General features: G+C 71.0%; 105 protein-coding genes and 1 pseudogene (2 of these 106 only partly in view). 37 read left to right on the top strand and 69 right to left on the bottom strand.

The features are described 5' to 3' along the window. Positions 1-920: the 3' portion of an EamA family transporter RarD gene (rarD, locus tag ACZ4Z4_RS29620; protein WP_468333944.1), read on the top strand. The gene continues 64 nt to the left of window position 1, outside the view; only the last 920 of its 984 coding nucleotides appear in the window; its start codon lies off the left edge, out of view; it ends in the stop codon at positions 918-920. 16 nt (positions 921-936) lie between these two features. On the opposite strand, the gene ACZ4Z4_RS29615 is transcribed toward rarD, so the two are convergent. Beyond that, a complete protein-coding gene (locus ACZ4Z4_RS29615) occupies positions 937-1,794 on the bottom strand; it encodes an NAD(P)H-binding protein (protein ID WP_468333941.1) in 858 nt (285 codons plus the stop codon). A gap of 81 nt (positions 1,795-1,875) precedes the next feature. On the opposite strand from ACZ4Z4_RS29615, the gene ACZ4Z4_RS29610 reads away from it, so the two are divergent. The 5 genes from ACZ4Z4_RS29610 to ACZ4Z4_RS29590 all read left to right on the top strand — a co-directional run bounded on the left by ACZ4Z4_RS29610 (position 1,876) and on the right by ACZ4Z4_RS29590 (position 6,608). Beyond that, entirely contained in the window at positions 1,876-2,727 is an 852-nt protein-coding gene (locus ACZ4Z4_RS29610) for an AraC family transcriptional regulator (RefSeq protein ID WP_468333938.1), read from the top strand. Between the two features lie 79 nt (positions 2,728-2,806). Beyond that, positions 2,807-3,259 (top strand): VOC family protein, encoded by a 453-nt coding sequence (locus tag ACZ4Z4_RS29605; protein WP_468333935.1) that lies wholly within the window; start codon positions 2,807-2,809, stop codon positions 3,257-3,259. 55 nt (positions 3,260-3,314) lie between these two features. Next, on the top strand, positions 3,315-4,760 hold the full coding sequence (locus tag ACZ4Z4_RS29600; protein ID WP_468333932.1) for a hypothetical protein: 1,446 nt from the start codon (positions 3,315-3,317) through the stop codon (positions 4,758-4,760). Between the two features lie 222 nt (positions 4,761-4,982). Next, complete coding sequence (locus ACZ4Z4_RS29595; RefSeq protein ID WP_468333929.1) at positions 4,983-5,927, top strand: M28 family metallopeptidase; 945 nt, start codon at positions 4,983-4,985, stop codon at positions 5,925-5,927. Between the two features lie 87 nt (positions 5,928-6,014). Further along, positions 6,015-6,608: a flavodoxin family protein gene (locus tag ACZ4Z4_RS29590; protein WP_468333926.1), complete on the top strand. Its 594-nt coding sequence runs from the start codon at positions 6,015-6,017 to the stop codon at positions 6,606-6,608. Positions 6,609-6,658: 50 nt separating this feature from the next. Here ACZ4Z4_RS29590 and ACZ4Z4_RS29585 read toward each other — a convergent pair whose 3' ends face one another. The 4 genes from ACZ4Z4_RS29585 to ACZ4Z4_RS29570 all read right to left on the bottom strand — a co-directional run bounded on the left by ACZ4Z4_RS29585 (position 6,659) and on the right by ACZ4Z4_RS29570 (position 11,171). Further along, positions 6,659-7,570, bottom strand: a complete 912-nt coding sequence (locus tag ACZ4Z4_RS29585; protein ID WP_468333923.1) for an ABC transporter permease — start codon at positions 7,568-7,570, stop codon at positions 6,659-6,661. Beyond that, entirely contained in the window at positions 7,557-8,507 is a 951-nt protein-coding gene (locus tag ACZ4Z4_RS29580; RefSeq protein WP_468334242.1) for an ABC transporter ATP-binding protein, read from the bottom strand. The genes ACZ4Z4_RS29585 and ACZ4Z4_RS29580 overlap by 14 nt, the downstream gene beginning before the upstream one ends. A 160-nt stretch (positions 8,508-8,667) precedes the next feature. Next, positions 8,668-9,918, bottom strand: coding sequence for a LolA family protein (locus ACZ4Z4_RS29575; RefSeq protein ID WP_468333920.1), 1,251 nt, complete (start codon positions 9,916-9,918; stop codon positions 8,668-8,670). A 242-nt stretch (positions 9,919-10,160) separates the two neighbouring features. After that, positions 10,161-11,171 (bottom strand): polyprenyl synthetase family protein, encoded by a 1,011-nt coding sequence (locus ACZ4Z4_RS29570; protein ID WP_468333917.1) that lies wholly within the window; start codon positions 11,169-11,171, stop codon positions 10,161-10,163. Between the two features lie 316 nt (positions 11,172-11,487). On the opposite strand from ACZ4Z4_RS29570, the gene ACZ4Z4_RS29565 reads away from it, so the two are divergent. Together ACZ4Z4_RS29565 and ACZ4Z4_RS29560 are read left to right on the top strand one after the other, a co-directional pair. Beyond that, positions 11,488-13,002, top strand: coding sequence for a peptide MFS transporter (locus tag ACZ4Z4_RS29565; RefSeq protein ID WP_468333913.1), 1,515 nt, complete (start codon positions 11,488-11,490; stop codon positions 13,000-13,002). A gap of 45 nt (positions 13,003-13,047) precedes the next feature. After that, complete coding sequence (locus tag ACZ4Z4_RS29560) at positions 13,048-15,039, top strand: CocE/NonD family hydrolase (RefSeq protein WP_468333910.1); 1,992 nt, start codon at positions 13,048-13,050, stop codon at positions 15,037-15,039. Positions 15,040-15,057: 18 nt separating this feature from the next. On the opposite strand, the gene ACZ4Z4_RS29555 is transcribed toward ACZ4Z4_RS29560, so the two are convergent. Next, complete coding sequence (locus tag ACZ4Z4_RS29555; RefSeq protein WP_468333907.1) at positions 15,058-15,873, bottom strand: HAD family hydrolase; 816 nt, start codon at positions 15,871-15,873, stop codon at positions 15,058-15,060. 224 nt (positions 15,874-16,097) lie between these two features. Here ACZ4Z4_RS29555 and fahA point away from each other — a divergent pair, with 224 nt between their 5' ends. Continuing rightward, positions 16,098-17,432 carry a fumarylacetoacetase gene (gene fahA / locus ACZ4Z4_RS29550; RefSeq protein WP_468333904.1) on the top strand — a complete coding sequence of 445 codons (1,335 nt, stop codon included), beginning with the start codon at positions 16,098-16,100 and terminating at the stop codon, positions 17,430-17,432. Between the two features lie 77 nt (positions 17,433-17,509). Here the strand turns inward: fahA and recQ are convergent, their stop codons facing one another. The 15 genes from recQ to ACZ4Z4_RS29475 form a co-directional block, all read right to left on the bottom strand. Then, a complete protein-coding gene (recQ, locus tag ACZ4Z4_RS29545; protein ID WP_468333901.1) occupies positions 17,510-19,561 on the bottom strand; it encodes a DNA helicase RecQ in 2,052 nt (683 codons plus the stop codon). A 176-nt stretch (positions 19,562-19,737) separates the two neighbouring features. Then, the gene (gene nuoN / locus ACZ4Z4_RS29540; protein WP_468333898.1) at positions 19,738-21,387 is read right to left on the bottom strand and encodes an NADH-quinone oxidoreductase subunit NuoN; all 1,650 of its coding nucleotides are present in this window, start codon (positions 21,385-21,387) and stop codon (positions 19,738-19,740) included. Then, on the bottom strand, positions 21,384-22,955 hold the full coding sequence (locus ACZ4Z4_RS29535; RefSeq protein WP_468333895.1) for an NADH-quinone oxidoreductase subunit M: 1,572 nt from the start codon (positions 22,953-22,955) through the stop codon (positions 21,384-21,386). Before ACZ4Z4_RS29535 ends, nuoN begins: the two co-directional genes overlap by 4 nt. A gap of 5 nt (positions 22,956-22,960) precedes the next feature. After that, the gene (nuoL, locus tag ACZ4Z4_RS29530; RefSeq protein ID WP_468333892.1) at positions 22,961-24,907 is read right to left on the bottom strand and encodes an NADH-quinone oxidoreductase subunit L; all 1,947 of its coding nucleotides are present in this window, start codon (positions 24,905-24,907) and stop codon (positions 22,961-22,963) included. A gap of 14 nt (positions 24,908-24,921) precedes the next feature. Then, a complete protein-coding gene (gene nuoK / locus ACZ4Z4_RS29525) occupies positions 24,922-25,221 on the bottom strand; it encodes an NADH-quinone oxidoreductase subunit NuoK (protein ID WP_003974374.1) in 300 nt (99 codons plus the stop codon). Continuing rightward, a complete protein-coding gene (locus tag ACZ4Z4_RS29520; protein WP_468333889.1) occupies positions 25,218-26,057 on the bottom strand; it encodes an NADH-quinone oxidoreductase subunit J in 840 nt (279 codons plus the stop codon). Before ACZ4Z4_RS29520 ends, nuoK begins: the two co-directional genes overlap by 4 nt. Then, positions 26,054-26,713 (bottom strand): NADH-quinone oxidoreductase subunit NuoI, encoded by a 660-nt coding sequence (nuoI, locus tag ACZ4Z4_RS29515; RefSeq protein WP_468333886.1) that lies wholly within the window; start codon positions 26,711-26,713, stop codon positions 26,054-26,056. The genes ACZ4Z4_RS29520 and nuoI overlap by 4 nt, the downstream gene beginning before the upstream one ends. Next, positions 26,706-28,043: an NADH-quinone oxidoreductase subunit NuoH gene (nuoH, locus tag ACZ4Z4_RS29510; RefSeq protein WP_468334239.1), complete on the bottom strand. Its 1,338-nt coding sequence runs from the start codon at positions 28,041-28,043 to the stop codon at positions 26,706-26,708. Before nuoH ends, nuoI begins: the two co-directional genes overlap by 8 nt. Positions 28,044-28,081: 38 nt before the next feature. Further along, entirely contained in the window at positions 28,082-30,595 is a 2,514-nt protein-coding gene (locus ACZ4Z4_RS29505) for an NADH-quinone oxidoreductase subunit G (RefSeq protein WP_468333884.1), read from the bottom strand. After that, a complete protein-coding gene (nuoF, locus tag ACZ4Z4_RS29500) occupies positions 30,592-31,953 on the bottom strand; it encodes an NADH-quinone oxidoreductase subunit NuoF (RefSeq protein WP_468333881.1) in 1,362 nt (453 codons plus the stop codon). Before nuoF ends, ACZ4Z4_RS29505 begins: the two co-directional genes overlap by 4 nt. Next, positions 31,953-32,804, bottom strand: coding sequence for an NADH-quinone oxidoreductase subunit NuoE (gene nuoE, locus ACZ4Z4_RS29495; RefSeq protein ID WP_468333879.1), 852 nt, complete (start codon positions 32,802-32,804; stop codon positions 31,953-31,955). The genes nuoF and nuoE overlap by 1 nt, the downstream gene beginning before the upstream one ends. Further along, positions 32,801-34,123, bottom strand: a complete 1,323-nt coding sequence (locus ACZ4Z4_RS29490; RefSeq protein ID WP_468333876.1) for an NADH-quinone oxidoreductase subunit D — start codon at positions 34,121-34,123, stop codon at positions 32,801-32,803. The genes nuoE and ACZ4Z4_RS29490 overlap by 4 nt, the downstream gene beginning before the upstream one ends. Next, entirely contained in the window at positions 34,123-34,854 is a 732-nt protein-coding gene (locus ACZ4Z4_RS29485) for an NADH-quinone oxidoreductase subunit C (protein WP_468333873.1), read from the bottom strand. The genes ACZ4Z4_RS29490 and ACZ4Z4_RS29485 overlap by 1 nt, the downstream gene beginning before the upstream one ends. Continuing rightward, on the bottom strand, positions 34,851-35,405 hold the full coding sequence (locus tag ACZ4Z4_RS29480) for a NuoB/complex I 20 kDa subunit family protein (protein ID WP_355803993.1): 555 nt from the start codon (positions 35,403-35,405) through the stop codon (positions 34,851-34,853). Before ACZ4Z4_RS29480 ends, ACZ4Z4_RS29485 begins: the two co-directional genes overlap by 4 nt. Before the next feature lie 21 nt (positions 35,406-35,426). Next, positions 35,427-35,786, bottom strand: coding sequence for an NADH-quinone oxidoreductase subunit A (locus tag ACZ4Z4_RS29475; RefSeq protein WP_003992243.1), 360 nt, complete (start codon positions 35,784-35,786; stop codon positions 35,427-35,429). A 784-nt stretch (positions 35,787-36,570) separates the two neighbouring features. Here ACZ4Z4_RS29475 and ACZ4Z4_RS29470 point away from each other — a divergent pair. Beyond that, a complete protein-coding gene (locus ACZ4Z4_RS29470) occupies positions 36,571-37,395 on the top strand; it encodes a C40 family peptidase (protein WP_468333869.1) in 825 nt (274 codons plus the stop codon). 111 nt (positions 37,396-37,506) lie between these two features. Here the strand turns inward: ACZ4Z4_RS29470 and ACZ4Z4_RS29465 are convergent, their stop codons facing one another. The 3 genes from ACZ4Z4_RS29465 to ACZ4Z4_RS29455 are packed head-to-tail and all read right to left on the bottom strand — an operon-like array spanning position 37,507 to position 39,896. Next, positions 37,507-37,836 carry a putative quinol monooxygenase gene (locus ACZ4Z4_RS29465; protein WP_468333867.1) on the bottom strand — a complete coding sequence of 110 codons (330 nt, stop codon included), beginning with the start codon at positions 37,834-37,836 and terminating at the stop codon, positions 37,507-37,509. 48 nt (positions 37,837-37,884) lie between these two features. Beyond that, on the bottom strand, positions 37,885-38,613 hold the full coding sequence (locus tag ACZ4Z4_RS29460) for an IclR family transcriptional regulator (RefSeq protein WP_468333864.1): 729 nt from the start codon (positions 38,611-38,613) through the stop codon (positions 37,885-37,887). After that, a complete protein-coding gene (locus ACZ4Z4_RS29455) occupies positions 38,610-39,896 on the bottom strand; it encodes a geranylgeranyl reductase family protein (protein ID WP_468333861.1) in 1,287 nt (428 codons plus the stop codon). The genes ACZ4Z4_RS29460 and ACZ4Z4_RS29455 overlap by 4 nt, the downstream gene beginning before the upstream one ends. 97 nt (positions 39,897-39,993) lie before the next feature. On the opposite strand from ACZ4Z4_RS29455, the gene ACZ4Z4_RS29450 reads away from it, so the two are divergent. Next, entirely contained in the window at positions 39,994-40,545 is a 552-nt protein-coding gene (locus tag ACZ4Z4_RS29450; RefSeq protein WP_468333858.1) for a GNAT family N-acetyltransferase, read from the top strand. A 49-nt stretch (positions 40,546-40,594) separates the two neighbouring features. Here the strand turns inward: ACZ4Z4_RS29450 and ACZ4Z4_RS29445 are convergent, their stop codons facing one another. The 16 genes from ACZ4Z4_RS29445 to ACZ4Z4_RS29370 all read right to left on the bottom strand — a co-directional run bounded on the left by ACZ4Z4_RS29445 (position 40,595) and on the right by ACZ4Z4_RS29370 (position 57,204). Beyond that, positions 40,595-43,075 carry a zinc ribbon domain-containing protein gene (locus ACZ4Z4_RS29445; RefSeq protein ID WP_468333855.1) on the bottom strand — a complete coding sequence of 827 codons (2,481 nt, stop codon included), beginning with the start codon at positions 43,073-43,075 and terminating at the stop codon, positions 40,595-40,597. Positions 43,076-43,269: 194 nt separating this feature from the next. Then, positions 43,270-43,965, bottom strand: coding sequence for a demethylmenaquinone methyltransferase (locus tag ACZ4Z4_RS29440; RefSeq protein ID WP_468333852.1), 696 nt, complete (start codon positions 43,963-43,965; stop codon positions 43,270-43,272). A 258-nt stretch (positions 43,966-44,223) separates the two neighbouring features. Continuing rightward, positions 44,224-44,823 carry an imidazolonepropionase-like domain-containing protein gene (locus tag ACZ4Z4_RS29435; RefSeq protein ID WP_468333849.1) on the bottom strand — a complete coding sequence of 200 codons (600 nt, stop codon included), beginning with the start codon at positions 44,821-44,823 and terminating at the stop codon, positions 44,224-44,226. A 7-nt stretch (positions 44,824-44,830) separates the two neighbouring features. Continuing rightward, on the bottom strand, positions 44,831-46,030 hold the full coding sequence (mqnC, locus tag ACZ4Z4_RS29430) for a cyclic dehypoxanthinyl futalosine synthase (RefSeq protein ID WP_468333847.1): 1,200 nt from the start codon (positions 46,028-46,030) through the stop codon (positions 44,831-44,833). Between the two features lie 85 nt (positions 46,031-46,115). Beyond that, entirely contained in the window at positions 46,116-46,835 is a 720-nt protein-coding gene (locus ACZ4Z4_RS29425) for a prepilin peptidase (RefSeq protein ID WP_468333844.1), read from the bottom strand. Positions 46,836-46,883: 48 nt separating this feature from the next. Further along, positions 46,884-49,961 (bottom strand): BTAD domain-containing putative transcriptional regulator, encoded by a 3,078-nt coding sequence (locus tag ACZ4Z4_RS29420; RefSeq protein ID WP_468333841.1) that lies wholly within the window; start codon positions 49,959-49,961, stop codon positions 46,884-46,886. Between the two features lie 106 nt (positions 49,962-50,067). Next, on the bottom strand, positions 50,068-50,448 hold the full coding sequence (locus ACZ4Z4_RS29415) for a hypothetical protein (protein ID WP_468333838.1): 381 nt from the start codon (positions 50,446-50,448) through the stop codon (positions 50,068-50,070). A 109-nt stretch (positions 50,449-50,557) separates the two neighbouring features. Continuing rightward, positions 50,558-51,049 carry a TadE/TadG family type IV pilus assembly protein gene (locus tag ACZ4Z4_RS29410; protein ID WP_468333835.1) on the bottom strand — a complete coding sequence of 164 codons (492 nt, stop codon included), beginning with the start codon at positions 51,047-51,049 and terminating at the stop codon, positions 50,558-50,560. Beyond that, complete coding sequence (locus ACZ4Z4_RS29405; RefSeq protein WP_468333832.1) at positions 51,046-51,492, bottom strand: TadE/TadG family type IV pilus assembly protein; 447 nt, start codon at positions 51,490-51,492, stop codon at positions 51,046-51,048. The genes ACZ4Z4_RS29410 and ACZ4Z4_RS29405 overlap by 4 nt, the downstream gene beginning before the upstream one ends. After that, a complete protein-coding gene (locus ACZ4Z4_RS29400) occupies positions 51,492-51,968 on the bottom strand; it encodes a TadE family protein (RefSeq protein WP_468333829.1) in 477 nt (158 codons plus the stop codon). The genes ACZ4Z4_RS29405 and ACZ4Z4_RS29400 overlap by 1 nt, the downstream gene beginning before the upstream one ends. A 40-nt stretch (positions 51,969-52,008) precedes the next feature. Beyond that, positions 52,009-52,269, bottom strand: a complete 261-nt coding sequence (locus ACZ4Z4_RS29395; RefSeq protein WP_362996635.1) for a hypothetical protein — start codon at positions 52,267-52,269, stop codon at positions 52,009-52,011. Between the two features lie 65 nt (positions 52,270-52,334). Beyond that, positions 52,335-53,264, bottom strand: coding sequence for a type II secretion system F family protein (locus ACZ4Z4_RS29390; protein ID WP_468333826.1), 930 nt, complete (start codon positions 53,262-53,264; stop codon positions 52,335-52,337). Next, positions 53,261-54,310: a type II secretion system F family protein gene (locus ACZ4Z4_RS29385; protein ID WP_468333823.1), complete on the bottom strand. Its 1,050-nt coding sequence runs from the start codon at positions 54,308-54,310 to the stop codon at positions 53,261-53,263. The genes ACZ4Z4_RS29390 and ACZ4Z4_RS29385 overlap by 4 nt, the downstream gene beginning before the upstream one ends. A 7-nt stretch (positions 54,311-54,317) precedes the next feature. Then, complete coding sequence (locus tag ACZ4Z4_RS29380) at positions 54,318-55,628, bottom strand: CpaF family protein (RefSeq protein WP_468333820.1); 1,311 nt, start codon at positions 55,626-55,628, stop codon at positions 54,318-54,320. Then, a complete protein-coding gene (locus tag ACZ4Z4_RS29375) occupies positions 55,625-56,461 on the bottom strand; it encodes a hypothetical protein (RefSeq protein WP_468333817.1) in 837 nt (278 codons plus the stop codon). Before ACZ4Z4_RS29375 ends, ACZ4Z4_RS29380 begins: the two co-directional genes overlap by 4 nt. A gap of 17 nt (positions 56,462-56,478) precedes the next feature. Beyond that, a complete protein-coding gene (locus ACZ4Z4_RS29370) occupies positions 56,479-57,204 on the bottom strand; it encodes a hypothetical protein (protein ID WP_468333813.1) in 726 nt (241 codons plus the stop codon). Positions 57,205-57,634: 430 nt separating this feature from the next. Here ACZ4Z4_RS29370 and ACZ4Z4_RS29365 point away from each other — a divergent pair, with 430 nt between their 5' ends. Together ACZ4Z4_RS29365 and ACZ4Z4_RS29360 are read left to right on the top strand one after the other, a co-directional pair. Next, complete coding sequence (locus ACZ4Z4_RS29365) at positions 57,635-58,618, top strand: hypothetical protein (RefSeq protein ID WP_468333810.1); 984 nt, start codon at positions 57,635-57,637, stop codon at positions 58,616-58,618. Between the two features lie 176 nt (positions 58,619-58,794). Beyond that, a complete protein-coding gene (locus tag ACZ4Z4_RS29360; RefSeq protein WP_468333807.1) occupies positions 58,795-59,679 on the top strand; it encodes a S1 family peptidase in 885 nt (294 codons plus the stop codon). An 85-nt stretch (positions 59,680-59,764) separates the two neighbouring features. Here the strand turns inward: ACZ4Z4_RS29360 and ACZ4Z4_RS29355 are convergent, their stop codons facing one another. From ACZ4Z4_RS29355 to ACZ4Z4_RS29335, 5 genes are all read right to left on the bottom strand, one after another. Then, positions 59,765-60,289: a barstar family protein gene (locus tag ACZ4Z4_RS29355; RefSeq protein ID WP_468333804.1), complete on the bottom strand. Its 525-nt coding sequence runs from the start codon at positions 60,287-60,289 to the stop codon at positions 59,765-59,767. A 10-nt stretch (positions 60,290-60,299) separates the two neighbouring features. Next, positions 60,300-60,941: a hypothetical protein gene (locus ACZ4Z4_RS29350; RefSeq protein ID WP_468333801.1), complete on the bottom strand. Its 642-nt coding sequence runs from the start codon at positions 60,939-60,941 to the stop codon at positions 60,300-60,302. 69 nt (positions 60,942-61,010) lie between these two features. Beyond that, positions 61,011-61,565: a DinB family protein gene (locus tag ACZ4Z4_RS29345; protein WP_468333798.1), complete on the bottom strand. Its 555-nt coding sequence runs from the start codon at positions 61,563-61,565 to the stop codon at positions 61,011-61,013. Positions 61,566-61,661: 96 nt separating this feature from the next. Next, positions 61,662-62,111 carry a hypothetical protein gene (locus ACZ4Z4_RS29340; protein WP_468333795.1) on the bottom strand — a complete coding sequence of 150 codons (450 nt, stop codon included), beginning with the start codon at positions 62,109-62,111 and terminating at the stop codon, positions 61,662-61,664. 182 nt (positions 62,112-62,293) lie between these two features. Beyond that, positions 62,294-62,809, bottom strand: coding sequence for a hypothetical protein (locus tag ACZ4Z4_RS29335; protein WP_468333792.1), 516 nt, complete (start codon positions 62,807-62,809; stop codon positions 62,294-62,296). 261 nt (positions 62,810-63,070) lie between these two features. Here ACZ4Z4_RS29335 and ACZ4Z4_RS29330 point away from each other — a divergent pair, with 261 nt between their 5' ends. The 9 genes from ACZ4Z4_RS29330 to ACZ4Z4_RS29290 all read left to right on the top strand — a co-directional run bounded on the left by ACZ4Z4_RS29330 (position 63,071) and on the right by ACZ4Z4_RS29290 (position 69,619). Continuing rightward, positions 63,071-63,367: a hypothetical protein gene (locus ACZ4Z4_RS29330; protein WP_468333789.1), complete on the top strand. Its 297-nt coding sequence runs from the start codon at positions 63,071-63,073 to the stop codon at positions 63,365-63,367. 88 nt (positions 63,368-63,455) lie between these two features. Next, a complete protein-coding gene (locus tag ACZ4Z4_RS29325; RefSeq protein WP_468333786.1) occupies positions 63,456-64,811 on the top strand; it encodes a putative T7SS-secreted protein in 1,356 nt (451 codons plus the stop codon). Between the two features lie 13 nt (positions 64,812-64,824). Continuing rightward, positions 64,825-65,247 (top strand): hypothetical protein, encoded by a 423-nt coding sequence (locus ACZ4Z4_RS29320; protein WP_468333783.1) that lies wholly within the window; start codon positions 64,825-64,827, stop codon positions 65,245-65,247. Next, complete coding sequence (locus ACZ4Z4_RS29315) at positions 65,237-65,950, top strand: hypothetical protein (protein ID WP_468333780.1); 714 nt, start codon at positions 65,237-65,239, stop codon at positions 65,948-65,950. Before ACZ4Z4_RS29320 ends, ACZ4Z4_RS29315 begins: the two co-directional genes overlap by 11 nt. Before the next feature lie 61 nt (positions 65,951-66,011). Beyond that, positions 66,012-66,641 carry a hypothetical protein gene (locus ACZ4Z4_RS29310; protein WP_468333777.1) on the top strand — a complete coding sequence of 210 codons (630 nt, stop codon included), beginning with the start codon at positions 66,012-66,014 and terminating at the stop codon, positions 66,639-66,641. A gap of 156 nt (positions 66,642-66,797) precedes the next feature. Beyond that, complete coding sequence (locus tag ACZ4Z4_RS29305) at positions 66,798-67,472, top strand: hypothetical protein (protein ID WP_468333775.1); 675 nt, start codon at positions 66,798-66,800, stop codon at positions 67,470-67,472. Continuing rightward, positions 67,469-68,557 carry a hypothetical protein gene (locus ACZ4Z4_RS29300; protein ID WP_468333772.1) on the top strand — a complete coding sequence of 363 codons (1,089 nt, stop codon included), beginning with the start codon at positions 67,469-67,471 and terminating at the stop codon, positions 68,555-68,557. The genes ACZ4Z4_RS29305 and ACZ4Z4_RS29300 overlap by 4 nt, the downstream gene beginning before the upstream one ends. A gap of 34 nt (positions 68,558-68,591) precedes the next feature. Beyond that, positions 68,592-68,957, top strand: coding sequence for a hypothetical protein (locus ACZ4Z4_RS29295; RefSeq protein WP_468333769.1), 366 nt, complete (start codon positions 68,592-68,594; stop codon positions 68,955-68,957). Between the two features lie 20 nt (positions 68,958-68,977). Further along, on the top strand, positions 68,978-69,619 hold the full coding sequence (locus ACZ4Z4_RS29290) for a hypothetical protein (RefSeq protein ID WP_468333766.1): 642 nt from the start codon (positions 68,978-68,980) through the stop codon (positions 69,617-69,619). Positions 69,620-69,743: 124 nt separating this feature from the next. Here ACZ4Z4_RS29290 and ACZ4Z4_RS29285 read toward each other — a convergent pair whose 3' ends face one another. The 5 genes from ACZ4Z4_RS29285 to ACZ4Z4_RS29265 form a co-directional block, all read right to left on the bottom strand. After that, entirely contained in the window at positions 69,744-70,340 is a 597-nt protein-coding gene (locus ACZ4Z4_RS29285) for a hypothetical protein (RefSeq protein WP_468333763.1), read from the bottom strand. A 1-nt stretch (position 70,341) separates the two neighbouring features. Beyond that, positions 70,342-71,025: a hypothetical protein gene (locus tag ACZ4Z4_RS29280; RefSeq protein ID WP_468333760.1), complete on the bottom strand. Its 684-nt coding sequence runs from the start codon at positions 71,023-71,025 to the stop codon at positions 70,342-70,344. Beyond that, the gene (locus ACZ4Z4_RS29275) at positions 71,025-72,398 is read right to left on the bottom strand and encodes a hypothetical protein (protein ID WP_468333757.1); all 1,374 of its coding nucleotides are present in this window, start codon (positions 72,396-72,398) and stop codon (positions 71,025-71,027) included. Before ACZ4Z4_RS29275 ends, ACZ4Z4_RS29280 begins: the two co-directional genes overlap by 1 nt. After that, on the bottom strand, positions 72,398-72,721 hold the full coding sequence (locus ACZ4Z4_RS29270) for a hypothetical protein (RefSeq protein WP_468333755.1): 324 nt from the start codon (positions 72,719-72,721) through the stop codon (positions 72,398-72,400). The genes ACZ4Z4_RS29275 and ACZ4Z4_RS29270 overlap by 1 nt, the downstream gene beginning before the upstream one ends. Positions 72,722-72,813: 92 nt before the next feature. Next, positions 72,814-73,113, bottom strand: a complete 300-nt coding sequence (locus tag ACZ4Z4_RS29265) for a WXG100 family type VII secretion target (RefSeq protein ID WP_127910200.1) — start codon at positions 73,111-73,113, stop codon at positions 72,814-72,816. 291 nt (positions 73,114-73,404) lie between these two features. On the opposite strand from ACZ4Z4_RS29265, the gene ACZ4Z4_RS29260 reads away from it, so the two are divergent. Continuing rightward, positions 73,405-78,153 (top strand): FtsK/SpoIIIE domain-containing protein, encoded by a 4,749-nt coding sequence (locus ACZ4Z4_RS29260; RefSeq protein ID WP_468333752.1) that lies wholly within the window; start codon positions 73,405-73,407, stop codon positions 78,151-78,153. 23 nt (positions 78,154-78,176) lie between these two features. On the opposite strand, the gene ACZ4Z4_RS29255 is transcribed toward ACZ4Z4_RS29260, so the two are convergent. Together ACZ4Z4_RS29255 and ACZ4Z4_RS29250 are read right to left on the bottom strand one after the other, a co-directional pair. Next, complete coding sequence (locus tag ACZ4Z4_RS29255; protein WP_468333749.1) at positions 78,177-79,937, bottom strand: serine/threonine-protein kinase; 1,761 nt, start codon at positions 79,935-79,937, stop codon at positions 78,177-78,179. 326 nt (positions 79,938-80,263) lie between these two features. Continuing rightward, on the bottom strand, positions 80,264-81,100 hold the full coding sequence (locus tag ACZ4Z4_RS29250) for a menaquinone biosynthetic enzyme MqnA/MqnD family protein (RefSeq protein WP_468334237.1): 837 nt from the start codon (positions 81,098-81,100) through the stop codon (positions 80,264-80,266). Between the two features lie 366 nt (positions 81,101-81,466). Here ACZ4Z4_RS29250 and ACZ4Z4_RS29245 point away from each other — a divergent pair, with 366 nt between their 5' ends. Further along, a complete protein-coding gene (locus ACZ4Z4_RS29245) occupies positions 81,467-81,670 on the top strand; it encodes a cold-shock protein (protein WP_018528239.1) in 204 nt (67 codons plus the stop codon). Positions 81,671-81,814: 144 nt separating this feature from the next. On the opposite strand, the gene ACZ4Z4_RS29240 is transcribed toward ACZ4Z4_RS29245, so the two are convergent. Then, positions 81,815-82,375 carry a helix-turn-helix domain-containing protein gene (locus tag ACZ4Z4_RS29240; protein ID WP_468333746.1) on the bottom strand — a complete coding sequence of 187 codons (561 nt, stop codon included), beginning with the start codon at positions 82,373-82,375 and terminating at the stop codon, positions 81,815-81,817. A gap of 96 nt (positions 82,376-82,471) precedes the next feature. On the opposite strand from ACZ4Z4_RS29240, the gene ACZ4Z4_RS29235 reads away from it, so the two are divergent. Both ACZ4Z4_RS29235 and ACZ4Z4_RS29230 read left to right on the top strand, forming a co-directional pair. Continuing rightward, positions 82,472-83,290 carry an AzlC family ABC transporter permease gene (locus ACZ4Z4_RS29235; protein ID WP_468333743.1) on the top strand — a complete coding sequence of 273 codons (819 nt, stop codon included), beginning with the start codon at positions 82,472-82,474 and terminating at the stop codon, positions 83,288-83,290. Continuing rightward, the gene (locus ACZ4Z4_RS29230; protein WP_468333740.1) at positions 83,287-83,601 is read left to right on the top strand and encodes an AzlD domain-containing protein; all 315 of its coding nucleotides are present in this window, start codon (positions 83,287-83,289) and stop codon (positions 83,599-83,601) included. The genes ACZ4Z4_RS29235 and ACZ4Z4_RS29230 overlap by 4 nt, the downstream gene beginning before the upstream one ends. 39 nt (positions 83,602-83,640) lie before the next feature. On the opposite strand, the gene ACZ4Z4_RS29225 is transcribed toward ACZ4Z4_RS29230, so the two are convergent. Further along, positions 83,641-85,413 carry an AMP-dependent synthetase/ligase gene (locus ACZ4Z4_RS29225; protein WP_468333737.1) on the bottom strand — a complete coding sequence of 591 codons (1,773 nt, stop codon included), beginning with the start codon at positions 85,411-85,413 and terminating at the stop codon, positions 83,641-83,643. A 93-nt stretch (positions 85,414-85,506) separates the two neighbouring features. Between ACZ4Z4_RS29225 and ACZ4Z4_RS29220 the strand changes: the two genes are divergently transcribed. Continuing rightward, on the top strand, positions 85,507-86,613 hold the full coding sequence (locus tag ACZ4Z4_RS29220; RefSeq protein WP_468333734.1) for an AraC family transcriptional regulator: 1,107 nt from the start codon (positions 85,507-85,509) through the stop codon (positions 86,611-86,613). Here the strand turns inward: ACZ4Z4_RS29220 and ACZ4Z4_RS29215 are convergent. Continuing rightward, complete coding sequence (locus ACZ4Z4_RS29215; RefSeq protein WP_468333731.1) at positions 86,526-87,341, bottom strand: tetratricopeptide repeat protein; 816 nt, start codon at positions 87,339-87,341, stop codon at positions 86,526-86,528. The genes ACZ4Z4_RS29220 and ACZ4Z4_RS29215 overlap by 88 nt on opposite strands. Before the next feature lie 222 nt (positions 87,342-87,563). Here ACZ4Z4_RS29215 and ACZ4Z4_RS29210 point away from each other — a divergent pair, with 222 nt between their 5' ends. The 3 genes from ACZ4Z4_RS29210 to ACZ4Z4_RS29200 all read left to right on the top strand — a co-directional run bounded on the left by ACZ4Z4_RS29210 (position 87,564) and on the right by ACZ4Z4_RS29200 (position 90,073). Next, the gene (locus tag ACZ4Z4_RS29210) at positions 87,564-88,781 is read left to right on the top strand and encodes a lipase family protein (RefSeq protein ID WP_468333728.1); all 1,218 of its coding nucleotides are present in this window, start codon (positions 87,564-87,566) and stop codon (positions 88,779-88,781) included. Between the two features lie 105 nt (positions 88,782-88,886). After that, positions 88,887-89,048, top strand: a complete 162-nt coding sequence (locus tag ACZ4Z4_RS29205) for a hypothetical protein (RefSeq protein ID WP_468333724.1) — start codon at positions 88,887-88,889, stop codon at positions 89,046-89,048. Further along, entirely contained in the window at positions 89,045-90,073 is a 1,029-nt protein-coding gene (locus ACZ4Z4_RS29200) for a molybdopterin-dependent oxidoreductase (protein WP_468333721.1), read from the top strand. Before ACZ4Z4_RS29205 ends, ACZ4Z4_RS29200 begins: the two co-directional genes overlap by 4 nt. On the opposite strand, the gene ACZ4Z4_RS29195 is transcribed toward ACZ4Z4_RS29200, so the two are convergent. Beyond that, entirely contained in the window at positions 90,060-90,518 is a 459-nt protein-coding gene (locus tag ACZ4Z4_RS29195; protein ID WP_468333719.1) for an ATP-binding protein, read from the bottom strand. The genes ACZ4Z4_RS29200 and ACZ4Z4_RS29195 overlap by 14 nt on opposite strands. 135 nt (positions 90,519-90,653) lie before the next feature. Here ACZ4Z4_RS29195 and ACZ4Z4_RS29190 point away from each other — a divergent pair, with 135 nt between their 5' ends. Genes ACZ4Z4_RS29190 through ACZ4Z4_RS29180 form a run of 3 tightly spaced genes read left to right on the top strand, consistent with a single transcriptional unit; the run spans position 90,654 to position 92,651 of the window. Beyond that, positions 90,654-91,523: a helix-turn-helix domain-containing protein gene (locus ACZ4Z4_RS29190; RefSeq protein ID WP_468333716.1), complete on the top strand. Its 870-nt coding sequence runs from the start codon at positions 90,654-90,656 to the stop codon at positions 91,521-91,523. Continuing rightward, on the top strand, positions 91,520-91,762 hold the full coding sequence (locus ACZ4Z4_RS29185; protein WP_468333713.1) for a DUF397 domain-containing protein: 243 nt from the start codon (positions 91,520-91,522) through the stop codon (positions 91,760-91,762). Before ACZ4Z4_RS29190 ends, ACZ4Z4_RS29185 begins: the two co-directional genes overlap by 4 nt. A gap of 1 nt (position 91,763) precedes the next feature. Further along, the gene (locus tag ACZ4Z4_RS29180; RefSeq protein ID WP_468333711.1) at positions 91,764-92,651 is read left to right on the top strand and encodes an aminoglycoside phosphotransferase family protein; all 888 of its coding nucleotides are present in this window, start codon (positions 91,764-91,766) and stop codon (positions 92,649-92,651) included. Here the strand turns inward: ACZ4Z4_RS29180 and ACZ4Z4_RS29175 are convergent. The 3 genes from ACZ4Z4_RS29175 to ACZ4Z4_RS29165 all read right to left on the bottom strand — a co-directional run bounded on the left by ACZ4Z4_RS29175 (position 92,648) and on the right by ACZ4Z4_RS29165 (position 98,883). Continuing rightward, the gene (locus ACZ4Z4_RS29175) at positions 92,648-96,457 is read right to left on the bottom strand and encodes an NACHT domain-containing protein (RefSeq protein ID WP_468333708.1); all 3,810 of its coding nucleotides are present in this window, start codon (positions 96,455-96,457) and stop codon (positions 92,648-92,650) included. The genes ACZ4Z4_RS29180 and ACZ4Z4_RS29175 overlap by 4 nt on opposite strands. Positions 96,458-96,462: 5 nt before the next feature. Further along, positions 96,463-97,374, bottom strand: a complete 912-nt coding sequence (locus ACZ4Z4_RS29170; protein ID WP_468333705.1) for a hypothetical protein — start codon at positions 97,372-97,374, stop codon at positions 96,463-96,465. 96 nt (positions 97,375-97,470) lie between these two features. Next, entirely contained in the window at positions 97,471-98,883 is a 1,413-nt protein-coding gene (locus ACZ4Z4_RS29165; protein ID WP_468333702.1) for an MFS transporter, read from the bottom strand. Between the two features lie 361 nt (positions 98,884-99,244). Between ACZ4Z4_RS29165 and ACZ4Z4_RS29160 the strand changes: the two genes are divergently transcribed. After that, positions 99,245-100,123, top strand: a complete 879-nt coding sequence (locus tag ACZ4Z4_RS29160) for a helix-turn-helix transcriptional regulator (RefSeq protein ID WP_468333700.1) — start codon at positions 99,245-99,247, stop codon at positions 100,121-100,123. A gap of 34 nt (positions 100,124-100,157) precedes the next feature. On the opposite strand, the gene ACZ4Z4_RS29155 is transcribed toward ACZ4Z4_RS29160, so the two are convergent. From ACZ4Z4_RS29155 to ACZ4Z4_RS29115, 9 genes are all read right to left on the bottom strand, one after another. After that, positions 100,158-101,777 carry an alpha/beta hydrolase gene (locus tag ACZ4Z4_RS29155; protein WP_468333697.1) on the bottom strand — a complete coding sequence of 540 codons (1,620 nt, stop codon included), beginning with the start codon at positions 101,775-101,777 and terminating at the stop codon, positions 100,158-100,160. A gap of 142 nt (positions 101,778-101,919) precedes the next feature. Continuing rightward, positions 101,920-102,567, bottom strand: a complete 648-nt coding sequence (locus ACZ4Z4_RS29150) for a TetR/AcrR family transcriptional regulator (RefSeq protein WP_468333694.1) — start codon at positions 102,565-102,567, stop codon at positions 101,920-101,922. A gap of 163 nt (positions 102,568-102,730) precedes the next feature. After that, positions 102,731-104,110 (bottom strand): dicarboxylate/amino acid:cation symporter, encoded by a 1,380-nt coding sequence (locus ACZ4Z4_RS29145; RefSeq protein WP_468333692.1) that lies wholly within the window; start codon positions 104,108-104,110, stop codon positions 102,731-102,733. 357 nt (positions 104,111-104,467) lie between these two features. After that, positions 104,468-104,773, bottom strand: a complete 306-nt coding sequence (locus tag ACZ4Z4_RS29140; protein ID WP_468333689.1) for a DUF4229 domain-containing protein — start codon at positions 104,771-104,773, stop codon at positions 104,468-104,470. A gap of 104 nt (positions 104,774-104,877) precedes the next feature. Beyond that, entirely contained in the window at positions 104,878-106,041 is a 1,164-nt protein-coding gene (gene mqnE, locus ACZ4Z4_RS29135) for an aminofutalosine synthase MqnE (protein ID WP_468333686.1), read from the bottom strand. A 101-nt stretch (positions 106,042-106,142) separates the two neighbouring features. Then, positions 106,143-106,601, bottom strand: coding sequence for an Lrp/AsnC family transcriptional regulator (locus ACZ4Z4_RS29130; protein WP_359357378.1), 459 nt, complete (start codon positions 106,599-106,601; stop codon positions 106,143-106,145). A gap of 114 nt (positions 106,602-106,715) precedes the next feature. Further along, positions 106,716-107,414, bottom strand: coding sequence for a UbiX family flavin prenyltransferase (locus ACZ4Z4_RS29125; RefSeq protein WP_468333683.1), 699 nt, complete (start codon positions 107,412-107,414; stop codon positions 106,716-106,718). A 25-nt stretch (positions 107,415-107,439) separates the two neighbouring features. Beyond that, on the bottom strand, positions 107,440-108,342 hold the full coding sequence (gene mqnP, locus ACZ4Z4_RS29120) for a menaquinone biosynthesis prenyltransferase MqnP (protein WP_468333680.1): 903 nt from the start codon (positions 108,340-108,342) through the stop codon (positions 107,440-107,442). Continuing rightward, complete coding sequence (locus ACZ4Z4_RS29115; RefSeq protein WP_468333677.1) at positions 108,339-109,799, bottom strand: menaquinone biosynthesis decarboxylase; 1,461 nt, start codon at positions 109,797-109,799, stop codon at positions 108,339-108,341. Before ACZ4Z4_RS29115 ends, mqnP begins: the two co-directional genes overlap by 4 nt. An 89-nt stretch (positions 109,800-109,888) precedes the next feature. Between ACZ4Z4_RS29115 and ACZ4Z4_RS29110 the strand changes: the two genes are divergently transcribed. Both ACZ4Z4_RS29110 and ACZ4Z4_RS29105 read left to right on the top strand, forming a co-directional pair. Beyond that, positions 109,889-110,200: a PLD nuclease N-terminal domain-containing protein gene (locus tag ACZ4Z4_RS29110; protein ID WP_468333674.1), complete on the top strand. Its 312-nt coding sequence runs from the start codon at positions 109,889-109,891 to the stop codon at positions 110,198-110,200. A 7-nt stretch (positions 110,201-110,207) separates the two neighbouring features. Next, a pseudogene (locus ACZ4Z4_RS29105) lies at positions 110,208-111,098 on the top strand (LysR family transcriptional regulator); the annotation flags it as partial. Here ACZ4Z4_RS29105 and ACZ4Z4_RS29100 read toward each other — a convergent pair. Beyond that, positions 111,001-111,966 carry a DMT family transporter gene (locus tag ACZ4Z4_RS29100; RefSeq protein WP_468333671.1) on the bottom strand — a complete coding sequence of 322 codons (966 nt, stop codon included), beginning with the start codon at positions 111,964-111,966 and terminating at the stop codon, positions 111,001-111,003. The pseudogene ACZ4Z4_RS29105 and the gene ACZ4Z4_RS29100 overlap by 98 nt on opposite strands. Before the next feature lie 113 nt (positions 111,967-112,079). Here ACZ4Z4_RS29100 and ACZ4Z4_RS29095 point away from each other — a divergent pair, with 113 nt between their 5' ends. Then, positions 112,080-112,284, top strand: the 5' end (the start) of a protein-coding gene (locus tag ACZ4Z4_RS29095) for an isopenicillin N synthase family dioxygenase (RefSeq protein WP_468333668.1). It continues 737 nt past the right edge of the window; only the first 205 of its 942 coding nucleotides appear in the window; the start codon lies at positions 112,080-112,082; its stop codon lies beyond the right edge, outside the window.

Genomic DNA, 112,284 nt, shown 5'->3' with positions numbered 1-112,284 from the left:
CCGCCTACGGGATGTGGGGCCTGGTCCCGCTCTTCTGGCCGCTCCTGAAACCCGCCGGCGCCGTCGAGATCCTCGCCCACCGGATGGCCTGGTCGCTCGTGGTCGTCGGCGTCGCGCTGCTCTTCGTACGACGCTGGGGCTGGGCCCGCGAGCTGCTGCGCCAGCCGCGCAGGCTCGGCCTGGTGGCGGTCGCCGCGGCGGTCATCACCGTCAACTGGGGCGTCTACATCTGGTCCGTGAACTCGGGCCACGTCGTCGAGGCGTCCCTCGGCTACTTCATCAACCCGCTGGTCACCATCGCCATGGGCGTCCTGCTGCTCGGCGAGCGGCTGCGGCCGGTGCAGTGGGCGGCGGTCGGCGTGGGGTTCGCGGCGGTCCTCGTGCTCGCGTTCGGGTACGGCAGGCCGCCGTGGATCTCCCTCTGTCTCGCCTTCACCTTCGCGACGTACGGCCTGGTGAAGAAGAAGGTCAACCTCGGCGGCCTGGAGTCGCTCGCCGCGGAGACCGCCGTGCAGTTCCTGCCCGCCGTCGGCTATCTGGTGTGGCTCGCCACGCAGGGCGACATCGTGTTCGGCACGGAGGGCGCCGGGCACGCGGCGCTGCTCGCGGCCACCGGTGTGGTGACCGCCGCTCCCCTGGTCTGCTTCGGGGCCGCGGCGATCCGGGTGCCGCTCTCCACGTTGGGGCTGCTCCAGTACCTGGCGCCGGTCTTCCAGTTCCTGCTCGGCATCCTGTACTTCCACGAGGCGATGCCGCCCGAGCGGTGGGCGGGCTTCGGCCTCGTCTGGCTTGCGCTCTCCCTGCTGACCTGGGACGCGCTGCGCACGGCCCGGCGGAACGCGGCGCGGGTGGCGGCCGCCAGGGCGGCCGCCGCGGTGGCCGGGGCCCCTGCCGGTGAGGCGCGGGAGCCCGCCGTCTGAGCAGGCCCCGGACCGGCTAGGACCAGGCGCCCGCCGCGGCCCGCTCCGCCACGTACACGGAGAAGTCCCGCGGCTCCCGGCCGAGGATGTCCCTGACGTCCGTCGTGAGCGCCGCGTTGTGGCCCTCGGCGAGCCAGACGAAGACGTCGGCGAGCGCACGGGCGTCCTCCTCGGGGACGCCCTCCGCGGTCAGCTCGGCCACGTACTGGTCGGCCGTGACGTGCTCGAAGCGCATCGGCCGGCCGGACGCCTCGGCGATCTCGGCGACCGCCTGCTTGAAGGAGAACGCGCGCGGCCCCGCGAGTTCGTACGTACGGTGCGTGTGCCCCTCCTCGGTCAGCAGCACCGCCACCACCTCCGCGATGTCGTCCACGTCGATGAAGGGTTCCGGCACGTCGCCGACGGGCAGGGCGAGACGTCCGGCGAGCAGCGGGCCGTGGAAGAGGTCCTCGTCGAAGTTCTGCGTGAAGTTGTTGGGGCGGATGACGGTCCAGTCGACGCCCGCCTCGCGCACCACGCGCTCGGCCTCGGCCATGCCGGGCTCGAAGGAGTCGCCGTACATCTGGACGCCGCGGCCCGACAGGACCACGAAGCGCCGCACGCCCGCGGCCCGCGCCTGTGCGACGAAGTCGGCGATCGGCGCCGGGTCGGCGGGGGCGACCAGATAGAGGGCCCGCACACCGTCCAGTACGGGTGCCCAGGTGGCGCGGTCGGTCCAGTCGAAGGGCGTCTCGGCGCTGCGGGACGCGGCACGCACGGGGTGCCCGGCAGCACGGAGGCGGGTCACCACGCGGCGGCCCGTCTTGCCGGTGGCGCCGAGGACGAAGACGGGGGAGGCGGGGTTGGGCGAGGTCTGCTGCGCTGTGTTCGTCATGGGTCCAAGCCAACTGCCCTGCCTCTACGGGAGACATGGGCAGCCGTCTCCGAGGGATGGGCATCCGTCTACCGTGGCGTCATGGACGCTCTGGGAGATCTGCTGCGAGGCGTGCGCGCGGACGGTGCACTGTTCAACCGCACGGTGGTGACGGGCCCTTGGGAGGTGGCGTGCGCGGACGGCGCGGCGCTCGAACTGATCACCGTGGTGCGCGGCGCGGCGCGGATCACCGCGGGCCCCGGCGAACCCCGGACCCTGCGCGCGGGCGGCGCCGCCGTCGTCTGCACGACGGCGCCGTTCACGCTGGGCGCCATGGATCCGGGCGGCTCCGGGTGCGAACTGGTCACCGGTTCCTACCGGTTGGACCGGTCGACGGGGCGGCGGCTGATCAGTGCGCTGCCCCCGCTGCTCGTCGTGCCGTCCGGCGAGGAGTGCCTGCCCATCGTGGAGCTGATCGCCGCCGAGGTGGCGGCCGACCGGCCGGGGCGCCAGTACGTGATGGACCGGATGCTCGACTGGATGCTGGCCTGCACCCTGCGCGAGTGGTTCGACCTGCCCGACGCCTGCCCGCCCGCCTGGTACCGCGCGCTCGGCGACGACGTCGTCGGTCCCGCCCTGCGCGCCATGCACGAGGAGCCCGCCCGGCCCTGGACGGTGGCGGCGCTCGCCGCCCGCGGCGGGGTGTCGCGCGCGGCGTTCGCCAGGAACTTCACCGATCTGGTGGGCAAGCCCCCGATGGCGTACCTCACCGAGTGGCGGATGACGCTCGCCGCCGAGCTCCTCGCCGAGCCGGGTGCGACGGTCGCGGCGGTGGCCGGGCAGGTGGGGTACGCCGACGGGTTCGGCTTCAGCGACGCCTTCAAGCGGATCCGGGGCATCGCCCCGAGCGGCTACCGGGCCGCCGCCGCGCGGACGCACACCCGTGCGGCCTGACCGGATGACCGGTACGACCTGACCGGATAACCGGTACGACCCGACCGGGTAACCGGTATAACTGGTTACCATGACAACCATGACAACCCTGCATTGGAAGCTGGTCATCGACGCCGCCGATCCGCACGCCCAAGCGGCCTTCTGGGCCGAGACGTTGGGGTACGAGGTCGAGGACAACAGCGCCCTCGTCGACCGTCTGCTCGGCCTCGGCGCGGTCCCCGAAGCCGCGACGGTCGAGTTCCGCGGCCGCCGCGCCTGGCGCGACCTCATCGCCGTCCGGCACCCCGACGATCCGTACGACGAGGCCAGCGGCACCGGCCTGGGCCGCCGGATCCTCTTCCAGCGCGTGCCCGAGGCCAAGACCGGCAAGAACCGGCTGCACCTCGACGTGCACACCGGGCCGGGCCGCCGCGACGAAGAGGTGCGCCGACTGGAAGGGCTGGGCGCCGCCGTGGCACGGCACGTCAAGGAGCCCGGCGGCGAGTGGGTGCTCATGACGGACCCGGAGGGCAACGAGTTCTGCGTCCACTAGGCGGCGCCGCGTGGCCGAGGCGGGGCGGCAGGCCTGTCTTTGGCAAGCTGGGACGATGGCAGAGCAGCCGCGCGCCCACCGTCTCCTCCTCGCCGTCTGCGGCGCCTTCGCCCTGTTGTCCCTCGTCCTCGTCCCGCTCACCCTGCCCCTCGGCTGGGACGAGATCGTCTACGCCAGCCGTTACTCTCCGTACGGCCCCGCCACGCCGTTCAGCGCGCCCCGCACCCGGGGCGTGCCGTTCCTGATCGCGCCCGTGGCGGCCTGGAGCGACTCCGTCGTGCTGCTCAGGGTGTGGCTGACGCTGCTCGCGACGGCCGCGCTCTACCTCGGGTTCCGTCCCTGGCTGCGCGTCCTGCACCGGCCGTCGGCGGCCGCCGTCGCCGCCGCGCTGTACGGCGGCCTGTGGATCACGCTGTTCTACGCGAGCGCCGCGATGCCCAACCACTACACCGCCATGGGCGCCGTCGGGGCGGTCGGTCTCTTCCTGTGGCCCCGGCACTCCGCCGCCACCTGCGCCGGGATCGCGGGCGGCCTCGCCCTCGCCACGCTGATGCGCCCCAACGACGGCGTCGCCGCGGGCGCACTCCTGCTGGTCGCCGCTCTCGGCGTCCGGGGCTGGCGGTCCCGGCGCCGGGTGCTCGCGGTGCTCGGCGGGCTCGCGGCGGGTGCGCTGCCGTGGATCGTCGAGGCGTACGTCCGCTTCGGCGGCGTCGGCGAACGGCTGACGGAGGCGAGCGAGGTGCAGGGGGACCTGCGCCCCCTGCTCTCCCTGACCCACCACCTCACCGTCATGGACGGCCCCCTGCTCTGCCGCCCCTGCACCGACGACGGCATCCGCCCTGTCGCACTGGAGTGGTGGCTGCTGCTGGCGGTTCTGGTGGGGGTGGGGCTGTGGAGCGCGCGGGGGGTACGGGGCGTACGTGCCGCAGACCGAGGGAACCGTCCCCTCACCCCCGCCCCCCTCCCCAGCTGTCTCCTGGCCATCGCCGCCGCGCTCGCCGTCGCTCTGCCGTACCTCCTCCTCGTCCCCTACGCCGCCCCCCGCTTCCTCCTCCCCACCCACGCCCTGCTCGCCCCGGCCGCCGCCCTCGGCGTGCTCACCCTCGTCGGGGCCGCCCGTACGTCCCGTCGGCCGTGGGTCGGGCTCGCCGCGCTCGGGGTCGTCCTCGCCGGGCACCTCGCCGTCCAGTTCCCCCTCGTCCACGGGAACGCCAGGATCCAGGCGGGCGCCCGCGGCGACTGGGCGAGGATCGCCGGAGTCCTGCACGACCACGGTGTCGGGGCCGGAACCGGCGGTACTCCGTGCGTCCTGCGCGGCAACGCCACCGTGATCCCCGTCGCGTACGTGGCCGGCTGCGCGCCCGCCGAGCCGGACGACCCGCGCCTCCCCGCCGCCCTGGTCCTGCGCGAGGCGGGCCCCCCGCAGTGGGCCCGCTCCTGGCCCCGCCACCCCGTGCCCGACACCTACGCCCCGGGGTGGGCCGTCCACGTACGGCCGTGACCGAGCCGCCAACCAGACCTGCACCCGAATCACCGGCGGCCCCTGCGGTCTTGACGCCGCCTCAGCCACCCACGCACCATCAGGCGACTCCGAACTCACGCGCACCGCGCGGACGTTCGCATTCCCCCCACGGAATCCCGGAGTCACCGAGTCACCGAAGCACCGAAGCACCGAAGCACCGAAGTGTCGAATCACCGGATCACTGAAACCGGAGCCCCCCACATGCAGCTCTCCCTGCCCCGACGTACCGCCACGGCCGCCTCCATAGCCGTCGCCGCACTCCTCACCACCACCGCGGTGTCCACCGCGGCGCCCGCGCCGAAAGCGGCCGCCGCGCCCGACGTCTCCGTCGCCGCCGTCAAGGCCCACCTCACCGACCTCCAGGACGTCGCGGACGCCAACGGCGGCAACCGGGCCCACGGCACCGCCGGGTACAAGGCCTCCGTCGACCAGCTGAAGAGGAAGCTCGACGCCGCCGGATTCACCACCTCCGTGCAGGAGTTCACCGCGGGCGGCGAGACCGGGTACAACCTGATCGCCGACTGGCCGGGCGGCGACGAGAGCCAGGTCGTCATGGCCGGCGCCCACCTCGACAGCGTCTCCGACGGGCCCGGCATCAACGACAACGGCTCCGGCTCCGCCGCCGTCCTGGAGACCGCGCTCACCGTGGCCCGCGAGCAGTACAAGCCCACCAAGCACCTGCGGTTCGCCTGGTGGGGCGCCGAGGAGATCGGCCTGGTCGGCTCCTCGCACTACGTCGACAGCCTGGCCGGCGCCGACCGTTCGAAGATCAGCGGCTATCTGAACCTCGACATGATCGGCTCCCCCAACGCCGGTTACTTCGTCTACGACGACGACCCCACGATCGAGAAGACCTTCAAGGACTACTACGCGGGCGTCGACGTCGCCACGGAGCCGGACGACGAGGGCGACGGGCGCTCCGACCACGCGCCGTTCCAGCGGGCGGGCATCCCGGTCGGCGGCCTCTCCAGCGGAGCCGAGACCACCAAGTCGGCCGCGCAGGCCCAGAAGTGGGGCGGCACGGCGGGCGAGCCGTTCGACAAGTGCTACCACTCGTCCTGCGACGGCGGGTCGAACATCGACGAGAAGGCACTCGACCGCAACAGCGACGCGGTCGCGTACGCGGTGTGGGGCCTGTCCGCGTAAATCATCCACCCCTGGACGGCGTTGCTTGCGCGTGCATATAGTGCACGTGCAAGCAACGCCGTGTGCAAGCGACCCCAGGGGGATCCCATGACCCGCAAGTTCCTCTTCGTCCTCGGCAGCGCCCGCCCCGAGGGCAACACCGAGATCCTGGCCCGCAAGGCCGCCGAGCAGCTGCCCCCGGACGTCGAGCAGCGCTGGGTGAACCTCGCCGACGTACCGCTCCCCGACTTCGAGGACCAGCGGCACGACGACACACGGCCGCGCGCCCGCCCCCGCCCCGTCGGCGACAACGAAGCGCTGCTCCTGGACGCCACCCTGGAGGCGACGGACATCGTCATCGCCTCACCGCTGTACTGGTACTCGGTCTCGGCCACCGTCAAGCGCTACCTCGACTACTGGGACGCCTGGCTGGAGACCCCGGAGATCGACTTCAAGGAGACCCTCAAGGGCCGCACCCTGTGGGGCGTGACGGCGCTCGCGCACCGCGAGGAAGAAGTGGCGCAGCCGCTGATCGGTACGCTGAACCACACCGCCGCCTTCTTCCCCATGCGCTTCGGCGGCGTCCTGCTGGGCAACGGCACCCGGCCGGGCCACGTCCTGGAGGACACCGAGGCCATGGCCCGCGCCAAGACGTTCTTCGCGCAGGACCCGCCGCCGGCCCGCTACCCGTACGACAACTGACCACCCCGCGGGCGCGACCACCCGTCGTACGGCCTGTGTCATGAGACGGCCTACGCCATCACGTCCTTCGCCCCGAACCGCGCCCAGGCCGCCGAGCCGAACACGGCCGCGTACAGGCCCTGCATCTGGAGGTTCTTGATGATGTCGTCCCAGTAGACCGGCTCGCGCATCAGGTCGGCGAAGGACAGCCAGTAGTGCGAGAAGAAGTACGGGTGGAGGGCGTGCAGCTGCGGGATCTGGTCGAGGATCTGGACCGTGATCAGCAGCCCCACCGTCGTCGCCATCGCCGCGATGCCGCTGCTGGTGAGCGTCGAGACGAACAGGCCGAGCGCCGCCACACCGATCAGTGACACGGCGACGACGAGCGCGATCAGCAGGGCCCTCAGCAGCCCCTCGCCGAAGCTCATGCGGGTGCCGGAGATCGTCGTGACCTCGCCGAGCGGGAAGAGCAGCGCGCCGGTGGCGAGCGCCGACGTGGCGACGACCAGGGTCGCGACCAGGCAGAACGTCAGCGTGGTCGCGTACTTCACGAGGAGCAGCCGGGTCCGCCCGGCGGGCGCGACGAGCAGATAGCGCAGGGTGCCCGCGCTCGCCTCACCCGCGACGGCGTCCCCCGCGACGACGCCGATCGCCATCGGCAGGAAGAACGGCAGGGTCGCGGCGAGCGCGGTGAAGACCAGGAACAGGCCGTTGTTGGTGATCTGCGCGATGAAGGCGGGGCCGCCTTCGTCGCCGCCCCCGCCGATCGTGGAACCGTCGCTCGTCTCGATCTTGACCGCGATGCCCACCAGGATCGGCACGGCGGCGAGGACCGCGAGCAGCGCGATGGTCCGCCAGCGGCGGAACGTGATCCCGAGCTCGCTGCGGAAGAGACCCAGTGTCCAGAACCAGCGCTGCTCGCCCGGCCTCGGGGCATCCGCCCGCGACGCGTCCGTGGCCTCGGCGACCTCAGCCCGCGACATCGAAACCCTCCCCCGTCAGCGCCACGAACGCGTCCTCCAGAGAGGCACGTTCGAGCCCGAAGCCGCGGACGCGCACGCCCGCCCCGACCAGCGCGGCGTTCAGCTCGGCCAGTTCCACGTCCTGCCCGGACCCGTCCTGACCCGGCAGCTCGCCGGTGACACGGTCCTCCGTGGAGACGAGATCCGTCACGCCCTGCTCCTTCAGGACCCGGGCCGCCTCGCCCGTGTCCGGTGTCGTCACGACGAGCCTGCCCCGCGCGCCCGCCGCCAGCTCGGCGACGGACCCCTGGGTGATGAGACGGCCCTGGTTCATCACGGCCGCGTGCGTGCAGACCTGCTCGATCTCGTCGAGCAGATGCGAGGAGAGGAAGACGGTCGTGCCCTCCGCGGCCAGCTCCCGCACCAGGGTACGGATCTCGCGCATGCCCTGCGGGTCGAGGCCGTTCGTCGGCTCGTCGAGGACCAGGAGCCTGCGCGGCTGGAGCAGCGCGGCCGCGAGCCCGAGCCGCTGCTTCATGCCGAGGGAGTACGCCTTCGCCTTCTTGCCGGCGGCCGCGGTGAGCCCGACCCGGTCCAGCGCCGCCTCGGCCCGCGCCTTCCGGGTGCGCGGGTCGGCGGTCGGGTCGGCGGAGTCGTACCGCAGGAGGTTGTCGCGGCCCGACAGGAAGCCGTAGAGGGCGGGGCCCTCGATCAGCGCGCCCACGTGCGGCAGGACGGTGCGCGTGGCGCGCGGCATGGGGCGGCCGAGGACCCGGGCGTGCCCGGAGGTCGGCTCGATGAGGCCCATCAGCATGCGGATCGTCGTCGTCTTGCCCGAGCCGTTCGGCCCGAGGAAGCCGAAGACGCTGCCTTCCGGGACGGTGAGGTCGAGCCGGTCGACGGCGAGGTGTTTTCCGTAGCGCTTGGTGAGCGCGCGCGTCTCGATGACGTGCTCCACCGGGGCCGGTGGCCCTGCCGAGCCCTCCGGCCCTGCCGGGCCCTCCGAACTGCCGCTGTTGCCCGGCACGCTGTCCTCCCGTTCTCCGAAGAGACGGATGGAAGGTGCCCGGCCGGCACCTCCCATCCGCCGTTCCCGTTCCCTTATGCCGTACGCGCCGCTAGCGCGCCTCGTTCGCCGCCTTCACCAGCGCGTCCTTCGTGACCGCGCCCACGTAGACCGTGCCGTCGTCGGTGACGAGGGCGTTGATCAGGCGGGTCGAGAAGACCGTGCCGGAGCCGAACTCTCCGTTGACCTGGTCGCCCAGCGAGTCGAGCAGCTTCTGCGCGTCCTGCGGGACGTCGCCGGAGCCGGCCGTCGGCAGGCCCTGGCCACCGGGCAGCTTCAGCTCGGCGATGGAGCTCCAGCCCTCCCCGATGATCCTGGGTTCGTTGAGGTCGCCCTTGTCGAACTGCTTGCCGCCCTTGTCCTTGAAGTCGTGGCCCCGCTCGCCCTGCTCGCCGGCCTCGGTGACCTTCGTGCCCTTGGGCGGCGTGAAGTCGAAGGTGGCCGCGGACGGCTTGTCGAAGTCGACCTTCGTGAAGCCCGCGTCGACGACGGCCGCGCCGCCGGAGGCCGGGGTCAGGGTGAACTTGAGCGGGGTGCCGGTCTTCTCGTCCACCGCGACGGTGATCTGGCCGACCGTCGAACCGGCCTCCTTCGGCTTGATCACCAGGCGGTACGCGTCGCGGCCCGCGACCTGCGCGGTGCCGTCGACCTTGACGGACGTGGTGTCGTCGACGGCCTTCAGGGCCTGCTCGGCGAACTCCTTCGGGGTGCTGGGCAGCTCTCCCTTCGGCACCGCGCCGTGGTTCTCGCCCTTCTCCGAAGAGGCGCCCTCGTCCTTCGCGTGGTAGGCCTCGTTCGACGCGCTGTCGTACGCCCACACGTCGTCGCCGTTGTGGATCAGGCTGTACTCGGAGGCGTCGCCCAGGACGGACACCTTCTGCTTGTCGGGGCCGTCGGCGGCGACGCGCAGCGTGTGCGTGCCGGACGCCAGCTCCATCAGCTTGTTCTTGGGGTCGGCCGCTGAGCCCTTCCCGTCGCCGTCGTCCTCGCCCCGGTCCGCGCCGCCCCCGCCGCCGAAGCCGCCCGCCATGCCGCCGAACGACGGCAGGCCCAGGTCGGTGCTGATCTTGACGTTGCCGGAGAGGTGCTGCGTGTCCGACGCGGCGATCTTCTCGATGAGCTCCTGTGCGGTGACCTTCGGCAGGTCCGGGTCGCCCGATGTGGCGAGCGCCGGGACGAGACCGATCGTCGCCGCCGCCACCCCCGCCACCGCGATCGGGACCGCGTAGCGGGCCGCCTTGCGGCGGCCGGCGCGCAGGTCCGCGGCCTCGCTGGTGTCCTTCGCCGATTCGTACGGTGCCATTGTCTGCCTTACCTCCGTGGTCGGCGGCGGCCTTCCCTGTACGTTCCTTCGTCCACCCTGTGCCGCCATTCTCACCCGAACGGGTCAGGAGTGGTTGTTCTCGGTGGACTCCATCCGACCAAATCGGCCACCAAGAAGCGTCAGACCCCGGAAGCAACTCCATGTACTGCTCTGGGATGACATGAAACGGCGGCGCCTCCCCCGTCCCGTAGGGGGTGGCACCGCCGATCGACGTCGACGAGTCAGCCCGCCCGGTGCACCACGAGGTCGCAGAGCTCGGTCAGCGACGCCTTCGCGTCGCCCTCCGGCAGCGGCCCCAGGGCGGCCCGCGCGCTCTCCGCGTAGCTGACCGTGTCCCTGCGCGCGTGTTCCAGGGCGGGGTGCGCGCGCAGCCTGGAGAGAGCCTCCGCGTGCCGTGCGTCGTCCGTGAGGTCCGAGTCGAGGAGCTCGCACAGGGCGACGTCCTCGGCGAGGCCGAGCCGCGCGGCCCGCTCGCGCAGGCGGAGCACCGGCAGTGTGGGGATGCCCTCGCGCAGGTCCGTGCCCGGCGTCTTGCCGGACTCGTGCGAGTCGGAGGCGATGTCGAGCACGTCGTCGGCGAGCTGGAAGGCGACGCCGAGCCGCTCGCCGTACTGCGTGAGGACGTCCACGACGGTCTCGTCCGCGCCGGACATCATCGCGCCGAACCGGCAGGCCACGGCGACCAGCGAGCCGGTCTTGCCCCTGAGCACGTCGAGGTAGTGGTCGACCGGGTCGCGGCCCTCGGACGGCCCCGCGGTCTCCAGGATCTGGCCGGTGACCAGCCGCTCGAAGGCCTCGGCCTGGATGCGGACGGCCTCGGGGCCGAGGTCGGCCAGGATGTACGAGGCGCGGGCGAAGAGGAAGTCGCCGGTCAGGACGGCGACGGAGTTCCCCCAGCGCTGGTTGGCGCTCGCGACGCCGCGGCGCACATCGGCCTCGTCCATGACGTCGTCGTGGTACAGCGTCGCGAGGTGGGTCAGCTCGACCACGACGGCGGAGGGCACGACGCCCGGCGCGTAGGGGTCGCCGAACTGGGCAGCGAGCATCACGAGCAGCGGCCGGAACCGCTTGCCCCCGGCACGGACCAGGTGCTGGGCGGCCTCGGTGATGAAGGGCACCTCGCTCTTGGTGGCTTCGAGCAGTCCCTCCTCGACAGCCGCCAATCCGACCTGGACATCGGCTTCGAGAGCCTGGTCCCGCACGCTCAGCCCAAAAGGCCCGACGACGGTCACGAGAGGTTCTCCTGTCTGCTGACGATCACATGGCCAACTCGGTCGATCATTGGATCTCGGTCGATGACACGGGTTTGTCGATGTGTCGCTGCCATCACTCAAGTCAGCGTATCCGGTCGACTTTCGATCACGGCGAGCACCTGCCCGCCCGTCGCACGCAGCCGTGCTGGTCGGAGCGGATCCCGGGGCTCCGCGCACCCTCTTCGCACACCGGGCCGAGCGGCGCGCGAAGCTCACCGGTATGTTCTTGATCAGCCCATAAGACCGGGAAGACCGTCCTGCACCGCAAGAACCGTAACGACCGGGAGAAGCATCTTTGTCCCGTACTACGGCCGAGTACGAGCCGCCACCCGAGCCGCCCGGCGAACCACCGCCGGGCGACGACCGCGCCTTCTTCGGGCAGCCGCGCGGCCTGCTCACCCTCTCCGGTCTGGAGGTCTGGGAGCGCTTCTCGTTCCTCGGCATGCAGGCCATCCTGGTCCTCTACTTCGCCGACTCCGTCGCGAACGACGGCATGGGGATGGACGCCGGTACGGCCGCGTCGGTCTCAGCGGCGTACGGCACGCTGGTGTACCTCGTCTCCGTGGCGGGCGGCTGGCTCGCCGACCGCATCCTCGGCTCGTACCGCGCGGTGCTGTGGGGCGGCGTCCTCATCGCCTGCGGCCACTACTCGATGGCCGTGCCGACGGCGACCATGACCTGGGTGGGGCTCGGGCTGATCAGCGCGGGCACCGGCCTCCTCAAGCCGAACGTCGCCTCGATGGTCGGCAAGCTCTACCGCACCGAGGACGAGCGGCGCGACGCGGGCTTCGCGCTGTACTACATGGCGATCAACGTGGGCGCCTTCGCGGGCCCGCTGATCACCGGCTGGCTCGGCGACCACAAGGGCTGGCACTGGGGCTTCTCGGCGGCCGCGATCGGCATGACCTTCGGTCTCGTCCAGTACGTCCTGGGCCGGCGCCACCTCGCGGGCCGGAGGGCCGCCGCCGAGTTCGTGATGCCCCGGGACGCGATGCGCCGGGCCGTCCTGCTGATCGTCGCCGGCCTGGTCGTGGCCGCCGCCGTCGCCGGGCTGCTCGCCGCCGTCGGCTGGCTCACCATGGACCGCTTCGTCGACCTGCTGACCCTGATCTCCGTGATCGCGCCGGTCGGCTACTTCGCGGTGATGTTCCGCAGCCCGCGCGTGAGCGCCGAGGAGCGCGGCCGCCTCAGGCCGTACGTGGTCCTCTTCCTGGCCTCGGTCGTCTTCAACTTCATCCTCTTCCAGGCGTACTCGACGATGATCCTGCTGGCGTCGACGAACGCCGAGACGTCGATCTTCGGCTTCACCTTCCCCGCCAGTTGGTACGCCTCCGCGCTCGGCGCCTTCGAGGTCGGCCTCGCGCCCGTCGTCGCCGCCGTCTGGGCCCGGATGGGGAGGCGTCAGCCGCACGCCTCCAACAAGATCGCCCTCGGTGTGATCCTGGGCGGTCTGTCGTTCCTCCTGATGACGCTGCCCACCTCGGGGCACGCCGACGACACGTACAAGATGGCGGTCTGGTGGATCGTCGGTTCGTACCTGCTGCTCGGGCTCGGCGACGTCCTCGTGGAGACCTCGGGCATGTCGGCGACGACCAAGCTCGCCCCGAAGGCCTTCGCCAGCCAGACGATGGCCCTGTGGTTCCTCTCCCTCGCGCTCGCCAACGGCATCCAGGCGCAGGTCGTGAAGGTCTACGGAGAGGTCTCCAACCCGGCGTACTTCGGCGTCAACGGCGCGATCGCCGTGCTCGCGGGCGTCGCCGTGATCGCGCTCGCACCGTGGCTGCGCCGCACCATGCACCCCGTCCACTAGGCCATCCCGCCCACCGGAGACACCCCGTCCACTGAGGTTCCACTCATGCAGATCCGCGACTCCTTCCCGTACGAGACCACCCGCGAGGACTTCCACGTACCCCTCTCCGACGGGACCAGGCTCTACGCGCGCGTGTGGCGCCCGGTCACCGACGAGCCCGTCCCCGTGCTCCTCGAATACCTCCCCTACCGCCTCACCGACTGGACGGCGCCCCGCGACTGGCAGCGCCACCCCTGGTACGCGGGCCACGGCTACGCCTCCGTCCGCGTCGACGTCCGCGGCCACGGCAACAGCGAGGGCCTGCCCACCGACGAGTACGCGCCGCAGGAGCTGGCGGACGGCGTCGAGGTGGTGCACTGGCTGGCCGCGCAGCCCTGGTCGACCGGCAAGGTCGGCATGTTCGGCATCTCCTGGGGCGGCTTCAACTCCCTCCAGATCGCGGCGCTCGCACCCGAGCCGCTCAAGGCGATCGTCACGGTCTGCTCGGCGGACGACCGCTATGACAACGACGTGCACTACATGGGCGGTTCCGTCCTCGCGGTGGACATGCACGCGTGGGCGGCGACGATGCTCGCCTTCGTGTCGCGCCCGCCCGACCCGTACTTCGTGGGCGACGCCTGGCGCGAGATGTGGCTGACGCGCCTCGAAGCCGTCGAACCCCTCATCCACACCTGGCTCGACCACCAGACCCGCGACGACTACTGGCGGCACGGCAGCGTCTGCGAGGACTACTCCGCGATCGGCGCCGCGGTGCTCGCGGTCGGCGGCTGGCACGACCCGTACCGCGACACGGTCCTGCGGCTGGTCGAGCACCTTCCCGACGAGCAGGTGCGCGGCCTCATCGGCCCCTGGTCGCACCAGTACCCGGACCGCGGCCTGCCCCCCGGCCCCTCGATCGGCTTCCTCCAGGAGACCCTGCGCTGGTGGGACCACCACCTCAAGGGCGTCGACACCGGTGTGATGGCAGAGCCGAAGCTCCGCTCCTGGATCAGCGACTCGCACCCGCCGGCGACGGTCTACCCGGAGCTGCCCGGCGGCTGGGTCGGCGAGCCGTCCTGGCCGTCCCCGCACGTCACCCCCGTCCCGTACGCCCTTCAGGGCACCCCCGTCCTCGTCGACTCGCCGCAGCACACGGGGCTGGACGCGGGCCGCTTCTTCCCGTTCGGGAACGAGGCGGACCTGCCGCCCGACCAGCGGGACGAGGACGCGAAGTCGGCGTGCTTCGAATTCGAGGTCCCCTCGGAGGTACGGATCCTCGGGCGCCCCAAAGTGACGTTGCGGCTGCGGATGGACGTGCCCTACGGCCAGGCCGTCGCCCGCCTCTGCGACATCGCGCCGGACGGCTCGTCCACCCTGGTCACCCGGGGCGTGCTCAACCTCTCGGCGCGGCACGGCAGGGACCGCGCGGACGCCTGGCCCCTCGGCGCCACCGAGGACGTGACCTTCGAACTCAACGGCATCGGCCACACTTTCCCGCCGGGCCACCGCATCCGCCTCGCGGTCTCCTCCGCGTACTGGCCCTGGATCTGGCCGCAGGCGGACTCGGTCGGCTTCACCCTGGAGCCGGTGGGCAGCTCCCTGGAACTGCCCGTGCGCGAGGGCGGCTTCGACCCGTCGATCACCTTCGGACCCGCGGAGCAGTCGGAGCCGCTCGGCGTGGTGTACCCGGCGACCCTGGACGAGCAGCGGCCCGAGCGCCTGGTCGTACGCGACGTCGCCAAGGGCGAGTGGCGCCTGGAGGTCGACCCGCGCTACGGCGGCACGCGCGTCTACCCCGACGGCCTCGAATTCACCGAGGACGCACTGGAGACGTACACGATCCAGGAGGGCGACCCGCTGAGCGCCCGTACCCGCTCGGAGTGGACGATCCGCCTGCACCGCCCCGAACTCGGCTGGGACACACGCGTCGAGACCCGCTCGGAGATCACGTGCGACGCGGCGGACTTCATCACCTCGAACGAGGTGGTGTGCAAGGCCGGCGACGAGGTCGTCTTCCACCGGACGTGGGAGAAGCGGATCCGGCGGACCGCGGGCTAGGGACCTCCGGCACGGGCTCTAGAGCCCGGTCTTCAGCAGACGGTCGAGGACGACGGCGATGCCGTCGTCCTCGTTCGAGAGGGTCAACTCGTCGGCCACCGCCTTGAGTTCCCCGTGGGCGTTGGCCATGGCCACGCCGTGCGCGGCCCAGAGGAACATGGGGATGTCGTTGGGCATGTCCCCGAAGGCGATCGTGTCCGCGGCCGTCAGGCCGAGCCGCTCGGCGGCCAGCGCGAGTCCGGTCGCCTTCGTCACCCCGCACGGCTGGAGCTCCACCGTGCCCGGCCCCGACATGGTGACCGTCGCCAGCGAACCCACCGCGTCACGCGCCACCGCCGCCAACTCGTCGTCGGGCAGCCACGGATGGCGCAGGAGCACCTTGCTGATGGGCTCCTCCCACAGCACGTCACGGCCGGGCACCCGCATCGCGGGCAGCGTGGGATGCGGCATCTCGTACCCCGGCTCGATGAGCGTCAGGCCGTGGACACCGTCCTGGTCCACGGCCGCGTAGACCTGCCCGACCTCCGCCTCGATCTTTCCGAGCGCGGCCTCGGCGAGCTCGCGGTCGAGCTTCACCGACCACTCCATCCGGTGCGCCCCCGCGTCGTACAGCTGCGCCCCCTGACCGCAGACGGCCAGGCCCGCATAGCCGAGATCCTCCAGGAGTGGCCTCACCCGTGGCGCCGGGCGGCCTGTCACCACGAGGTGCCGGGCGCCCGCCTCGCCGGCGGCGGCCAGTGCCCGCCGCGACCGGTCCGAGACCGTGTCGTCGCCGCGCAGCAGCGTCCCGTCCAGGTCAGTGGCGATGAGTGCATATGCGAGGGGAGCGGCCATGATCCAGAGAATACGGATCCTGCGCTCCACCGGAAGCTGCTTGGCAAGGTGCGCATACGGCCGGGTGAGGACGGGCAGTTCCTCCCTCACAGGAAAGCGGAAGGTGATATTCCGCCTCGCACAGCGAGAGTTATTCGGACATTGGGCACTCTTCAGGCACTGCCGCAACAGGCACTCCACACGTAACGTGTGGCACACCCCTATGGAAAGCGAGGCAGGTACGCATGTCCGAGCAGACCCCGCTCGACCCGACCGCCGGTGACTCCACCGACCTCCCCGGAGGCCCCACCGGTCACCCCGAGGGCGGCTCCACCGGTCTTCCCGAGGGCGATCCCTTCGGCCTCCCCGAGGGCGACCCCTTCGGACCGCACAACCTCCCCTACGGGGTGTTCTCCCTGGCCGGCGAGGCGACCGGCAGGCGCAGGGTCGGCGTGCGGCTCGGCAGTCACGTCCTGGACGCGGGCGCCGCGGCCGCCGCACTCGGCTCCCCCTACGTCTCGCTCCTCGCCCGCCCCACCCTGAACCCGCTGCTCGCCGCGGGCCGCACCGCCTGGTCCGACGTGCGGCGCGCCCTGACGGCGTGGGTGACGGTGCCCGCCCACCGCGAAGCCGTACGCCCCCTGCTGCACCCCCTCTCCGAAGTGACCCTGCACCTGCCCTTCGAGGTCGCTGACTACGTCGACTTCTACGCCTCGGAGAACCACGCGACGAACCTGGGCAAGATGTTCCGCCCGGACTCGCCGACCCCGCTGACCCCCAACTGGAAGCACCTGCCCATCGGTTACCACGGCCGGTCCGGCACGGTCGTGGTCTCCGGGACGGACGTGGTCCGCCCGACGGGCCAGCGCAAGACGCCCGCCGACACGGCCCCCGTCTTCGGCCCCTCGGTCCGGCTCGACATCGAGGCGGAGGTCGGCTTCGTGGTCGGCACCTCCTCGGCGCAGGGAACCCCCGTCGCCCTGGCCGACTTCCGGGAGCACGTCTTCGGGCTCACCCTCCTCAACGACTGGTCGGCGCGCGACATCCAGGCCTGGGAGTACGTCCCGCTCGGGCCGTTCCTCGGGAAGTCCTTCGCCACCTCGGTCTCCGCGTGGATCACCCCGCTGGAGGCGCTCGACTCGGCGCGGGTCGCACCCCCGGAGCGCACGCACCCGCTCCTGCCCTACCTGGACGACTCCGCGGAGTCGTCGGCCGACGAGCCTGGCGGCTACGACCTGCGCATGACGGTCACCCTGAACGGCCAGGTCATCTCCGAGCCGCCGTTCTCCACCGTGTACTGGACGGCCGCGCAGCAGCTGGCGCACATGACGGTCAACGGCGCCTCACTCCGCACCGGCGACCTGTACGGCTCGGGCACGGTCAGCGGCTCCGCGCCCGGTCAGTACGGCTCCCTGATCGAGATCACCTGGAACGGCCGCGACCCCCTCGAACTCCCCGACGGCAAGCGCACCTTCCTGGAGGACGGCGACGAGGTCACCCTCTCCGCCTGGGCCCCGGGCCCCGGCGGCACGAAGGTGGGCCTCGGCGAGGTGACGGGCCGGATCGTGGCGGCGAGGTAGGGCACGGCGGGGCGAGGACGGCGGCCCACCCGACGACGCCCGCGCATCAGGACGCCCCGTCCGGACGCGCCCGCGCGTCAGGACGCCCAGTCCGGCTCCTCCTCGTCGCCCCAGCCCAGCTCCGCCTCATCGCCCGGAGCCGGGGCGCCCCCGCCGGCCGGCCCGCCGACGGGGGCACCGCCAGGTGCCTCTGCCGGCCGGGCGGCCTCGTCAGGCGCCCCGCCAGAACCCGTGCCGCCGCCCACGAACTCCGCCACGACCCCGACCACACCCTCGCCGTACGTCGCCCGCTTCTTCTCGCCCACTCCGCTGATGCCTTCGAGCTCCGCCACGGAGGTGGGCCGCAGCGTCGCGATCTCCCGGAGCGTGGCGTCGTGGAAGATCACGTACGCCGGGACGCCCTGCTCCTTCGCCTGGGCCGCGCGCCAGGCGCGCAGCGCCTCGAAGAGCGGCACCGCCTCCTGCGGCAGCTCGGCGACCGCCGCCGCCGACTTCGCCTTGCGCTCACCCTTGGACGCCCGCGCCGCCGGAGCCCGCTTCGGCTCCTTGCGCAGCCGCACCTCGCGCTCCCGGCCCAGGACGGAACCGCTCGTCTCGGTGAGCACCAGCGTGCCGTACTCCCCCTCGACGGCGAGCAGGCCCTGCGCCAGCAACTGCCGCACCACGCCGCGCCATTCGGCCTCCGCCAGCTCCTCGCCGATGCCGAAGACCGACAGCTGGTCGTGATCGAACTGGATGACCTTCGCGGTCTTCTTGCCGAGCAGGATGTCGATGATCTGGCCCGCGCCGAACTTCTGCCCACGCTCGCGTTGCAGGCGCACCACCGTGGACAGCACCTTCTGCGCGGCCACCGTGCCGTCCCAGGTCTCGGGCGGGGTGAGGCATGTGTCGCAGTTCCCGCAGGACTCCGCCGCCGCTTCCTGGCCGAAGTAGGTGAGGAGCTGGGTGCGGCGGCACTGCGCGGTCTCGCAGAGCGCCAGCATCGAGTCGAGGTGCGAGGCCGCCCGGCGCCGGAACGCCTCGTCGCCCTCGCCGCCCTGGATCATCTTGCGCTGCTGGACGACGTCCTGGAGCCCGTACGCCATCCAGGCCGTGGAGGGCAGGCCGTCGCGGCCCGCGCGGCCCGTCTCCTGGTAGTACCCCTCGACGGACTTGGGCAGGTCGAGGTGGGCGACGAAGCGCACGTCCGGCTTGTCGATGCCCATGCCGAAGGCGATCGTCGCGCAGACGACGAGACCCTCCTCCCGCAGGAAGCGGGACTGGTGGGCCGCGCGCGTGCCGCCGTCCAGGCCCGCGTGGTACGGGACGGCCTCGATGCCGTTCCTGCACAGGAACTCGGCGGTCTTCTCCACCGAATTGCGCGACAGGCAGTAGACGATTCCGGCGTCGCCCGGGTGCTCCTCCTTCAGGAAGGCCAGGAGCTGCTTCTTCGGCTCGGCCTTCGGCACGATGCGGTACTGGATGTTGGGCCGGTCGAAGCTCGCCACGAAGTGCTTGGCGTCCGGCATGCCGAGCCGCTCGGTGATCTCCCGGTGCGTGGCGTGCGTGGCCGTCGCGGTCAGGGCGATCCGCGGCACGTCGGGCCAGCGCTGCCCGAGCACGGAGAGCGCCAGATAGTCGGGGCGGAAGTCGTGACCCCACTGGGCGACGCAGTGCGCCTCGTCGATCGCGAAGACGGAGATCCGGCCCCGCGAGAGGAGGTCAAGGGTGGCGTCCAGGCGCAGCCGCTCCGGTGCGAGATACAGCACGTCGAGCTCGCCCGCGAGGAACTCCGCCTCCATCACGCGCCGCTCGTCGAAGTCCTGCGTGGAGTTGATGAACCCGGCGCGGACACCGAGCGCCCGCAGCGCGTCCACCTGGTCCTGCATGAGCGCGATGAGCGGGGAGACCACGACGCCCGTGCCCGGTCTGACCAGGGCCGGGATCTGATAGCAGAGGGACTTGCCACCGCCGGTCGGCATGAGGACGACGGCGTCGCCGCCGCCCACCACGTGGTCGATGATCGTTTCCTGCTCGCCGCGGAAGGCGTCGTACCCGAAGACGCGGTGGAGCGTCCGCAGGGCGTCGCTCTCCGTCACGGAGCCGGTCGCCGCGCCCGGCGCCGCCACCGCCGCCGTCACCTCGCTCATGCCTTTGGTCCCATCCATCGCCCTGTCCCCCGCCGTGCTTCCTGCCTCGGCCACTACCTCGACCACTGACTCCACGATAGGGCTCCCCACCGACACCCCGGACAGTTATCCACAGGCAACCGCCCGGCACCCCCTCTCGGGATGCCGGGCGGCGACACATGTACGAAGGGACGGGGCTACCGGACGAAGACCCCCGCCTGGTTCGCCAGGTCCAGGAAGTACTGCGGGGCCACGCCGAGGACCAGCGTCACCGCGACGCCCACGCCGATCGCCGTCATCGTCAGCGGCGAGGGCACGGCGACCGTGGGGCCGTCCGCCTTCGGCTCGCTGAAGAACATCAGGACGATCACGCGGATGTAGAAGAACGCGGCGATCGCCGACGACAGGACACCGACCACGACCAGCGCGCCCGCGCCGCCCTCGGCGGCCGCCTTGAAGACCGCGAACTTCCCGGCGAACCCGGAGGTCAGCGGGATGCCGGCGAAGGCGAGCAGGAAGACCGCGAAGACCGCGGCGACCAGGGGCGACCTGCGGCCGAGCCCCGCCCATTTCGACAGGTGCGTCGCCTCGCCGCCCGCGTCCCGCACCAGCGTGACGACGGCGAAGGCGCCGATGGTCACGAAGGAGTAGGCGCCCAGGTAGAAGAGGACGGAGGAGACGCCGTCCGGAGTGGTGGCGATGACACCGGCGAGGATGAAGCCGGCGTGCGCGATCGACGAGTACGCGAGGAGCCGCTTGATGTCGGTCTGCGTGATCGCGATGATCGCGCCGCCCAGCATCGTGATGATCGCGACGCCCCACATGACGGGCCGCCAGTCCCAGCGCAGGCCCGGCAGCACCACGTAGAGGAGACGGAGGAGCGCGCCGAACGCGGCCACCTTCGTCGCCGCCGCCATGAAGCCGGTGACCGGCGTCGGGGCGCCCTGGTACACGTCCGGGGTCCACATGTGGAACGGCACCGCGCCCACCTTGAAGAGCAGCCCCATCACCACCATCGCGACGCCGATCAGGAGCAGCGCGTCATTGCCCATGGTGTCGGCGAGCGCCGGGTTCACGGTCTTGACGTTGCCCTCGACGACGTTCGCGATCGTCGCGTACGACACGGAGCCCGCGTACCCGTACAGGAGGGCGATGCCGAAGAGCGTGAACGCCGAGGCGAACGCGCCGAGCAGGAAGTACTTGACGGCGGATTCCTGCGACATCAGGCGCTTGCGCCGGGCGAGCGCGCAGAGCAGGTACAGCGGCAGGGAGAAGACTTCCAGCGCGATGAAGAGCGTCAGGAGGTCGTTGGCCGCGGGGAAGACGAGCATGCCGCCGATGGCGAAGAGCGCCAGCGGGAACACCTCGGTGGTGGTGAACCCGGCCTTGGTGGCGGACTGTTCGGCCTCGCTGCCCGGCACGGCGCCGGCCTGCGCCACGAACGAGTCGACGCGGTTGCCGTGCGCCGCCGGGTCGAGGCGCCGCTCCGCGAAGGTGAAGATCGCGACGATTCCGGTGAGCAGGATGGTGCCCTGGAGGAAGAGCGCCGGGCCGTCGACCGCGATCGCGCCCATCGCCGCGATCTGGGCCTTGGTGGTGCCGAAGCCGCGGGCCGCGAGTCCGACGACCGCGGCGAAGGCGGCGGCCAGGGCGACCACGGAGACGAAGAGCTGTACGTAGTAACGGGACTTGCGGGGGACGAAGGCTTCGATGAGCACTCCGAGGACGGCCGCGCCGATGACGATCAACGTCGGCGACAGCTGTCCGTACTCGATGTCGGGCGCGTCGATCTTGCCGATCGGCTCCGCCGCCGTTGTCCACAGGCTGTGGACGGCTGTTGCGCTCACTTGGCCGCCTCCACCTCGGGCTTGGGGTCTTTCTTCTGTACGTCGGACATCGTGTGCTCGACCGCCGGGTTGACCACCTCGGTGAGCGGCTTCGGGTAGACCCCGAGGCCGATCAGGAGCGCGATCAGCGGTGCCACGACGACCAGTTCACGCACCCGCAGGTCGGGCATGGACTCGACCTCCGCCTTCACGGGGCCCGTCATCGTCCGCTGGTAGAGGACGAGGGTGTACAGCGCGGCGAGCACGATGCCGACGGTCGCGATGATGCCGACCACCGGGTAGCGCGCGAACGCGCCGACCAGGACCAGGAACTCACTCACGAAGGGCGCGAGCCCGGGGAGCGAGAGCGTCGCGAGGCCACCGATCAGGAAGGTGCCCGCGAGCACCGGGGCGACCTTCTGCACCCCTCCGTAGTCGGCGATCAGGCGCGAGCCGCGCCGCGAGATCAGGAAGCCGGCCACCAGCATCAGCGCGGCGGTCGAGATGCCGTGGTTGACCATGTAGAGCGTCGCGCCGGACTGACCCTGCGACGTCATCGCGAAGATGCCGAGCACGATGAAGCCGAAGTGCGAGATCGACGCGTACGCCACGAGGCGCTTGATGTCGCGCTGGCCGACCGCGAGCAGCGCTCCGTAGATGATGCTGATCAGGGCGAGGACGAGGATGACGGGCGTCGCCCACTCGCTCGCCTCCGGGAAGAGCCCGAGGCAGAACCGCAGCATCGCAAACGTGCCGACCTTGTCGACGACGGCCGTGATCAGCACGGCGACCGGGGCGGTGGACTCTCCCATCGCGTTCGGCAGCCAGGTGTGGAGCGGCCACAGCGGCGCCTTCACCGCGAAGGCGAAGAAGAAGCCGAGGAAGAGCCACCGCTCGGTGTTGGTCGCCATGTCGAGCGAACCGTCCGCGCGCGCGGCGGCGATCTCCTGGAGGGAGAAGTTCCCCGCGACCACATAGAGCCCGATCACGGCGGCCAGCATGATGAGGCCGCCGACGAGGTTGTAGAGGAGGAACTTCACGGCCGCGTACGAGCGCTGGGCCGAGGCGTTCTCGTCGCTGCCCGCGTGGGCGCGGTCCCCGAAGCCGCCGATGAGGAAGTACATCGGGATGAGCATGGCTTCGAAGAAGATGTAGAAGAGGAAGACGTCGGTGGCCTCGAAGGAGATGATCACCATCGCCTCGACGGCGAGGATCAGGGCGAAGAAGCCCTGGGTGGGCCGCCAGCGTGACGACTTGGTCTCCAGGGGATCGGCGTCGTGCCAGCCCGCGAGGATGATGAACGGGATCAGCAGCGCGGTGAGCGCGATGAGTGCGACGGCGATGCCGTCGACCCCGAGCTCGTACCGCACGCCGAACTCCTTGATCCAGGCGTGCGATTCGGTCAGTTGATAGCGGTCGCCGTCCGGATCGAACCGTACGAGCACGGTCACGGCGAGGCCGAGCGTGGCGAGCGAGACGAGCAGCGCGAGCCACTTGGCGGCGGTCCGCCGGGCGGCCGGGACGGCCGCCGTGACGATCGCGCCGACCGCGGGCAGGACCGCCGTCGCTGTCAGGAGGGGAAAGGACATCGGTATCAGACCGCCCTCATCAGCAGGGTCGCGGCGATGAGCACCGCAGCGCCGCCGAACATCGAGACCGCGTAGGAGCGGGCGTAGCCGTTCTGCAGTTTGCGCAGGCGTCCGGAGAGGCCGCCCATCGAGGCCGCCGTGCTGTTGACGACGCCGTCGACCAGGGTGTGGTCGACGTAGACCAGGGAGCGCGTGAGGTGCTCGCCGCCGCGGACCAGGACGACATGGTTGAAGTCGTCCTGGAGGAGGTCGCGGCGGGCGGCGCGGGTGAGCACCGAGCCGCGCGGGGCGGTCACCGGGACGGGCCGGCGGCCGTACTGGACGTAGGCGAGGGCGACGCCGATGACGAGGACCACCATGGTGGCGCCCGTGACGGTGGCCGCGCTCAGCGGCGAGTCGCCGTGGTCGTGGTGCGTGACCGGCTCCAGCCAGTGCATGAAGCGGTCACCGATGCTGAAGAAGCCGCCCGCGAACACCGATCCGAAGGCGAGCACGATCATCGGGATCGTCATGGACTTCGGGGACTCGTGCGGGTGCGGCTCGTCGTGCGCGCCCCGCGTCTCGGCGGCGGGCTCGACGTCCGGCCGGTCCGGGGAGGCCGTCGGGCGGTTGCGCCAGCGCTCCTCCCCGAAGAAGGTCAGGATCATCACGCGCGTCATGTAGTACGCGGTGATGGCCGCGCCCAGGAGGGCCACCGAGCCGAGGATCCAGCCCTCCGTGCCGCCCTTGGCGAACGCCGCTTCGATGATCTTGTCCTTGGAGAAGAATCCGGACAGACCGGGGAAGCCGATGATCGCCAGATAGCCGAGGCCGAAGGTGACGAAGGTGACCGGCATGTACTTCCTGAGGCCGCCGTACTTCCGCATGTCGACCTCGTCGTTCATGCCGTGCATGACCGAACCGGCGCCGAGGAAGAGCCCGGCCTTGAAGAAGCCGTGCGTGACCAGGTGCATGATCGCGAAGACGTAGCCGATGGGGCCGAGGCCCGCGGCCAGGATCATGTACCCGATCTGGGACATCGTCGAGCCGGCGAGGGCCTTCTTGATGTCGTCCTTCGCGCAACCGACGATCGCACCGAACAGCAGCGTGACCGCGCCGACGATGGTCACGACCAGCTGGGCGTCCGGTGCCGCGTTGAAGATCTCGCCGGAGCGGACGATCAGATAGACACCCGCGGTCACCATGGTGGCGGCGTGGATCAGGGCCGAGACCGGGGTCGGGCCCTCCATCGCGTCGCCCAGCCAGGACTGGAGCGGCACCTGCGCGGACTTGCCGCACGCGGCGAGCAGCAGCATCAGGCCGATCGCGGTGAGCTTGCCCTCGGACGTCTCACCCGTGGCCTCCAGGACGGGCCCGAAGGCGAACGTCCCGAAGGTGGTGAACATCAGCATGATGGCGATCGAGAGGCCCACGTCACCGACGCGGTTGACCAGGAAGGCCTTCTTCGCGGCGGTGGCCGCGCTGGGCTTGTGCTGCCAGAAGCCGATCAGGAGGTACGAGGCGAGGCCGACGCCCTCCCATCCGACGTACAGGAGCAGGTAGTTGTCGGCGAGGACCAGGAGGAGCATCGCCGCGAGGAAGAGGTTCAGGTAGCCGAAGAAGCGGCGGCGCCGCTCGTCGTGCTCCATGTACCCGATGGAGTAGATGTGGATGAGCGTGCCCACACCGGAGATCAGCAGGACGAACGTCATCGACAGCTGGTCGAGCTGGAAGGCGACGTCCGCCTGGAAGCCCTCGACGGGGATCCAGCTGAACAGGTGCTGCGACAGCGAGCGCTCCTCGGCGCCCTTGCCCAGCATGTCGGTGAACAGCACGACGGCGACGCCGAAGGACGCGGCCGCGAGCAGCGTGCCGAGCCAGTGGCCCGCGCGGTCCAGTGCCCGGCCGCCGCACAGCAGTACGGCCGCTCCGAGCAGCGGCGCCGCGACGAGCAGCGCAATCAAGTTCTCCACGATTCAGCGACCCCTCAGAGCTTCATCAGGCTGGCGTCGTCGACCGAGGCCGAGTGGCGGGAACGGAACAGCGACACGATGATCGCGAGCCCGACCACGACCTCCGCGGCGGCGACGACCATCGTGAAGAACGCGATGATCTGGCCGTCGAGGTTGCCGTGCATCCGGGAGAAGGCCACGAACGCGAGGTTGCAGGCGTTGAGCATGAGCTCGATGCACATGAACACCACGATTGCGTTCCGCCTGATGAGCACGCCGGTCGCGCCGATCGTGAACAGCAGGGCGGCGAGGTACAGGTAGTTGACGGGGTTCACTTCGACGCCTCCTCGGTCCGCCCGATGTCGTCGCTGCGCAGGTCGGTCCGGTCCAGGCGATCGGTGGAGCGCTGCTCGAGGGCGCGCAGGTCGTTGAGCGCCTCGCTCGACACGTCGCGGATCTGGCCGCGCTCGCGCAGCGTCTTGTTGACCGTGAGCTCCGACGGGGTGCCGTCGGGGAGCAGGCCCGCGATGTCCACGGCGTTGTGCCGGGCGTAGACACCCGGGGCGGGCAGCGGGGGCAGGTGCTTGCCCGCGCGCACGCGCTCCTCGGAGAGCTCGCGCTGCGTCTTGGCGCGCTCCGTGCGCTCGCGGTGGGTGAGCACCATCGCGCCGACCGTCGCCGTGATGAGCAGGGCGCCGGTGATCTCGAAGGCGAAGACGTATTTGGTGAAGATGAGTCCGGCGAGGCCCTCCACATTGCCGCCGGAGTTCGCCTTGGTGAGGCCGTTGAACTCCTGCACCGAGGCGTTTCCGATGCCCGCGAAGAGCAGCACCGCGAAGCCGAGCCCGCAGAGCAGGGCCAGCCAGCGCTGGCCCTTGATGGTCTCCGTCAGGGAGTCGGCGGCGGTGACGCCGACGAGCATGACCACGAAGAGGAAGAGCATCATGATCGCGCCGGTGTAGACGACGATCTGGACGATGCCCAGGAAGTACGCGCCGTTGGCCAGGTAGAACACCGCGAGGATGATCATGGTCCCGGCGAGGCAGAGCGCGCTGTGCACGGCCTTCTTCATGAGGATGGTGCACAGGGCGCCGATCACCGCGACCGTGCCGAGCACCCAGAACTGGACGGCCTCGCCGGTGGAGGTCGTATAGGCGGCGAGCTGCGTCATCGGCCGACCACCTTCTCCGACGCCGGCTCGCCGTCCCCGAAGTCCGCGGCCGCCTCCTGCGGCGTCTCCCCCTTGGAGAGCGCGACCTGGGGCACCGTCCCCGGCGCCGCCTCGGTCACCAGGCCCCGGTAGTAGTCCTGCTCGTCCATGCCCGGGTAGATGGCGTGCGGCGAGTCGACCATGCCCTCTTCGAGGCCGGCGAGCAGCTGCTCCTTGGTGTAGATGAGGTTCTCGCGGCTGCTGTCGGCCAGCTCGAACTCGTTCGTCATCGTCAACGCGCGCGTGGGGCAGGCCTCGATGCACAGGCCGCACAGGATGCAGCGGGCGTAGTTGATCTGGTAGACGCGGCCGTACCGCTCGCCCGGGGAGTACCTCTCCTCTTCGGTGTTGTCCGCGCCCTCCACATAGATGGCGTCCGCGGGACAGGCCCAGGCGCAGAGCTCACAGCCGACGCACTTCTCCAGGCCGTCCGGATGGCGGTTCAGCTGGTGCCTGCCGTGGAAGCGGGGAGCGGTGGTCTTCTGCTGCTCCGGATACTGCTCGGTCAGCCGCTTCTTGAACATGGCCTTGAAGGTCACGCCGAAGCCCGCGACAGGGTTCTGGAACCCTTGCTTCGATTGGTTCGGGTCGTGCGACTCCTGGTTCGACTCAGCCATCGGACGCCTCCTTTCCATCAGTTCGGGTTCCGTCACTCTGAGTATCGGGGCCACCACTGACAATCAGCTCCCGCTCGTGGCGCGGGCGGCGGCGCGGGACGGGTGGCAGGCTCTGGCCGGGCAGCGGGGGCACGGGGAATCCGCCCGCCATGGGGTCGAAGGCGACCGGCTTCTCCTCCTCGGCGGCGGCTTCCTTCTCCCGTTTGTCGCGGAAGATGTCGACGACGACGGAGAGCAGCAGCAGCGCGATGACCCCGCCGCCCACGTACAGCGCGATCGAGGTGAATTCGTAGTCCTCGTTCCGCATCGCCCTGACCGTGGCGACGAGCATCAGCCAGACGACCGAGACCGGGATCAGGACCTTCCAGCCGAGCTTCATCAGCTGGTCGTAGCGGACGCGGGGCAGCGAGCCGCGCAGCCAGATGAAGAAGAACAGCAGCAGCTGGACCTTGATCACGAACCAGAGCATCGGCCACCAGCCGTGGTTCGCGCCCTCCCAGAACGTGCTGATCGGATACGGTGCCCGCCAGCCTCCGAGGAAGAGCGTGACCGAGACCGCCGAGACGGTGACCATGTTGATGTACTCGGCGAGCATGAACATCGCGAACTTGATGGAGGAGTACTCGGTGTTGAAGCCACCGACGAGGTCGCCCTCGGACTCCGGCATGTCGAACGGCGCGCGGTTGGTCTCGCCGATCATCGTCACGATGTAGATCAGGAACGACACCGGCAGGAGCAGCACGTACCAGCGGTCCGCCTGCGCCTCGACGATCGTCGAGGTCGACATCGACCCCGAGTAGAGGAAGACGGAGGCGAAGGCCGCGCCCATCGCGATCTCGTAGGAGATCATCTGCGCGCAGGAGCGCAGGCCGCCGAGGAGCGGGTACGTCGACCCCGAGCTCCACCCCGCGAGGACGATGCCGTAGATGCCGACCGAGGCGACCGCGAGGATGTACAGCATCGCGATCGGCAGGTCGGTGAGCTGCATCGTGGTGCGCTGGCCGAAGATCGAGACCTCGTTGCCCGCGGGTCCGAACGGGATCACGGCGATCGCCATGAATGCCGGGATCGCGGCGACGACCGGTGCGAGGACGTAGACCACCTTGTCCGCGCGCTTGACGATGACGTCTTCCTTGAGCATCAGCTTGACGCCGTCCGCGAGGGACTGAAGCAGACCCCAGGGGCCGTTCCGGTTGGGGCCGATGCGCAGCTGCATCCAGGCGACGACCTTGCGCTCCCAGACGATGGCGAAGAGGACCGTCACCATCAGGAACGCGAAGCAGAAGACCGCCTTGAAGGCGACCAGCCACCAGGGGTCGCGGCCGAACATGGACAGGTCTTCCGCCGCAAGCGGCACCAGAGTGTGCGTCACGACGTCACCTCCGGGGCCTCAGTGGGCTCCGGCAGGACCGCCGGGCCGATGCGGACGAGGTCGCCGGGGCGGGCGCCGGTGTCCGACATGACGCCTCCCCCGGTCGAGTTCAGCGGCAGCCAGACCACGCGGTCGGGCATCTCCGTGACCTGGAGCGGGAGTTCGGTCGCCCCCGTGGGACCGGCGACGGACAGGAGGTCGCCGTCCTTCACGCCCGCCTCCGCCGCGGTGACGGCGGACACGCGCGCGTGGGCGGCGTGCCGCGTCCCGGCGAGCGCTTCGTCGCCGTCCTGGAGGCGGCCCTGGTCGAGCAGCAGCCGGTGCCCCGCGAGGACGGCCTCGCCGGCGGCGGGCCGCGGCGGCTGGACGCCGGTCTCCAGGGGCTCGGTGGCGCGCGGCCCGTCCCAGCCGCCGAGCCGCTCCAGCTCGCGGCGGAGGGTCACCAGGTCGGGCAGGCCGAGGTGGATGTCCCCGGCGTCGGCGAGCATGTGCAGCACGCGCGCGTCGGTGGGCGCCACCCTGCGTGTCATCTGGTCCGGCTTGAGCGCGGCGTCGAACATCCGGACCCGGCCCTCCCAGTTGAGGAAGGTGCCCGGCTTCTCCGCGACGGCGGCGACGGGCAGGACCACGTCGGCCCGGTCCGTCACCTCGCTGGGCCGCAGCTCCAGGGAGACCAGGAAGCCGACCTCGTCGAGGGCCGCACGCGCGCGTGCCGGGTCGGGCAGGTCGGCGACCTCGACACCCGCCACCAGGAGGGCGCCGAGCTCGCCGGTCGCGGCGGCCTCGACGATCTGGCCGGTGTCGCGGCCGTAGTGGTGCGGGAGTTCGGCGACGCCCCAGGCGGCCGCGACCTCGTCCCGCGCGCGCGGGTCGGTGGCCGGCCGGCCGCCGGGCAGCAGCGACGGCAGCGCGCCCGCCTCGATGGCGGCCCGCTCCCCGGCCCTGCGCGGGATCCAGACGAGCCGGGCGCCGGTCGCGGCGGCGGCCCGCACGGCGGCGGTGAACCCGCCGGGCACGGCCGCGAGCCGCTCACCGACGACGATGACGGCACCCTCCGCGCGCAGCGCCTCGGAGGCCTCGGTGCCGGGCGCCTCCAGGCCGACGCCCGCGGCGAGCGCGTCCAGCCACTCGGTCTCGGTGCCGGGCGCGGCTGGCAGCAGCGTGCCGCCCGCCTTCTCCAGGCCGCGGGTGGTGAACGGCGCGAGGGAGAAGGTGCGCTGGCCGTGCTTGCGCCAGGCCTTGCGCAGCCGCAGGAAGACGCCGGGCGCCTCCTCCTCGGACTCGAACCCGGTGAGCAGGACGGCGGGTGCCTTCTCCAGGAGGGCGTACGTGACGCCGGTCCCGTCGAGGTCGCGGCCCCGGCCCGCCACCCGCGCCGCGAGGAAGTCGGCCTCCTCGCTGCTGTGCACGCGCGCGCGGAAATCGATGTCGTTCGTGTCGAGGGCCACGCGCGCGTACTTGCTGTACGCGTAGGCGTCCTCCACGGTGAGGCGGCCGCCGACGAGGACACCGGCACGGCCGCGCGCGGCGGCGAGGCCGTTGGCCGCGATCTCCAGGGCCTCGGGCCAGCTGGCGGGCTCCAGCTCACCCGTCGAGGAGTTGCGCACCAGGGGCGTGGTCAGCCGGTCCGGACGCTGCGCGTACCGGAAGCCGAAGCGGCCCTTGTCGCACAGCCACTCTTCGTTGACCTCGGGGTCGTCCGCGGCGAGCCGGCGCATCACCTTGCCGCGCCGGTGGTCCGTGCGCGTGGCGCAGCCGCCCGAGCAGTGCTCGCACACCGAGGGCGACGACACCAGGTCGAAGGGCCGGGAGCGGAAGCGATACGCCGCCGAGGTCAGCGCGCCGACCGGGCAGATCTGGATGGTGTTCCCGGAGAAGTACGACTCGAAGGGGTCGCCCTCGCCGGTGCCGACCTGCTGGAGGGCGCCCCGCTCGATGAGCTCGATCATCGGGTCGCCGGCGATCTGGTTGCTGAACCGGGTGCAGCGCGCGCAGAGCACGCACCGCTCGCGGTCGAGCAGCACCTGGGTGGAGATCGGCACCGGCTTCTCGTACGTCCGCTTCTTGCCCTCGAAGCGGGTGTCGACGTCGCCGACCTGCATGGCCTGGTTCTGCAACGGGCACTCGCCGCCCTTGTCGCAGACGGGGCAGTCCAGCGGGTGGTTGATGAGCAGCAGCTCCATCACGCCGCGCTGCGACTTCTCCGCGACGGGCGAGGTCAGCTGCGACTTCACGACCATGCCGTCGGTGCAGGTGATGGTGCAGGACGCCATCGGCTTGCGCTGGCCCTCCACCTCGACGATGCACTGGCGGCAGGCGCCCGCCGGGTCGAGCAGCGGGTGGTCGCAGAACCGCGGGATCTCGATGCCGAGCAGCTCGGCCGCCCGGATCACCAGCGTTCCCTTGGGGACGCTGATCTCGATGCCGTCGATGGTCAGCGAGACGAGATCCTCGGGCGGGACCGCCGCCTCCCCGCCCCCGGAGGGAGCGTTGTTGGTGGTCACTGTCATGCGTTCACCTGCGCGTTTTCAGCGGGCCTGTCGGCCCAGAGAGTCGACTTGGCCGGGTCGAAGGGGCAGCCCTTGCCGGTGATGTGCTGCTCGTACTCCGCGCGGAAGTACTTCAGTGAGGAGAAGATCGGCGAGGCGGCGCCGTCACCCAGGGCGCAGAAGGACTTGCCGTTGATGTTGTCGGCGATGTCGTTCAGCTTGTCGAGGTCGGCCATGACGCCCTTGCCGGCCTCGATGTCGCGGAGCAACTGCACCAGCCAGTACGTCCCTTCGCGGCAGGGCGTGCACTTGCCGCAGGACTCGTGGGCGTAGAACTCGGTCCAGCGGGTGACGGCCCGCACGACGCACGTCGTCTCGTCGAAGCACTGGAGCGCCTTGGTGCCGAGCATCGATCCGGCGGCGCCGACGCCCTCGTAGTCGAGGGGGACGTCGAGGTGTTCGTCGGTGAACATCGGGGTCGAGGAGCCGCCCGGCGTCCAGAACTTGAGCCGGTGGCCGGCCCGCATGCCGCCGCTCATGTCGAGCAGCTGGCGCAGCGTGATGCCGAGCGGCGCCTCGTACTGGCCGGGGTTGGTGACGTGGCCGCTCAGCGAGTAGAGCGTGAAGCCGGGGGACTTCTCGCTGCCCATCGACTTGAACCAGTCTTTTCCGCGGTTGAGGATCGCGGGAACGGATGCGATGGACTCGACGTTGTTCACCACAGTGGGGCATGCGTAGAGGCCCGCGACCGCAGGGAAGGGGGGACGCAGTCGCGGCTGACCACGGCGGCCTTCGAGCGAGTCGAGCAGAGCGGTCTCCTCACCACAGATGTACGCGCCCGCGCCCGCGTGCACGGTGAGTTCCAGATCGAGCCCGCTGCCCAGCACGTTCTTCCCGAGGTACCCCGCCGCGTAGGCCTCCCGGACGGCCTCGTGCAACCGCCGCAGTACGGGGACGACTTCACCCCGCAGGTAGATGAAGGCATGCGACGACCTGATCGCGTAGCACGCGATCACGATCCCCTCGATGAGGGAGTGCGGGTTGGCGAAGAGGAGCGGGATGTCCTTGCAGGTCCCGGGCTCCGATTCGTCGGCGTTGACAACTAGATAGTGCGGCTTGCCGTCTCCCTGCGGAATGAACTGCCACTTCATTCCGGTGGGGAATCCCGCGCCGCCCCTGCCGCGCAGGCCGGAGTCCTTCACATAGGCGATGAGGTCGTCCGGGTCCATGGCGAGGGCCTTGCGCAGGCCTTCGTACCCTTCGTGCCGCCGGTAGGTCTCCAGCGTCCAGGACTCTTCCTCGTCCCAGAAGGCCGAAAGGACCGGGGCGAGCAGCTTCTCAGGGCTGGTCTCGTTGTTGATCTCGGCTGCCAAGGTCATCACTCCCCCTCCTCGGCGGTCGGTCCTGCCGGGTGGGCGGGGTCGGATGCCGAGGTCTGCTGTGGTGCGTCGTGCGAGCTGAGGTGCTCGGGCGGCGCTTCGTCCTGGGGGCCGCCCGCGCGGGGGTGGACCACGCGCGGCTGCGGCACCTCGCCCTTGGCCAGGCGCAGGCCGATCAGTGAGGCGGGGCCCGCGCCGCCGGTCGCCTCGACGGCGCCGGGCCGCTCGTCGGGGAAACCGGCCAGGATCCGGGCGGTCTCCTTGTACGTGCACAGGGGCGCCCCGCGCGTGGGCGCGACCGGTACGCCGGCGCGCAGGTCGTCGACGAGCCGCTTGGCGGACTCGGGCGTCTGGTTGTCGAAGAACTCCCAGTTGACCATCACCACGGGGGCGAAGTCGCAGGCGGCGTTGCACTCGATGTGCTCAAGGGTGATCTTGCCGTCCTCGGTCGTCTCGTCGTTGCCGACGCCGAGGTGCTGCTTGAGCTCGTCGAAGATCGCGTCGCCGCCCATGACCGCGCAGAGCGTGTTGGTGCAGACGCCGACCTGGTAGTCGCCGGAGGGCTTGCGCCGGTACATGGTGTAGAAGGTCGCGACGGCCGTGACCTCGGCGGTGGTCAGGTCCAGCATCTCGGCGCAGAACCGCATGCCCGTGCGGGTGACGTGGCCCTCCTCGGACTGCACCAGGTGGAGCAGCGGGAGGAGCGCCGACCGGGACCCCGGGTAGCGGGCGATGATTTCCTTGGCGTCGGTCTCCAGGCGGGCGCGCACGTCGGCCGGGTAGTCGGGGGCGGGGAGTTGGGGCATGCCCAGGCTGACGCCCGCGCCCTTCTCCGAAGGAGTGGTGGTCACCGGTCGACGCCTCCCATCACGGGGTCGATGGACGCGACGGCGACGATGACGTCGGCGACCTGGCCGCCCTCGCACATCGCGGCCATGGCCTGCAAATTGGTGAAGGACGGGTCACGGAAGTGGACCCGGTAGGGGCGGGTGCCCCCGTCGGAGACGACGTGCACGCCGAGCTCGCCCTTGGGCGACTCGACCGCGGTGTACGTCTGTCCCGGCGGCACCCGGAAGCCCTCGGTCACCAGCTTGAAGTGGTGGATGAGGGACTCCATGGAGGTGCCCATGATCTTCTTGATGTGGTCGAGCGAGTTGCCGAGGCCGTCGGGGCCGAGGGCCAGTTGGGCGGGCCAGGCGATCTTCTTGTCCTCGACCATGACGGGGCCGGGGGCGAGCCGGTCGATGCACTGCTCGATGATGCGCAGCGACTGCCGCATCTCTTCGAGCCGGATCAGGAAGCGGCCGTAGGAGTCGCAGGTGTCGGCGGTCGGGATGTCGAACTCGTAGTTCTCGTAGCCGCAGTAGGGCTGGGTCTTGCGCAGGTCGTGCGGGAGGCCCGCCGAGCGCAGGACCGGGCCCGTGGCGCCGAGCGCCATGCAGCCGGCGAGGTCGAGGTAGCCGACGTCCTGCATGCGGGCCTTGAAGATGGGGTTCCCGGTGGCGAGCTTGTCGTATTCGGGGATGTTCTTCTTCATCTTCTTCACGAACTCGCGCAGCTGGTCGACCGTGCCGGGCGGCAGGTCCTGGGCGAGTCCGCCGGGCCGGATGTACGCGTGGTTCATCCGCAGGCCGGTGATGAGTTCGAACAGGTCGAGAACGAGTTCACGATCACGGAATCCGTAGATCATGATCGTCGTCGCGCCGAGCTCCATGCCGCCGGTGGCGATGCACACGAGGTGCGAGGAGAGGCGGTTGAGCTCCATGAGGAGGACGCGGATGACCGAGGCGCGGTCCGGGATCTGCTCCTCGATGCCGAGGAGCTTCTCGACGCCGAGGCAGTACGCCGCCTCGTTGAAGAACGGCGTCAGATAGTCCATCCGCGTGACGAACGTCGTGCCCTGCGTCCACGTCCGGAATTCGAGGTTCTTCTCGATGCCGGTGTGCAGATAGCCGATGCCGCAGCGGGCCTCGGTGACCGTCTCGCCCTCGATCTCCAGGATGAGCCGGAGCACACCGTGCGTGGACGGGTGCTGGGGACCCATGTTGACGATGATGCGCTCGTCGTCGGCCTTGGCCGCGGACTGGACGACCTCGTCCCAGTCGCCGCCGGTGACTGTGTATACAGTCCCCTCGGTCGTTTCGCGGGCGGAAGCATGTGAAGTGCTCATCAGGTGTACGACCTCCGCTGGTCCGGAGCCGGGATCTGGGCGCCCTTGTACTCGACAGGAATGCCGCCGAGGGGGTAGTCCTTGCGCTGCGGGAAGCCCTGCCAGTCGTCCGGCATCATGATCCGCGTGAGCGCCGGGTGGCCGTCGAAGACGAGGCCGAAGAAGTCGTACGCCTCGCGCTCGTGCCAGTCGTTGGTCGGATAGACCGGAACCAGTGAGGGCAGGTGCGGGTCGGCGTCGGGCACGGCGACTTCGAGCCGGATCAGCCGGTTGTGGGTGATCGAGCGCAGGTGGTAGACGGCGTGCAGCTCGCGGCCCTTGTCCCCGGGGAAGTGCACCCCGCTCACGCCGGTGCAGAGCTCGAAGCGCAGGGCCGGGTCGTCGCGCAGGGTCCGGGCGACGCGGACGAGGTGTTCGCGCGCGATGTGGAAGGTGATCTCGCCGCGGTCGACGACGGTCTTCTCGATCGCGTTCTCCGGGAGGAGACCCTGTTCCTCCAGGGCGCCCTCCAGTTCGTCCGCGGTCTCGTCGAACCAGCCGCCGTAGGGACGCGAGGCGGCGCCGGGCAGCGCGATGGTGCGCACGAGCCCGCCGTAGCCGGAGGTGTCCCCGCCGTCGGCGGCGCCGAACATGCCCCTGCGGACGCCGATGACCTCGCCGGTCTCGTCGCGCGGGGCGGGTACTCCGCTGCCGCTCAGGTGCTCCTGGTGCGGGTCGGGTGCGTCGCTCACCGCAGCAGCCCCTTCATCTCGATGGTGGGGAGCGCCTTGAGGGCCGCTTCCTCCGCCTCACGGGCCGCTTCTTCCGCGTTCACGCCGAGCTTGGTGTTCTGGATCTTCTCGTGGAGCTTGAGGATCGCGTCCAACAGCATCTCGGGGCGCGGCGGACAGCCCGGCAAATAGATGTCGACCGGGACAACGTGGTCCACACCTTGCACAATCGCGTAATTGTTGAACATTCCACCCGATGAGGCGCAAACCCCCATGGAGATCACCCACTTGGGGTTGGGCATCTGGTCGTAGACCTGCCGCAGCACCGGCGCCATCTTCTGGCTCACCCGGCCCGCCACGATCATCAGGTCGGCCTGGCGCGGTGAGCCGCGGAAGACCTCCATGCCGAAGCGCGCCATGTCGTACCGCCCGGCGCCGGTCGTCATCATCTCGATGGCGCAGCAGGCGAGGCCGAACGTGGCGGGGAAGACGGACGACTTCCGCATCCAGCCCGCGGCCTGCTCGACGGTGGTCAGCAGAAATCCGCTCGGCAGTTTCTCTTCGAGTCCCATGCTCTTTGACCCCTCAGACCCTTAGTCCCATTCCAGACCGCCGCGCCGCCATACGTACGCGTAGGCGACAAAGACGGTGAGCACGAAGAGCAGCATCTCCACGAGCCCGAAAATCCCCAGCGCGTCGAAGGTGACGGCCCAGGGATAGAGGAAGACGATCTCGATGTCGAAGACGATGAAGAGCATCGCCGTCAGGTAGTACTTGATGGGGAATCGCCCGCCGCCTGCCGGCGTCGGCGTCGGTTCGATGCCGCACTCATAGGCCTCTAGCTTCGCGCGGTTGTACCGCTTTGGACCGATAAGCGTGGCCATGACCACGGAGAAGATCGCAAAGCCTGCCCCGAGGGCTCCCAGCACGAGGATGGGCGCATAGGCGTTCACGCTCCTCGCTCCTCTCAGTCGGCACTGACTGTTGGCGGTTGCGTCGGACCTGGTCCCTGATCCCCACCGAAGATCGCTTACATGTGAAGCAGGTCACAAGCCCAACTGCCCCGCATCCTATGCCTGCCGGTCTGTGATCTGCGACACGGGGTACGACAACGGCTTTGTGATCTCCACCACCTGACGAAGGATCATCAAGTCGGATGAGCGGTGATCTTCGTACGCGAAGCGCCTGAGTGATCACTAGAGGTGACATCTCAGCGCGTCACCCCTGGTCGAAGGGGTGTCGCCCTATCAAGCGATGGCCACTGCAAGCAAATTGGCGCTGGACGCGATCACTTGATAGTGGAGCCGCGTTCACACTTTTGCGGCAGCGGCGCGGACGGATGTGGACGCGTGCGCCGATTCACGAGCGGCCCCCATCCGCGGAACGAGAGCGTCCGCTCGCCGGGGTCGCGGGCGCCGGAAACTGCGGGAGATCTCAGGGAGGTATCGGCGAGATCTCAGGGAGATCCCCGAGAGGGTCACCATGTGACCTGCGCCACAGAGGCCCCTCCCCCGAATAAGCCGGGCTTGGCCAACGGACTCAACGGGTGGTAGACCGTGGGCAATTCGGGCGTATCGCAGAAAACCCATGATCACAGGCGTGATCACCGCTGTCCGCATTGCCCGTTACGGCGTCAATAAAAAGCGACACGCCCGGGATTCAGGGCCGAAAACCACAACTGTGGCGCAGCACACGTTTCTTGAAGGGAACCATGAGTCCCTGATAGCGGTTGTTCTCATGTCCCACACCGCTCACATACCCAGCCACCGGAAGCCCCGTCGCAGCGCCTCCAAGATGGCGCTGCGCGCCGGAGTTGCCGGTGGCGTTCTCAGCACCCTGGCAGTGGCCGCGGCGGCCGGTACGGCGAACGCGGCCGAGCCGGTGTCCGAGACCATCGAGATGCCCACGCTCACCACCGATCTGTCCGCACAGATCGCCCAGTCGGCGGACGCCACCCAGCAGGCCGCCGACACCTACGAGTCGCGCGCCGAGCAGGACGCGGCCGCCGCGAAGGCCGCCAAGCAGGCCCGGGCGGACCTCGCGAAGGCCGAGAAGAAGGCCGAGGCCGAGCGCAAGGCCGCGGCCGCCGCGAAGAAGAAGGCCGACGAGGAGCGTGCCTCGCGCTCCACCGAGCGCACCACGCTCGCCACGCAGTCCTCCGGTTCGGGCTCCGGCGCCACCGCCTCGGACTCGGTCGCCCCGGCCAGCGGCAGCGTCGGCGCGGTCATCAGCTTCCTCAAGGCGCAGCTCGGTGACGCGTACGTGATGGGTGCCTCGGGTCCGAACGCCTGGGACTGCTCCAGCCTCGTGCAGGCCGCGTTCAAGCAGGCGGGTGTGGACCTTCCGCGCGTCTCGCAGGACCAGTCGACGATGGGCACCGAGGTCGGCACCTCGAACCTCCAGGTCGGCGACATCCTCTACTGGGGTGGCAAGGGCTCCGCCTACCACGTCGGTGTGTACATCGGGAACGGCCAGTACCTGGACGCCGCCAACCCCAGCAAGGGCGTTGTCATCCAGGACCTGTCGGGCTACCCGGCCTCGGGCGCCGTGCGCGTCCTCTGACGGCCTCTCAGAGCCACGAACGAGGGCCGGAACCCCCCTGGTGGGGTTCCGGCCCTCAGTGCGCCCTGAAACGTCTCCTGGGCCGTTCTTCACACCATCGGCACGCGGTGGTCACGCGTCCTTGGGCGTCAGCTCCGCCATCGCGGACCAACCGGAGCCCTCGATCTCGGTGTTCACGATCTGCGGCACGGTGGCGATGAGCCCGCTCATCGTCTCCAGGCCGGCCTTGAAGTGGTCGGAGTTGACGTGCGCGGCGCCCGCGTCCCCGTCGGCGAAGCCCTCCAGGAGCACGAACTCGTCCGGGTTCTCGACGGAGCGGGACCAGTCGAAGAAGAGGTTGCCCGGCTCCGCGCGCGTGGCGGCGGTGAATGCGGCGGTCCGCTCGATCCAGCTGTCGCTGTACTCGGGGCGGACGGTGAACTTGACGGCGATGAAAATCATGCGGCCAGCGTCCGCCCGCCGGGCGCGCGCGGCAAGCCGGGCCGCCCGCTATTCCGACGCTGCCGGAATCCCGTGCCGCGCCGCCCGGGCCAGGACCCGCGTCAACTCCCCGCGCCGCCCCCGGAACCGCTCGGTCGGCAGCGACACCGACAGCGCCCGCGCACCGTCCGCGAGCGGTACGGCCACGCAGGTGTACGCCGGGTCCGTCTCCCCCACCGACACCGCGACGCCCGCGGTGCGCACCCGGCGCAGCTCGACCTCGAAGCGGTCGGGGTTGGTGATGGTGTGCTCGGTGAGCCGCGGCAGCCCGTGCTCGTCGAGATAGCGGCGCCGGGCCGCCCGGCCCAGCGAGGCAAGGAGTACCTTGCCGTGCGCCGTGGCGTGCGCGCCCCGGTCGACGCCGACCTCGAACGGATCGCCCTCGCACCCGGCGGCCGTGGAGTCGACGACCGCGATCCGCCCGCCCCTGCGGGCGCTCAGATAGGCGTGGGCGCCCGCGAGGCGGCGTACCGCGTGGAGCATCGCGTACGTCTCCTCGTCCAGGCCCGTGTGCCGGCGGAAGGAGCGGTACAGGGCCGGGACCCGCGGGCCGAGCACATAGCCCTGCGGGGTGCGGTCGACGTGGCCGCGCGCGACGAGCGGGCCCATCAGGTGGTACACGGTCGACAGGGCGCAGCCCGCCTCCCGCGCGAGGGACTTGGCGGGGACGGGACGTGCCGACCGGGCGACGGCCTCCAGGAGGTCGAGCGCCCGGTCCACCGAATGGGGCGTGCTCACGCCTTCGGTGCCACCTTGCTCAGTCCGTTGATGATGCGGTCCATTGCGTCGCCGCCCATCGGGTCCGTCAGGTTCGCCAGCATCTTCAGGGTGAACCGCATCAGGATCGGGTGGGTCAGGCCGCGCTGGGTCGCGATCTTCATGACCTTCGGGTTGCCGATGAGCTTCACGAAGGCGCGGCCCAGCGTGTAGTAGCCGCCGTAGACCTCCTTGAGCGTCTTCGGGTAGTTCTGGAGTGCCAGTTCGCGCTGGGCGGGGGTGGCACGCGCGTGTGCCTGTGCGATGACGTCCGCCGCGATCTGGCCGGACTCCATGGCGTACGCGATGCCCTCGCCGTTGAAGGGGTTCACCAGGCCGCCCGCGTCGCCGACGAGCAGCAGGCCCTTCGTGTAGTGCGGCTGGCGGTTGAAGGCCATCGGCAGGGCGGCGCCGCGGATCGGCGTGGTCATGTTCTCCGGGGTGTAGCCCCAGTCCTCCGGCATCGAGGCGCACCAGGCCTTGAGGACCTCGCGCCAGTCGAGCTCGCGGAACGACTTGGAGGAGTTGAGGATGCCGAGGCCGACGTTGGAGGTGCCGTCGCCCATGCCGAAGACCCAGCCGTAGCCGGGCAGGAGCCGGTCCTCGCCGGGGCCGCGGCGGTCCCACAGCTCCAGCCAGGACTCCAGGTAGTCGTCGTCGTGGCGGGGCGAGGTGAAGTACGTGCGGACGGCGACGCCCATCGGGCGGTCCTCGCGGCGGTGCAGCCCCATGGCCAGCGAGATCCGCGAGGAGTTGCCGTCGGCGGCGACGACGAGGGGGGCGTGGAAGGTGACCGGTGTCTTCTCCTCGCCCAGCTTGGCGTGCACGCCGGTGACGTACCCGGTCCGGTCGTCGATGATCGGCTCGCCCACATTGCAGCGCTCGTACAGGCGTGCGCCCGCCTTCTGCGCCTGGCGGGCGAGCTGCTCGTCGAAGTCGTCGCGCTTCCGTACGAGGCCGTAGTCCGGGTAGGAGGCGAGTTCCGGCCAGTCCAGCTGGAGCCGCACGCCGCCGCCGATGATGCGCAGGCCCTTGTTCCGCAGCCAGCCCGCCTCTTCGGAGATGTCGATTCCCATGGACACCAGCTGCTTGGTGGCGCGGGGCGTGAGCCCGTCACCGCAGACCTTCTCCCGCGGAAACGCGGTCTTCTCCAGAAGGAGTACGTCGAGTCCGGCCTTCGCCAGGTAGTACGCCGTCGTCGAACCGGCGGGGCCGGCTCCGACGACGATCACGTCCGCGGAGTGTTCGGAGAGGGGCTCGGTCACGGCGGGTTCTCCCCAAGGCTCGAAATCTGTGTGCCGACGGGCACGGGATATGGGCAGTCTATGAGGCGGTACTGATCAGCCAGCCGAAGGGCCACACGTGACCGAGCAGACCGATACCCTGCCCGCGCTGCACCTCCCCGCCGTGCAGCTGCGCGTCCCCACCCATGAGGACGCCTTTGTCTGGCACCGGCTCTTCGACGACCCCGAGGTCATGGAGTTCTTCGGCGGTACGTCGGCGGAGCCCTCCACGTACGAGGAGCTGACCGCCCGGCAGCGCAGACACGACGCCGAACTGGGCTACTGCCTGTGGACGTTGCTCGACGCGGACGGCGAGCCGATCGGCTTCACGGGCGCCCAGCCCTGGCCCAGGGACTGGGGCCCCGTGGGTGAGGTGGAGATCGGCTGGAGGCTCGGTCGAGCGGCCTGGGGCAAGGGGTACGCCACCGCGGCCGCCGTCGCGACGGTCGAGCGGCTGCGCGCGGCGGGCGTACCGAGCGTGGTGGCGATGGTCATCGAGGGGAACGAACGCTCCATAGCGGTGACCCGGCGGCTCGGCATGGAGCCCGCCGAGACATTCACCACTCCCCCGCTGGTCCCGGGCGTCGAGGCGTCGCGCCGCACGTCCCGCTGCTACCGGCTCACCCTGTAGCCGCGCGCGGGCCGCCGGCTCGCCCCGCGGCGAGCCGGCGGCCTCGCCGTCACTCCGTGAGCCGCCAGGTGTCCAGCGCGGTCGCGTGCGTCTTCGCGCCCTCTCCCGCGGGCCAGAAGTCCTCGCGCCACGAGAGCTGGATCGCGTACTCCGTGCCGTTCTCCGCGACGTAGCTCTGGTTCAGGGCGTGGATCGTGCGGCCCGCCTCGTCGGTGTACGTGTACTCCCAGAGGGCACCGTCCCGGCCCTGGAAGGTGTTCTCCTCCAGCCGGATGCGCTCGTAGTCCGACTTGTCCGGAGCCGACTTGGTGTGCCGCTCGATGTCCGTGAAGTTCTCGTACGAGGTGTAAGGGGCATCCGTGACGACGCCGACGAGGAACTCCTCACGTCCGGTCGATCCCGCATAGGTGATCTGTCCGGGGCGCTCGGGGTTGACGGTCTGCCGGGTCCAGCCCTCGGGCACCGCGAAGGAGAAGCCCTCGGGGTCGGTGACGCGGTCGGTCCCCGGGCTCTCCGCGCTCTCCGCGTCTCCCTGGCCGTCCGTGCTCCGCGGAGTCGGTGACGCGAACGGGCTCGGGGTGTCGCTCGGGCCTCCGCCGGGCTCCTCCGACCGGCTCACCGAGGGCCTGTCGTCCTGGCCCTTCCCGTCCGCCTTGTCGTCACCGGTGTCCTGCCAGAGCAGGACACCGGCGGTGACGCCGCCCCCGACGACGAGGGCGCCGACGAGCGTGGCCACCCATACCCCGGCCCCGCCGCGCGGCTTGGCCGCGGCGGGCTGCTGACCGATGTGTACGGCGGGGGCGGTGTGAGGGGCGTACGCCGGGGTGGCGGGCGTGGGCGCCTGGGTGGAGGTCTGGGTGGGGGTCTGGGTGGGGGCGTCTGTCGGCGGCCCGGTCGGCGCCGCCGGGGCCGGTGGCGTGGCGAGCGGTGCGTACGCGGGCGGAGCGGGCAGCTCGCCCCGGCCGGTCATGCGCAGCAGGTACGGTCCGAGCAGCGCGGCCGGGAAGATCCACAGCAGCCCGAACAGCAGCATCTCCGGGACGCTCAGCCCGAGCTCCACGCCCCCGCTTCCGCTGCTGCTGTCCCCGGAGCCGCCGAACCCGGACCCGCCCTCGAAGGCCTGTCCGGACAGCTCGACGCCGAGGCCGCTGAACCCGGTGAGCAGCAGGAGGAGTCCGAAGAAGACGGCGGCGGCGAGGAGTTGTTCGCCGCGGCCCACGCAGCGCCGCGCGGCGAGCACACCGAGCGTCAGCGCACAGACCAGGCCGAGCGCCAGCGCACCGACGACGGCCCAGTCGTTGGTGACGTCGCCCAGTTCGGCGAGGCCGAAGGAGTCGCTTCCGCGCCCGCTCCCGTACATCGAGCTGCTGCCGCGCACCGATGCCTCGGCGCCCGCGCCCCAGCCGATGCCGAGCGCCGTGACCGCGAGGTTCGGCAGGACGAGCAGCGCCACCAGGAGCGGTGAGACGTCGGCGTCGTCGAGGTCGGCGAGGTCGGCCAGGTCGTCGATCTGGGCGAGGCTGACGAAGGCGACGAGCGAGCAGAGCACGAGCACGACGACGAGGGCGCGCAGTGCGGTGCCGGTGGCCCGGACGAGGGACTGCGCGCCGGGGCTCGCGGTCATCCGCGCCCAGGCCGACGAGGGCTGCCCCTGCCCGGCGGCCCCTCCTGCGGCTGCCGCCGTCGCGTCCACGCGGTGCAACACCCCGCAGGAGACGGCCAGTGCGAGCAGCAGCGCACCCAGCGCGGCGAGCACCGGGGACGACGACAGCTCGACTCCCTCGATCTCGGGCTGCGCGAAGAGCGCGAGCGCGAGCACCCCCACGGTGACCGACAGCGCGACGCGGACGGCCGCTTCGAGGCCGGCGGTGCCGCCACCGCCCTGGCCGGCGCCTCGGGTCACCAGGCGGGTGCGCAGTACGCGTACGCCGATGACGAGGGCCACGATCCACAGCACGGTCATGGTGAGCGGGACGAGGTGCAGGGACGCGGTGCCCTCGACCGCGGTCTCCGTGGTGTCCGAGCCCAGCCCCAGGCCGCCGGAGCCGTCGGAGCCGCTGGAGCCGCCGAAGCCCGGCCGCTCCTCACGGCCCGTGAACTCGAAGCCGCCGCCGACGGATTGGAGCAGCAGCGCGAGGGCGACCCGCAGCCGGTCGGTGAAGTCGAGGACGACCTCGTCGTCCTGGCCGTACGCGGGCAGTGCCAGCGCGACGGCCCCGGTCAGCAGCAGCGCGAGCGGCCACAGGGCGGCCTGGACGGAGCCGGCCCAGTCCCCGCGGAACGTACGGCCGAAGAAGGCGCCGACGGGTGAGGGCGCGAGGGCGGGGGCGGGGGCGGGGCCCGGGGTGTGGGCGGGAGGTGGTGGTGAGGCAGGTGGTGTGGTGGGGGGTGCGGGGGGTGGGGTGGCAGGTGGTGTGGCGGGTGGGGTGGGGGGCTGCTGCGGCTCGGGGAGGCGTTCGCGCCCGCACTTCATGCAGAAGCGGGCCTCTTCGGGGCTGGGCGCCCCGCAGTGTGGGCAGTACGACGCCATCAGGACGCTCCGTGACTCAGGAGTTCAGCAAGGGAAGCGGACCGGCCCATAAGCGCCGCATAAGTAAACGGCAGGGTCGTATCAACGGACACATCTTGCCCGGTGACCGGTTCCCTCGGGTCGCCGGAATCCGAGTCTCAACTGGAGCGTTACGAAACGGGCTTGGTCGGCTGCGGCTGGGCAACCGCTCCGGATCAGCTCTGCTTGTAGCCGCGGTGCAGCGCCACGACGCCACCCGTCAGGTTCCGCCAGGCCACCTTCGACCAGCCCGCGTCCTTCAGCAGCGCGGCGAGCGCGGGCTGGTCGGGCCAGGAGCGGATCGACTCGGCGAGATAGACGTACGCGTCCGGGTTCGAGGAGACCGCGCGGGCGACCGGGGGCAGCGCGCGCATCAGGTACTCCTCGTAGACCGTGCGGAACGGTTTCCACGTCGCGTGGGAGAACTCGCAGATCACGACCCGGCCGCCGGGCTTCGTCACGCGGTACAGCTCGCGGAGCGCGGCGCCCGTGTCCTGGATGTTGCGCAGCCCGAAGGAGATGGTGACGGCGTCGAAGGTGTCGTCCTTGAACGGCAGCTTCGTGCCGTCGCCCGCCGTGAACGGCATCCACGGGTGGCGCTGCTTGCCGACGCGCAGCATGCCGAGGGAGAAGTCGCAGGGGACGACGTACGCGCCGGCCTGCGCGAAGGGCTGCGAGGAGGTGGCGGTGCCGGCCGCGAGGTCGAGGACCTTCTGCGCCGGGCGGGCGTCGACCGCCTTGGCGACCTCCTTGCGCCAGAGGCGGGCCTGGCCGAGGGAGAGCACGTCGTTGGTGACGTCGTACCGTTCGGCCACGTCGTCGAACATCGTGGCGACTTCGTGTGGCTGCTTGTCCAAGGAGGCTCGGGTCACCCGGCCATTGTGTCAGGCCGGTCTTCTACCTTGGCGCCCGCCTCGGTGCCCTGCTTTTCGCCTGCGGCGGGCTTCCTCGCTCGGGCGTCTGCCCTCGTCTGCCGTTCGGCGGGTGCGGCTCGCGTCGTGGCTGGTCGCGCAGTTCCCCGCGCCCCTAAAAGCGCCTCCGGCGCCCCGTCAGGGGCGCGGGGAACTGCGCGAGCGGGCACGATGCGCCCGCAGGCGCCGGACGGCAGATGTAGGCAGACGGGCCGGCGGCTAGCGGGAGCGGTAGACGAGTTTGCCGGCCAGCACTGTAGCCACGCAGGTTCGCGCCCCCCGGCGGACCAGTTCCGTGCGGTCGGGGACGTCGAAGACGGCGAAGCGGGCGGGGGCGCCGGGGGTGAGGGGTGGGAGGAGGATCAAGGGGGTCGGGGAGAGGGAGGGCGGGGAGGGGAGGCTCGGGGGGCGGTGGCCCACCGCGAGGCCCGCCCGGCGGAGCGCGTCCACGGCGGGCCGGGCACGCAGCTCGCCCGCCACCGCCACCGTCCCGTGCGCCAGCATCCGCTGCACGCCACGGCGGGCGCTCCCGCCCAGGAGCGACGGGTCGGCACGGAGGATCGCCCGGCCCCGCTCCCCGCCGATGGGCTCCGTACCGAGGCGGTCGGCCTCGCGCGGATCCGGGTGGTAGGCCGCTTCGAGGAGTTCGGGCGCGTACGGATTGAGGAGGCCCGGCGTGAGGATGCCGGGCCAGCGGCGGACGCGGGCGGCCGGGTGCGCCGCGGCCAGCTCCTCGTACGGGCCGACGGCGGCGATCCGCGCGCCGTCGACCAGGACCGCCGCCTCCGGAGAGGCCTCGGCGACGTGCAGGGTGAGCAACAGGGCCTCAGTTCGTGGCGAGGAGCTTCAGCTCGGGGTGCGCCGTGCCGCCCTCGATCGCGGTGGACGAGATGTGCGAGGCGACGCGGTCGTCGACCGGGTCGTTCGCCGGGTCGTCGTGCACGACCAGGTGCTCGTACGTGGTGGCGCGCTGCGCCGGAACGCGGTCCGCCGTGCGGATCATGTCGATGATCTCGCGGAGGTTCGAGCGGTGCTTGGCGCCGGCCGACGAGACGACGTTCTCCTCCAGCATGACCGAGCCCAGGTCGTCCGCTCCGTAGTGGAGGGTGAGCTGGCCCGCCTCCTTGCCCGTCGTCAGCCAGGAGCCCTGGATGTGCGCGACGTTGTCGAGGAAGATGCGGGCGATCGCGATCATGCGGATGTACTCGAAGATCGTCGCCTGCGTACGGCCCTTGAGGTGGTTGTTCTCGGGCTGGTACGTGTACGGGATGAAGGCCCGGAAGCCTCCCGTCCGGTCCTGCACGTCGCGGATCATCCGCAGGTGCTCGATGCGCTCGGCGTTGGTCTCGCCCGTGCCCATGAGCATGGTGGAGGTGGACTCCACGCCCAGGTTGTGGGAGATCTCCATGATCTCCAGCCAGCGCTCGCCGCTCTCCTTGAGGGGGGCGATGGCCTTGCGGGGGCGGGCCGGGAGCAGCTCGGCGCCGGCGCCCGCGAAGGAGTCGAGGCCCGCGGCGTTGATGCGCTGGATGGCCTCTTCGACCGAGACCTTGGAGATGCGGGCCATGTGCTCGACCTCGGACGCGCCGAGGGAGTGGATGACCAGCTGCGGGAAGTTCTCCTTGATCGCGGAGAAGTGCTTCTCGTAGTACTCGACGCCGTAGTCCGGGTGGTGGCCGCCCTGGAACATGATCTGGGTGCCGCCCAGCTCGACGGTCTCCGCGCAGCGGCGCAGGATGTCGTCGAGGTCGCGGCTCCAGCCCTTCTTCGTGTCCTTCGGCGCGGCGTAGAAGGCGCAGAACTTGCAGGCGGTGACGCAGACGTTCGTGTAGTTGATGTTGCGCTCGATGATGTACGTCGCGATGTGCTCCGTACCGGCGTAACGACGGCGGCGCACGGCGTCGGCGGCGGCGCCGAGGGCGTGCAGCGGGGCGTCCCGGTAGAGGTCGAGCGCCTCTTCCGGGGTGATCCGCCCACCTGCGGCGGCGCGGTCGAGGACGGACTGAAGGTCGGCCTTCTCGGTCACCGGGGCGTCCCTTTCGTAAGTTTCGTAAGGGTTGTGGACGGACGCTGCCAGCGTACGCCAGCGCCCTGTGCCGTCCGACGCGGGCTCAGGCCGCGTACGACCCGAGCAGCAGCCCCACGAACGCGCCGCCGATCAGGAAGGGCCCGAAGGGGATCGCCGTCCTGCGCCCGGCTCTGCGGGCGATGACGAGCCCTGCCCCGTACAGCGAGGCGAGCAGGAACCCGGCGAAGGTGCCGAGCAGCAGCACGCCCCACCCGTACCAGCCGAGCACGGCCCCCAGGCAGAGGGCCAGCTTCACGTCGCCGAAGCCCATGCCGTTGGGGTTGATGAGGAAGAGCACGAAGAAGGCGCCGGCGAGCGCGAGCGCCCCGTAGAGGGCCGCAGTCCACGAGCCGCCCCGCTCGGGGAGCCGCGCGGCGCCGCCGAGCAGGGCGAGCGCGGCGCCCGCGAGCGGCAGCGTGAGCACGTCCGGCAGCCGGTGCACGGTGAAGTCGACGAGCGCGAGCAGCACGCCGACGGGGGCGAGCAGCAGCCAGACGGCCAGCTCGGGCCGGGCGCCGGTGGTCGCGGCGAGCGCGGCGCAGACGAGGGCCGTGGTGGTGGCGACGCCGGACGTCCTGGGCCCGTACCCCCCGCTCCCCGGGCACCGGGCGAGCCCGAGCCACGAGGTGAGGGGGTGTCCGTCGGGGCACTCGGCGCGCCACGCCTCGTCGGGCGGCACGGAGAGCCGGTAGGCGGCGCGCGGCACGAACAGCCCGGCGAAGGCGCCCCAGAGGGCGCCACCGAGGACGAGGATCAGCAACACGAGCGACGACTTCCCGTTTCCGCGTCGGCCACGGCGTCGGCCACGGCGTCAGCCCGCTGCCGTGAGGCCGCTGCGCCAGGCCGGCAGCAGCTCGTCCAGAAGCGCCTCCGTGCGCGGGGGCAGCCCGCGTGCGCCGCTCCGGGCGACCAGGTCGGCGGCCACCTGCTGGAGCCGGGCCGGGTCCTCCGTGGCGTGCGTGGCGCGGAGCAGCTCGTTCCAGAGCCGCTCATCGCCGGGCGCCGAGCCCAGCGCCGCGTTGAGCGCCTCGATCGCCTTCTCCGCGCGCTGCTTCTCCAGGTGGAACTCGGAGAGCGCGAGCCCGATGTCGGCGACGAGCAGCGGCAGCTGGGCGTCGATGATCTCGTGCGTGAGCCAGCCGTACCGCCCCTGCGGCCGGTCGGCGAGCAGCGGCCCGCGCACCAGGACCAGCGCGTCGGTGAGCATGCGGCCGCGCACGGCGCGGTTGCCCGCGCCGCGGCCCTGCGTCGCCTCGTGGTACAGCGACCGCAGCACGTCCAGGTCGGAGACGACGGACGTGGCGAGCGTGAGCCGCCCGGTCCCGTCGGCGCGCAGCCGGGGCGCCCCGTCGGGGTCGGTGCCGAGCCACTCGCGCAGCCGCTCGACGAGCGCGTCCCGCACGTCGTCGGTGACGCCGCGCGGCCACAGCGCGGAGGCGAGCACGCGCGGGTGCACCCCTTCGCGGTGCAGCAGCAGCAGCGCGAGCGCCTCGTGCATGAGCGGGCTGCGCTCCCCGTCGGGGGTCTCCAGGCCGATGATCTCGTACGTACCGACGAGGCGGGCGTAGACCGCGGGCCGCCCCTGCTCGGTGACGTCGACGAGGAACGGCGGAGCGGCGCCCGTGGGGCCGTCGTCGGGTCCCGTGGGGTTGCCGGAGCCCGCCGGGTCGGCCTCCGTGAACAGCTGCACGACGGCCCGCTGCTGGGCCTCGGGCAGCGCCTGCGCGGCCAGTTCGAGCCCGAGGAGCGGCGCGAGCAGCTTGCCGTCGCGGGTGATCTCCATCTCCCACGCGGCGCCGGGCAGGTCCCCGGAGTCCGTGCCGACGAGGTAGCCGATGCCGAGGCGGCTCGCGTCGGCGGCGAGTTCGGCGAGCTTGACGGCGTCCTCGGCGCTCGGCTCAGCGGCGAGCAGCACGAGGTGCGGGGCCCAGCGGGTGTGCTGGGCGGGGCCGGTGCGGCCGGTGAGCACGGAGTCGTGTCCGGCGGCGCCGAGCGCGCCGCGCCGCTGCCGCGTCTCGGCCTCCATCGTCTCGATGAGGGCCTCGACGTCCTCCAGGTGCCGCAGCCGGTTGGGCGCGAGCGGGGTGAGGTCCTGGCCGAAGCCGACGACGGTGATGGTCATCCGGTCCGACCAGCCGTTGGTCGCGAGTTCGGCGGCGACGGAGGCGAAGACGGCGGCGCGGTCGGCGCGGCTGCCGCTCAGCGAGACGATGCCGGGGACGGCCTCCAGGTTGAGGAGCAGCCGCGAGTCGTCCAGGGTGCCGAGGCAGACGAGGCCGGGGTAGGGCGCGGCGGTGTCCACGGTCTCGTACCGCTCGGCGTCGGCGCGCGACAGCATCCAGAACGTCTGGTCCTGCCCCAACTGCCAGGGCGCGGGCGGCCGTCCGGCGGGCTGGGCGAGCTGGAGGTGCAGGTCGCCGTTGGTCAGCCAGGCCGCGTAGACGGTGGGCAGGGCGCGGTTCTCCTCGGCGAGCGACGCGGCGAGCCCGCGCAGCGACAGGTCGAGCAGGCGTACGCCCTCGGGGTCGGCGCCCACGAGCAGCGCGTCCTGCACGTCGGCGGCGGCACCGGTCGGCGTCGACGGCTGCATGCCGCCGCGCCCGCCGACCGCGCCCATGGCCGACTGCCACAGGGCCTGCCGGCGGCGGCGGCCGAGCGCGCCGAGCAGACCGGCGGCCAGCAGGGGCGCGCCGAGGAGCGCTTCGGGCAGCCCGAAGTCGACGTCGCCGCTGCCTTTGGATCCGCTGCCTTCGGAGCCGCTGCCGTCGGTGGCGGCGGGCTTCTCGGCGGCGTCGGGCGTGGCCGGGGCCTCCGGCATGGCGGGGGCGGCGGGTGTCGCGGGCCGCTGCTCGGGGAGGACGATGTGCGCGGTGTCGCGGTCGACGGAGGAGCCGCCGCCCTGCTCCTGACCGCCGGCCCCGCCGGACTCAGCAGCCCCGCCGGACTCGCCGGCCCCACCGTTCTCGCCGGTCTTGGCGTAGTCGGAGATCTGCTCCTTGACGTCCTCGGAGACCTTGGGCGCCTCGTCGGGCATCTCGACGAGCTCGCCGCCGTACGCGTCCGCGGGCATCTCCATGATCCAGCCGGGCCGGATGAGGCTGGCCTCGGAGAGCTTCGAACCGTCGGGCTGCTCACGGTCCTTGTTGAGCTGGTAGATCTCCTTGTACCGGCGGCCATCGCCCAGGTGCCGCTCGGCGACCTCCCACAGGGAGTCGTGGTGGCGCCCCTCGGGCGGCTGGATCCGGTAGTACTTCGTGTCGCCGTCCTTGGCGGCTCTGCCGCCGTCGGCACGCGCGGCGGCCTGGTCGGCCTGGGCGGCGAGCGCGTCGGCGGCGCTCGCCGCGGCCTGCCGCTCCTGCCCGAAGAGGCCGGGGCTCTGCTGGGCGCTCGCGGCGGACGTGGGCTTCTGGTTGCCCTCAAGGGACTGCCCGAACTGCGAGAGCCCCGGCGCGAAGCTGGCGGCGGTGGCGCCCACGAGCAGCACGGCGGCGACCAGTTGCCGCGCGAGCAGCTGACTGCCGCCGGCCCCCGGCACCCGGCCCGGAATCCCGACCCCGGAGACCGCGGCCTTTATCTCGACGAGCACGCAGGCGGTGAACTGCGCCCAGGCGAACCAGACGACGACCGTCAGCACGTTGATGAACGTGCTGACCGTGATCTCCTGCTGCAACCAGCTCAGCGACGGCGCACCGCCCGGCAGCGGCCACCCCACGAAGACGACGAGGGCCCCGGGCACACCGACGAGCAGCACGAGCAGCGCCACGAAGGCGAGGAAGGCCTTGACGAAGTCCCCGAAGCTGCGCCGCCGCAGCGGCAGCGGCTGCGGCGTCCGGTTGCGCGGAGACTGCGGGTCCGGCGGGCTCGTCGAGCGTGAAGTGGTGCGCGCCATGGCAGGTGTCCTGGTGTCCTGTGGGGAGGAGTGGGTGGGCGGAGGGGTCGGGGAGCCGACCGATGTGATGGTACGGAAGGGGCGGGAGGTCAGTCGGCGCCGGAGGTCAGTCGGCGCCGGAGGCCTTGCCCTTCCCGTCGCCCTTGGCACCGTCCTTGCCGCCGCCCTTGCCGGCCTTCCCTTCCTTCACCGCGTCGTTCACCTTCTTGGTCAGGTCGTCGTCCAGCTTCTTGAACTCGCGGACGACCGCGTCGGACAGGTCGGCGAGCTGGTCCAGCTGCTGGCCGATGTCTTCGCGGCCGTCCTCCCAGTTGGACTCGAAGTCCTCCAGGGAGTCGTAGACGCCGCCGTCGCCGATGTCGTCCTTGTAGGACTCGAAGGTCTTCTTCGTGCGGTTCATGCGCGTCTTGATGGAGCGCAGCCGGCTGCCGTAGTCCTCCAGGTCGGTGAGTGGGATCGAGAGGTCGCTCTTGCCCTTGCCGCCCATTTCCGTTGTCCCCTCCCTGTGTGCCTGAGTCTCTGAGTCCCTGAGTCCCTGAGTCCCTAGGTCCCGATGTCCCTGTGTCGTTCTGTCGTCGCCACCGGTGCCGTCGGCCTCAGCCGACCTCGTTCTCCGCCACCGCGCGCCCCTTCACCGTGACGTCCCCGCCGTAGAACATGCCGGTGAACACGGGGCTGTACGTCATCTGCACCTCGACCTCGACCTGTTGCGGGTTCGCGGTGACGCAGTGGGTGTTGGCCACGTCCGCGCCCTTGAGGCCCGCCTCCTCCACGAAGGCCTTGACCCGGGCGCCGCAGTTCTCGAAGTTGATGGGCGCGCCCTTGGCTCCCTCGTAGATGTCCTCCAGCTGGAGGTCCTGCGCGGCGTAGCGCGCGGCCTGTTCCGCGATGTCCGCGGCGCGCTCCCGTTTGGAGATGGAGAGCCCGCCGTCGATGACGAACGCCGCGAGGGCGAGGAAGACGAGGCCGAAGATGATGACGGCTCCGGCACCCGAGCCCCGGTCGTCGAGGCGCGCGCGCCGGGACGCGTACCAGTCGCGCGCGGCACGCCGGACGGCGGCGCCGGTCACGGAGCGGTGGTGTGTCACGCCGACCTCCGGTACGGGTCGAGCGGTGAGCTGAAGGTGGCCTCCAGCGTCGTCGGGATGTCCAGGCCGAGCATGGCGAGGCCCCTGACCTCGCAGCTGACCTCCACCGTGAAGAACGGGTCGACCTTCTCGTCGAAGCCGGTGCTCTTCTGGACGACCGAGACCGGGCCCGAGCAGACGTCGGCCAGGTTCGCCCGCGCCGCCTTGCGCGCCTCGGCCAGCGCGGTGCCGTGCTCCTTCTGGATCGATCCGGCGCGTGCCGCGTCGCGGGCCGCGCCGTCGATGGCGCCCCGGCCGTCGACGAGCTGGCCGAAGGCGACCAGGACCAGGATGAAGAGGATCATCACCGGGGCGAGGATCACGACCTCGACGGTCGAGAGGCCCCGGTCTTCACGGAGGCCCCGGTCTTCACGGAGGTCGCGGTCTTCAGGAAGGTTCCGCATCAGCCGTTCTCCTCCACGAACCGCTCCACGGGCCCCGCCGACCGCGCGTGCACGTTCAGGTCGAGCCCGGGGAAGACCGTGGGGACCCGGGCGGTGATCTCCACGCCGACCGTGTTCTGCTCCGGCTGGATCGTCTTCACGTCGGGGCCGAGCACCAGCTTCGGCCCGAGCTGGCGGATGTACGCGTCGGCCGCGTCGCGGGCCTCGCCCCGCCAGCCGCCCGCGTTCTCGTCGGCGGTGGCCCGTGCCTTGCGGGCGCCCGCCTGCGCCGCCGCCTGGGCGACGTGGTCCGCGAAGAAGTACAGCGCGAACTGGACCGTCGCGAAGATCATGAAGAACAGCACCGGGGTGAGCAGCACGAACTCGATCGCGGTCATGCCGGACTCGCCGCGGGTGGAGGCGGCCTCCACCCTGCGGCGTACGAATGCCCGTACTCCCCGCGATCCCCGCACCCGAACCCCGTCGCCTTTCACCATGCGTTCCCCCGCGATCCCCCCGCGCCCCGAGAGCAGCCCGTCAGCAGGTGCTGCCGGCGTCCGCGCCCTCGATGCAGTCGCTCACCTTGTCGGCGCCGCCCTTGAGCGCGGCGTTGATGACGGCGGCCACCACTCCGACGATCGCCACGACGACCGCCGAGATGATGACCCACTCGACCGCGGACGCGCCCCGGTCCAGCTCCCCGGAGCGGGCGCGCTGGACGCGCCCCTGGAGGAAGGTGATCATGAAGTCCAGCCCGGGGACACCGGTGCTGAAGTTACGTCCGTTCTGGCTGTCCATGGTGAGTTGTCCTCTCAGATGTGGTGGGGGGAAGAAGCGCCGGCCCCCGTTGTCGCCGACGCCGTCTAGACCTGGAACACGCGCATCGCCGCCGGGAAGATGAGGAAGACCAGGAAACCCGCGCACAGGAGCAGCTGCGCGACCAGCATCGACTGGGATTTCTCGCCCGCGCTGCCCTCGATCTCGGCCAGTTCGCGGTGTCGCATCGTCTCCGCGCGGGAGGCGAGCGATTCGCGCACCTTGGCGCCGTCGTCCGCCACCAGCGCCAGGGACGCCGACAGGTCCTTCAGCTCTTCCACGCCCAGTTCCTCGCCGAGCGAGCCGAGGGCCTGCCACTGGCTGACGCCGGTGATGCGGGCGTCGGCCAGCGCGCTTCGGATTCGTTGCGTCGCCCATCCGTCGGAGACTTCCGCCGCCGCCATGAGCGCCTCCGGGAGGCCGCGGCCGCCCGCGAGGCTCATCGACACCAGGTCCAGATAGGCGCCGATGACGCGGCGCAGGTCGCGCCGCTTTTCTGCCGCGTCCCTGCGTACTTCGAGGTCCGGCAGGAAGAAGAAGAGCGCGCCGAACATCAGCGCGAGCCAGACCGGGATGACCGGGCTGCGGCCGAGGCCGAGCGTGTAGACCACGGCGAAGAGGAACGGCCCGAAGAACACACCGGCCGCGGCGAGCAGCACCTTCGTCGCGAGGAACTTCTCCCAGCTGCGGTCGAGGACCGCCAGGTCGGCCCGCAACGACCGCTGTTCCCAGCCCTGCTGGAGGTAGAAGTCCGCGACCCGCGTGCCCACGCGGCCGCGCAGCGTGCCGAAGCGCCCGGGGCTCTCCGTGTCCGACGTGGCCCGCTGCGACTCGTACGCCGCGCCGCGCGCCCGCATCGCGTCGATGCGGGCCACCGTCGCGACGGCGCTGCGCTTCGACGGCATCAGCGCGCGGACGAGGGCGAAGACGCCGAGGCCGAGGATCGCGCCGATCACCACCGGCATCGTCAGGCTCATCGACGTACCCCCTCGGACGGGTTGGTGTAACCGGGCACGGCCTGCGGGGCCGGGCCGGGACGGCCGAACTGCGGGGCCTGCTCGGGGCCGCCCGGCACGGGCGTGCCGCCGGGGCCCCGGGGACGTACGAACTGCACGCCCGGCTCGTCCTTGACCAGGAAGCGGTCCGGCGTCTCCACCGTCGACAGCTTCCGCAGCCACCAGAAGCCCAGCGCGAACAGAGCGCAGACCATGGCGAGGACCAGCTGGCCGACGGGCGTGCCGTACGGCTCGACGAACTCGCGGTTGAAGATGGACAGGCCGAGCACGAACGCGATCGAGACGGCCACCACGATCTGCACCGAGCGGCGGGTCGAGGCGCGCTGCGCCATGACGCGCTGGCGCATGTCGACCTCTTCGCGCGCCGACTTGGCGAGCGCGCCGAGGACCTGGCGCAGGCCGGGGCCGCGCAGCTTGGCGTTGAGGATGAGGGCGGCGACGATGATGTCGGCCGAGGCGTCGTCGATCTCGTCGGCCAGGATCTGGAGGGCCTCCGGGAGCGGGGTGCGGGCGCGGAGGCGGTCCACGAGCGCGTCCAGGTGCGGGCGGAGCACCGGGGCGGCGGCCCGCGCGGACGCGGGGATCGCCTGCTCCAGACCGACCGCTCCCGCGATGGTGTCGCGCAGCGACTCCGTCCAGGCGGCGAGGGCCTCGACGCGCTTCATCTGCGCGCGCTCCTCGGCCGCGCCGCCGAACAGCTTGTCCCAGAAGAAGACGAGGATGCCGGAGGCGATGCCCGCGACGGCCCAGCGGGTGAGGAGCAGCACGACCAGGCCCACGCCGATGGCGGCGGAGCCGCGCCGGCCCACGAAGCGGACCAGTTCGCTCGCGCGCTCGCTCGCCCGGTGCTTCTCGTGCGCGGGCTTGACGGGCAGGCCGCGGAGCGCGACGGCGAGCAGCGCGATGCCGCCGCCGGCGGCGACGCCGCAGCCGAGTGCGTACAGGACGGGCAGCGAGAAGAGCCCGCCCATGGAGCCGAGGCCGCCCTGAGCGGCGATGGTGTTCATGTCGTGCTCACCCCCACTGCCCGGCGGGCCGGTAGCCGAACGCGGCCAGCTCGTCCATGCAGGCGATCGGCGCGTGCGCGACGACCCGTCCGTCGGGGGCCTCCGCGAAGACCTCGCTGGACAGGACGCGGCCGTCGACGCCGTTGACCTCGCGGACCGAGGTCACCATGCGCTGGAGCTTGCCGCCGGACTGGTAGTTGTTGCGCCGCTGGATGAAGACGACGAAGTTGACCGCGCCCGCGACGAGCATCTGGCTCGCCTCGATGGGAAGCCGCTCGGAGGCCTGAAGCGCGTACGTGGAAATACGGTTGAAGACCTCGCTGGAGCTGTTGGCGTGGATCGTGGAGAGCGAGCCGTCGTTGCCCTGCGACATCGCGTTGAGCATGGTCACGATCTCGTCGCCGAGCACCTCACCGACGATGACGCGGGAGGGGTTCATACGCAGGGACCGGCGCACCAGCTCCGCCATGGTGATCTCGCCCTGGCCCTCGGAGTTGGGCAGCCGCTCCTCGAACGCGACGACGTTCGGGTGCAGGTCGGCGAACTGGTCGAGGCCGAGCTCCAGGGCGCGCTCGACGGTGACCAGGCGCTCGTGCGGCGGGATCTCGTTGGCGAGGGCGCGAAGGAGCGTGGTCTTTCCGGCGTTGGTCGCGCCCGCGATCATGATGTTCTTGCGGGCGCGGACGGCACAGGCGAGGAAGTGCCCGATCTCGGGGGTCAGCGTGCCGTTGCCCACCAGGTCGGACATGAAGACCTTGCCCATGCGCGCGCGGCGGATGGACAGGGCGGGGCGGCGCGTGACGTCCATGACGGCCGACAGACGCGAGCCGTCGGGCAGCCGCAGGTCGAGCTGCGGGTTGGCGGAGTCGAACGGGCGGGACGACAGGCCCGAGTACGCGCCGAGCACCTGGATGAGCTCGACGAGCTCTTCATCCGTCTCGGCGACCGGGTCGGCCTTGACCTCGCGGCCGTCGGCGTATCCGACGAAGACCTGGTCGCAGCCGTTGATGTCGATGTTCTCGACCTCGGGGTCGTCGAGCAGCGGCTGGAGCCGTCCGACGCCGAAGAGCGCGGCGTGGACGGCGGCCGCGTACTGCTCCTCGGTCTCCGCGTCGAGGGGGGTGCGCCCGGCGTTGATCTCCGCGCGCGCGTACTCCTCCAGGATCTGCGCGATGACGGCGCGGGCGTAGTGCCGCTCGTCCTCGCCCGACATCGGGGTGACGCCGGAGACCTGGTCGAGACGGCGCTGCTCGGCGATGCGGTCACCGGCATCCTGCCGGAACCGCTTGACGAGCTGGTGATCGACGGGTGCGCTCATCGGCCCGTCCCCGGCTGCTGCGCGACGGGGTTGGTCCAGGCGGCGCCGTACTGCTGGTACAGGTCGACGGTGACCTTGCGGGCGGAGCGGATGAGCAGCGACTTGTCGAGCCGCCCGCGGCGGCGGCCCGCCAACTGGTCGGAGCCCGCCGGGTCGTCGGCCAGCGTGCCCACGACGCGGGCACCGGTCTGCGCGGCCATCAGCATGTCGTTGACCTGGTGGACGAGCTTCGCCGATGTCGAGGGGTCGGCGATCAGAAGTACGCCGATGAGCGGCTGCGCCAGGGAAGCAGCCCCCCTCGGGCCGCCGTGCAGCTTGGCGGCGAGGGCCGCGGCGCGGTCGCGGACACGCGCGATCGCCTCGGGCTCGGTGCGCGAGACGAGCAGCACGAGCGCCGCGTGCGGGAACAGCTCGACGGCCGGGCCGTCACCGCTGATCCGGCCGCAGTCGGCTATGACGTCGGCGGGCGCGTGCGGCGAGTCGGCGAGCTGGGAGAAGGCGCGGCCGAGCGTGGGCCAGAGCCCGGCGAGCCCGGCGGCCTGCTCGGCCACCCCGAGCCCGACGAGGACTTCGAGGCCTCCGCTCAACGGCTGGACATGGTCCCAGAGTTGGTCGGGAACGAGGCCGCGGCGTGCGGTGGCCGCGATGGACAGCATGCCGGTGTTGGGGTTGAGCGGTCCGCCGTGCGCGGCGGCACTGCGGTAGACCAGGTCGCCGCCCGCGGGGTCGGTCTCCGCCACGAGCACGCGGCGCGGCCAGACGGCGGCGAGCGCGACCGCGGCGGTGGTGACGCCGGGCGATCCCTTGTCGGCGGCGAGAGCGATGAGCGCCATGTCTCTTGTACTCGCCTTTAGTTGTTGTCGTCGGAGACGCGGGCCACGACGGCCTTGCCCTCGGATGCCGCGCTGGCCAGGGCCGCGACCTCCTCCTGCGGGACGACGAGGGTGATGTTCTGGTTGCCGGTGCTCACGGTGGCGTCGCTCTTGTCCGCGATGGTGTTCACCTTGGCCTCGGCGACCAACGGCGTACCGCTCGCCGAACCGCTGCTGCCGCCGCTCGACCCCTTGCCGGTGGAGGTGCTCGACAGGACGGGGAAGACGGAGACGGTGTCGCCGACCTTCAGGTCGGAGGGGTACTGCCCCTCCTTGAGGGAGAGGCCGACGGAGGCCTTCCCGGCGGGCAGGCCGCTCTTGGCGCCGAACATCTCGCCGACGGCGACGGTGCCGCCGGGGATGGTGCTCTTGGCCTTGAGCTTGGCGAGCGCCTCCGCCTTCTCCCACGGCACGTAGTTGATGGAGGTGTCCTCGGCGACCATCACGGACTTGATGTTCTCGCCGACGACGGGCGACTCGCCGGCCTGGATCTCCTTGACGACCTTCACGACCTCGATGCGGTCACCGGCGCGCAGCACGAGCACGGTGGCGCCGAGGGCGCCGACGAGGATGAGGAGGACGGCGAGGGCGGCGAGTGCCGGTTTGCGCTCGCGAGGCGGCGCGGGAAGGCGCTCACCGACTCCCGGCTGAACCGGTGCGGCAGAACGGTTGGTGCCCGCCCCCGTACGCTCCTGGATCTTCACGCAACTGCTCCCCGCACACCCAAGAAGATTCGGTCAAATTCCGTCATTTGTGACACTCGCGGCTCTGTCGCCGCGTCTCGGACGGGTCATTCAGTCCCAGGTCCAGTGTCAAGTCATCGCACCGTATCAGCAGCACATAAGCCCCTCAAGGCGCGTTAAAGATCGCGAACCTCACAGTTCTCATCGTTATGCACGCGCAATCCCCGCTGCTTGGTTCCTACTTGCTGCTCCCCACTTGGACCGTGCCGACTTTCTGCCTCTTTCGGGAGGTGGATATGTGTGCGTACGCGAAGTGCCGCACCGCACCATGCCCCGCGCCACGCGCCGTGCCATGATCCGTCGACCTCAGGAGTGACGCCTGAGGGGTGGGCCCGGTTCCCACCCGCCGAACCGTTCATCGCTGCGCACGTGAAAGGGGCACGGCTCCACCATGGGCACCCCCACCGAACACCCCGCACTCCTCCCCATAACCCACGCAACTCTCGCCGCCGACCCGCGACTTCTGACGGCCGTACGAGCCGTCGGAGCCCGCCGCGGCTTCGATTACACGGACGACGCGGCGACCTCGGCCCTCCTGGCCGAGCGCCGCAAGGCGGTGCGTGGGGCGGGAAACAGCGCACCGGGCCGGCTGGGCGCACTGGCGATCGTCGCGGGCGCCTGCTGGCCGTTCGGCGCCTCCGCGGTCCCCGCCCTGACGGAGAAGCCCAGGGGCGTCCTGCTCGCCCCGGCGGCGCTCCTCATCGTGGCCGGGATCTGGCTCTGGGTGCTCGTATGGCGCCGCTGGAAACGGGAGTTGCGGCATCCGCTGCTGGCCGGGTACCGCGAGGTGCTGGGGCTCGCGCGGGCGCACGGGGCGCCGGTGACGCACGTACCGGATTGGCTGGTGGGCCGCTCGGAGGGCAGGTCCGGGGAGGGGGCGGAGCCGATTCCTTCGTACGAGGTGCACGAGGCGCACGGGGTGCACGAGGCGCACGAGGCGTACAAGGCGCACGAAGGGCAGGAAGCACCCGAAGCGCCCACGGCCCTGCCCGCTCCCCCAGCTGCGGCCACCCCACCCATCACCATCCCGCCCAAACCGCACGCCGTGGCGGAATACGAGGCAAGGGCGGACGAAGGCGGCTGGCACGACGAGGCGGGCTGGATCCTGCTGTTCGCGGGCGGCATCGGCATGGCCTGGGGCCACACGCAGGACGCCCCGGTCGGCTACCTGGCGGGCCTGCTCATCCCGTTGGCGATCGTGACGTGGCTGGCGGGCAGCCGTCAGGGCCGGGAAAGGCGACGGCTGCGCGAGGAGGCGGTGACGTACGTCCGGGCGCTGGCGGCGGCGCAGGCGGCAGGGGCGGCCCGGGTGCCGGAATTGTCCCCCGTCCTACAGAAGTTGCTCGCGGAGGAAAGCGAACGCTCACCGGAATGAACCCGCGCGACGCATTCCCCCTCTCTCCTTTCAGCGCGAGGGGAACCGTGCGAGATTGTTGAACGGCTAATCACATGCGGTTCGAGCTGCGGGCGCTGCCGGCAGTTCTGGTACGGACCTTTCGCGCGTCGAGTGAATTCCGCAATTCCTGCCGTACGAAAGAGAAACCACCCCCCATGCGTTTCAAGAGAACCCCCACCACCCCCTCCCGCAAGACCTCCGTCGCCGCGGGCCTTGCCGCGACCACCGCCGCCCTCGCGATGGTCGCCACCTCGGCGCCCGCCGCGCACGCGATCATCGGCGGCACCGAAGTCCCCAACGACTCCTACCCGTTCATGACGGCGGTCTTGGACAAGGGCGCGGGCAGCGCGCGCGACCGGCAGTTCTGCGGGGCGAGCCTGGTCACGCCGGACATGGTCGTGACGGCGGCGCACTGCCTGGTCGACGACGCGGGCAAGCCGGTCAAGGCGAAGACCCTCCAGGTGGCGGTGGGCCGTACCGTCCTGTCCTCCCGGCAGGGCCAGATACGCAACATCGCCAAGGACGGCGTGGTCGTGCACCCGCGCTACCTCCAGGGCAAGGAGGCGTACGACGTCGCCTTCCTCCAGCTGGAGAAGCCGGTCCGCGGCATCTCCGCGGTGGCGCTCCCCACGCAGGGCACCGACGCGCTGATCCGCCCGGGCCAGAAGGCGACGGTCGCGGGCTGGGGCAACACGGACACGGAGCTGACCCACACGCCGGACCGCCTGCGCCAGGTGCGGGTCCCGATCCTCTCCCACGCGGAGTGCAGGACGAGCTACAAGGAGTACGACGCGAAGGTCAACTTCTGCGCCGGCGTGGAGACGAAGGACTCCTGCCAGGGCGACAGCGGCGGCCCCATCTTCCGCAAGGTCCCCGGCCGCGAGGCCCCGATCCTCATCGGCGTCGTCTCCTACGGCGACGGCTGCGGCGCGCAGGGCGCACCCGGCGTCTACACGTCGCTGAGCTCGTCGAAGCTGTGGAAGACGCTGGACGAGTCGCGCTCGGGCAAGAAGATCAAGCGGGCGTTGAACCGCCGCTGACGGCGGGGTGATGCGGGCGGGCGGCCCGGGGCGTGAATCTCCACGGCCCCGGGCCGCCCGGCACGCACCGGCGGCGCCGGCGACCTCAGTGCCATGCGGCAGGGTCGAGCGCAGCCGCCACGAACCCGTCTCCCGCCGTCACGACCAGGTCGGGCTGCCGAACCCTGAGCGCGATCTTCCCCGGGTCGAATGCACTGAACTCGAAGACGAAGTACTGGACCCTGGCGGGGCGGTCCAGAGGGTCTCCGTCGAGGTCCACCGCGGAATTCGCGCGGTCCGCTCCTTGGCAGAGGACCGATACGAACAGGGGGAAATGGTCCGCCTCCAGCAAGGCGTCCGCGTCGCGGATGACGCCCGCGACGCCGACACCCCGCGTGACCGCCCCGCACAAGTCGTCCAGGCAGTCCACCAAGGCATCCCAGTTGTTGCCGTAATAGCCGGGAAAGCAGAGTGCCTTCGCGAAGGCGGAGTGGACTCCCTGCTCGGTCAGCAGGTCTGCGGCGGCGAAGCAGACCACCGTGCCGCCCGCCACCTCCAGGGCGCGCAGCTGCCGCTGGACCTCGGCCGTTCCCTTGGGCACGAAGACGACCCAGGGGGCGTCGGTCCCCACTCCGGCCCCCCTACTCCACAAAGCGGAACGTAGAAGTCACCGCGTCGAAGATGTCGAAGAACGAGTCCGCCAGGTCGAGGACCTGGCTGCTGCCCGAGACCAGGGCGACCTTGCCCTCCTGGCCGGGGACCGGGATGAAGGTCTGCATCAGGACGACGCGGATCGTACGCTCGTCGCCGTCCACGGATATGTCCTCGATGCCGTACGTACGGGCCGCGAGGCCGACGCCCGGGATGTCGACCGTCGTGACCTTCCGCCACGCGTCGCCCTCCCGCTTGGCCTCGCGCACGCCGAGCTGGGCGACGATGCGGTCCGGGTCGGTGGGGAGCACGTCGCCGTTCGGTGTGCGGGCGCCGACCAGGGAGACGGTGACCGAGCCCGTGACCGGCGTATCGCCGCCGAAGCTCTCCGCCATGCAACCGCAGTACAGCGCGCCGGACTGCCAGGCGTCCTTCGACGCCTTGCGCAGGAACCCCTCGAAGGTCTCCCGGTGCGGGGCCAGCTCCGGGCGGGCGCGGACACGGTCGTTGATCATCTGCCGGATGGCGGCGTCACGCGACTCGGGCCGCACGTCGAACTCCCACCACGTCTCCGGCACCTTGATGCTGAATCCGCCGCGCGCGATGGTCTGCGGTGCTGTGTAGCGGGCCATGGCTGGCACTCTCCCCGTCCCCCGGTCCGAAGTTTCCGGCCGCCAGCCTACGGGGGCGCCGCCGGGCGGCTACTCCCCGGTGGCTCCGTCGATCCGCTCCCTGAGCAGGTCGGCGTGGCCGTTGTGGCGGGCGTACTCCTCGATCATGTGCGTGAGGACGTAGCGCGGCGAGTACGTGTCGTCGCGGAAGTCGACGGTGACGTCCAGGGAGTCGAAGGCGTCCACGATGGCGCGGGAGCGGGCGCACTCCGCGTGCCAGACCTCGAACGCCTCGTCGGGGTCGGCGTCCGCCACGTCGAAGTCGGCGTGCTCGCCGGGGAGCCGGCCCTGCCAGTTGGCGCGGAGCGCCTCGCCGTTGAGGACGTTGCGGAACCAGCTGCGCTCGACCTCGGCGAGGTGCCGCACCAGCCCGAGCAGCGACATGTCGGACGGCGGCACGGCCCGCTCCTTGAGCTGCTCGCCGGTCAGTCCCGCGCACTTCATGGCGAGGGTCTCGCGCTGGTATTGGAGGAAGGCGGTGAGGGAGGCGCATTCGTCGGCGGGGGCGTGCGGGGGTTCGGTTCGGGGGGTGGGGGCGGGGATGGGGGTGGTGGTGGAGGTGGAGGTGATGGTTTCGTCTGGCATCGGGTCATCATCGCGGGGATGGGGCGGCGCTGTCTCAGCGGACGGGCGTTCACCTGTGCACGTCGGCGCGGCCCAGCTCCTGAAGCCCGGCGATCGTCACCTCACGCCGCTCGCCTCCGCCGAGGTCCACCGCGCAGACACCGCCGACCCACTCCACCCGCCGCACCTGCCCGTGCCGGTTCTCCCACTCGACGGAACTTCCCTCCGCGCTACGGGATCGGTATTCGCGTGGTAACCGTGCACCGCGGGCGCCACGACACCCACGGCGTCGAAAGGGCTGCCTTCGTACCGGAAACCTTCGAGGGATGTCAGGTGGGTCTCGGCCCCGACGAATTCCGCACTGCGCTCGCGTCCGAATTCGAGGATCTCCCGTACAAAGCCCTCGTCGTTCGCTCCCCGCACATTGACCTGGAGCAAGTGCTCACGGTCATGGCTGAGCGCGGCGGTGAAGCTGAACGATGGGTTGGGGGACCACTGCCAAGCGGCTTCCATGCCGAGAAGTGGGGCGATTCCGGGGCGCCCGGAGAGTGCGGTGGTGAAGTCCATGGCGACCTCCCTACGGTGCGGGGTGAAAGGGGCAGGCGACGCGGCTGGAACTTGTGGGGGCTCGGCCGAGAGTGGACGTGTGCTTTCAGACAGGTGGCCTGCCCGTCCCGAGCTGCGCCCGGACCCATTCCCGGTCGCCCTCTCACCCCCTCCCCCGTCCCCTCCGCTTCCTCCTCCCCCGCTCAACCAATCGGCCCCCAATTCCTCCGCGGCCGCTCAACCTCCCCCACGGCCTCCGGGGCAGCCGCACGCCGCCGCCCGGACCGCGCATCGCTCACCAGGCCGTACAGCACGCCGACCAGCACGCCGATCGCGGGCATTCCGAAGAGCCCGGCGACGCCGATCGAGAACCATCCCTTGCTGTCACCGGCGTACAGACTGCGGATGCCGGTGACGGCGAAGCACGTCACCACCACACCCCAGGGCAGCAGCCAAGGCCAGAAACCGGGCTGGGGGACCGGCTCCTCGCGGCGGCCCTCGCAGTACGCCGCGTACCAGTACCGCACACACCACCAGGCCACCGCCCAGACGGACACCGCCGCCGCCCCGAGCCCCAACCGCATCACCCACCCGACGCGGTCGCCGAACGCGCCGAAGGTCAGCCCCACCCCGAGTATCAGCGTCAACAGGAAGAGCATCGTGCCGACGGCGAGACGGTGCCGGCGACTGCCGTCGAGAGCGTGCGGCGAGATGTACATGCCACCACCTTAGGGAGGTGCGCGACCGGGTCCGGGCCCCCTCACTTCCCCAGGACATCCACAGAACGGGCGCCTACGGAGGGGCATGATCATGGCAAAGTAGTGCCCTGTGCAATGCGGGACCCCGCTTAAGTACCGTATGCATTGCGCCAATGAGGCCGAGATGCGACACAAATCCGGCAAGCGCGGCACGTACGACACGTACGGCAAGCGCGGCAAGAACGGCAAGCACGGACGGCGGGACAGCAAGAACGGGGAGACATGTCCGGATCCGACCTGGTCGTCGACTTTCAGCTGCTCAACACGTCGGCCAGCCAACTCAGCGCCATCGAGACCGAGTTCAAGAACCTCGGCGAATGGAAGGACGACATCAAGTCGGCGGTCGGTGCATCCGACATCAAGGATGCGATGGGTGACTTCGTCGACAACTGGGACAAGAACCGCAAACGTCTTCTCGAATCTCTCGGCGAGGTCGGAAAGATGGTCGAGAACACGCGGGACGCTTTCAAGAAGCTGGAAGACCAGTTGTCGAAGTCGGGCAAGAAGAAAGAGAAGTAGCGCTGCGTAGTGCGTTTCGCGCGGTGCGTACTCCGCACCGCCCGATCGGACCGCGCGAGCATGCTTCACGCATTCGGGGGAGAAAGAAATGGCTAGGCCCAAGGACTGGCAACCGCTGCGCGAGAGCGACCCCGTGCCGGGTGACCCCGTGGCGGTGCGCGAGCAGGTCAAGCACATGAAGAAGATCGCCGAGTACCTGCGCACGCAGGCCGAGGCGCTCAACGCCATGGCGGACGCCGACAACCTCAAGGGCAAGTACGCGGAGAAGCTGGGCGAGGACTCCCGCGCCCTCGGCCGCAAACTCGACGAGGCGGAGGACCGCTACCGGGAGGTCAAGGGTCACCTCTCCGGCTGGGCCGAGGATCTCGAAGGGTTCCAGAAGCGGGCCGACAAGGCGCTCGGCGATGCCAAGGAAGCCAAGCGCATCATCGACGCCCACGAGAGCAAGCCCGACTCCGACAAGAAGGCCAAGGACGGCGACGACAAGGACAAAAAGGGCGACAAGGGATCGGACACCGAGGACCCGGCCCTGAAGAAGGCCAAGGAGGACCTGGAGGACGCCCGCGGGCGGCTCAACTCCGCGGCCGGGGACTACGACGAGCGCGCGAGCCACTACGCGGGCAAGATACGCAAGTCCATCGACGACGACATGAAGGACAGCTGGTGGAACGACTTCAAGGCCTGGGTCGCCGACGCCGACTGGATCGGTGACTGGGCGGACAAGCTCAGCTGGCTCGCCACGGTCGTCGGCATCGCCGCCATGTTCTTCCCCGCGCTCGGTGTCATCGCGCTCGCCCTGACCATCGTCGTGGCCGCCGCCCACCTGTTGATGGCGGCGACCGGCAACGGATCATGGTTCGACGTCGTCATGGACATCGGCGCGCTCAAGATGGCGCGCAACGGCGTGAAGGCCGCCAAGGCCATCAAGGCGTTGCAGCAGAGTTCCCGCAAGACCGCCGCCGGAGTGGCCAAGGAGGGCGCCCAGTCCAGCGCGGCCGCGACCCGTAAGAACGCCATGAAGAACGCGGCCAAGGGCGAGAAGAAGGGCGGCGGCAGGTCGGGCGGCGACCGCCAGCGGAACCGGGCCCGCCGCCTCAAGATGGAGCAGAAGAACCGCACGGCCGGCAAGAAGGCGGGCGACGAGGTGCGCGACGCCGAGATGCCCCAGATCACCGCGCAGGAGAAGGCGAGCATGCTCGGCGACGCCCAGCTCGGCAAGCAGATGAAGGACATCAACAAGTGGCGTGACACCTACCCGGACAACACCAAGCTGGCGGAGAACGCCCGCGAGGCCGCACGCCAGAAGGACGCGCTCCGGGGCTCGTGGGCGGTCGGCACCGGCCTGGACGCCGCGGACAAGGGCGGCGACGCGGTCTCCGACGGCGAGTACGGCAGGATGAAGGACCGTATGACGACGCCGCTGCCGGGGACGTCGCGATGGTGAGAGAAGCGCGTTGATGACAGAGCAGCAGCAGCCGTACGAGGCCGGAGCACGGTCGGACCGGCGGGCCCGGCGCCTGACGATCGGCGTCGCCGCCTTCAGGTGGATCTTCGTCCTGGCCCTGCTCCGCATGTTCGCCCCGCCCGCGACCAAGGACTTCTTCGACGAGGAGCTGCTCCCGTGGCCGACGTGGGAGTGGTCGCTGTGCTCGCTCACGCCGGGCCTGCTGATCTGGTGGGCGCGCGGCCCGGAGGAGTGGAAGGAACTGTCGGGCGAGCGCTCCCTCGTGCGTATCGCGCTTCTCTTCTACTTGCTCTACGCCTTGGCCTTCGCCCTCGCCCAGAACATCTGGGTGCTCTGGATCGCCGTCGCCGCGTCCCTCGCCGGTCTGGCCGGTATGTGGCATCTCAACCGCAAGGAACAAGCACGTGCTGTCTGATCAGTCCGAGCCGTCCACGGAGCCGGACACCACGAACGTCGGCGGCACCGACGTCACGCAGCCGCCGGTCACCGGCTATCGCATCCTCCTGCCGTCCGAATGGGCCCAGGTCCCCCTGCGCCGGGGGACGGAGGACGCCGTCCGCCGCATCCTGGACGAGGCCTACTCCCGCATCCCCGCGGACGCCCCGCAGGACAAGATCGGCCCGTACAAACGCGAGTTGGAGCGCCGCTTCCGGGCGTCCGTCGCCGAGGCCCAGCAGAGCAAGGCCCTGGACCTGTACCTGCCGGTGAAGCCCATGGGCGACTTCACCGTCGGCGCTTCGATCCTGGTGTCGGAGTCCGTCGTCCCCCGGCGCCCCGGACAGCGCGAGGCGGTGACCGAGCCGACCGAGGTGGCCGTGCAGTTGCTGTCCCGGGACGGCGTCGAGGACGCCGATCTGAGCTCGGGCGAGATCGACGGCGCGTTGGCGGTACGCCGTGAGCACGTCGCCGACGCCGCCCCGGGCAAGGGCGCCGAACTCGCCTCGCGCCGCGTCGAGTACATCCTCTCCGTGCCGGACGACCCGGACCGCTGGTTCGTGTCCGCGTTCTCGACGGTCGGTGGCGGGGGCCCCCGGGACGAACTCGCCGAGGTCCTCGTCGAATGGTTCGACGCCGTGATGGCCAACTTCCGCTGGAGCCGGGATTCGGATGACCACTGAAGTGACCAATGACGTAACCAATGACGTAACCGATGAAGTGATCGATGAAGTGATCGATGAAGTGACCACTGAAGCGAAGAAATACTTCTGGAGCATCATCGACATCGAGGACATCGATGCCGACGCCTGGGTCCTGGTCCCGCCGAGGGCGGGGCTGGGCGCCCCCTTCGAGCTGTGGGACGACATCGGCGCCTGGGCGAGGGAGGTCGCCGAGGAGCTGTGGGAGGACTACGACCTCGCCCCCGGCCCGAACGGCGTCGACTTCGTCGCCGGCACCCTTCAGCGCACCGCCGAGGCCCTGTCCCCGCCCGGCTCTGACCACTGGCTCTTCCTCCACCTGGACCACCCGACCGACGTGCCGCTCCCGGTCTGCGCGGCGATCGCCCCCGCCGCGGGCCCCCACGAGGAAACCCTCCGCGCCCTCACCTGTGCGGACGACAGAACGGCCGTCGAGCCCCCGGTCGTCAAGCCCATCAAGTCGGACAAGCTCGGCAAGGGCCTGACCACCTTCCGCTACGTCCCCCAGGACGACTCCCCGCACCTCCTGGCCTGCGTCCGCTACGCATGGCAGGTCGAGGACCACGCGGCGGACGTCGTGATCTGGACGGCGTCGGAGGACATCGCCCATGTGATGCGCGCGGCGGAGGACCTGGAGGCGCTGGCACGGTCGCTGGGGGTCTGGGCACCCTGATCCCGGCAGGGCGGTGCGCCCCTGCTGGCGCGTCACGACACGGTGACAGTCGGTCAGGATGCGGCGACTTGTCCCGCTATCGACCCTGGCGGATCAACAACCCCACGGTTAACGTCGGCCCGTTGCAGACACCCCTCGCCCCACCGGGAGCCGACCGTGAACCGCCGCACCATGCCCGTCACCGCCGCGCTCGCCGCGACCGCAGCCCTGCTCCTGACGGCATGCGGCAGCGGGGACGACGGTGACTCGAAGGACAAGGACAAGATCGCCGGCGCCGACGAGGGCTCGGCGAAGCCGAAGAAGTCGCCGGACCCGTCGGGAGCCCCGGCCGCCGACAAGCCGGACGGCGTGGACCTCTCGCTGCCGAAGAGCATGAACCTGGTCTTCGACTGGGACAAGCCGAAGGACAAGAACGAGGCGGCGGCGATGAATGACGCCGCGAACTTCATGCGATCGATTTACCGGGGCGTCGACAAGCGGTCGACCAAGGACGCCTCCTTGACCGCCTACGGAACCGGTGAAGGACTGCACTACGCCAAGGTGCAGATCAATGAGTGGATCAATGGTGGTTGGACCGCAACAGGCACCCGGCGTCATTACCAGGCGACCACACGCTCCGCCCCCAACGGCAACTCCGTGGAGGTCGCTTTCTGTGCTGACACCGGGAAGTTCTATGGCAAGGAGGTCAAGACAGGGAAGGTCCTGAAGACCAAGCCCAGTGCCAAGGACTTCGGCTACTACAAGATCATCATGGTCAAGTACCCCACAGGCAAGGGGCTCTGGCAGGCGTCCAAGGTGTTCGTCGAGACGGAGGCGAAGAAGTGTCAGTGAACAAAGCACGCTGCACGTCCCTCGGTGTTAGCGCCACCCTGGCCCTCACCGTCGGCATTCTTGCCCTCGTGGCACCCAACGCCACGGCGGAGCCGGTGGACTTCGGCAAGGGTGGAGGCACGGAAGAAAAGGGCGGCACCGACAAGTCCGGAACCGGCATCTACGCCGCCGCGAAAGTCCAGTACTCCGGAGCCGTCGCCAAGGGCGGCGGCAGCGGCAACGTCGCCTCGGCCGACGTCAACTGGAACCCCCCACCCTGCTGGTACGCCCCGACCTACGGCGCCAAGGAATTCAAGAAGAAAATGTCCAAGGAGCTCAAGGACGCCGCGAACGCTCCCGGAATGTCCGGGCACGCGGGCGCGGCGATCAATGAGCTCCAGCGGCACTACGAGGACGACTACGGCTGGACGGACACCCCCGGCTACAAGGACTACAACGTCGACAAGGACGGCGAGGGGATGTTCTGGGCGGCCGTCGAGAACCCCGACGAGCCGGACATTCTGAAGCGGACCTCGTGCAGTGACATCCCGTTCTGGGTCGAGAACGGCGAAGCCCCGCCGCCCCAGTACGAGGAGGCCATCTCCCCGGAGATCCTCGCGGCCCTCGCCTACCAGCACATGGAGCTCCCGAAAACCAAGGTCACCCTCGCGCCCGAAGGCACCACCAAGGTCAAGCTGCCCACGTGGGCGTGGCTCGACAAGGCCGCCTTCGACGAGGTGAAGGCGACCGCGGCCATCAACGTCCCCGGCTTCGACATCGAGGCGACGACGACTGCCAGGCCCAAGTCGCTCACCCTCGACCCCGGCACCACGGACGCGACCACGCTCCCCGCCAACGGCGAGTGCCCCATTGTCGGCGACAGGATCGGTGAGCCCTACGCGCAGGGCAAGGCCAAGGAGACCCCACCCTGCGGCGTCGTCTACGGCCGCTCGTCCGCCGGCGCCACGTTCCCCCTGAAGGCCTCCCTCACCTGGGAGATCAGCTGGACGGGCACGGGCCAGGACGCCCCGGTCGGCATGCCCGACGGGAAGATCGAGGCCGTACAGGACGTCACCGTCGAGGAAGTCCAGTCGATCAACCGATGACAGCCGGCGGCAGAGACGCGCGGAGGTCGACACCGTGCTGCGTGACGGGGTCGGCGGGCAGGACGTGCTGACCCAGTCGCTCACCGAGTCCGCGAATGCCAAACCCTCGCAGATGGACGGTTCGGCGGCAGTGCGCAAGGAGCGCACGATGCCGGGCGACCCGCAGAACGGCTGTACAGGACCCCGAGGTCATCGGCTGGATCACCTCGAACATCGACGAGTTCGACGCGTTCGCCAGGAGCCTGTTCGTCAATCTGGACGCCTGACACCGTTCTTGTCCGGGGACCCCAATGCCGCGGCGGAACCCGCCGACTTCGGCAGAGGAGGAGGAACGGAAGCGCAGGGCGGCAGTGAAAAGTCCGGGAACGGCATCTATACCGACGAGGAGAGTCCGACGTGATGTCCAGGGGCGACCAGCGCATGGTCACCCGCCGCCTCGGCATCCGGGCCGAAGCCGCGGGCTGGTGCACGATCGGCAAGATCCCCGACCCTCCGGCCGAGGCGCTTCGGGCAGCCGGTGAGCCGCGGCTTCGTCCCGCGGCCCTGCCTCCGCTGGGCATGATCGGCACGGCCCTGGCCGTACCTCTCCTGCCGTTCGTCACGCTGCTGTCCCTGCTGGACCGCCTCCGCGAGTGGTTGTTCGAGAACAACGGAGACGAGAATCGGCGAGCACGTGAGGACGAGGCGCGGCTCAAGATACTCGTCGCCGAGCAGGGGCTCGACCGTGTCTTTGACGGCAACTGGGACGGCGAGGCTGGGCAGTTCCTGCTGCGCTGGTACAGCCATTCCTCTCACCATCAGCGTTTCGTCGTCGCGACTCAGGACGAGATCGTTCTGGCTGCCCCACCGCGCCGCGTCTCGGTGGGGCGGGAGAAGCACATGGAGATTGTCGCCCGCCTGCCCGCCGGGGCTGCCGAGGTCGTCGACCCGTTCCACGGTGAGTTCAGGTCCCAGTTGCTGCTGCTGAGGTTCCGTGACACGTCCTGGATCCGGCTCACGTCGGAGGAATTCCGCAGCGAGCTCCATATGCACGCGATGCGACGGGCCCGGACCGACAACTGAGGCTGGGCGCCACCGCGCGGGTGGTGGTCACGCTCCCTCGCACCGTTCCTTCGCGGAGCCGAGCGGCTGAGCGGCTGAGCCGCTGAGCGGCCGAGCGCAGGGGCTGTCGCGCCGGCCCTCCCCTCTACTCCCAGTGCAGCGTCCCGGCCACCGTGTCGAAGAGTTCCACCATCTTTGGTGCCAGGCCTTCCATCGGGGTGGAGAAGGTGAGGGTCAGCCACTGCTTACTCGCGGGGACGGGAACGTGGTACGCCACGGTGGTCGTCGCGAGGGTGTTGCCCATCTGGCGCTCGGGGTCGGGGGCCTCGGTCTTCTCAGTCCGTACGGCGTCGCCACCGGCCTCCAGCTTCCGCACCTCAGCGGGGCGGCCGGTGTCCGCCAGCCGACGGGCCAGGTCGTGCGCCGTGGTACAGCCGGGCCAGCCGTCCGGCAGCAGGCTCACGAGCAGCGAGGACGCCAGAGGGAGGCCACCGGCGGTCAGCAGCGAGATGTACAGCTCGAGGCCGCCCTCGCGGTGCGCCGCCTTCGCCTGCTTCTGCAGGTCCCGCATCAGGCGTTCCTTCAGTACGGGTGCGTTGTCGATGCCCTCGAACTGGCGGTCGGCCAGCGCGGCGATGCCTCGGTCGCGCTCGTCGGGGTCGAGGTGCAGCTGGAACCAGCCCGCGGGGACGAAGATCGTGTAGTCGCTGGGAGGGGTGTCCCATTCGGTCCGCAGAGGCATGTCAGAGCTCGCTGGGGTGTTCGGGGGCGGGGGCCGGGTCGGGCTCCGGCGGGACGGGTACGAGACGCAGGGAGGGCACGACGCGGTCCACGAGGTCCGTCAGCTCGTCCGTACGCTCGAAGTTGAGCCACCTGGCCTCGACCAGCAGGATCTCCTCATGGCCGGTCGGCCAGACCCAGTACCGGACGCACTCGCTGAGCTTCTTGCCCCAGCCGAAGCGTCGCTTCTCGACCAGTACCGCCTGCACCCTGACGGCAGGGCCGATCGGCAACTCGACCTCAGTGATCTGAGCGTCGCCCTTCACCTCGGCGTAGGACCACTTCAGCAGCATCCCCTCGTACTCCTTCGGGGAGGGCCGGGTGACACCGTCCTCCCCATAGGCGAGGACCGCCATGTCCGCCAGGAACACGCCGCTGTCGGTATAGGCGACCGCGGACAGGAGCGGGCCCGACTCGTGGAGCGACAGGGCATGCTCCTGCAGTTCCTGCTGGAGTGCTGCCTTGCTGACCCCCAGGCGCAGCGGGTCGAACTGCTCCACCAAGTCCGCGGCCACTCTCCGGGCTTCCGCCTCGGTGCCCTCGTGCAGGGTGAGCCCGAGCCAGCCACCGTCGAAATCGAATTCGACGACGAAATCGTCCTCCTGGTCCGGCCCATTTCCGCTTGCACTGTTCTGCTCTTGCTCCATCACGACACCTCGTCGAAGAATAGGCCGCCTGCGGTGACACCACTACCGGCCACGCTCAGCTGCGTCGCCCTGCGCGACAGCTTGTTGACATCGAACCCGATGTCCTTGAGGCCCTTGCCGAGATCCTTGGCCTCATTGAGGGATGACGCCGCGGATGAATCCGCCAAGGTGAAGGACTTGCCCATCCCCTTCAGATAACTGCCGTTGCCGCGTTCCTTCAAAACCCCGCCCATTTCACGGTAACCGCCCTTGAAGCCGTTCTTCCAGGTGGAACCTTTGAAGAGCTCAGTCACGGGCTCCCGGAGCGACTTCCCGATGTCACCCTTCTCCAGCCCCTTGACGAGTCCCGCCCGGCGGTTGAACTTCTGGCGGTTCCGCTTGAGCTGCCGGCCGGTCAACTTGCCGCTCTTGGCCGCCTGCATACGGTCCACCAGCCCCTTGGCGTAACGACCGCTGACCTTCGTCATCGCCTTGCCCGCACCCATCATCAGCAGGCCCACGGCGGCCGTGGCAAGAGCCGTCCACGACTCGTCACCCATACCGACCTGGATCGCCGTGCAGGCGATGTTGATGATGGTGGCCACCATGGAGACGGCTCCCAGGAGTCCCGCAAGCCCTTGGCCGACGACGGGAATCCAGCCCACTGCGAGAGCGGCGATGCCGGCCCATTTGGAGATGTTTTCCGTCCAGTTCGCCACGACGTCCACGACCTGGGCGAAGTCGTCCCAGAAACCATCCTTGAGCGCATCGTCGGAGATGACGTCGTCGATGGCCTCACGCGCCTTGCGCGCCGCATCGTCGCGAATGCTCTGCGCCTTCTTCAGCTTGTTACGAGCCGCTTCCAGGGACTTCCCGGCGGCCTCCGCCCGGTCCTCCAGCTTCTCCTTGCGCTCCTTGTCCTCCCCCTTGCCGCCCCCACCCTTGTCGGGCTTCCCGGAGAGGCCGTCGAGGCTCTTTTGTGCGGCACTCCTGTCGGCCTCGGCTTCCTGGGCCTCCTGCCGGGCGATCTCGGCGATCCGCTGGGCGCGGTGGAGTTCCGTGGCGTAACTGGCCGGCTGGGCGGTGGCGTTGGACTCGTAATCGGGTCCGTGGTCGACGATCCGGTCGCCGACCGCATCGGCCACTGTCTTGTAGCGCTTGTGCGCGGCCTCCAGGCGTCCCCGGCACTTCTTGGCCTTCTCGCGGAACTCCTTACCGGCGTCACTGTCCCACGACGTCACCTCGGACGCCGCCTTGAGGTGGCGGACCTGGCGTTCGAGCTCGTCGGCCGTCTTACGGAGCTTGCGGCCCAGCTGTTCCAGGCGGTCCGGGTTGCCGGGGACCGGGTCCTGGTCGGCGAGGGGCTGCCAGTCTCTGGGGCGCGCGCCGGCCATCAGGACTTCTTCTTGTCGGAGTCGCGGAGCGCCTTGGCCAGTTCGCTGTCCATCTTCTCGTACGTCTTGGCTGCGGCCTTGGCGATGTCACCCAGGCGCTTGATCTCGTCGCCGAGTTCTTCGCGATGCTTGTCCCAGTTGTCCACGAAGTCCCCGAACTGCCAAGCCAGATCATGCTCCCCGAAGTCGTCCTCGTACTGGCCCTTCAGCTTCCCGAGCCCGTCGAACGCCTCCCTGATCCTCCCCAGGCCGACGCCCATCTCCCGGATGACGTTCAAGTCGTCGATCTTCGCGTACTCACCCATCGGTACCCCCGCAGTCACGTCGTGGTGTTCCGCACCTCGGAGATGCAACGAGAGCGGGGTGACGGCGATACCCCCCGTCACCCCGCTCCAGACGCACACAAGCCGGTCGGCTACTTCCGCGCAGCCCGCCCCAGCTCATCATCGATCTGCTCGTACTTGTCCGCGGCGTTCGTCAGGTAGTCGCCCATGCCGTCCAGGCCCTCGAGGGTCTTCTTCGCGCCCTCGACGAAGTCGTCGAAGTTCTCGTCGAACGCCTTCGAGGCGCTCTTCGTGACGAAGCCCGTCTCGACGAGGTTCTTGATGTACTTCTTCAGGCCGTCCAGCTTCTCGTTGAGCTTGTCCTTCTCCTTGACGACGTGCTTCGCCGCGTCACGCATGTCCTGATATGTGACATCAAGGTCCTTGGCCATGTGGCTCTCTCCCTATCAACTCGCCGCAGGGCCAACCCCCGTGGCTCCTCTTTGCGGATGGTGCGATCTTCCGCTCGTGCGCCAGCAGCTTACGGGTGAGGTTGCTGGGAACGCAGCCCGGTTGAGTCACAGCTCTGCTATGAGCGAGTGCGAAGTGGTGGGTGCGATTCCGGTATGGGGGCGGGACGCGGCTGACGCGGGGGCCGTTGCCTGTGGGACGTGGGCCGTTGCCTGTGGGAAGGGGTGAGCGGATATCGTCAGGCGCATTGTTCAGCTCCGGGGAGGACGATCGTGCGCCTGACTCTGACCGTCGTCGATCCGTTCGGCGGGGGCTCCGCCGACGTCGTTCTCGACGCCGATCCCGAGTCCACCGTGCGGGACATCGCGGTGGAACTGGCCCGGCAGGTCGGCCACAGCGGTGCGCAGGTCATTCCCATCGGGCAGCCCCGGCAGGCGGCCGCCGCGGGCGTGCCGACGATCTACGTCGACGGGTACGCCGTCGACCCCGCCGCCACCGTCGTCACCTCGCCGCTGCGCGAGGGCGCCGTCGTGAGCCTCGACGATCCCGCCGGGTGTCTGCCGGGCGAGCCGTCGGGGCTCGTCGAGCTGCGGGTCGCGAGCGGGGCCGCCGCCGGCGCCGTGCACCGGCTCGGGATCGGGCGGTACGACATCGGGAGCGGGCCCGCCTCGTATGTCCGCGTGGACGATCCGGAGATGCCTGCGCGCGCCCTCACCTTGTCAGTTGCAACCGATGGGACCTGCCACGTCACCCTGCATGGGGAGGAGAAGGACAAGGAAGGCGTCACCCTTGACGGGGAGCCCTTCGGCGTGGAGAAGGAAGAGCCGGAGCCCGCCGGGGACACCCCGCCCGAGGAGGAGTCCAGGAAGGACAGGAAGGCGCGGGAGAAGCGGGAGAAGCAGGCGCGCAAGGAGTGGAAGGAGCGGCGGGACGCCCGGGTGAAGGCGCGGGCGAAAGGGCGGGCCGATACTGTCGCCTGGCCGCTCGGCGCGCAGATCGCCGTGGGTAACACTCTGCTCGAACTCGTCCGGTACACGCCTCCCAACGCCGCCCTCAAGTGGTCCGAGGACGGTGCCGGGCTCGACTACAACCGGCCCCCGCGGCTGCGCCCGCCCGAGCGGCAGACCTCCTTCCGGCTGCCCACGCCGCCCCGCGAGTACGAGGCGCGGCCGCTGCCCTGGCTGATGGCGCTGTTTCCGCTCGTCGGTGCCGTCGTCGCGGCGATGATCTTTGATCGCTGGTACTACCTGATCATGGCGGGGCTCAGTCCCATCATGTTGTTCGGCAACTACTTCATGGACAAGAAGCACGGGCGCAAGTCCCATGCGAAGCAGGTCAAGGAGTACAAGGAGACCAAGGCGCGGATCGAGCGGGACGCGCAGGAGGCGCTCGTCGCCGAGCGGGTCGACCGGCGCAACGCCGTGCCCGACCCCGCCTCCGTCCTCGCCCTCGCCACCGGTCCCCGTACGCGGCTGTGGGAGCGGCGGCGCACCGACGCCGACCACCTGCTCCTTCGGTTCGGGACCGGGCGCCTGCCGTCCGAGGTCGTCCTCGACGACCCGGAGAAGGACGATCACCGGCGGCAGGTGACCTGGCACATCGAGGACGCGCCGGTCGCCCTGCCGCTGAAGGGGCTCGGGGTCATCGGCATCGCGGGGCCCGACGACTCCGCGACCGCTCTCGGCCGCTGGGCGGTCGCGCAGACCGCAACGCTGCACAGCCCGATGGACGTGCAGTTCTACGTCCTGACCGAGGCCACGTCGAAGGAGAGCTGGGACTGGGTGCGGTGGCTGCCGCACGCCCGTCCCTCGGGCGGTCAGGACATCAACGTACTCATCGGGACGGACGCCGAGACCGTCGGCGCCCGCATAGGTGAGCTGACCCAGATCCTCGACGCGCGCGTGAAGGCCATGGAGGAGAACAAGGGGCAGGGCGCGAACTTCGCCGATCCCGACATCGTCGTGGTGTGGGACGGGTCGCGGCGGCTGCGGTCGCTGCCGGGTGTGGTGCGGCTGCTGCGCGAGGGCCCTGCCGTGCACATGTACGCGCTCTGCCTCGACACCGAAGAACGGTTCCTGCCCGGTGAGTGCCAGGCCTTCGTGGTCGCCGAGCCGAAGCCGGACCCGAACGCGTACGCGAGCGGCGGGGCCCTGCCGAGCGCGCCGAGCGGACCCGCCATGCCGCAGCACGCCCCCGGCGGTTTCCCCTCCTTCCAGGCCTGGCACACCACCGCGGCCGACCCGCAGCAGCCGGACGCACCGCGGGAGTTGAGGCTGCGCGTGGAGATGAGCGGCGCCGAGCGGCTGCGTGACGTGCGCCCCGACTTCGTGACGCCCGCCTGGTGTCTGCGGCTCGCGCGGTCCGTCTCGCCGCTGCGCGACATCAGCGGGGAGACCGAGGACTCCGCGCTGCCCGGGTCGAGCCGGCTGCTCGACGTGCTCCAGCTGGAGCCGCCGACGTCCGGTGCGATCACCGCCAGGTGGCAGGCGGGCGGGCAGTCGACGATGGCCGTCATCGGTGAGTCGTACGACGGTCCGTTCGGCATCGACATGCGCAAGGACGGGCCGCACGGCCTCATCGCCGGTACGACCGGTTCCGGTAAGTCGGAGCTGCTCCAGACCATCGTGGCCGCCCTCGCCGTGGCCAATACGCCCGAGAACATGACCTTCGTCCTCGTCGACTACAAGGGCGGGTCCGCGTTCAAGGACTGTGTGAAGCTGCCGCACACCGTCGGCATGGTCACCGACCTCGACGCGCACCTCGTGGAGCGCGCCCTCGAATCGCTGGGCGCCGAGCTGAAGCGGCGCGAGCACATCCTCGCCGACGCCGACGCCAAGGACATCGAGGACTACCAGGATCTCGTGCGGCGCGATCCGTCCCACGCGCCCGTGCCCCGACTCCTCATCGTCATCGACGAGTTCGCGTCCATGGTGCGCGACCTGCCCGACTTCGTGACGGGTCTCGTCAACATCGCCCAGCGAGGCCGTTCGCTCGGCATCCACCTGCTCCTCGCCACCCAGCGGCCCTCCGGTGTCGTCTCCCCCGAGATCCGCGCCAACACCAACCTCCGCATCGCGCTGCGCGTGACGGACGGCGGCGAGTCCACCGACGTCATCGACTCCCCCGAGGCCGGGCACATCAGCAAGAACACGCCCGGCCGCGCCTATGTCCGGCTCGGGCACGCCTCGCTCGTGCCCTTCCAGTCGGGGCGCGTCGGTGGCCGCAGGCCCGGTGCCGCCGACCCGACGCTGCTTGCGCCCTGGGTCGACTCGCTCGACTGGTCGGCGCTCGGCCGCGCCGCGCTGGTGAAGCCGAAGGCGCAGGCCCGCGAGGAGGAGGAGATCACCGACCTGAAGGTCCTCGTCGACGAGATCATCGAGGCCAACCGGGTCATGGGCATCCCCGCCCAGCACAGCCCGTGGCTGCCCGCGCTCGGCGAGACCGTGCTGCTCGACGAGATCCCCGCGCCCGCGCCGCGCACGGCTCCGGGGGCGCTCACGCCCGCCGCGTACGGCGTCGAGGACCTGCCCGCCGACCAGGCGCGCCGCCCGGTCGTCGTGGACTTCGCGAGCTTCGGGCACCTGATGATCGGCGGCGCGCCGCGCTCCGGCCGCTCGCAGGTGCTCCGTACGATCGCGGGCTCCCTGGCGCGTACGCACTCCTGCGCCGACGTCCACCTGTACGGCATCGACTGCGGCAACGGCGCGCTCAACGCGCTGACGCGGCTGCCGCACTGCGGCGCCGTCGTCGGCCGCAACCAGACCGAGCGCGTCGTCCGCCTCATCAACCGCCTCAAGGGCGAACTCTCCCGCCGCCAGGACCTGTTGGCCGACAAGGGGTACGCGGACATCGGTGAGCAGCGGGCCGACGCCGCCGAGGACGAACGCCTGCCGCACCTCGTCGTACTGCTCGACCGATGGGAGGGCTGGCTGCCCACGCTCGGCGAGATCGACCACGGCTCGCTCACCGACGAGATCACCACGATCATGCGGGAGGGCGCGAGCGTCGGCATCCACATGGTGATGACCGGTGACCGGCAGATCCTCGTGGGCCGCATCTCCTCGCTCACCGAGGACAAGTACGGCCTGCGCCTCGCGGACCGCTCCGACTTCTCGATGCTCGGCATCCCGGCCCGCAAGGTGCCCGAGGAGATCGCGCCGGGCCGCGCCTTCCGCAACGAGAGCGGTACGGAGACGCAGTTCGCGCTGCTCTCCGAGGACTCCACGGGTCAGGGGCAGGCCGCCGCGATCGCCGCGATCGGTGAGCGTGCCGCGGCGCGCGACGCCGACGTGCCGCGCCACCGCCGCCCGTTCCGCGTCGACACGCTGCCGAGCCGCGTCACCTTCGAGGAGGCGTGGGAGCTGCGCGACCCGGAGGCCTCGCGCTCGAAGCTGTGGGCGCTGGTGGGCATCGGCGGCGACGAGGTCATGGGGTACGGACCCGACCTGGCGCAGGGCGTGCCGGCGTTCGTCATCGCGGGCCCGGCCAAGTCGGGGCGCTCGACAGTCCTGATGAACATGGCGCGCTCCTTCCGCGCGCAGGGTGTACGTCTCGTGGTCGCCGCCCCGCGCCAGTCGCCGCTGCGTGCGCTGGAGGGCACCGAAGGCGTGTTGAAGGTGTTCACCGGTGACGACATCGACGAGGACGAGTTCGAGGAGCTGATCGACGAGGCGGACGCGTCACCGGAGGAGCCGGTCGTCGTACTGATCGATGACGCCGAGATCCTGGAGGACGCAGACGCCGCGAGCCAGTTCAAGCGGATCATCCAGCGCGGCGCCGACCTGGGTCTCGCCCTGGTCCTCGCCGGTGACGAGGAGGACGTGTGCAGCGGCTTCTCGGGCTGGCAGGTCGACGCGAAGAAGGGCCGCCGCGGCATCCTGCTGTCGCCGCAGGACAGCTCCAGCGGCGACCTGATCGGGCTGCGGATCTCGCGCAGCGTGGTCGGCGGTCCGGTGGCACCCGGCAAGGGCATGCTCCACCTCGGCACCGGCGACCTCGCCACGGTGACCACTCCGCTCTGAGCCGGTCCTCCCGTGGGCACCGCTCACTCCACCCGGGAGAGCCGTGCCTTCGGGTCGCCCGCCGCCGGGTCGTCGGAGGTGTACTTGAGGACCTTGCCGTCGGGGCGCAGGTAGACGGTGTGGGCCTCCTGGGCGCACTGGCTGCCGTTGCCCTCCGCTCCCTTGCCCGTCGCCACGAGGCGCTCGGGTGTGGCCGACTTGAGGGTGAGGACGTCCGTGCAGGTGTTGCCGATCGGGTCGCGCTGGAGGACCGTGCCGAGGCGGTCGCCCGGCTTCGCCTGGCGCAGGGTGACCGTGAACGTGCCGAGAGGGATCGTGCCGTCGCTCGCGTCGGCCTTGCCGCGCCACTTTCCGAGGTAGGCGGCGGGGACCTGCCCGGCCCCCGAGTCGTCGCCGGGCGCGCTGGACGAGCCGGTCGCCGCCGGGGGCCGCGGGCCGCCGCCTCCCGACAGCTCGTCGTCGTCCGGCAGCATCCCGAAGACGAACACCGAGCCGACCGTGACGGCGGCCAGCGCTCCGGCCACGGCGAGCGCGACCGTACAACTCACCCTGCGGCCACGCCCGTTCGGCCCCTCCGGCACGGAGGTCGCGGCCACGGAGACGGAGAACTTGCCGGGCGGGGGCTCGGGGCGGGGCTCCGGCACACGGTCGGCGTGTGAGGCGTGCGGGGCGTGCGGGGCGTGCGGGGCGTGCGGGGCGTGCGGGGCGTGCGGGGGAGGCTCGGCATGTGCGGGAGGCGTGGGGGCCGCCGTCGAGCCGTACGACGGGTCGGGGGGCCCGAACGACCCGTCCACGGAGGGCGTGTTGAACGGTACGGGGCCTGAGTGCGCGTCCACCGAGCCCGCACCCGCCGCCGCCCCGGCCCCCGCCTCCGCCTCCGCGCCCGCCCCCGTGTCCAGGTCGAGCAGCCGCACCGCGCTCCGGCTCACCCGCTCCACGACCGGCCCCGGCAGCCAGCCCGCCGCCACCAGCGCCGCAGCGCCCGCCGGGGCGAGGCGGCGGGCCAGCTCCTCCGGGGCGGGCCGGGCGGCCGCCTCCTTGGCCAGGCAGGCCGCGGCGAGCTCCCGCAAGTCGCCCGTGAGCGCGCCCAGTTCGGGCTCCTCGTGGACGACCTTGTAGAGCAGCGCGGCCGACGAGTCGCCCGGGAAGGGTGACTCCCCCGTCGCCCCGTACACCAAGACCGCGCCGAGCGAGAAGACGTCCGCCGCGCCCGTGACGCCCTTGCCGAGGATCTGCTCGGGCGACATGTAGCCGGGCGAGCCGATGGAGACGCCGGTGGAGGTGAGCGACGCCGTGCCGTCGGTGGCGCGCGCGATGCCGAAGTCGATCAGGCGCGGCCCGTCGAGCGTCAGCAGGACGTTCGACGGCTTCACGTCGCGGTGGACGAGCCCCAGGGCGTGTACGTGCGCCAGGGCCTCGGCGAGGCCCGCGCCCAGGACCCGTACGGAGTGCTCGGGGAGCGGCCCGCCGTCCCGCACCGCCTCGGTCAGCGACGGACCCGCCGCGTACCCCGTGGCGACCCACGGCACCGGCGCGTCCGGATCCGCGTCAAGGACGGGCGCCGTCCAGTCGCCGCCCACCCGGCGCGCCGCGTCCACCTCGCGGCGGAAGCGGGCCCGGAACTCCTCGTCGAGGGCGAAGTGCGGGTGTACGACCTTGACCGCGACGGTGCGGCCGCCCGCGCTGCGCCCCAGATAGACCCGGCCCATACCGCCCGAGCCGAGCCGGCCGAGCAGCCGGTAGGGCCCGATGGTGGTGGGTTCGCCGGCTTCGAGCGGATGCATGACCGTGGCCTCCCCCAGGCGTGCTGTCCGGACACCTCGCGCGACACCTCGCGCGCCTCAGCACTCCGGATCAGCGTAGTGCGGAAGCGGGCGCGGGAACGCGCCGCCCGCATTCCCCTCTCCGCCCTGCCCCGCCCCGTCCCGCACCGTCCCGCCCCGTCGGCGACGGCTATCCCGGCAATTGCCGGATGAGAATTTTAGGGCCGCGGTGATGTGGTGCTGCGGTGATATTTCGGGGCGACCCGGAAAAGTCGCGTGGATGGCGGCCGGGTGGCGTCCGGATTTCGCCGGACCGAATTCCGGCCCCGAGCACACAGCCCCCGGCGCTACGGCTCCAACAGCTCCACCCGCACATCCGCCGGGAAGCCCGTCGTCGGGCCGACCCTGCGGGCGAACTCGGTGACGCCCGCCAGCTGCGCGGCGCCGAAGCGGAAGTCGAGGGTCGTGAAGTACCGCTCCAGGATCCCGGCGTCGAAGGACTCCCAGCGCGCGGCCTGTTCGGCGACCTTCCCGACCTCCTCCAGGGAGAGGTCGCGGGAGGCGAGGAAGGCCTTGTGCACGGCGCGTACGACCTCCGGCTCGCGCGCCGCGTAGTCGCGCCGGGCGGCCCAGACGGCGAAGACGAACGGCAGGCCCGTCCACTCCTTCCACAGCTGGCCGAGGTCGTACACGTCAAGGCCGAGCCGCGGCCCGTCGATGAGGTTGGCGCGCAGCGCCGCGTCGCCGATGAGGACGGCTGCGTCCGCCTCCCGCATCATCAGCCCCAGGTCGGGCGGGCACGTGTAGTAGTCGGGCCGCACGCCGTGCCGCTCGGCGAGCAGCAGCTGCGCGAGCCGCACGGAGGTGCGAGAGGTGGAGCCGAGCGCCACCCGGGCTCCGTCAAGACGGTCCAGCGGCACCTGCGAGACGATCACGCAGGACATGACGGGCCCGTCGCAGCCGACCGCGAGGTCGGGGAAGGCGATCAGGTCGTCGGCGTTCTTCAGGAACTCGACGAGCGTGACGGGCGCGATGTCGAGCTCGCCCCTGACCAGCTGCTCGCTGAGCTTCTCGGGGGTGTCCTTGGTCAGCTCGAAGTCGAGGAGCGTGCCGGTCCGCGCGAGCCCCCAGTACAGGGGCAGGCAGTTCAGGAACTGGATGTGACCGACGCGCGGCCGGGGAATGCGGCGGGAGTCGTGCGTCTGTTCGGCGCCTGCCCCCGCGAAGGCGTTCAGGGGAGAATTGTCCACATCGGCGAGGCTAGCCCTCGTGCGGGAGGGTTCGGGCGCCGGGGGCCCGCCGCGCGGCTCGCAACCCTTCCGTCAACCCCGTCGGGAGCCCCTTCAAACATCCGGGTGACGTGATCTTGCCCCCTATTGCATTCCCGGGTCTGCGTGCTAAGCTCGCCGCAAGTTGCAGTTTGGTTTCCCTTGCAGTACAGAGCCTGCGGAGCATGTAACCCGCAGGCTCTCGTCGTTTTCAGACTTATGCAGTTGTTTAAACAATCGCTGGTTCTGGAGCAGGGCAACCCTTTGGCCCAAGGAGGGCTTATGGCTACCGGAACCGTGAAGTGGTTCAACGCTGAAAAGGGCTTTGGCTTCATCGCCCAGGAAGGCGGCGGCCCGGACGTCTTCGTCCACTACTCCGCGATCAACGCGAACGGCTTCCGCTCCCTCGAGGAGAACCAGGCCGTTTCCTTCGACGTGACGCAGGGCCCGAAGGGTCCGCAGGCGGAGAACGTCACCCCCCAGTAATCAAACGCCTCACTCAGTGAGGTGTGTGATTCCTCCGGTGACTTGATCCGGACATGGATGCAGTACCCAAGGAGCCCTGCTCCTCCGCGTGAGCGGGGGAAGCGGGGCTCCTGCCTTTTTCCGGTCGGCCCTGCGCCGGAAGCTCTACGTGTGCTGCATGATCATCACGAAGGTGGTCCCGGGCTCCAGCGCCTCGTAGGAGTGCGCGACATCCCCGCGGTACGACATGTAGTCGCCCGGAGCGAGCTCCACCGCCTCGCCGCACGGGCCCGCGAGCAGCCGGCCCGTACTGATGACGAGGTGCTCCACCGACCCCGGGATGTGCGGGTCGGACTCGCGGGCGGCGCCCGGCTCCAGGGCGCCGTGGTAGATGTCGCGGCGCACGCCGGTCGGCCCCGCGGAGAGCAGCGTGCCCGCGTAGGACGAGTTCTCGGCGTGCATGGTCGGGCCCTCGCCAGCGCGGATCACCGTCACGGCGGGCGCGGGCGACTCGACGAGCACGCTGAACGGCACGCCGAGCGCGACGGCCAGCGACCAGAGCGTCTCGATGCCGGGGTTGCCGGTGGCCGCCTCCAGCTGGGAGAGCGTGGACTTCGCGATGCCGGCGCGTTTGGCCAGCTCGGAGAGGGAGAGGCCCGCCCTGGTGCGCTCCCGGCGCAGGGCGGCGGCGACCCACTCGCGCGGCATGCGGGACCCGTCGGTCATCACGGTTGCTCCTGGGTCATCACAGTCGTCCGTTCGGTGCATCGGACCGCCTGTTCGCCTTGACGAACGCCGTCCACTCCCCCCATCCTACGACGCATGCGTTCGCCAAACCGAACAGATGACCCGTCCGACCGAACGGGCGAGATATCCACGGAAGCGGAATCGGGATCGGGATCGGGATCGGAATCGGGATCCGCAGCCGAAGCCGAAGCCCCCCGGGGGCTCGTCCGGGTCTCCGACCTTCCGCCCGGCGTCCTGCGCGACATCGCGCTCGTCTGGCTCGCCGACGCCGTCGTCGGCGTCTCCTTCGGCGCCATCGCCGTCGGCGGCGGGCTTCCCGTGTGGGTGCCGGTGCTCATGTCGCTGCTCGTGTACGCGGGCTCCGCCCAGTTCAGCGCGGTCGGCATCCTCACGGCGGGCGGCGGCCCGGTGGCCGCGGCGGCGACCGGCCTGCTGCTCAACTCCCGCACGGCGGCGTTCAGTCTGGCGCTCGCCGACGACCTCGGCCGGTCCTGGGCGGCGCGGCTGATCGGTGCGCACCTCGTCACGGACGAGACCGCGGCGTTCGTGCTGGCCCAGCGGGGGCGCGAGCAGCGCAGGGCCGCCTTCTGGATCTCCGGCGTCGGCCTGTTCGTCGCCTGGAACCTCAGCGTGCTCGCGGGCGCCCTCGCCGGGTCCGCGCTCGGCGACACGGACCGGCTCGGGCTCGACGCGGCGTTCCCCACGGTGCTGCTCGCCCTGGTGCTGCCCGCGCTGCGGAGCGACAGCGCGGCGCGGCGGGCCTCGGCGGCGGGTGCCGTCATCGCGGTCGTCGCGGCGCCGCTGCTGCCCGCGGGGGTGCCGGTGCTGCTCGCCCTGCTCGGCCTGCTCGCGGCGCGCCGCCCCCGCCCCGCCTCCCCGAGGAGCACCTCATGAACGCCACACTCGCCTGTGTCCTCGCCCTCGCCGCGGGCACGTACGCCTTCCGGCTGGCCGGTCCCGTCCTGCACGGCCGCGTGGAACTTCCCCCGCGGGTGCAGGAGTTACTGGCCGTCGCCGCCACGGTTCTCCTTGTGGCCCTCCTCGCCACCGGCGCCCTCACGGAGGGCCACGACTTCGCGGGCTGGGCGAGGCCCGCGGGCGTTCTGGTGGGCGGTGTCCTCGCCTGGCGCAGGGCTCCGTTCGCCGTGGTCGTGGTGGCCGCGGCGGCGACGACGGCACTGCTGCGCCTGGTGGGGGTCCAGTGACCCGCGCGCGTGGGGTCACTGCTCGTACCACGCGTGGGGTCACTGCTCGTACAACCCCTCCACCACCCCCGCGTACCGCTCCGTCACCGCCTTCCTGCGGACCTTGAGGCTCGGGGTGAGGAGTCCCGCTTCCACGGTGAAGTCCTCGTCGAGGAGGGCGAACGCGCGGAGGCGGGCGGGGCGGGAAACCGTGGCGTTGGTGGCGTCCACCGCCTGCTGGATCAGTTCACGGACGCGTGGGTCGCGGGACGGGGGGTCCGTCAGGCGCACGCCCTCGCGGGCGGCCCACGCCGTGACCTCCTCCGCGTCCAGCGTGATGAGCGCGACCGGGTAGGGGCGGTGGTCGCCGACCATCACGGCGCGGGACACGAAGCGGGTGGTCTGGAGGGCCAGTTCGGTCAGTGACGGGGTGAGGTTCTTGCCGCCGGAGGTGATGATGAGGTCCTTCTTGCGGCCCGTGATCGTGAGGAATCCGTCCTCGTCGAGAGCGCCCAGGTCGCCGGTGTGCAGCCACCCCTCGTCGTCGATGACCTCCCGCGTGGCCCGCGGGTTGTTGTGGTAGCCGAGGAAGACCATGGCGCCCCGCGCGAGCACCTCCCCGTCGTCCGCGATGCGCAGCTCGACGCCGTCGACGGCACGGCCGACCGTGCCGTACCGCACCGCTCCCGGGTGGTTGAGGGTGAGGACGCCCGCCGACTCCGTCATCCCGTACCCCTCGTACACCTCGATGCCGCAGGCCCGCAGGAAGTCGACGGTGTCCGGCGCGATGGGCGCGCCACCGGTCAGCGCCCACCGGACGCGGCCGCCGAGCGCCTGCCGGACCAGGCTGTAGAGGGACGCGTCGGCCGCTTCGTACGCTTCCCGGAGCTCGTCGGGCAGCTTGCCGTCGGCGGCGAGGACCCCGATGCGGACGGCCTCCTCGAACCGTTCGCGGCCGCCCTCCCGCGCCTCGGCGAGGGACAGCACCACGGACCGCACCTTCTCGAACAGCCGGGGCACGGACGGCAGATGGGTGGGGCGCGCCTCGGCGAGCTCCGCGACCACGTCCTCGACGCGCCCGCCGAAGAAGGTGAGCGTGGCGCCCCCGATGAGGGTCGTGAACTCGATGAGCTGGGCGAGGAGGTGGGCGAGCGGGAGGTAGAGGTACGTGCTGTCGCCGGGGCCGCCGTCGACGAGCGGCACGGCGGCGGCCTGCACGGCGAGCAGGTTGCCGTGCGTGAGCAGACATCCCTTGGGCGGCCCGGTCGTGCCGGAGGTGTAGATGATGGTGGCCAGGTCGTCGCCCTGCCGGGCTTCCGCCCGCGCCAACAGGTCCTCCAGAGACTCAAGTTCGGATGGCTCCCCCGTCATGAGGGTCACGTGCCGCACGCCCGGCAGGCGGCCCCGCAGCCGCTCGATCTTCGCCGCCTGCGCCGTGTCCTCGCAGATCACCACCGTCGCGCCCGAGTCCCCCACGACCCAGGCGACCTCGTCGTCCCCCGCCGTCGGATAGACCGGGACCACGACGGCGCCCGTTGCGAGCACGCCGAAGTGGGTGCAGGTCCACTCGGGGCGGGTCTCGGCGAGTACGGCCACGCGGTCGTCCGGGCGGACGCCGAGCGCGAGCAGTCCCCGGCCCACGCGCCGGGCGGCGTCCCGCAGTTCCCCGTACGACATCTCGGTCCACGCCCCGTCGCGCCGGAACCGCAGGGCAGGCAGCTCCCCGTGCCGCTCCGCCGCCCATTCCGCGAGAAGCGCCAGGCTCCCAGGCAGTTCGGATGGCTTGAGTGGTTCCTTCCGCACCTGATGCGGGTCCTTCCGCGTCTGCTGCATGCGTACGACGCTAGGGACCGCCCCCCGCCCCCGGCATGACGCGAAACGTCAGCAGCACTGGCCGGTCCGCTCAGCCGTCACTACCGTCGTGACATGGCCAGGCGGACGATCACCGTGCACCATGTACGGGCCGTGCTGCGCGGCGCCGAGCGGCGCGGCGTGGACACCGTGCCGCTGCTGCGGGGGGCGCAGATCCCGCCGCTGCTCCTCGGCGACGACCGGGCCCGGGTCACGGCGCCCCAGTTCGCCCGGCTCTTCCGGGAGCTGTACCGCGTCACGCAGGACGAGTTCCTCGGCCTCGGCTCCGCCGTCAGCAGACCCGGCACGTTCGCGATGATGTGCCAGGCCTCGCTGGGCTGCGGTGACCTCGGCTCCGCCGTGCGGCGCGGCGTCACCTTCTACGGCCTGTTCCCCGGCGGCCCCGACCTCGTCCTCGAACGCCGCGCCGACGAGGCGGTGTTCGGCGTCCGCGACGACCTCGAACAGGACTACTTCCTCGCCGAGTGCCTCGTCATCATCTGGCACCGCCTGTGCAGCTGGCTGATCGGCCGCCGCATCCCGCTGCGCTGGGCCGAGTTCGGGCATCCGCCACCTCCGCACAGGGACGAGTACGAGCTGCTCTTCGGCTGCCCCGTACGGTTCGGCGCGGAGCGCACCGGCGCCGGCTTCGACCCGCACTGGCTGGACGCGCCGCTGGTCAGGGACGAGGCGGCGCTGGACGAGATGCTGCGCCGGGCGCCGTTCGAGCTGCTGTCCCGGCGCGAGTACGGGACGACGGTCGCCGAGCAGGTGCGCCGCGTCCTCGCCCGCGCGCTGCGCACGTCACCGAGGCTGCCGTCGCTCGGCGAGATCGCGGCGCGGCTCGCGGTGAGCCCGGCGACGCTGCGCCGCCGCCTGGCCGAGGAGTCCACGTCGTACCAGCAGCTGAAGGACGCGGTGCGGCGGGACACGGCGATCGCCGGTCTGGCGGAGGGGCGGGAGCCGATCGCGGAGCTCGCGGCGCGGCTCGGCTTCTCCGAGGACACGGCGTTCCACCGGGCGTTCCGCCGGTGGACGGGGACGACGCCCGGAGCGTACCGAACGGAGACGGTACGCTCCTGCGCCCCGGCCCCCTATGACTCCTCGCCGCCCGCAACCCCGTCCCCCGGACCGGCCCCTGAACCATCCACCGAGCCTTCGGACGCCGCACCCCGCGCCTGACCGCCCGGCTCGTCGAACACCGCGCCGTTGAGTACCGCTCCGTCGCCCCGCACCGCTGTCTCGCCCTCCAGTTTGCCGAGGCGGCGGCTGGTGCGGCCGAGAGCGATGAGCACTGTGATGAGTGATGTGGACGTTCCCTCGATGCGCCGTGTGTAGCGCACGGCCTCCTCGTAGGCGGCGTGTGCCTGCGCCACCATGTCCTGTGCGTCGTAGGCGTCGCCCATGTCCTTGAGGACGGAGGCGTACCAGCCCGGGTCGGCCTCGCCGTCGACCAGGGCGAGCACGCCCTGGCAGGCGGCGACCCCGTCGGCGTAGGCCCCTTCGACGCCCGCCCGCCCCAACTCCTCGTACGTGAGCGCCATGTTGTGCAGGACGGCGGCCCGCCGCTCGGTGTCCGGGATCTTCGGGACCTCCTCGGCGAGCCGCTCCAGGACGTCCCGCGCCTCGCTCCGCTCGCCCAGCGCGGCCAGCGTGTTGGCGAGGGCGGTCATCGTCGTCGCGAGGTCGCTGGGGTTGTCGGCCCGCTGCTTGTACGAGACGGCCTGCCGGAAGTACTCGACGGCCTCCTTGAGGTCGTGGGCGTCGCGGTAGGTGTCGGCGATGTCGTGCAGGATGATGCCGTAGACGCCCGGCGACTCCTCGGGGTCCGTCAGGCCGCGGGCCTCGTGGAAGCAGGCGAGCGCCTGGTCGAGGCGGGCGGGTTGCGGCTGGCTTGTCTCTTCCGGCATGACGGTTCTCCGTTCGAGGTCGGAGGCGAAGGCGGAGGCAGACCCGGCCAGGCATCCGAGCCCGCGGCTCCCCCTCTGTGAACGTAGCTCCGAGTCGGCCCGCTGGATACCTGTGAGCTGGGGTCAACGAAGGTGAGCGTCCGGGTCACCGATGGATTGCGTGCCGGTCATTACGGTCTCTGCCAGAACACCCCCGCCTCCATGGACAGTTGGGAGAGCCGCATGCACACACGTACCAGCGTCAGAGCGTGGGCCGTGGTGGCCGCGCTCGGTCTGTCGGCCGTCACCCCGCTCACCGCCGCGCAGGCCGAGGAGTCCGGACCCGCCGGTCCCTCCGGGCCCCTCGAAGTACTTGGCGCGTCCGGCGCGTCCACCTCGTCCGGCTCCCCCGGCGACATCGTGAGCTCCGAGCCGAGCAGCTTCCACCCGCTGCCGGGCCAGCCCACGAAGACCAGGGCCTGGAAGATCCACTACCGCTCGACCACGGCCACGGGCGAGCCGAACACCGTCTCCGGCACGGTCATCGTGCCCCAGGACGGCCGCGAGGGCCCCCGCCCCCTCATCACGTACGCCGTCGGGACCGTCGGTGTCGGCGACCACTGCGCGCCCAGCGCGGGCTTCCCCAGGGGCACCACCCTGGAGGCCAACCTCATCCAGCAGCTGACCCTGCGCGGCTGGGCGGTGGTCGTCACCGACTACGAGGGCCTCGGCACCCCAGGCGACCACACGTACACGGTGGGCCGGGCCGAGGGCCACGCCGTCCTGGACGCCGCCCGCGCCGCGATCCGGCTGCCCGAGGCGGGCCTCGGCGCGGACACGCCGGTCGGCATCATGGGCTACTCGCAGGGCGGCCAGGCCTCGTCGTGGGCGGCGCAACTGCACGGCTCGTACGCGCCGGACCTGGACGTCAAGGGAACGGTGACCGGCGGTGTCCCCGGGGACCTGCTGAAGGTCGCGGAGTTCAACGACGGCCTGTACGGCTCGGGGCTGATCTTCCTCGCGGCGATCGGCCAGAACGCGGCCTTCCCCGAGCTGGACCTCGCCTCCTACCTCAACCCGAAGGGCGAGAAGCTCATCGCGGCCCTGCGGAACGCCTGCGTCGCGGACGCCGCGGTGCTCGGCGCGTTCAAGCCGATCTCGTCGGTGACCACGAAGAACCCCCTGGACCAGCCCGACTGGCGGCAGCGCCTGAACGAGTCGCGGGTCGGCACGGTCCGGCCGGCCGCGCCCGTCTACCAGTACCACGCGCTCGGCGACGAGCTCATACCGTACGGCGTGGGCAAGCAGGTCCGTCAGGAGTGGTGCGCGCGGGGCGCGAACGTGGAGTGGCACACGGTGCCGGTCGGTGAGCACGTCACCGGCGTCATCACGCAGTCGCCGCTCGCGGCCGGGTGGCTGGCGGACCGGTTCGAGGGCAAGCGGGCGCGCGGCAACTGCTGAACCCCGGGCCGGGCAGCGCGGGGCGAAAACCAGTGGGCAGCGCGGCGGAGTCCCCCTAGGATCTTGAGGTTTGCACGACTTCGAGAACCGGGGGGATTTCTCGTCATGCTCTTGGCACCCACGGCCCTGTCCCTGGCCATGCTGGCCCTGTTCGTCCTGGCGATGAAGGCGTCCGACACGATGCCGCACGGCCCCACGACGCCGCACCGCCCCGCGGCGGAGCCGGGCGCCGATCCGGAGGGCCCCGGAAAGGAAGCCGCCCGATGACCGCACCGGCCACGCCACCTGTGCCGTGCGCTCCCGCAGCACCGGCATCCGCTTCCGCAGCACCGCTGACGCCGCCGCCGGGCGATCCCTCGCGGGCGGACCCCGCCCCGGGCCCCGACTTCGTCACCCCCGTGGACAACGTCTTCGTACGCACCCACCTCGGCCGCCCCGAGATCGACCCCGCGACCTGGACCCTGACGGTCGAGGGCCTGGTGGCCCGCCCCCTGCGCCTCGACCTGCCGGCGGTCCTCGCCCTGCCCCGCGAACGACTCACCGCCGTCCACGAGTGCTTCGGCAGCCCGCTGCGCCCCGACACGCCCACGCGCGCGGTGACGAACATCGAGTGGGCGGGCCTGCCGCTGGCCGCGCTCCTGGAGCGCGCGCTCCCTCTGCCCGGCGCGCGGCACGTGCGCTTCGAGGGCGCGGACACCGGTTCCTTCCAGGGCGAGGACGGCCTCTCGTACGTGAAGGACCTCCCCCTGGAGGTCGCCCGCCGTGACGTGTTCCTCGCCCACGGCATGAACGGCGAGCCCCTGCGCGCCCGCCACGGGTGGCCGCTGCGGGCCGTGGTCCCCCGTATGTTCGGCACGAACTCCGTGAAGTGGCTGACCCGTATCGTCCTCACGGAGGAGCGCGCGGAGCACATGTTCACGACGACGTTCTACACACGGGTGCTGCCGGGTTCGGACGCCCCGCAGCCGGTGCGCGCACTGGACGTCAACAGCAAGATCCTGTCGCCCGGGGCCGGCTCTCAACTCCTGCCCGGCGACGTGGTGTTCCGGGGCCGCACCTGGAGCGCGACGGAGGTCGTCCGCCTCGACCTGTCCGTCGACGGCGGCCCGTGGGAGCCCGCCGCACTCGACGTCCTCGGCGCCGAGCCGACCTGGCAGGGCTTCTCCCTGCGCCGCACGCTCCGGCCCGGCCCGCACACGGTCCGCTCCCGCGCGACGGATGCCACGGGCCGCGTCCAGCCGCCGCCGGGCGCCCGGAACTCCGTCCACGAGGTGCGCTTCACGGTGGGCTGACGGCGGCCTGCCCGTCGTGGCGCAGCTCGGCCCAGACGGTCTTGCCGACGGCCCTTTCCGTGACGCCCCAGGCGCTGGCCAGCGCCGCCACGAGCAGCAGGCCGCGCCCCGACTCGGCGTCCGGGGCGTCGTGTTGCTCCTCGGGCCGCCGGTCGCCCCGGCAGTCCGTGACCTCGATACGGAGTGTGTCGGGCCTCGTCCGAACGAGCCGCAGCTCGAAGTCGCGGCCGGCCACGTGGCCGTGCGTGACGGCGTTCGCCGCGAGCTCGGCGACGATGTGGGCGGTGGCGTCGGAGAGGTCGCTCCCGTGCGGGATGCCCCAGAGGTCCAGCTGATGGGTGGCGAGGCGCCGGGCCAGCCGGGCCCCTCGCCGGGTGGCGCTGAGCAGCTGCCGGAAGGCGGGACCTTCGAAGTCGACCCGTTGGGTGGGCATTTGCGTCTTCATGTCACTTAGCGTGGCGGGTCGGTTCTACGCTGACCACCTAGAACAGTGCGACTGACCGTAGCCGTACGGATACGGCAGCGCTCTTGTCGGCCTGTCGGCCGTGACCACAGGGCACACGCGAAGGCGGTACAGGACATGGCAAACACCGAGCCGGGAGAGCGGCGTCCGGAGCGGCCCGCGGAGGAGGACGGGACAGCCCACCTCTTCAGGGCCATCGGCAAGCAGGTCAAGGTGTTGCGCATCCGCGCGGGGATGAGCCAGAAGGAGCTGGCGGCGGCGACACATTGCGGGGAGGACCTGATTTCGTCGATGGAGCGCGGAGTTCGGACCCCTCAGCCGGAGTTCCTGGAACTGGCGGACCCCCTGTTGGGGGCGGACGGCGTGCTGCTCGCAGCGGTCGATGACGTGAGGGAGGCGCAGGAGAAGGCGCGTACGCGGCATCCGGAGTGGTATCGGGGCTACGCCAGCTTGGAGGCGCAGGCCGTCCAGTTGTACGTCTACACCAACCAATCCGTCCCGGGCCTGCTTCAGACAGAGGCGTACGCACGCGCCATGTTCGCCCAGTGGAAGCCATTGCTGAGCGAAGAGACCATCGACAAGCGCGTGGCGGACCGCCTCGCCCGCCAACAGATCTTCGACCCCTGGCCGTCCCCGACGTTCAGCTTCATCCTGGACGAGAGTGTGTTGCTGCGCCCGATCGGCGGGAAGACCGTCCACGAGGAACAGCTCCGCAAGCTTCTGCGCGTCGGGAGCATGCGCACGGTTCAACTACAGGTGATGCCGCTGGCGCGGCAGGAACAGCCCAGTTTGGACGGCCCGTTCACGCTGTTGACCCCCAAGAAGCAGCAGCAGGTCGCGTACATGGAAATCCACACGTATCCGCGCTTGCTCACCGCTCCGGAAGAAGTCCGGGTACTGGCCGTCCGCTATGGGATCCTGCAAGCAGAAGCGCTCACACCTCACGAGTCGCTGACCCTGATCGAGAAGATGCTGGGAGACCGATGAGCAGCGAGAAACTGACCTGGTTCAAGTCCAGCTACAGCAGCGGCGGCGGCGGCGAGTGCCTTGAAGTCGCGTACAACTGGCGGAAGTCCAGTCACAGCGGGGGCGAGGGCGGCACATGCGTAGAACTGGCGTCCTGCCCGCACACCATCCACATCCGCGACTCCAAGAACCCCACCGGCCCCACCCTCTCCATAACCCCCACCACTTGGTCCGAGTTCCTCCCGTACGCAAAAGCCTGACATGACGGGAACCACCCCCACCCTCCTCCGCACCCTCCTCAAAGAGCAGCACCCCGACCTGGCGGAGCTGGAGATCCACTCCCCGGTCAGGGGATGGGACAACGAACTCTGGCGGCTGGGAAAGAACCTGGCCGCCCGCCTACCCCGCACCGAGCGCGCCCCAGACCTCCTCCGCAAGGAACACCGCTGGCTACCGGAGCTCGCGCCGAAGCTCACCCTCCCCGTACCGACCCCCGTACACCTCGTCGAGCCGACGCCCCGCTTTCCGCAGCCGTGGACCATCGCCGCCTGGGTGCCGGGGGCACCGGCCGACCGGACCCCGATCAGCCAGGCCGACCACGCGGCCGAGACGCTGGCGGAGTTCCTGCGGGCGCTGCACGAGGAGGCCTCGACAGACGCGCCCCGTACCCAGGAGCGAGGCGCGCCCCTGCCCACCCTCACGCACGTCTTCGAGCAGCAACTGCGCGACCTGGGAACAGAAACAGGCGCCCGCACACCCGCCCTCCGCGCCGTCTGGGAGGACGCCGTCACGGCGCCCCCCTGGCAAGGCGCCCCCGTCTGGCTGCACGGCGATCTGCACCCCGCGAACGCCGTCGTCACCGACGGCACGCTCGCCGGCGTCATCGACTTCGGTGAACTCTGCGCGGGCGACCCTGCGCTGGACCTCGCGGCGGCGTGGCTGCTGCTGCCCAACGGCGCGGCGTCACGCTTCTTCGAGGCGTACGCGCGCGCCGACGAGGCGACGATCCGGCGCGCCCGGGGCCGGGCCGTCCTCCAGGCCCTGGTCCTCATCGCCATCGGCCGCAACGGCGAACGCGGCCTGCCGGGCGGCAAGGTGACCTGGGGCCGCGCGGGCCGGGCGACGCTTCAGAGGCTGATCGCCCCCTAGTCCTCGGCCCCGAGCGACGCCGGCGACGCCAGCGCCTCCGCCGCCGCGAGCGCGCGGGCGGCCGCCACCCGGACCTCCGGGTCGGCGTCCGCCCCGGCCCGCTCCCGGAGCAGCGGCAGCGTCGCGGGGTGCGTGGGCCGGCCGAAGGCCAGGATGTCGAGTGCCGCGATGCGCACGTCTCGGTCCGGGTCGGACACCGCCCGGTCCCGCGCGGTCGCCGCGACGACGTCTGCCGGGTCGGCGACGGCCGACCAGCGCAGCGCCGTGCGGCGGACCTCGGGCTTCGGGTCCGCGCGGACCCGCTCCCGCATGAGGTCCCGTACGGCGGGGTCGTCGGTGCGTCGGGCGCCCAGCAGGTCGAGGGCGAGGTGGCGGACGCCGTCGTCGGGGTCCGTGACGGCGATGTCGGCGATGGTCTCCCATCCTCCGTCGGCGCTGTCGGGCCTGCGGCCGAGTACTTCCAGAGCGTCGCGGCGGACCAGGAGCGCCGGGTCCTCGGCGGCGAAGGCGCGGAGGAGATCCGTGTCGGCGTCCCGTCCGGCCAGCAGGCGGGCGACCATGCTGCGGACCTCCTGGTCGGCGTCGGCGACCGCCCGGTCGCGTACGAGGCGCCAGGTGGCCGCCTCCTCCCCGCGGGACTGCACCAGCAGTCGCAGGGCCTCCGCCCGGGCGACCCCGGAGGGCGCCTCGACCGCCAGCTGCCGGGCCAGCTCCCAGGTGGCGTCATCCGTGGGCCGCGCCTCGGCCAGCAGGCGCAGGGCGAAGCCCCGGACGTAGCCGTCGGGGTCGGCCACAGCACGTCGGCGCAGCAGGTCGACCGTGTCGGGATCGTCGCCGCTCAGCTTGTACAGCCGTTCCAGGGCGAAGGTGCGCAGGAAGATGTTCTCGTCGTCCGTCGCACAGTCACGCAGCGGGTCCAGGCAGCCGGGGCCCTCACTTCCGCCGGAGGGCCAGAGCACCACGGCCACCATGCGGACAGTGAGCGCGGGGTCGTGCCGCAGCCGGTCCCCCGCCAGTCTCTGAGCCCGGTCGGTCCCGTCCAGGAAATGGTTCAGCACCGTGTGCAGCGCCGTGGCGCGGGCCTCTTCATCCGGGTCCTGGACGGCCCGCAGGCGCAGCAGCCGTTCGGTGGCGGGGTCATCGGGCCAGCCGATCGCGAGGAGCCGCAGCGCGGTCTGCCGGACGTCGGACGACGGATCGCGGACCGCCGCCGTGCCGGCCAGCTCCCGGACGGCGGGGTCCGCCCTCCAGTGGGTCGCGAGCACCTTCAGCGCCGCCACCCGCAGGTCGTCTTCAGGAGCCTCCTCCGCCGCGGCTCTGACCAGCGGCAACGTCGCGTCGCCGGGGCCGCGCGCGCAGACCAGCAAGTGCAGCGCCTGGCCTCGCACCGACGGATCGGCGTCGTTCGTCGCGCGGTCCCGGGCCAGCGCGATCGCATCGGTGATGCCGACAGCCCTGGGCTGTTCCACGAGTTCGGCCAGCACGGCCTGACGCACCTCCGCGTCCGGGTCGGCGGTCGCCCGCTCCCTCACCAGCTCACGCACGTCGGGCTCGTCCCAGCGGTGTTCGACCAACAGCCGGAGAGCGGTCGCCCGGACCTCGGAGGTCCGGTCCGCGACGGCGCGCTCACGGATCAGCTCCCAGGTCGCGGCCTCACCCTCCCACCGCCGCGCCAACTGCCGCATGGCCTCGCTCCGCACCTCGTGGGTGTGACCGATGTGTCCGTGCACCGCCAGGAACCGGTGCGACGCGGCATCGGGGTACAGCGCGCAGGCGATACGTACGGACAACGCCGCCGTACGCGCGTACTGCCCCCGCAGGTGGAACCAGCGCAACAGGCGCGACCGGCCGCTCCAATGGGGCGCGAACATCCCGAACGCCGGGAGCGCGTCGGCGAGCTCCGGCAGGGCACCGCTCTCCGGGTCGGCCGCCTCCAGCACCCCGATCACCGCGTCCACCACCGCTCGGCTCTGCGCGGCCAGCGGTCCGATCCTCCGCACCTCCGCCAGCGCGCGCACGGCGAGCACGACGAAGCGCGTGTCGTCCCGCCCGGTCCGCGCGCCGTGCAGGCGCAGGAGCCGGTCGATCGCCGCCGCGGCCTCCGGCTCCCCGATCTGCCCGACCAGGAGCAGCAGCACCTCGTGCCAGGCCGGGTCCGCCGCGTGGCGGGCGAAGACCTCCTCGACGAGCTCCGCCCGGCTCCACTCGCGGTAGCGCGTGTACCGGCGGTCGATGTCCTCCGCCGCCAGGTACTCCAGGAACGCCCGGTGCACGAATCCGTACACGCCGCCGCCGTAGTGGCTCAGGATGAAGTTGCGCTCACGGAACTGCCGGACCATCGTCCGGGCCGCCGACACCGCCTGGGCGGCGGGCAGTTCGTACTGTTCGCGGAGGTAGTCCCTGAACGTGGCCAGCAGCTCGTCGGTGTGGATGTGGTTGCCCGCGATGCCGCCGCGCCCGTCCTGCATGCGGCGCGCGACGAGGCGGAGCAGCTCGTGCCGGTCCTCGTCGCCCAGGTACGAGAGGGCCTTGGCCTCCGCCGGGTCGCGCAGGTGTTTGGCGTGCTCGTCCCAGTGGGCGACGAGGACCGCGACCGCGTGCCGGTAGACGCCCTGCCGGTCGCGCGGCAGTTCACGCCGACGTCCGATGATGGCGAGGATGGTCAACAGGAGCGGGTTGCCCGCGAGTTCACGGACGGGCCGGGAGTGGTCGACCGCCTCCTTCAGGCGGCGGCACAGGCGGGCGGCGCGCTCGGCGTCGTGCGGGCACGCGGTCGCGTACCACTGGCGGGCGAAACGGCCGATCTGCTCGACGCTCAGGTCCTGGATCATGTGGTGTGCGAAGTCGGCGCGTTCGAGTACGCCTCGCTGGTATCCGATGACGCGCGAGGTGACGATGACCCGCACGCCCGCCGCCCGGTAACGGCTCGCGAAGTCGGCGATGCGGTGGCTGACCTGTTCGCGGGCGCCCGGGTCGAAGAGCTCGTCGAGCCCGTCGAAGACGGCCACGACCCGCCCCTCGGCGAGGAGTTGGCCGAGCACCGCCCTCGGCGGCGCCAGGCCCTTCGTCACGTGCAGATGGTCGAAGAACTCCTCGAAGGTACGGTCCCGCCAGGGCGCGGCGGCGTACTCACGCAGCTCCACGACGAGCGGTACCCGGCCCGTCAGCGCCTCCAGCGGGCCGGACGGTACGGCGCCCGTCAGCGCCAGCGCCACGTGGTGCGCCAGCGTCGACTTGCCGGACCCCGGGTCGCCGAGCAGCACCGTCCGGTCCGCGTCGGGTTCGGCGAGGACTTCCAGTACCTCCCGCACGGGGCGTTCCAGATAGGCCTGGCGTGCGTACTCCAGCGTCTGCGGGTCGAGCTCCACGCCCGCCGGCACCAGATCGGCGGGCCACTCCCCGGCTTCGAGGAGCCGGTTGAGGAGGTCGCGCGGCAGTTCCACGGGGGGCGGGTCGGCGCGGACGAGGGGCGGCACGAACACCGCGTCCAGCTCGACCGGTGGGTGGTCGCCCTCCTCCGTGGGGATCAACACGTCCAGGTCGAGGCGCCCGTAGCACTCGCGGACGCGGGTGGCGTACTGGCGCAGGGCCTCGCCGACCTCCTCGGGCGACACCGGACCCGGCCCCGGGGGCGGCCCCGCCTGCTGCACCACGAACTGCTGCTCGATGTGCGTGTGCGTGACGCTGCTGTGCGCGCCAATGGCGTTCCCGGTGACGGCACCTCCGGCGCCGATCGCCCCGTCGCCCCGCACCCCGACGCGCTGCCGCCACGCCTTCCGCCCGCTGGCCTCTTCCCCATCACGCATCGAACTCACCGCTGCCCGGCCTCACTTCCATCGCCGAACGCGTTCCCGCGCACGTCCCCACCGGCGGCCACGGCGCCGTCGCCTTGGGCGGAGGTGTGGGTGGGGGGTGGGGGCGGCGGCGTCGAGGCGGATGGGGCCGGGGGCGGAGCTGGTGCCGGTGCCGAGGACGCGAGGTCCGGCTGCGGCGCGGGCTGCAACGGTGACTGCGCCGGGGGCGGAGCCGGAACCGATGACGACGGCGCCGCGACCGGCTGCGACGGCGACGCGGCCTGCTGCGGCGACTGCGGCGCGGAGGGCTGCGGCTGTCGCTCCGGCGGCGCCGGCCGCGACGGTGACTGCGGAGGCTGCTGCTGCGCAGAGGACAGCAGCTGCGGCACGGGCTGCGACGGTGACTGCGCCGGGGGCGGAGCCGGTACCACCGGCGACGGCGCCGCGACCGGCTGCGGCGCGGGCTCCGACGGCGACTGCGTCGGGGACGGAGCCGGTACCGCCGACGACGGCGCCGCGACCGGCTGCGGCGGCGACGCGGCCTGCTGCGACGGCGACGCGGCCTGCTGCGGCGACTGCGGCTGGGGCGCAGACGGCTGCGGTCGCTCTGCGTTGTTCGTCGTCCTGCTGCGGGCCCCGAACGCGTTCCCCGTCACATCGCCGCCCGCCGCGACCGCCCCGCGCCCCCGGGCCCGTACGACATGCACATCCCCGCCTCCACTACCCCCACCGGCACCCGCCTGCGTCAACGCGTGCGCGGAGAAGCCGAGGCCAGCCAGGCCGGCGACGGCTCCCACCAGGCTCGCCGTGCGGTCCGCGGTGTCCAGGTCCACCAGGACCGCCACCAGCGTCAGACCCACGGCGACCAGTGCGCCGCCCGCCGCGACGCACCACACCACAGCCCGCCGAGCCCCGGACAATGCCGCCACCCGCCACCCCTCCCCCTCATACGCCCGCCCCTGCACCGCCACGCACCCCGAAGCTAGCGTGCCGGGCGGCCGGAGCGAAGTCCGGGGCGAGCGGGGTCAGTCGCGTGGGAGGAGCCATGCCGCGAGCACCGTCGTCGCGCAGAGTGTGGCGCCCGCCACGACGAGCCCCGTGTGCATTCCGGGGAGCGAGAAGTCCGGGGTCCCGCCGTCGCCGCCGCCCGCGAGGAGTGCTCCGAAGAGGGCGACGGACATCGCGCCGCCCGTCTGGCGGAGGGAGTTGAGGAGGCCGGAGGCGGTGCCGGCGCGTTCGGCGGGGACGCTGTCGAGGAGTTGGGCGGTCAGCGCGGGGACCGCGAAGGCGCCGCCGAGGCCCGTGGGCACGAGCAGGACGAGGACGAGCCACAGCGGCGTATCCGCCGACAGCGGGACGAGCGCGAACATGGCGAGCGCCAGGACCGCCTGCCCGAGGACGATGACCTTCCGCCGCCCCAGCCGCTCGGCGGCCCGCGGCGAGACCAGGTTCGACCCGGTGATGAACGCGGCGAGCGGCACGAACATCAGGCCCGCCTCGATGCCCGACATGCCGCGCAACTGCTGGTAGTAGAGGCCGAGGAGGAAGGTCACGCCGTAGAACCCGGCGTTCACCGCGAAGCCGACCGCGAGGGCGACCGCGACCGGCCGCTGCCGCAGCAGACCGAGCGGGACCATGGGCGCGGGGTGCCGCTTCTCGGCCCGGTGGAAGGCGAACCCGGCGGCGACGGCCACGGCGAACGCGGCCAGCACGGGAGCGCTGCCCCAGCCCAGGTGCCCGCCCTCGATGACTGCGAACGCCAGCCCGGCCAGCGCCAGTACGGCCGTCACCTGCCCGGCGAGGTCGAGCGGCGCCGGGCGGCGCGGGGAGCGCGCGACACGGGCCAGGAGGACGAGGATCACCGCGCCCACGGGCAGGTTGAGGAGGAACACGGACCGCCACCCGGCGGCCTCCGTCAGCACCCCGCCGAGCACGGGCCCCACCGCGACGGACGCCGAACCACCCACCGTCCACAGCGCGATGGCGCGGGCGCGGCGACGCGGATCGTCGTACGCCTGCCGGATCAGCGCGAGCGAGGCGGGCATCACGACGGCCGCGCCCGCGCCCTGGGCGACCCGGGCCGCGATCAGCGCGCCGATCCCGGGCGCCAGCGCGCACGCCAGCGACGCGACGGTGAACACTCCCACGCCCCACGCGTAGGCCCGCCGCGCCCCCGCCCGGTCGGCCAGCGCCCCGGCGGACAGCATCAGCGCCGCGAACATCAAGGTGTACGCGTCCACGACCCACTGCAATCCGGCCATGCCCCCGTGCAGGGTGTCCCGGATGTCGGGCAGCGCGATGTTCACGGCGGTGACGTCGATGGTGATGACGGCGAACCCGAGCAGACCGGCGACGAGCGCGAGGTGGGCGGAGGGGGCAGGGCGGGCTGGACGGGCACCGGCCCGGGTGGGGCCGGGCGCGACAACGGCGGTGGGCATGGGACTCCTACAGGGATACGGATACGGATACGGATACGGATGCGGGGACGGGGGCAGGTACGGCCCCTTGTCGGAGCTGGGCGAGAGGGCTCGGGCCATACGCCCCGTTCGGGACAGCCCGAGCGGCACCCACCGCTCCAGCAACACGGCACACTTCGTGCGAGAAGGCTCAGGTCACCCCGGCCGCGGCCCGGCGCCACGCACCCCCTGGGCCGAGGTGCCCGAGCCCCCTCGACGTCCACTCTCCGCCCCGGCCCCCCGCAGTGGCAGGCCGCGTCTCACCGGGGCCCCGCGTTCCTGGCCCTGACACAGCCCCCCACACCACTCCCGGCCCCCCTGCCCCACCAGGGACAATGGGCCGATGACGGAGAGCACATCGAGCGCCCCCACGGCCCCGGGAGCCGCCCGTACCGGAACGGAACTGGGCCGGTATCTGCGCGCCCGCCGGGCCCGCGTGACCCCGGCCGAGGCGGGCCTCCCCGCCGGAGCGGGGATCCGCCGCACGCCGGGCCTGCGCCGCGAGGAGCTCGCCACCCTCGCCGGGGTGAGCGTCGACTACTACACGCGGCTTGAGCGCGGCCGCGAGACGAACCCCTCCCCCGCAGTCATCGACGCGCTGGCCCGCGCCCTGCGCCTGACGGGCGACGCCCACGACCGCCTCCGCGACCTGGCCGAGCTCGCCTCGGGCCGCCTCACGGAACCGCACCCGACGGCCGACCACACGGTCCGCGACTCCACGTTGCGCACACTGGAGGCGCTGGCCCCGCTGCCCGCGTACGTGGTGAGCAGGCACAGTTACCTGTGCGCCGCGAACGCCCCCGGCAAGGCGCTGTTCCCCGGCCTGTGGGAGTGGCCCGCCGAGCGGCGGTACATGATCCGCTACGTCTTCCTGCACCCCGTGGGCCGCGAGCTGTACCGGCCGTGGGAGGAGACGGTCGCCAAGTCCGTCTCCGACCTGCGCGCGATCGGCGGCACCGACACCGACTCGCCCCAGCTGGCGAACCTGGTCGGCGAACTCCTCCTGAAGTCACCTGACTTCGCCCGGCTGTGGGAGCGGTACGACGTGAGCGAGCGCGGCGGCGGCACCAAGTCGTTCGCACACCCGAAGGTGGGCCCGATGACGCTCACGTACGAGGTGATGGCGCTGGCGAGGACGGGCGGCCAGCGCATGGTGGTCTACCAGGCGCCGCGCGGCACGCCGGACGAGAGGGCGATGCTCGCACTGACCGAGCGGCCCTGACCCGGCCACCGCCCCGGCCCCTGCCGTCCAGCACTCACTCCGCCGCGCACGAGCTCCCCGACTTGGGCGTCTCGCCGTACAGCAGGAACCCGTTCACCTTGTCCTGCACGCACTCCGAACCCATGTAACCGGTGTGCCCGTCGCCCTTGTTGTCCAGGACGACGGCTTTCGGCCCGAGCCGCCGCGCGGTCTCCTCCGTCCACCGGTACGGCGTGGCCGGGTCGCCGCGCGTGCCGACGAGCAGCAGCTGCTCGGGCGTCTTCACATCGCGTACTTCCTCACGGATGTAGGTGGTCCCGGGCGGCCGCCCGAAACAGAGCAGCACCGGCATCAGCATCGACTTGCCGAAGACGGGCGACGCGTCGTCGAACTCCTTCTGGAGCCTGCCGACTTCCTTCTCTATGCGCGCGGCGTCGGGCCGGTCGGGGTCGTCGGCGCAGCTCACGGCCATGAGGGCGGCAGCCATGTTGTCCGCGGGCACCTCTTCGCCCGCGGCATACGCGCCCTGCCCCGCGGCATCCGTGCCCTGCCCCGCGGCATCCGTGCCCTGCCCCGCGGCCGCGTGGGCGAGCCCGCCGCTCATCCGGATCAGCGCCCTCGGGTCGCCGTCCGCGAGCAGCGCCCCCAGGGCCTGCGAGAGCGCGGGCCAGGCCTGCCTGCTGTACAGCGCCTGACTGAGTACGCCGACGACGTCCTGCCCGGTGAACCGGTCGCCGTCCATGGACTGCAACGGCATCTCGTCCATCTCCTGGATGAGCGTGACCATGCTCTGGCGCGCGATGCGCGAGTCCGTGCCGAAGACGCAGCCGGCGTTCCCCGTGCACCAGGTGAGGAAGTTGTCGAGGGCGGTCTGGCGGCCCTCGGCGGTGGCGAGGGACTGGGCGGCGACGGGCTCGGTCAGCGTGTCGACGCCGTCGAGCGCCATCCGGCCGACCTTCTTGGGGAACTGGGCGGCATAGACGGCACCGATCCGCGTCCCGTACGAGAACCCCAGGTAGTTCAGTTCGCTGTCGCCGAGGGCCTGCCGCATGACGTCCATGTCGCGGGAGACGTTGACGGTCCCCATGTGCGGCAGGACGGGTCCCGACCTGTCGGCGCACTCCTTGGCGACCTTGCGCATCTCCTTCAGCACGGCGGCCGGGTCCTCCGCGTTCCCCGCCGTGGGGTCGGTGCTCTGGTCGGCGTCGCCGCAGCTGACCGGGGCGCTCTGGCCGACCCCGCGCGGGTCGAAGGAGACGATGTCGTACTCCTTGCTCAGGAAGCCGAACTCCTTCTGTGCCCCCGCGAGCGCGGAGACGCCGGGCCCGCCGGGTCCGCCGAAGTTCAGCAGCAGGGAGCCGCGCGGCTTCCCGCCGGTGCTGGACTTCATGCGGATCATCGCGAGGTCGACGGTCCCGGCACCGGGCTTCGCGTAGTCGATGGGGACGGTCACGTGCCCGCACCGGATGCCGTCGGCGCCGCCCGTGGCCTCCGCCACGGCCTCGGTCTCGCCCTCACAGGCGGCCCACTTGATCTTCTGCGTATAGAAGCGCGTCAGGTCGGGCCGCCCACCGCCGTCAGCGGCGGCGGCACCCGGCACGCCCGACATCCCCGTGACGCCCGCTCCCGCGACGACCAGAACGGTGACGCCGGCGACTGCACAAGCCTTGCGCACGGCAACCTCCCAGGGTGTGCCCCTCGATCACCCTAAGCGCGGCACGCGCCCCTCGCCCGTTCAGACCACATCCCTCGAACAGCTCACAACCGCCGAGTAACGACAAGTGAAGCTACTCACGAGTAAATGGGCGAGCCGCACCTCACAGGGACACGGGGCACGCCGGGGACGACGCCGCCGACCACCGGCGCCCCTCCATCAGCCCACCCAGCCCCGCCCACGCGAAGTTCATGAGCGTGCCCGCGGCCTCCTTGGCCGAGACGGACCCGTCCGTATTGGCCCACCCCGCAAGCGACTCCGCGGCCCCCACCAGCGCCTGGGCGAGCCCCGCCACCTCCCGCTCGGGCAGCGCGGGGTCACCGTGCGCCGACCGCGCCGCCTCCGCGATCAGCGACGTCACGAAGGTGACGATCTCCTCCCGCATCGCGGCGACCTCGGCCGCGAACGGCTCCCCCTGCGTGCGCGCCTGGGTGTGCAGCACCGCCCACCCGTCGGGCCGCTCGGCGGTGTGCGCGAAGAACGCCCGCAGCCCGTCCCAGAGCTGCCGGTCCGCGGGCTCCCCCGCGGCCCCGCCGGCCCCCTCGCGCACCGCGGCGACGAGCGCGGCGGCCTCCCGCCGGATGCACGCGCCGAAGAGCTGTTCCTTGGAGTTCAGATACAGATACACGAGCGGCTTGGACACCCCGGCGAGCTCCGCGATCTCATCCATGGAAGCGGCCCGGTACCCCCGCTGCCCGAAGATCCGCACCGCCGCGTCCAGCATCTGCTGCTCACGCACGGCCCGCGGCATCCTCGTCTGCCGCCGCCTCTCACCCACACCCACCCCGGCCCCCGCCTTCCCACACTGTCCGTTCCCCCGCCAGCGTACGGTCAACGGAGACCGGGCAACGATCATGGGAAAGCCCCGCCCCGTAATCCCGGGGCGGGGCTTCGGCCGAGAACTCGGTCCGGACTCAGGCGGCCGCAGGCACCGTGCGCGAAGAAGGCGACTCGTCGAAGTCGTCGAGCGGGGACGCCGACGCGCTCTCGTACGCCTCCCGGTCGAGGATCTTCTCGCGGGCTGCGACGATCACCGGCACCAGCGCCTGGCCGGCGACGTTCGTCGCGGTGCGCATCATGTCGAGGACCGGGTCGATGGCGAGGAGCAGGCCCACGCCCTCCATCGGGAGGCCGAGCGTGGAGAGGGTCAGGGTCAGCATGACCGTGGCGCCGGTCAGGCCCGCCGTCGCGGCCGAGCCGACGACCGAGACGAACGCGATGAGCAGGTACTCCTTGATGCCCAGGTTCACGTCGAAGATCTGCGCGACGAAGATCGCGGCGATCGACGGGTAGATCGCGGCGCAGCCGTCCATCTTCGTGGTCGCGCCGAAGGGCACGGCGAAGGACGTGTACTCCTTCGGGACGCCGAGGCGCTCGGTGACCTTCTGGGTGACCGGCATGGTGCCGACCGAGGAGCGGGAGACGAAGGCCAGCTGGATGGCGGGCCAGGCGCCCTTGAAGAACTGGAGCGGGTTGACCTTGGCGACGAACGCGAGCAGCAGCGGGTAGACGCCGAACATCACCAGGGCGCAGCCGATGTAGATGTCGGCGGTGAACGTCGCGTACTTGCTGATGAGGTTCCAGCCGTAGTCCGCGATGGCGAAGCCGATGAGGCCGATGGTGCCGATCGGGGAGAGCTTGATGACCCACCACAGGGCCTTCTGGAGGAGGGCGAGAACGGACTCGCTCAGCTCCAGGATCGGCTGGGCCTTGTCGCCGATCTTCAGTACGGCAACGCCTGCGACGGCGGCCATGAAGACGATCTGGAGGACGTTCAGCTCGGTGAAGGGCGTGATGACGTCCGTCGGGATGATCCCGGTGAGGAAGTCGATCCAGGAACCCGCGTGGTCGGGGGCCTTGCCGTCCTTCGGGGTGAGGCCGGTGCCGGAGCCGGGGTTGGTGATCAGGCCGATCGCGAGGCCGATGGCGACCGCGATCAGCGACGTGATCATGAACCAGAGCAGGGTGCGGGTGGCCAGCCGCGCGGCGTTGTTGACCTTCCGCAGGTTGGTGATCGACACCAGGATCGCGAAGAAGACGAGCGGGGCGACGGCCAGCTTCAGGAGGCCGATGAAGGTGTCACCGACCTTGGAGAGGGTGGTGACGAGCCAGTCGACGTCCTGGTCGCGGGCGATCCAGCCGAGCAGGACACCGAGGACCAGACCGCCGAGGATCTGCGCCCAGAACGGCAGCTTCAGGTACTCGGATATCCGGAAGCGGGACTCCTGCTGCACGAACTTGTCGGGATCTGGCTTGCTGGCCTTGTCGGCGGGCGTCGCGGAATTCGCGGACACGGACACACTCCGGTGGGGAAAGTCAGGGTGAGGGGGACGTACGGGAGCGGCGACCGCGAAGGGTCAGCAGCGCCGCCGCAGCGGGGGTCACGTTCAGATGTGACAGGCCGCGGAGATGCAGCGGCAGAGGTCGACATGCAGGCGCGCCACGAGCGGGACGCTCATGGCGTGACGGTGCGCTGCTGCTGTCTTCATGACAAACACGTTAACACTCGTGCTTTGAGAACATCAAAGGTCTTGTTTGAGGTAGGCGGAGGCACGGCCTCCGGAAACGCGCGGAACCCCGGTCCGGAGCGGTGTGCTCCGGAACCGGGGTTCCGAGAAGTGTGTGACGAAGCTTACGAGCCCTGCCGAAGCTTACGAGCCCTGGGCCTGCGCGCGCCGGCGCGCCACGTCGTCCGCCTCGTCCTCCTGGGTGCGGTTCGCCTCCAGGTTGGCCTTGGCGCGGTCCACGCGCGCGACGACGTCCATCGAGGCGCGGTCGCGCTCCTTGCGCAGGGCCACGAAGCTGATGGGCGCGGAGATGACCAGCGAGAGCAGCAGCACCCACAGCAGGTTCGAGTCGCCGAGTCCGCGCGGCAGGATCTCGGAGTAGACGAGGCCCCAGACGACCAAGAAGCAACCCACGAAGATTCCGAGGCGCATCAGCGTGTAGCGGAGCATGTCAATCCACTCTTCCGTTCCGAAATGGGCCCGAGCAGGACGAGCCTCTCCAGTGAAGCATGAGAGGGCTCGCCCCCGGCAAGGGGGTCATCCCCGGCAAGGGGTCAGACCCGCATCGCCTGCGGCGTCTCGCGCAGCATCGGGTCGGGCCCCTCGTACTCGCGGATGGCCTCGTAGCGCGTGTTCCGCTCGACCGGGCGGAAGCCGGCCTCGCGGATCAGGGCGAGCAGGTCCTCGCGGGTCAGCTTGTTCGGCGTACCGAAGTTGTCCGCGTCATGCGTGATCTTGTACTCGACGACCGAGCCGTCCATGTCGTCCGCGCCGTGCTGGAGCGCGAGCTGCGTCGTCTGGAGGCCGTGCATGACCCAGAAGACCTTGACGTGCGGGACGTTGTCGAAGAGGAGGCGCGAGACCGCGAAGGTCTTCAGGGCCTCCGCGCCGGACGCCATGGTCGTGCGCGCCTGGAGGCGGTTCCTGACCTTGCCGTCCTTCATGTCCACGAAGTCGTGCTGGTAGCGCAGCGGGATGAAGACCTGGAAGCCGTTCGTCTCGTCCTGGAGCTCACGCAGCCGCAGCACGTGGTCGACGCGGTGGCGCGGCTCCTCGATGTGGCCGTACAGCATCGTGCACGGGGTCTTCAGACCCTTCTCGTGCGCGAGGCGGTGGATGCGCGACCAGTCCTCCCAGTGGGTGCGGTGGTCGACGATGTGCTGCCGCACCTCCCAGTCGAAGATCTCCGCGCCGCCGCCGGTCAACGACTCCAGGCCCGCCTCGATCAGCTCGTCCAGGATGTCCGAGGCGGACATGCCGGAGATCGTCTCGAAGTGGTGGATCTCCGTGGCCGTGAAGGCCTTCAGCGACACGTTCGGGAGCGCCTTCTTGAGCTCGCTCAGCGAACGCGGGTAGTAGCGCCACGGCAGGTTCGGGTGCAGGCCGTTGACGATGTGCAGCTCGGTGAGGTTCTCGCCCTCCATCGCCTTGGCGAGGCGGACGGCCTCCTCGATGCGCATCGTGTACGCGTCCTTCTCGCCCGGCTTGCGCTGGAACGAGCAGTACGCGCAGGACGCGGTGCACACGTTCGTCATGTTGAGGTGCCGGTTGACGTTGAAGTGCACGACGTCGCCGTTCTTGCGGGTGCGCACCTCGTGGGCGAGGCCGCCGAGCCAGGCCAGGTCGTCCGACTCGTAGAGCGCGATGCCGTCCTCGCGGGACAGCCGCTCGCCGTCCCGGACCTTCTGCTCCAGCTCGCGCTTGAGACCTGCGTCCATGCCCTCGCCCTTACCTCTCCGTACGACCTGCCACAAACTCACGCCAACCGTACTCCCCCACCCTTCGGGCGGGAGGGGCCCCCATATGTGGCGCTCCGCGCCTAGGACTCCTCCTCGGGCAGCTCCCCGACCCTGTTCTCCCACTTCGTGGAGAGCACGATCGTCGTACGCGTCCGGGAGACGCCCCGCGTGCCGCTGAGCCGGCGGATCGTCTTCTCCAGGCCGTCCACGTCGCTGGCCCTGACCTTGAGCATGTACGAGTCGTCGCCCGCGATGAACCAGCAGTCCTCGATCTCGTGCAGGTCCTTCAGGCGCCGCGCCACGTCCTCGTGGTCCGCGGCGTCGGAGAGCGAGATCCCGATGAGGGCGATGACGCCGAGGCCGAGCGAGGCGGAGTCGACGGTCGCGCGGTAACCCGTGATGACGCCGGCCGCCTCGAGGCGGTTGATGCGGTCCGTGACGCTGGGCCCGGAGAGGCCGACGAGCCGCCCGAGTTCGGCGTACGAGGCCCGGCCGTTCTCCCGCAGGGCCTGGATGAGCTGCCTGTCCACGGCGTCCATAGGTGCGATGCCTTTCATTATTCAGCGATACCGCGAGTCTATGTGCAGAATCTAAGGCGCAACAGGGTCTAAACCCTGTGAATATCGGAGCAGGGCACCAGAAAACCGGAGACGCTACTCCCCCCGGGAACCGGCGGCGCCACTCCCCCGGGAGCCGGAGCCGAGCTCTCCCTCCCACCGGCGGTACAGGTCGTGCGGCACCCGGGCCGCGTCCAGCACCCGCCCGGCGACGAAGTCCACCAGATCCTGGATGTGCGTGGCTCCCGCGTAGAACGCCGGGGAGGCGGGCAGCACGATCGCGCCCGCGTCGTCCAGGCCCACCAGGTGCTTCAGCGTCTGTCCGTTCAACGGCGTCTCGCGTACGCAGACCACGAGCCGTCGGCCCTCCTTCAGCGTCACGCTCGCCGACCGCTGGAGCAGGTCCTTCGACAGGCCGAGCGCCACCCCGGCCACGCACGCCGTGGACGCCGGCACGATCAGCATCCCCTTCGTCGCGTACGACCCCGAGGACGGGCCCGCCGCCAGATCACCGGCGGCCCAGTACCGCACGTCGGACACGTCCGGGTCGAACACCCCCGGCTTGCCGTCCGCGCCGCGCGCCAGCCACTGCCGCAGATCCTCCCGCCAGTGCGCGTCCCGGAACGCGATGCCCGTCTCGTCGAGCAGCGTCAGCCGCGAGGCCCGCGAGACGACGAGGTCCACGCTCTCCCCCGCCGCCAGCAGCGCGCGCAGCACCGCGGCGGCGTACGGCGTCCCGGAGGCCCCCGACACCCCCACGATCCAAGGCCTACGCTGCGTATCTCCTGGGTTCACGCTGTGCAGCCTATCCGTCGGCGTTTCAGACGGTGAGCCCGCGTACGAGCAGATCCAGCAGCGCGCACGCGAACAGGGCGATCCCGATGAAGCCGTTCACCTGGAAGAAGGCGCGGTTGAGGCGGGACAGGTCGTGCGGCTTCACGATCGAGTGCTCGTAGACGAAGGCACCGGCGACGATCGCGAGACCGAGCCAGAAGAACACGCCCGCGTCGGTGGACGCCGCGTACCAGACGAAGAGCGCCGTCGTCACCAGGTGACAGGCGCGGGCGCCCCGGATCGCGGCCGGGATGCCGAACCGCGCGGGCACCGACTTCACGCCGACCTCGCGGTCCGTCTCCACGTCCTGACAGGCGTAGATGAGGTCGAAGCCGCCGATCCAGACACCGACGGCGAGCCCGAGGATCACCGCCTGCCAGGACCACTCGCCGGTGACCGCGAGCCACGCGCCGATCGGGCCGATCGCCTGCGCGAGGCCGAGGATCGCCTGCGGGAAGTTCGTGAACCGCTTGCCGTACGGATAGACGACCATCGGGACCACCGCGACCGGTGCGAGGGCCAGGCAGAGCGGGTTGAGCAGGGCCGCCGAGCCGAGGAACACGGCGAGCGCGATCAGCGCGCCCGTCCACGCGGACCTCACCGACACCGCGCCCGTGACGAGCTCGCGGTGGGCGGTGCGCGGATTGCGGGCGTCGATCTCGCGGTCGATGATCCGGTTCGCCGCCATCGCGAACGTGCGCAGCCCCACCATGCAGATGGTGACCAGGAGCAGCCGTCCCCAGTGGATGTTCTCGTCCAGCTGGAACATCGCGGTCAGCGCGGCGATGTACGCGAACGGCAGCGCGAACACGGAGTGCTCGATCATCACGAGCCGCAGGAATGCCTTGGTGCGCCCCGGCTGCGGGATCGCGGCTGATGCTGAACTCACGAGAGTCCGTACTCCTTCCAGCGACGGTCGACCTTCGCCGCCGTCTCCGGGTCGGACTCGACCATGTTCGGCCAGCCGCCGTCCCGGGTGTAGCCCTCCTCGGGCAGCTTCTTCGTCGCGTCGATGCCCGCCTTGCCGCCCCAGAACTGCTGGTAGGAGGCGTGGTCGAGGTGGTCGACGGGGCCCTCGACGACGGTGAGGTCGCGGGCGTAGTCCGTGTTGCCGAGCGCGCGCCAGGACACCTCGTGCAGGTTGTGCACGTCGCAGTCCTTGTCCACGACGATGATCAGCTTCGTCAGGGACATCATGTGCGCGCCCCAGATCGCGTGCATGACCTTCTGCGCGTGCTTCGGGTACTTCTTGTCGATCGAGACGATCGCGCAGTTGTGGAAGCCGCCGGACTCCGGCAGGTGGTAGTCCACGATGTCCGGGACGATCACCTTGAGGAGGGGGAGGAAGAACCTCTCCGTGGCGCGGCCGAGCGGGCCGTCCTCCGTCGGCGGGCGGCCGACGACGATGGACTGGAGCAGCGGCCGCTTCCGCATCGTCACGCAGTCGATCTTCAGTGCGGGGAACGGTTCCTGCGGCGTGTAGAAGCCCGTGTGGTCGCCGAAGGGGCCCTCGGGAAGCATCTCGCCCGGCTCCAGCCACCCCTCGATGACGACCTCGGCGTGCGCGGGCACCTGGAGCGGGACCGTCTTGCAGTCGACCATCTCCACGCGCTTGCCCTGGATGAACCCGGCCAGCATGTACTCGTCCATGTCACCGGGGAGCGGCGCCGTCGACGCGTACGTCACCGCGGGCGGGCACCCGAAGGCGATGGCGACCGGCAGCTTCTCGCCGCGCCGCGCGGCCACCTGGTAGTGGTTGCGGCTGTCCTTGTGGATCTGCCAGTGCATGCCGATGGTGCGCTTGTCGTGGCGCTGGAGGCGGTACAGGCCGAGGTTGCGCACCCCGGTGTCGGGGTCCTTGGTGTGGGTCAGGCCCAGGTTGAAGAAGGAGCCGCCGTCCTCGGGCCACGTGAACAGCGCGGGCAGCTGCTCCAGGTCCACGTCGTCGCCGGTGAGGACGACCTCCTGGACGGGGGCGCTGTCGGACTTCACCTTCTTCGGCGGTACGTGCGTCATCGCGCCGAGCTTCCCGAACGCCTCCCGCACCCCGACGAAGCCCTGCGGCAGCTCCGGCTTGAGCAGGCCGCCGATCTTCTCGCTGATCTCGCCGTACGACTTCAGGCCGAGCGCCTTCAGGAGGCGGCGGTCCGTCCCGTACACGTTCATCGCCAGGGGCATCGAGGAGCCCTTGACGTTCTCGAAGAGGAGCGCGGGGCCGCCGGCCTTCTGCACCCGGTCGGTGATCTCACCGACCTCCAGGTACGGGTCGACCTCGGCCTTGATGCGCTTGAGATCGCCCTCGCGGTCCAGTGCCCGGAGCAGGGAGCGAAGATCGTCGTAAGCCATGCGTTCCAGTATCCGGCACCGGTTACCCTGGCCCCGTCACCGGGGGCACGCCTGCCACCCGCCGCAACCGCTTGGGGGATCGCGCCACCATGCTCAGGTATCTGCCGTTCCTGCTGGTCCTGGCGGTGTGGATCTACGCCTTCATCGATGTCCTGAACACTCCGGAGAAGGAGGTCAGGCATCTGCCCAAGGTGGTGTGGGTCATCATCGTGCTCCTCTTCGGCGAGGTCCTTCTCGGCCCCATCGCCTGGTTCGTCACCGGCAAGAAGCGGCACGCGCCCGGCGGCGCCGGATCCGGTCGGACCCGCTGGGTCGCGCCCGACGACAACCCGGAGTTCCTGAAGTCCCTCAAGGAAGAGGACCCGGACGAGAAGAAGCGCGACAAGGGCAACGAGAGCTGAGGCTCCCGTGGAACTGCGGCTCCTCGTGACCTTCGAGAAGGTCGCCACCGTCCTCAGCTTCACCCGGGCCGCCACCGAGCTGAAGTACGCGCAGTCCAGCGTCACCAGCCAGATCCGCGCCTTGGAGACCTCCCTCGGCACACAGCTCTTCGACCGGCTCGGCAGCCGCATCCGCCTCACCGAGTCCGGCGAGCGGCTGCTGCCCTACGCCCGGCAGATCATCGGCCTCGCCGACGAGGCGCGGGCCGCCGTCGTCGACGCCGAGGAGCCGTCCGGCACCATCGCGGTCGGCACGATGGAGTCCCTGACGTCCTACCGCCTTCCCCCGCTGCTCGAACTCTTCCACCACCGCTACCCGAAGGTGCGGCTGTCGCTGCGCCCCACCCTGGGCGACGAGACCCGGCAGGCGCTGCGGCAGGGGACGTACGACGTGGGCTTCCTGATGGAGCCGGAGACCGAGCACCAGGGCCTGGAGACCGAGGTGCTCGCCGAGGAGCCGCTGGCCCTGGTCTGCGCTCCGGCCCATCCGCTGGCGGCGCGCGGGGCGGCCGGGCTCGTCACGGACGACCTGGCGTCGGCGCGGCTCGTCGGCACCGAGCCGGGCTGTCCGTACCGGGACCTCTTCGAGGCGGAGCTGCGCGAACGGACCGGCACGCCGCCCCCGTTCATGGAGTTCGGCACCATCGAGGCGACCAAGCAGGGCGTGGCGGGCGGCCTCGGGGTGGCGCTGCTGCCCGCCGTGGCGGTGGCGCGGGAGCTGGCGGACGGCACGCTCGTACGGCTGCCGTGGGAGCCGCCGTTCACGCTGTGGACGCAGCTCGCGTGGCGGTCGGGGAAGCGTCTGCCGCCGCAGGTGCGGCTGTTCGTGGAGCAGGCCGTGCGGCTCGTGCGGGAGCAGGGCGCGTCCCCCGGCCCAGCGTGACCTTCAGGCTCGCGGCGACGATGAGCGGGACGCCGAGGGCCTGGACGAGCCCGATGTGGTGGCCGTAGACCGCCCAGTCGGCGCCCATCGCGACCGCCGGGTAGGTGAAGGCGAGCACGGCGATCTTGGCGGTGGGCAGCTTGGCGTACGCCGCGTACATCAGGACGTACATCAGTCCGGTGTGGATCACGCCGAGGCCCGCGAGCCAGGCCCAGCCGGCGCCCGTCCCGCTCATCGCGCCGAAGTCGGCGAAGGGCAGCAACAGCGGGATGCCGACGACGACTTGGACCAGGGCGATCAGGTGCGGGCGGACACCGGTGACACGCTTGGTGACGAAGGTGGACAGGGCGTAGAGGACGGCGGCGAGGAGTGCGAGCCCGATGCCGGCGAGCGAGCCGGCGTCGCCCGGCCGCACCCCGGAGACCAGCACGAGCCCCGCGAACGCGGCGACCAGCCAGCCCAGTTGGGACCGGCTCAGGCGCTCGCGCAGGACGACGGCGCCGAGCAGCACCAGGAAGAACGGCTGTGTGTGGTAGACGACGGTGGCCAGCGAGATCGAGGTCGCCTCGTACGCCTTGAAGAGGAACACCCAGTTGAAGACGATGAACACGCCGCCGAGCGCGGCGAGTCCGAGCTTCTTGAGGGTGAGCCCGTGGTCACGGAAGTAGCCGCGGGCGAACGCGTACGCGCCGAGGGCGAGGGCGCCGAACAGGACGCGGAAGAAGACGACGTTGAAGGCGGACGCGCCGGACTCGACGACGAAGACGCCGAGGGTGCCGGAGAGCACCATCGCGGCGGTGAGCTGGGCGGCGCCCAGGCGCTCGGAGAGCTTGGTGGAGGTCATGTCCATGAAGCTACGAGCGGGCGTAGGCGCTGGTCCACGCGCCAGTGGGGCGTCCTCCCGATGGCTCCATCGGCGCTGTCGATGAGGCCTGACCGGAGGCGTGGAGGGGCACGATGGGAGACATGAGCACCGCATCCCGCATTCCGACGGTCGACCTGCGGCCGTGGCTCTCCGGCGCCCCCGAGGCCCGCGCGCGGACGGCCCGCACCGTCGACGAGGCCCTGCGGACCGCCGGCTTCCTGCTCGTCACCGGGCACGGCGTCGACCCGGCGCTGCGCGCGGCGATCCGGTCGTCGGCCCGCGGCTTCTTCCACCTGC

Source organism: Streptomyces sp. NPDC030245 (assembly GCF_055572995.1).
Note: the sequence above shows the minus strand (reverse complement) of the source record. Positions and strands in the feature narration are given on the sequence as shown.

Coding starts and splice junctions, on each gene's coding strand:
- ACZ4Z4_RS29615 (WP_468333941.1), bottom strand. CDS start 1,794: ATGACGAACACAGCGCAGCAGACCTCGCCCAACCCCGCCTCCCCCGTC.
- ACZ4Z4_RS29610 (WP_468333938.1), top strand. CDS start 1,876: ATGGACGCTCTGGGAGATCTGCTGCGAGGCGTGCGCGCGGACGGTGCA.
- ACZ4Z4_RS29605 (WP_468333935.1), top strand. CDS start 2,807: ATGACAACCCTGCATTGGAAGCTGGTCATCGACGCCGCCGATCCGCAC.
- ACZ4Z4_RS29600 (WP_468333932.1), top strand. CDS start 3,315: ATGGCAGAGCAGCCGCGCGCCCACCGTCTCCTCCTCGCCGTCTGCGGC.
- ACZ4Z4_RS29595 (WP_468333929.1), top strand. CDS start 4,983: ATGCAGCTCTCCCTGCCCCGACGTACCGCCACGGCCGCCTCCATAGCC.
- ACZ4Z4_RS29590 (WP_468333926.1), top strand. CDS start 6,015: ATGACCCGCAAGTTCCTCTTCGTCCTCGGCAGCGCCCGCCCCGAGGGC.
- ACZ4Z4_RS29585 (WP_468333923.1), bottom strand. CDS start 7,570: ATGTCGCGGGCTGAGGTCGCCGAGGCCACGGACGCGTCGCGGGCGGAT.
- ACZ4Z4_RS29575 (WP_468333920.1), bottom strand. CDS start 9,918: ATGGCACCGTACGAATCGGCGAAGGACACCAGCGAGGCCGCGGACCTG.
- ACZ4Z4_RS29560 (WP_468333910.1), top strand. CDS start 13,048: ATGCAGATCCGCGACTCCTTCCCGTACGAGACCACCCGCGAGGACTTC.
- ACZ4Z4_RS29555 (WP_468333907.1), bottom strand. CDS start 15,873: ATGGCCGCTCCCCTCGCATATGCACTCATCGCCACTGACCTGGACGGG.
- fahA (WP_468333904.1), top strand. CDS start 16,098: ATGTCCGAGCAGACCCCGCTCGACCCGACCGCCGGTGACTCCACCGAC.
- recQ (WP_468333901.1), bottom strand. CDS start 19,561: ATGAGCGAGGTGACGGCGGCGGTGGCGGCGCCGGGCGCGGCGACCGGC.
- ACZ4Z4_RS29535 (WP_468333895.1), bottom strand. CDS start 22,955: ATGTCCTTTCCCCTCCTGACAGCGACGGCGGTCCTGCCCGCGGTCGGC.
- ACZ4Z4_RS29520 (WP_468333889.1), bottom strand. CDS start 26,057: ATGACGCAGCTCGCCGCCTATACGACCTCCACCGGCGAGGCCGTCCAG.
- nuoI (WP_468333886.1), bottom strand. CDS start 26,713: ATGGCTGAGTCGAACCAGGAGTCGCACGACCCGAACCAATCGAAGCAA.
- nuoH (WP_468334239.1), bottom strand. CDS start 28,043: ATGTTCGGCCGCGACCCCTGGTGGCTGGTCGCCTTCAAGGCGGTCTTC.
- ACZ4Z4_RS29505 (WP_468333884.1), bottom strand. CDS start 30,595: ATGACAGTGACCACCAACAACGCTCCCTCCGGGGGCGGGGAGGCGGCG.
- nuoF (WP_468333881.1), bottom strand. CDS start 31,953: ATGACCTTGGCAGCCGAGATCAACAACGAGACCAGCCCTGAGAAGCTG.
- ACZ4Z4_RS29490 (WP_468333876.1), bottom strand. CDS start 34,123: ATGAGCACTTCACATGCTTCCGCCCGCGAAACGACCGAGGGGACTGTA.
- ACZ4Z4_RS29480 (WP_355803993.1), bottom strand. CDS start 35,405: ATGGGACTCGAAGAGAAACTGCCGAGCGGATTTCTGCTGACCACCGTC.
- ACZ4Z4_RS29470 (WP_468333869.1), top strand. CDS start 36,571: ATGTCCCACACCGCTCACATACCCAGCCACCGGAAGCCCCGTCGCAGC.
- ACZ4Z4_RS29465 (WP_468333867.1), bottom strand. CDS start 37,836: ATGATTTTCATCGCCGTCAAGTTCACCGTCCGCCCCGAGTACAGCGAC.
- ACZ4Z4_RS29445 (WP_468333855.1), bottom strand. CDS start 43,075: ATGGCGTCGTACTGCCCACACTGCGGGGCGCCCAGCCCCGAAGAGGCC.
- ACZ4Z4_RS29420 (WP_468333841.1), bottom strand. CDS start 49,961: ATGGCGCGCACCACTTCACGCTCGACGAGCCCGCCGGACCCGCAGTCT.
- ACZ4Z4_RS29415 (WP_468333838.1), bottom strand. CDS start 50,448: ATGGGCGGCAAGGGCAAGAGCGACCTCTCGATCCCACTCACCGACCTG.
- ACZ4Z4_RS29405 (WP_468333832.1), bottom strand. CDS start 51,492: ATGCGGAACCTTCCTGAAGACCGCGACCTCCGTGAAGACCGGGGCCTC.
- ACZ4Z4_RS29400 (WP_468333829.1), bottom strand. CDS start 51,968: ATGGTGAAAGGCGACGGGGTTCGGGTGCGGGGATCGCGGGGAGTACGG.
- ACZ4Z4_RS29395 (WP_362996635.1), bottom strand. CDS start 52,269: ATGGACAGCCAGAACGGACGTAACTTCAGCACCGGTGTCCCCGGGCTG.
- ACZ4Z4_RS29390 (WP_468333826.1), bottom strand. CDS start 53,264: ATGAGCCTGACGATGCCGGTGGTGATCGGCGCGATCCTCGGCCTCGGC.
- ACZ4Z4_RS29385 (WP_468333823.1), bottom strand. CDS start 54,310: ATGAACACCATCGCCGCTCAGGGCGGCCTCGGCTCCATGGGCGGGCTC.
- ACZ4Z4_RS29380 (WP_468333820.1), bottom strand. CDS start 55,628: ATGAGCGCACCCGTCGATCACCAGCTCGTCAAGCGGTTCCGGCAGGAT.
- ACZ4Z4_RS29375 (WP_468333817.1), bottom strand. CDS start 56,461: ATGGCGCTCATCGCTCTCGCCGCCGACAAGGGATCGCCCGGCGTCACC.
- ACZ4Z4_RS29365 (WP_468333810.1), top strand. CDS start 57,635: ATGGGCACCCCCACCGAACACCCCGCACTCCTCCCCATAACCCACGCA.
- ACZ4Z4_RS29360 (WP_468333807.1), top strand. CDS start 58,795: ATGCGTTTCAAGAGAACCCCCACCACCCCCTCCCGCAAGACCTCCGTC.
- ACZ4Z4_RS29350 (WP_468333801.1), bottom strand. CDS start 60,941: ATGGCCCGCTACACAGCACCGCAGACCATCGCGCGCGGCGGATTCAGC.
- ACZ4Z4_RS29345 (WP_468333798.1), bottom strand. CDS start 61,565: ATGCCAGACGAAACCATCACCTCCACCTCCACCACCACCCCCATCCCC.
- ACZ4Z4_RS29340 (WP_468333795.1), bottom strand. CDS start 62,111: ATGGACTTCACCACCGCACTCTCCGGGCGCCCCGGAATCGCCCCACTT.
- ACZ4Z4_RS29335 (WP_468333792.1), bottom strand. CDS start 62,809: ATGTACATCTCGCCGCACGCTCTCGACGGCAGTCGCCGGCACCGTCTC.
- ACZ4Z4_RS29330 (WP_468333789.1), top strand. CDS start 63,071: ATGTCCGGATCCGACCTGGTCGTCGACTTTCAGCTGCTCAACACGTCG.
- ACZ4Z4_RS29325 (WP_468333786.1), top strand. CDS start 63,456: ATGGCTAGGCCCAAGGACTGGCAACCGCTGCGCGAGAGCGACCCCGTG.
- ACZ4Z4_RS29320 (WP_468333783.1), top strand. CDS start 64,825: ATGACAGAGCAGCAGCAGCCGTACGAGGCCGGAGCACGGTCGGACCGG.
- ACZ4Z4_RS29290 (WP_468333766.1), top strand. CDS start 68,978: ATGGTCACCCGCCGCCTCGGCATCCGGGCCGAAGCCGCGGGCTGGTGC.
- ACZ4Z4_RS29285 (WP_468333763.1), bottom strand. CDS start 70,340: ATGCCTCTGCGGACCGAATGGGACACCCCTCCCAGCGACTACACGATC.
- ACZ4Z4_RS29280 (WP_468333760.1), bottom strand. CDS start 71,025: ATGGAGCAAGAGCAGAACAGTGCAAGCGGAAATGGGCCGGACCAGGAG.
- ACZ4Z4_RS29275 (WP_468333757.1), bottom strand. CDS start 72,398: ATGGCCGGCGCGCGCCCCAGAGACTGGCAGCCCCTCGCCGACCAGGAC.
- ACZ4Z4_RS29265 (WP_127910200.1), bottom strand. CDS start 73,113: ATGGCCAAGGACCTTGATGTCACATATCAGGACATGCGTGACGCGGCG.
- ACZ4Z4_RS29255 (WP_468333749.1), bottom strand. CDS start 79,937: ATGCATCCGCTCGAAGCCGGCGAACCCACCACCATCGGGCCCTACCGG.
- ACZ4Z4_RS29245 (WP_018528239.1), top strand. CDS start 81,467: ATGGCTACCGGAACCGTGAAGTGGTTCAACGCTGAAAAGGGCTTTGGC.
- ACZ4Z4_RS29240 (WP_468333746.1), bottom strand. CDS start 82,375: ATGACCGACGGGTCCCGCATGCCGCGCGAGTGGGTCGCCGCCGCCCTG.
- ACZ4Z4_RS29235 (WP_468333743.1), top strand. CDS start 82,472: ATGCGTTCGCCAAACCGAACAGATGACCCGTCCGACCGAACGGGCGAG.
- ACZ4Z4_RS29230 (WP_468333740.1), top strand. CDS start 83,287: ATGAACGCCACACTCGCCTGTGTCCTCGCCCTCGCCGCGGGCACGTAC.
- ACZ4Z4_RS29225 (WP_468333737.1), bottom strand. CDS start 85,413: ATGCAGCAGACGCGGAAGGACCCGCATCAGGTGCGGAAGGAACCACTC.
- ACZ4Z4_RS29220 (WP_468333734.1), top strand. CDS start 85,507: ATGGCCAGGCGGACGATCACCGTGCACCATGTACGGGCCGTGCTGCGC.
- ACZ4Z4_RS29215 (WP_468333731.1), bottom strand. CDS start 87,341: ATGCCGGAAGAGACAAGCCAGCCGCAACCCGCCCGCCTCGACCAGGCG.
- ACZ4Z4_RS29210 (WP_468333728.1), top strand. CDS start 87,564: ATGCACACACGTACCAGCGTCAGAGCGTGGGCCGTGGTGGCCGCGCTC.
- ACZ4Z4_RS29205 (WP_468333724.1), top strand. CDS start 88,887: ATGCTCTTGGCACCCACGGCCCTGTCCCTGGCCATGCTGGCCCTGTTC.
- ACZ4Z4_RS29200 (WP_468333721.1), top strand. CDS start 89,045: ATGACCGCACCGGCCACGCCACCTGTGCCGTGCGCTCCCGCAGCACCG.
- ACZ4Z4_RS29195 (WP_468333719.1), bottom strand. CDS start 90,518: ATGAAGACGCAAATGCCCACCCAACGGGTCGACTTCGAAGGTCCCGCC.
- ACZ4Z4_RS29190 (WP_468333716.1), top strand. CDS start 90,654: ATGGCAAACACCGAGCCGGGAGAGCGGCGTCCGGAGCGGCCCGCGGAG.
- ACZ4Z4_RS29185 (WP_468333713.1), top strand. CDS start 91,520: ATGAGCAGCGAGAAACTGACCTGGTTCAAGTCCAGCTACAGCAGCGGC.
- ACZ4Z4_RS29180 (WP_468333711.1), top strand. CDS start 91,764: ATGACGGGAACCACCCCCACCCTCCTCCGCACCCTCCTCAAAGAGCAG.
- ACZ4Z4_RS29175 (WP_468333708.1), bottom strand. CDS start 96,457: ATGCGTGATGGGGAAGAGGCCAGCGGGCGGAAGGCGTGGCGGCAGCGC.
- ACZ4Z4_RS29165 (WP_468333702.1), bottom strand. CDS start 98,883: ATGCCCACCGCCGTTGTCGCGCCCGGCCCCACCCGGGCCGGTGCCCGT.
- ACZ4Z4_RS29160 (WP_468333700.1), top strand. CDS start 99,245: ATGACGGAGAGCACATCGAGCGCCCCCACGGCCCCGGGAGCCGCCCGT.
- ACZ4Z4_RS29150 (WP_468333694.1), bottom strand. CDS start 102,567: ATGCCGCGGGCCGTGCGTGAGCAGCAGATGCTGGACGCGGCGGTGCGG.
- ACZ4Z4_RS29140 (WP_468333689.1), bottom strand. CDS start 104,773: ATGCTCCGCTACACGCTGATGCGCCTCGGAATCTTCGTGGGTTGCTTC.
- mqnE (WP_468333686.1), bottom strand. CDS start 106,041: ATGGACGCAGGTCTCAAGCGCGAGCTGGAGCAGAAGGTCCGGGACGGC.
- ACZ4Z4_RS29130 (WP_359357378.1), bottom strand. CDS start 106,601: ATGGACGCCGTGGACAGGCAGCTCATCCAGGCCCTGCGGGAGAACGGC.
- ACZ4Z4_RS29115 (WP_468333677.1), bottom strand. CDS start 109,799: ATGGCTTACGACGATCTTCGCTCCCTGCTCCGGGCACTGGACCGCGAG.
- ACZ4Z4_RS29110 (WP_468333674.1), top strand. CDS start 109,889: ATGCTCAGGTATCTGCCGTTCCTGCTGGTCCTGGCGGTGTGGATCTAC.
- ACZ4Z4_RS29100 (WP_468333671.1), bottom strand. CDS start 111,966: ATGACCTCCACCAAGCTCTCCGAGCGCCTGGGCGCCGCCCAGCTCACC.